The organism is Streptomyces sp. NBC_00659 (assembly GCF_036226925.1).
In the GTDB taxonomy this organism is placed as follows: Bacteria; Actinomycetota; Actinomycetes; order Streptomycetales; family Streptomycetaceae; genus Streptomyces.
In genome coordinates, this window is the sequence record NZ_CP109031.1 from 4,767,627 (window position 1) to 4,882,969 (window position 115,343).

Genomic DNA, 115,343 nt, shown 5'->3' on the forward strand with positions numbered 1-115,343 from the left:
TTCGTCCCGGGTTCCCCCGGCGCCGAGATCCCGGAGACGTCACCCTTGATGTCGGCGAGGAAGACGGGGACTCCCTGCGCCGCGAGCTGTTCGGCGATGAGCTGGAGCGTCTTGGTCTTGCCGGTGCCGGTGGCGCCCGCCACCAGGCCGTGCCGGTTGAGCATCGGCAGCGGGACGCGGATCTGCGCGTCGGGCAGGCACGACCCGTCCCAGAGCAGCGCGCCGAGTTCGAGGGCGGGACCCGCGAAGGCGTAACCGGCCGCGATCTCCAGCGCCTCCCGCGGGAGCGCGGGGGCACCGGCGGCCCGCTCGGGAGCGGTCCCGGTGGCAGCCGACGACACGGTCTCGCCGTCACTCATATCAGACCCCTGTTCCCGTTTTGCAAGGATTTACGACATCTTTTCCAGCGTCGCACTCCGCCTCCATGGCTGCGCCCGGAAGGTCTTGACCGGTAGGCTTTCCGTGTGATCTTCAAGCGCATCGGAAACGGCCGGCCGTACCCCGACCACGGCCGGGAAAGCACCCGGCAGTGGGCGGACGTCGCGCCGCGCCCGGTCCGCCTCGATCAGCTCGTGACGACGAAGGGCCAGCTGGACCTGGAGACCCTCCTCGCCGAGGACTCCACCTTCTACGGCGACCTCTTCGCCCACGTCGTCAAGTGGCAGGGCGATCTGTACCTGGAGGACGGCCTGCACCGCGCCGTCCGCGCCGCGCTCCAGCAGCGCCAGGTGCTGCACGCGCGCGTTCTCGAACTGGACTAATGGCCACGGCTTGACCCCAATGGGTTGAACTGAACGCCGGGCAATGATCATCTAGTAGGCATTGGCGCCCCGGCGCACTACGCTGCGCCCATGAGCATGCTTACTCCCCCTGGCATGGGTGGCCAGTATCGGATCACGGGGGACAAGTACCCGCGGATGCGCCGCCCCCGTGGGCGTCGCAAGTTCGTGTTCGTGAGCATCACCTCCGTCACCGTTCTCGGGTTGATCGGGTGGGGGTCGCTGCAGCTCATCGACATCTACACGGGCGGCGGCAAGGCCACGGCGGCGGACACCAAGGCGGACTGCGCGTCCAAGGTCACGCCGGAGGCGAAGGCGGCCGCGGCCGCCTTGGCCTCGCTGCCGAAACCCGGCCAGATCACCGTGAACGTCCTCAACGCGACGCCCCGCAGCGGTCTCGCCAAGCAGACGGCGGACGAGCTGAAGAAGCGCGGCTTCAAGATCGGCGACGTGGGCAACGCGACGGCCGCGTACGACAAGAAGGTCACGGGCGCCGGGCTACTGCTCGGTGCCAAGGCCGCCGACCGGGCCGCGCTCCCTGTCCTCAACACCCAGCTTTCCGGCGCCCAGCTGAAAACCGACGGCCGTACCCGGGCCACGACGGTCGACCTGATCATCGGCGCCGACTTCAAGGCGCTGACGAAGAAGGAGGACGCCGACAAGGCGCTGACCGTCCTGACTCAGCCCAAGCCGGCGCCCGCCACCTCGAAGAAGCACTGCTGACTCCAGACCGGTCCCGGTGACTGTTCTCCGGGCCCAGGGCCTGAGAACAGTCACCGGCTCCGGAGTCGCGGTCCGGGAAGAGCCGCCGGTCATGGTGGGGCGCTGCCCCGTCGGCACGGAGTTACTCGGCGGCCCCGTACATCCGGTCACCCGCGTCGCCGAGGCCCGGAACGATGTAGCCGTGCTCGTTCAGGCGCTCGTCGACCGAGGCCGTGACCACGGTGACCGGGGTGCCCGCCAGTTCGCGCTCCATGAGCTCGACACCCTCGGGGGCGGCGAGAAGGACCACGGCCGTGACGTCGTCGGCGCCGCGCTTGATCAGTTCCTGGATCGCGGCGACGAGCGTGCCGCCGGTGGCCAGCATCGGGTCCAGGACGTACACCTGACGGGCGGAGAGGTCGTCCGGCATCCGGGTGGCGTACGTGGAGGCCTGGAGCGTCTCCTCGTCGCGCACCATGCCCAGGAAGCCCACCTCGGCGGTCGGCAGCAGCCGGACCATGCCGTCGAGCATGCCGAGGCCCGCGCGCAGGATCGGCACGACGAGCGGGCGCGGGTAGGAGAGCTTGACGCCCGTGGTCGGGGAGACCGGCGTCACGATGTCGACCTGCTCCGTGCGCACGTCGCGGGTGGCCTCGTAGGCGAGCAGGGTGACCAGCTCGTCGGCCAGCCGCCGGAAGGTCGCGGAGTCGGTGCGCTGGTCGCGCAGGGTGGTGAGCTTATGGGCGACCAGGGGGTGGTCGACGACGTGAAGACGCATGTCCACAACAGTAGCGGGGCCGACGGCGCCCGCCACTGACCCGCCCGGCAAGGCCGGCCGCCCGGCATCACCCTTCCGCTGGCATCAAACCATCCGTCGGAGGGAAGGTGGGAGGGACGGACCTGGGGTGGTGTGCCAATGCGGAACCAGCAAGAGGAGTCGTCCGAACGGCTGGAGACCGACGCCGAGCGCAGGAGGCGGCGGGCCCAGTTCCTGCGCGACCTGGCCGAGGCACGCGAGCTGCGCGACCGGGTCCAGCCCCGCCGCGCCAAGACCGCCCGTCTGCGCCACGCGATGCGTATGCGCACGTTCCGCTGGTAACGGACGCCCGCCGACCCACCTGCCCGGCTCCGGACGGCCCCGACCCGCGCCATACCGCCGGACGGCCCCCGGCCCCTGCGCCACACCCGCCGGGCCCCGTCCCGTCGCGTGCCACACCCGCCGGAGGGCCCCGCCCCGTCGCACGCCACACCGCCGGAGGGCCCCGCCCACTGCGACACACCGCCGGACGGCAGCCTCCAGGTCCGCCGGAGCGCCCCCGCCACGGCTCTCGCCGTGCCGAACCGGCGCCACGTCCGCAGGGCGGGCCGGCCCGCCCGCGGAGAGGTCCGAACCGGGCCCGCCGCGGCCCCGGCCGACACGCCCACGAAGGAATGCGGCGGCGCGCCACCACGCGACCGCCGCCACCACGCCCTCGGGAAAGCCGCACCACCGCCGATGGCACGCCCGCCGCGGCAAGGGAACGCGCCCGCACGACGGTGGGGGCGCGCCGGGGCGGAACCGCCCGCCTGGCCGCCCGGAAGCCGGGCCGCACCCGCGTGACGGGGGGCCGTGTGGCTGACGTGTCGGGCAGGGAGGTGGCTACACGGCGCGGGCAGCCGCGTACGATCCGCTGTTAGCGATCAAAAGAGGCGGACACAGCAGGCCGAAGACGTCCCCTGAACGCTGTCTTTCTGCCACGATTCCGAGTGGGCGGGGACTCGGAGCAGCAGCACTCCTCGCCCACAGCCTCCGCCGGGGGGAACCCCAACCGGCACACCTATGACCAGTGGGAGAGTCACGGTGTACTTCGCCGCACTGCTCGCGCGCACCGAAGACGGGTGGGAAGCGAGCGATACAGAGCTCGACGATGTGGAAACCCTGTCGGATCTGACCGATCTGGCCCGTGAAGTCTCGGACGAGGACACGGTGCTCGTGCTCATCGAGCAGGAGGACGCGTGGTTCGGCGTCGTCCGCGTGGACGGCGAGGAGGATCCGCGTATCTACGTCTCGGACGCCGCCGCGGCCGCCCGCAGTTCGTACGGCGAGATCCTGCTCACGGACGAACTACTAGGACGGGATCCGGGCGACGACGACGCCGACCTGGACTCCCTCGATCTGGACGGCACGGAGGACGGTGAACCAGGAGACTCCGACGACGACGAGGAGGAGGACCAGGGGAGCGTGTCCGGCGATGCCGTCTCGCACAGCCCCGTCGGGGACCGCTACATCCTCGCGGACCTCGGAGTGAGCGAGAAGGAACTGCTGGCCCTGGACGAAGGCGACGCGCTCAGCACGATCGCCGAGGCCCTGGGAGCGGCGGAGGTCCTGGAGACCGTCCGCTAGGACGTGTCCCGGGACCTCCGGAAACGGTGGGTCCGGCCCCCGCGCCCGCGATCCCGTCCCCCGTACCGGTGAACCGGCGAACCGGCCCGATCCACCGGGCCGGTTCTTCGCCTGCCGTCCGCCCTCACCGTCTCCGCGACGGTGGGACGGCGGGACCCCGGGGGCGGCGCCCAGGGCCCCTTCCGCCGGACCCGGCGGGATTCCGCTAGGTTCCCCGGGTGAGCACCCCGCGTCAGGTACCCCCGCCGCCCGATCCCGTACGTGACCGGTGGCGGGCCCCGATGCGGCTCGCGCTGGACGAGGCACGGCTGGCCCCTCAGGACGGGGACGTTCCCGTGGGCGCCGTCGTGCTGTCCCCGGACGGTACGACCGTGCTGGCCGCCGGGCACAACGAACGCGAGGCCACCGGCGACCCGACGGCGCACGCCGAGGTCCTCGCGCTGCGACGGGCCGCGGCGAGGCTCGGCGAGTGGCGGCTGTCCGGGTGCACGCTCGTCGTCACCCTGGAGCCCTGCACGATGTGCGCGGGCGCGCTCGTCCAGTCCCGTGTCGAACGGGTGGTGTACGGCGCCCGCGACGAGAAGGCGGGCGCGACCGGCTCCGTCTGGGACGTCGTCCGCGACCGGCGGCTCAACCACCGGCCCGAAGTCGTCGAGGGCGTCCTCGCCGAGGAATGCGCCACGCTGCTCACCGACTTCTTCCGCGACCGCTGACCGGGCCGCCGAAACGGATTTCAGGCCACGGCCCACCTTGGGGTAGGGTCTCCCTCGGTAGCGTGTCCGAGCGGCCGAAGGAGCTCGCCTCGAAAGCGAGTGTGGCGCAAGTCACCGAGGGTTCAAATCCCTCCGCTACCGCTTCTGAAGGGCCTCGTCGAAAGACGGGGCCCTTCGTGCGTTCCGGGGCCGGGGGCTCCGTACGGACCGCGACGCCAAGGAGCCCCGGCGCCGCTCGGCCGCCGGGGCTTCCCTGAACCCGGAAGGGTTCTCCGCTCCCACAGAGGAGGGGGAAGGGGCGCAATCGGGGGCGCCCCCTTCCCCCACGGAAGGACCCGCAAGTCCACGCCGCCGTCTCGGGGGAAAGTCGGGCGGCGAGAACCCCGCAGTGGGGTCCCTCCGGGCCCCGTGGACTCCTGACGGTTCCTGCCGGGGCTCCCTTCCATCCTGGACCGCGGGAGCGCCGCTCAGGCCCGGCAAAGGACCTCTACCAGCGGGCCGTTGGTCCTTAAGTGCGGCGTGAAGGTTACACTCACCGCCGGCAGCAGGGGGCCGACGGGCGCAGAAGTCACAGGGGAGGCCGCCATGGCGGTGAATTCGAAGAAGATCGCCATCTATGTGCTCGTGGTCTTCGTGCTCTACGTGATCATCACGGATCCGGCCAAGGCCGCCGACTACGTACAGATAGCGTTCGAGGGCATATCGAACGCCGCCGGGGCGATAGGCGACTTCATGACCTGGATCGCCGACGGAGCGAAGAACTGACGTCAGGCGGCGACGCCGGCGCGGCGAAGGTTCCGCGCGCCCGGTGCCGAGCAGGCATGACGGAGCGACGCGCGTCCCGGCAGGGGCGCGGCCGAGCGAAGAACCACCTCACCACCAGGGAGTGCCCGTGATCCGCCATCTGGTCCTCTTCAAGCTCAACGACGGCGTCCGGCGCGACGAACCCCGCGTCGTCGAGGGCGTCGCCGCCTTCCGCGCGCTCGGCGAGCTCGTCCCCGAGCTGCGGTTCTGGGAGTGCGAGTGGAACATCAGCGACCGGCCCATCGCGTACGACTTCGCGATCAACTCCGCCGTCGAGGACGCTGACGCCCTCAAGCATTACCTGGAGCACCCGGCCCACGTGGCCGGTGTCGCACTCTGGCGGGAGTTCGCCACCTGGGTGATCGCGGATTACCCGTTCTGACCCTTTTTGATCGCACACTCTTGCCGAGCCCTTGACCGCAACCGGTCAGGGGTTTTCGACGTCTTGAAACCCAACTCACCTGCAAATCACCTCCAACACGACGTTAAGCGGTGCTTGCACACAGTGCACATGTCTTGTGATGCTATGACCGCTTTTGACGGATGAGTTGACGGATACGTCGACGGATCGTTGACGAATGAAGAGGTGGCGTTGACCGTGTCGGCCAGTACTGCGCCGCCCCAGGAGGAAGCCCCGGCCACGGCCCGGGCGACGGCCCTCGCCTCCGCCCCGCCGGCACCCCCGGCACCGGTCACGGCGCAGACCACGGCACCCGACGCCGCAGCGAGCCTCACGCCCGGCCCCCCGCCCGTCCAGGAGGTCACCCAGGAGCGGCGCCGCGGTGCCGACACCCGGGCCCTCACGCAGGTGCTCTTCGGCGAACTCAAGGTGCTGGAGCCGGGCACCCCCGAGCACAACCGGGTCCGCGGCGCCCTGATCGAGGCGAACCTGCCGCTGGTCCGGTACGCAGCGGCCCGCTTCCGGTCCCGCAACGAGCCGATGGAGGACGTGGTCCAGGTCGGCACCATCGGCCTGATCAACGCCATCGACCGCTTCGACCCGGACCGGGGCGTGCAGTTCCCGACCTTCGCGATGCCGACGGTCGTCGGCGAGATCAAGCGGTACTTCCGTGACAACGTTCGCACGGTCCACGTACCGCGCCGGCTGCACGAGCTGTGGGTGCAGGTGAACAGCGCGACCGAGGACCTGACGACCGCTTTCGGGCGCTCGCCCACCACCGCGGAGATCGCCGAACGGCTGCGCATCACCGAGGAGGAGGTGCTCTCCTGCATCGAGGCCGGACGGTCGTACCACGCGACCTCCCTCGAAGCGGCCCAGGAGGGCGACGGACTGCCGGGGCTGCTCGACCGGCTCGGATACGAGGACCCCGCGCTCGACGGAGTCGAACACCGGGACCTCGTGAGGCATCTGCTCGTACAGCTGCCCGAACGCGAGCAGCGGATCCTGCTCCTCCGCTACTACAGCAACCTCACCCAGTCACAGATCAGCGCCGAGCTGGGTGTTTCCCAGATGCATGTGTCAAGGCTCCTCGCCCGTAGCTTCGCGCGGCTTCGATCCGCAAACAGGATCGAGGCGTAACCGAAAAGAGCTAATCGCTCAAGGTCGGTTTTTACGTCAGTTCAGAGCTGATTCTCTGTCAGACCCCCTTTTTCCAGGGCTGATCCACCCTCTACATGTCGACAAGTCTCTACAGCGTGTTGCCGACATGTGACATTCTTCCGGGAGCGCGTTTGCCGCGGCCTCGCCTCCGGTATTCAGGTGGAGGCTGCGTTCCTCCGACGGGAGCGACTGCCGCGACCGTCCGCGACCCAAAGGGGGTGGCATGTCCGCAGATCAGGGCAGCTCGAAGGTGCTCACGCTCACGAAGGGCGACGCAGTGCCCGAGGCGCACGCCGCGCTTCACGATGTCCCTGCCGCCGAGGCCCCGGAAGCCGTTCTGGTCCCCGAATCCTCGGGCGCCATCGACACCCGGACCCTGTCCCGCTCCCTCTTCCTGCGGCTCGCCGCACTCGCCGAGAACAGCCCGGAACGTGGTTACGTCCGGGACACCCTCATCGAGCTCAACCTCCCGCTCGTCCGGTACGCGGCGGCCCGCTTCCGCTCCCGCAACGAGCCGATGGAGGACATCGTCCAGGTCGGCACCATCGGCCTGATCAAGGCGATCGACCGCTTCGACTGCGAGCGCGGCGTCGAGTTCCCGACCTTCGCGATGCCGACCGTCGTGGGCGAGATCAAGCGGTTCTTCCGCGACACCTCCTGGTCGGTCCGCGTCCCGCGCCGCCTCCAGGAACTGCGGCTGGCCCTCACCAAGACCAGCGACGAGCTCTCGCAGAAGCTCGACCGCTCTCCGACGGTCGCCGAACTCGCCACCGCTCTCGGGGTGTCCGAGGAGGACGTGGTCGACGGCCTCGCCGTCGGCAACGCGTACACGGCGTCGTCGCTCGACTCGCCCGCTCCCGAGGACGACGGCGGCGAGGGCTCCCTCGCGGACCGCCTCGGCTACGAGGACACCGCGCTGGAGGGCGTGGAGTACCGCGAGTCGCTCAAGCCGCTGCTCGCCAAGCTGCCGCCCCGCGAGCGCCGCATCATCATGCTGCGCTTCTTCGCCAACATGACCCAGTCGCAGATCGGCGAGGAGGTCGGCATCTCGCAGATGCACGTCTCCCGTCTGCTCACCCGCACGCTGGCCCAGCTGCGCGAAGGCCTCATCTCCGACTGACCGTCCCCCGCAGGGTTCATAATTGACGGATCGTCAGCCACACTGGCGCGATGCGTCACGGGTCGACAAACGGTCGCCGAGGTGTCCTGGTGAGTACCTCGGCGGCCGTGCTGTGTCTGGGCGGGGTACTGGCCGCGTGCGGGAGCGGCGGGAGTGGCGGCGGGTACGCCGCCGTCGGGGCCGCGGACGGCTCCCCACGGGCTTCGGGGGCGGTGGTGGCGCCTTCGGGCGAGGTCTCCCTGGCGCCCCTGGACGGTTCGGCCGACGGTGGCTCCAACGCGGCCGGGAGCAAGGTGAGTTCAGGATCCGGGAGCGGAACGTCGGCCACCGGTCCGGGCGGCGCCTCGTCCGAGAGCGCGGGCGACCCCGGCGGCTCGGACGGTTCGGCGGCCGGTCCCGCCGACTCGGGAGGGCCGCAGGCCGGCAAGGGCGGTTCCGGGGCCGGGACAGGCGCTGCGGGAGGTGCGGGAGGTACGGGACCCGGCACCGGTGGCGGGTCCTCTTCGTCCTCCGGTTCGTCGTCCGGTGGTGACTCCGGCCGTACGGGCGGGAGTTCGGGCAGTTCGTCCGCGCCGCCCGCCCCCGGCCCGACGGTGAGCGCCGGGCCCGCCGTCCTCTCCGTGAGCGATCCCTCGCGCGCGGCCACCGATCAGCGGTGGTGCGAGAAGGTGACCGTCTCCTTCAGCAACACCGGTGGTACGGCGGTGCGTTCGGGCACGGTGACCTTCGGTACGCACATCATCGGGGCGCTCGGGATCGACTGGGCGACGATCCGCTCGGCCGAGACCCTTCCGGCGCCGATCGCGGCCGGCGCGAAGAAGAGCGGGACCTGGACGGTGTGCGTCGACGCCTGGCGGGTGCCGCTGGGCATGCACATCGAGACGCAGGACGTGTCCGTCCGGTGGGAGTAGGGGGCGTGGCCCTGCCGGGTCACGCTGCCCCGCTCACTCGCCGGCCACGCCCGGCCGTACGGTTCCGCTCGGTTCTGTACGGTTCCGCTCAACTACCGGTCCCGCCCGGGTCGTACGGTCCCGCATGCCCGACGGTCCGGCCGGGCCGCGCGGTCCCGCCCGACTACCGGTCCCGCCCGGCTGTACGGTCCCGCGGGATCACATGAAGGCGAGCCAGGCCACCGCGGCGACGACCGCGACGGCGAGGACGACGCCGACGATCAGGCCCACGCGGGGACCCGCGGGAGCGGCCGCCTGCTGCTGCCGGCCCTGGGGGGCCTCGTCGACGAACGCACGGAACATCTGAGTGCTGCCCGCGGGGTCGTAGTTGCCCTCGGGGCCCTGGGTGTTTGCCATAGGCCGGACCCTAGCGAATGCGCGCGGGCTGCCCAAGTGCCGGGTTGCCGTTCACACCGATCGTGACGCGTCCGCACACCGCCCCCGACCAGGACGCACACCGGCGCGCGCCACCTCTTCACCCGACGTCCGTCCCCGACGTCCGTCCCCGACGTCCGTCCCCGACGTCCGTCCTGGACGCCCAGCCCAGAGGCCCAGCCCAGACGTCCACCCCCGGCAACCACCCCCGTCCGGAGAACCCCACCCCCTTCCATCCATCCGTCCGTCACTCCCACCTGCACGTTTCCGTTCGCCAACACTTGCCTTTGCCAACTTTTTATCCCTGAAGCCCCGAATTCGTTTGCCTGCGGCAACCAACTTCTTTATGGTTGCCCTAAGCAACGAATGGGGAGGTGCGATGGCCGGGCAGGCGCAGTACGAGGAACTGGCTCGTCAGCTCAGCGCCATCGGCGCCGTGAAACGGGGGATGGGACGGATCCTGCCGCCCGACTGCCCGGCGGGCTCCGCCGCCGTGCTCACGCTGCTCGGCCGGTACGGCGAAATGCGGATGAGCCGGCTCGCGGAGCTGCTGTCCGTGGACATGTCGGTGACCAGCCGCCATGTCGCGCACGTCGCCGACCGGGGCTGGATCGAACGGTTCCCCGACCCGGCCGACAAGCGCTCACGCATCCTGCGCCTCACCGCGGCCGGGCACGCCCAGCTCGACGAGCTGTCCCTGCGCACGTCGCGACTGCTCTCCGACCGGCTGAGCCACTGGTCCGACGACGAGGTCGGACTGCTCATCGAGCTGATGGGCCGGCTGCGCGAGAGCTTCGGCGACTGCCGCTCCCCGCAGTGGTCCCACGCGCACCCTCCCCCGTACGCAACAGACGTTTCAGAACCGACCACCCGTACACCCGCGTAAATACGTAAGAAAAGGAAGCCCATGGCAACGACCACACCATCCGGTGTGCGGGGCTCTCACGCCAAGCACGGAAGCGCCGACGGCGCTCCGATGACGCACCGGCAGATCATGGAGGCGCTCTCCGGGCTGCTGCTCGGCATGTTCGTCGCGATCCTGTCGTCGACGATCGTCACCAACGCGCTCCCCGAGATCATCGGCGACCTGGGCGGCGGCCAGTCCGCCTACACCTGGGTCGTCACGGCCTCACTGCTGGCCATGACCGCGACCACGCCCCTGTGGGGCAAGCTCTCCGATCTGTACAGCAAGAAGGCGCTCGTACAGATAGCTCTCATCATCTACGTGCTGGGATCGGCCGCCGCCGGGCTGTCCCAGAACCCCGGCATGCTCATCGCCTGCCGCGTGGTCCAGGGCATCGGCGTCGGCGGTCTGTCCGCCCTGGCGCAGATCGTGATGGCCGCGATGATCTCCCCGCGCGAGCGCGGTCGCTACTCCGGATACCTGGGCGCGACGTTCGCCGTCGCAACCGTCGGCGGTCCGCTGCTCGGCGGTGTCATCACCGACACGAGCTGGCTCGGCTGGCGCTGGTGCTTCTACGTCGGTGTGCCGTTCGCGGTCATCGCGCTGATCGTGCTCCAGAAGACCCTGCACCTGCCCGTCGTGAAGCGGGACGTGAAGGTCGACTGGGCCGGCGCGTTCTTCATCTCCGCCGCGGTCTCGCTGCTGCTGGTCTGGGTCACCTTCGCGGGTGACAAGTACGACTGGGTCTCGTGGCAGACGTACACGATGGTCGCCGGCGCGATCGTCCTCGGTGCGCTGTTCGTGCTGGTCGAGTCCAGGGCGAGCGAGCCGATCATCCCGCTGCGGCTGTTCCGCAACCGCACCATCACCCTCTCCTCCCTCGCGTCGCTGTTCGTCGGTGTCGCGATGTTCACCGGCACGGTCTTCTTCAGCCAGTACTTCCAGCTGGCGCGGGACAAGTCCCCGACGATGTCGGGCGTCATGACGATCCCGATGATCGGTGGCCTGTTCATCTCCTCCACGGTCTCCGGCCAGGTCATCACCAAGACCGGACGGTGGAAGTACTGGCTCGTCAGCGGCGGCTTCCTGGTCACCGCGGGCCTCGGCCTGCTCGGCACGATCCGCTACGACACGGCCTACTGGCACATCGCGATCTTCATGGCGCTGCTGGGCCTCGGCATCGGCATGATGATGCAGAACCTGGTGCTCTCCACGCAGAACCAGGTGGCCCCGGCCGACCTCGGCTCGGCCAGTTCCACGGTGACGTTCTTCCGTTCCCTCGGCGGTGCGATCGGTGTCTCCGCGCTCGGCGCGGTCATGGCCAACCGGATCACCGACTACGTGAAGGACGGACTGACCGACCTCGGCCCCAAGTACGCGGCCCTGGGCTCGGGTTCGGACTCCAGCATCCCGGACATGGACAAGCTGCCCGCGCCGCTGCGCACCGTGATGGAGAGCGCGTACGGCCACGGCATCGCGGACGTCTTCCTGATCGCGGCCGGCATGGCGCTGATCGCCTTCCTCATCGTGCTGTTCATCAAGGAGGTCCCGCTGCGGACGTCCGGCGCGCTGGCGCAGGCCGCCGCGGAGAAGTCCGGGGAACCGGTCACCGAGGCGCCCGTCGCCGAGGCCGTCGAGGCCGCGGCCACCGCGGCCCTCGCCCCGGCCGTCGACACCACCGAAGCCGCCTTCGGGACCGCCCCCGAAGGCGCACAGCGGCTCGCCGGCGTCGCCACCGCGACGAAGGAGGGCATCCCCCGGCCCGCGTCCGGCGGCATCAGGGTGCACGGTCAGGTCCGCGGCGCCGAGAGCGCGCCCGTGCCGCAGGCCGCGGTCACGCTGATCTCACCGGCGGGACGCCAGCTCGGCCGCTCGGTCGCACAGGCGGACGGCTCTTACACCCTCGACGCGCCCGGTGTGGGCTCGTACGTCCTGATCGCCTCCGCCGACGGCTTCCAGCCGCAGGCCTCGACGATCGTCGTGAACGACGAGCCGCTCGCGTACGACATCCTGCTGAGCGGCACCAGCGGGCTGAGCGGTGTCGTCCGGGCCAGCGAGGGCGCCTCCCCGGTCAAGGACGCGATGGTCGTCGTGACCGACGTCCGCGGAGATGTCCTGGCCACCGGAACCACCGGTGAGCAGGGCGAGTTCGCGTTCGCCGAGCTGGTGCCCGGCGTCGTGACGGTCGCGGTGAACGCCGCCGGCCACCGGCCGCGGGCCCTGCCCGTCGAGGTCGGCGGCACCGGGGTCACCCGGATCGAGGTCGACCTCGACTCGGGAGCCCAGCTCCAGGGTGTCGTACGGGCGCCGCACGGCCCGCTGTCGGACGCCCGCGTGACGTTGGTGGACGCGGCCGGAAACGTGGTCGGCACGGCCAGGACCGGCGGCGACGGCGCGTACGCCTTCACCGATCTGGACGGCGGCGAGTACACCGTCATCGCGGCGGGCTACCCGCCGGTGGCGACCGCGCTGACCGTCGGCGGCCGTGGAGTGGACGACCACGACATCGAACTCGCCCACCCCGGCGAGTAGTCCGAGCCCCGGCCCGTGGGGATGCGCGCACTCTGAGCGGAGGTGCGCCCCCCACGGGCCGGTTTTCATTGGTTCATCGCAAGGAGTTACTGCCATGGGACTGACCGCGAAGATCCGCACCCGGGACGGATGGGCCGTCTCGCACGCGGTCGTCACGGTGACCGACTCGACCGGCACCCAGGTGCTGCGGGCCGAGGCGGGCACCGACGGAACCGTGCACGACACCACGAGCCTCGTGCCGGGCGCCTACACGGTGATCGTGACCGCGCTCGGGTACGCGCCCGCCGCCTCGGGCGCCATCGTCACGGCGGCCGGCCGTGCCGAGGTCGGCCAGGTGACACTGGCCCGCCGGGGCGGCACCGAACTGCCCCCGCCGGGTCCGTGGACCATCGACCCGGCGCACTCCTCCGTCGGCGTGGTCGCCCAGCACCTGGGCATCTCCAGCGTGCACGGCCGCTTCACGGACTTCGCGGGCCGCATCGAGATCGCCCCCGGCGACGTGACCGCCTCCCGCGTCGAGGCGACGATCACGGCCGCCTCCATCGACACCGGCAACGGCACCCGCGACGGACATCTGAGGTCGCCGGACTTCCTGGACACCGGGAAGCACCCGCTGATCACCTACCGCTCGACGGGCCTGACACCGGCCGGCTCCGACCGCTGGACCGTGCACGGCGAGCTCACCCTGCACGGTGTCGTCCGTCCCGTCGACCTCGACCTCGCCCACCTCGGCACCGGCGCCGACCCCTGGGGCGGCACCCGCGCCGCCTTCCGGGCGGGGGCCGACCTCCACCGCGAGGACTTCGCGCTCCACTACAACCAGATCGTCCAGGCGGGCATCTCCGCCATCGGCACGACCCTGAGGGTGGAACTCGACATCCAGGCCGTGCAGGGCGAGTCGCTGCCGGCCGCCTGAGCCCCGCTCACGCGCCCTCGCCGGCGTCGACGATCCGTCGGGCCAGGTCACGGAGCTTGACGTTCTCCCGCTGGGAGGTGCGCACGAGGCTGGCGAACGCCTCGGACGCGTCGATGTCGAGCCGCTCCATGAGGATGCCCGTGGCCTGCCCGATCAGATCCCGGGTGCGCATCGCCTCGGTGAGCTGCTCGCGCAGGGTGGCCGAGTCCAGCGCGATACCGACGTGCGCGGTGAACAACCGCCCTATGCGGGTGGCCGACTCGTCGAAGGCGCGGGGCTCCCGCGCGTACGCCGTCAGGACGGTCAGCCGGCGCCGGTCGGCACGCAGCCGCAGCGACAGCACCGACCGCAGCCCGAGACCCGACAGCGCGAGATCCCCGTCCTCCGCGGCGGCGTCCTCGATCCGGGCCACCGGCGCCGTCCACAGCCGGTTCAGGTACGGGTGATGCTCACGGCCCGCGCTCAGGGCGTCGGCGGAACGGACGACCTCGTCCGTCCAGGCCAGCGTCTGCCGGTGGGCCTTGGGCTCGATGACGGAGATCCCGGCGTACTCGACACCTGGCAGGATGCGCACGGCCAGCCGGACGGCGGTACGCAGGGTGGCATGGGGACTCGAGGTCTCGTGCAACTGCTGAGCGGCGGCCGTGAGGCCTTCGGCCAGCTCGAAACCCGTATCAGAACGAGACAATTCGGAAAACTCAGACGCAGCCACCACGAACCTCTTCGGCATGCACGGCCACACGGCCATGCGCAGGAGAGCTCCGCAGCACATTCCCGACTGCGAGCACAGGACGAAGAGCACTTTAGCCGCTTCGATGAGGTCCGGTGCCGCCCGCCGGCCGAGCCCGCGGGCGATCGCGGGGCACGCGGCCTACGCTGATCGCATGGCAGCCGACATCGCGACGAACACCTCTGTCTCCCTCGACGAGTTGCTGGACTTCGTACGCCCCCGCCACCGGGCCGTCCTGCTCACCCGCCGCGCCGACGGCGGCCCCCAGGGCTCCCCGCTGACCTGTGGTGTCGACGACTCGGGCCGCATCGTCCTCTCGACGTACCCCGAGCGTGCCAAGACCCGCAACGCCAAGCGGGACGAACGGGTCAGCCTGATCGTCCTCAGCGACGAGTGGAACGGGCCCTGGGTCCAGGTCGACGGCACCGCCGAGGTGATCGACTCCCCGGACTCCGTCGAGCCCCTCGTCGAGTACTACCGGAACATCGCCGGTGAGCACCCCGACTGGGACGAGTACCGCGAGGCCATGCGCAAGCAGGCCAAGTCGATCATCCGCGTCACCCCCACGCGCTGGGGCCCGGTGGCCACCGGAGGCTTCCCGCCCCACCTGGCCCCGCAGGCCTAGGAACAGGCGTTTCCTTCGCCCCCTCCGCCCCTACCCGACCCACCCTGGGGCTCCGCCCCAGACCCCGCTCCTCAAACGCCGGAGGGGCTGAAACTCACGCCCGCACCCGGCATCCGGCGGAAGGGGCCGTGCCGGTACATCGATGCCCGTCGCCACCGACGCTCACGCCTCACCCGACGGCGACGGGCTGATGCACCGGCACGGCCCCGACCCACCACCGGACGGGAAGCGCGCCCGCAAACGCCGGCGCAGCGCCACCGTTCAGCCTCGGGCCACCATCGTCTCGATCCCCGCGATCAACAGCTCCAGCGCGAACTCGAAGTCCCGCTCGCGCATCTCCGACACCGTGTCCCCGCCGCGCGCCTCCATGAGACCCTCCGCACTGGCGAAGTGCGCGGCGTACTGCGGCTCTTCGCTGATCGTGCTCATGGCCTGCCGGAAGTACTCGTCCTGCGACATCCCCGCCGAGACGCACCGCTGCACGAAGTGGCCCTCGATCGTCCCGAACCCGTACACGAACTGGAACACCGCCGACATCGCCCCCATCTGCCCGTGCGCCGGCATCCCGGTGTTCCGGATCACCTGCTGCACACGCGCCGAGAACGCCATCGAGCACGGCCCGACGTTCAGGAAGTTGCCGATCAGCGTCGACACCCACGGGTGACGCACCAGCAGCGCCCGGTACCCCACCGCCAGCGACCGCAGCTGATCACGCCAGCCTTCCGCCGACTCGGCGTCCGGCAGCTCCAGTTCACCGAACACGGCGTCGAGCGCGAGCTCCAGCAGATCGTCCTTGGTGTCGACGTACCAGTACACGGACATCGCGGTGACGTTCAGCTCGGCCGCGAGCCGTCGCATGGAGAACTTGGCCAGGCCTTCCGCGTCCAGCAACCGCACCGTGGCCGCGGTGATCCGCTCCCGGTCGAGCCCGGACGGCTGGCCACCGCCCCGGGCGGCCCCGCCCCGGGGGGCCCTGTCCTCCAGCCAGACGCTGGTCCGCGCCGGCCGCTTCGCCCTGTCGGCTGCCCTCACCATGGCGCTCCTTCCCCGGAACTCGAACCACGGAGCGGGCCGGAACTCCCCGGTCCACCCTCCTCGACGATGCTAAGCGGGCACTTCGGGGACGGGCCCCACACTCCGTCCGAAACCCGGCCGGACCTCACACGGTGACCGCGACCGCGGAGTCCGCCCTCTCCGCCCTCCTCAGCAACGCGGCCGCCAGGAGTCCGCCGAGCAGCACCGCGACGGCGCCCACGAGTTGGCTGGTCTCCAACCCCGACGAGAACGCGTCGACGATCCGCTCCCGCTCTCCGGCCGACCCGGCGGAGGCGAGCGCGGCGGGCAGCGAGCCCGCGGCCACCGGAATCAGCGCCGCGAACCGCGAGTTGAGGACGGCGCCGAGCACCGCGACCCCCAGACCGTTCCCGAACTCGGCGAGCGTGCCGTTGATCCCGGCGCCCACACCCGCCTTCTCCCGCGGTATCGCGCTCATGATCGCGTACGCCATGGCGGGGTTGGCCACGGCACAGCCGGCCCCGATGAGCAGCAGCCCGGCCAGCGTCCCGGCGTACCCGTGCCCGGCCAGGGTCGCGATGGACACCAGCCCCGCCGACATCACCGTCATCCCGAGGGCTATGGACATGGGCGCACCGAGCCGCGCGGTCCATCGGGCGGACAGTCCGGAGAAGTTCAGGGCGACGACCGCCAGCGCGAGCGGCGCCGTACGCAGGCCGGCCTCCAACGGCCCGTAGCCGAGCACGAATTGAAGGTGCTGGGTGAGCAGGAACAGCGCGCCGCCCATCCCGAAGGTGATGAGGACGGCCCCCGCCACGGCTCCGGTGAACCGCCGGTCGCGGAAGAAGTGCAGGTCGAGCATCGGGTACGGGATCCGGTTCTCCCAGTATCCGAAGACGCCGAGGGCGACGACGGCCACCGCGGCCGTGCCGAGGACGCGCGGGGACGCCCAGCCGTGCCCGGGCCCCGAGATGATCGCGAAGACCAGCGCGGTCATACCGACCGTCGACAGCAGCGCGCCCATCACGTCCGGGCGGTCCGCCCGGGGCGCGTCCGAGGGTGTCCCGGGAACGGCGGAGCGCGGTGCCGCCTTCGACTCGGGCACGAAGGCCACCACCGCGACCAGGCCGAGCGCCGCGACGGGCAGATTGACCAGGAAGATCGCGCCCCACCAGAAGTGGTTCAGCACGAAGCCACCGAGGAGGGGCCCGGCGGCGAACCCGAGGGCGTTGACCGCGCTCCAGATGCCGATCGCCTTCGGGTGCTCGTCCGGGGTGAAGATCTGCATCACGACGGCGAGCGTGGTGGTGAGCAGCAGCGCTCCGCCCACGCCCATGCCGGCCCGTGCCGCGATCAACTTCCCTGTGGAGTCGGCGAGTCCGGCCGCCAGCGATCCCGCCCCGAACAGGACGAGCCCCGCGAGCAGCATCTTCTTGCGGCCGTAGCGGTCGGCGGCGCTGCCCGCGGTGAGCAGCAGTCCGGACTGCGCCAGCGAGTAGGCGTTGATCATCCACTGGATGTCGGAGGTCGCCGCGCCCAGCTCGCGGGTCAGGGAGGGGATCGCGACATTCAGGACGGTGTTGTCGAGCAGCACGGTGAGTTGTGCCAGACAGATGACGCCGAGGATCAGCCAGCGTCTGGGGTGCCCTTGGGGGGCGGTCGAAACGGCCATGCCGTACACCGTAGAACAGTCCTTGTACACCGTACAACGCCGATTCCCCGCCACGGCGCGACACGAAACGACGGCACACGAGACGACGGCGCACGAGACGAAAGAGCGGTGGCCCGGAGCGCACTCGCTCCGGGCCACCGCTCCCCGCACACCGGACCCTGTACCGACCCGGCCGGATCCGCCGGTCAGCTCCCGCCGGTCGGCTGGGTCAGGTCGTAGAAGGTGGCCGAACCCACCGTCACCTTCTTGAAGTTGGCCGTGACCCACGAGCTGATCTGGGAGGAGGTGGAGGCGGTGCCGGAGTTTCCGCCCCCGCCCATACCGCCGCCCATGCCGCCGCCCGAGATGAAGTAGTGGATCTTGCCGTCCGTCACGTACTTCTTGAACTGGGCCAGCGTCGGGGACGGGTCGGTGCCGTTGAAGCCGCCGATGGCCATCACCGGCTTTCCGGTGCCCAGTTGGTAGCTCGCGGAGTTCTGGGAGCCGATCGCGGCGGCCGCCCAGGTGTAGTCCCCCGCGTTCTTCGACAGCAGCGCCTTGGCCGCGGAGCTGACGGACGCGCCGTTCAGCAGGCCCCCGGCACCGCCGCCGGGCATACCGCCCTCACCGGTACCGCCGCCGGGCATGCCGCCCTGCTGGTTCTGGCCGTTGCCGTTGCCCTGCTGGCCCTGACCATTGCCGTTGCCCTGCTGGTTCTGGCCGGGGAATCCACCGGTGCCGCCCGTGGGGGGCTGACCCGTGCCGCCGCCGGGCATGCCCTGCTGACCGTTCGGCATGCCGCCGTTGCCGTTCTGCTGGTTCTGGCCGCCGCCCGGGAACCCGCCCCGCATGCCACCGCCGCCACCGGGACCGCCGCCCATGCCCGCTCCGGCCGGACCGGCCGTCACGATGGAACCGGTGTGCCCGGTGTTCACCGTGGAGAGCGTGTACGCCGTCGGGCCCGCGACCGCCGCCACGAAGCCCAGCCCGGCGGCCGCGAGGGCGAGCTGCCTGCCCAGCCGGGCCGCGAAGATCAGCCCGAGCGCGCCGGTCAGACCGCCGACGAGGACCAGCCACTTGAGCCACGGCAGATAGTCGGAGGTGCGGTTGAGAAGGACGTAGCCCCAGGCAGCGGCCGCGGCGACCGAACCGGCGAGGGTGAGCGCCGCCCACACCTTGCCCCGCTCCTCCCACAGCGCCGTCGCGCCCATGCCGACCACGGCGGCGATGTAGGGGGCCAGCGCCACTGTGTAGTACTGGTGGAAGATGCCGGCCATGTAGCTGAAGACCAGCGCGGTCATCAGCAGCGCGCCGCCCCAGGCGAGGAAGGAGGCACGGGCCAGGTCGGTCCGCTTCGCCTTCCGGGTGAGGACGAGGCCGGCCACCAGGAGGATCAGGGCCGCCGGGAGCAGCCACGAGATCTGGCCGCCGATCTCGGAGTTGAACATCCGGTCCCAGCCGGTCTCGCCCCACTGCCCGGTGCCGCCACCGCCGCCACCGCCGCCGACACTGCCGGTCTCGTCGCCGTTGATACGGCCGAGGCCGTTGTAGCCGAAGGTCAGCTCCAGGAAGGAGTTGTTCTGCGAGCCGCCGATGTACGGGCGGGAGGACGCGGGCCACAGCTCGACGATCGCGACCCACCAGCCGCCGGCGACCACCATCGCGGCCGTCGAGAGGCCCAGCTGCGCGAACCGCTTCCGGACCGTGACCGGCGCGCAGACCGCGTACAGCACGGCCAGCGGCGGCAGGATCAGGAAGGCCTGGAGCGTCTTGGCGAGGAAGGCGAGGCCGACCGCGACGCCCGCCCAGACCAGCCACTTCGTCCGGCCGTCCTCCAGGCCTCGGATCACGCAGTAGACCGTGACGGTCATGAGCAGCGCGAGCATCGCGTCCGGGTTGTTGAACCGGAACATCAGCGCGGCGACCGGGGTGAGTGCGAACACCGCGCCGGCGATCAGACCTGCCGCGGCGCTGAACCGGCGCCGTACGGCCGCGTACAGGACGCCGACCGTGGCCACGCCCATCAGGACCTCGGGAACGAGGATCGCCCAGGAGCCGAGACCGAAGATCCGTACCGACAGGGCCATCGGCCACAGCGAGGCCGGGGGCTTGTCGACGGTGATGGCGTTGGCCGAGTCGAGCGAGCCGAAGAACAGAGCCTTCCAGCTCTGGCTGCCGGCCTGCACGGCGGCGGAGTAGAAGGAGTTGGCGTACCCGGAGGCGCTCAGGTTGTACAGGTAGAGCACCGCGGTGGCGAGCAGCAGACCGAGGAAGGCGGGGCGCACCCAGCGCGGGTCCTCGGGACGGCCTCTCCAGACGCGACGGAGGAAAGGCTGCCGGGGCTCACCGGCTCCAGGAGCGCCCGCGGGCGGGACATGCTCCGGGGGCGGTGCCGAGGCGGGCGGCCCCCAGGCGTGACCGGAGGTACCGACACCGCCGCCGGTGTTCGTCTCGGTGCTCGTACCGGCACTGGTAGCGGTACCGGCGCTCATGTCGGGCTGTGTCGTCATCGCGCTTTCCTCGGGTCGTGATCGTGCGGGCGCACGGCCTGCAACTGCATGGTCGAATCCCGCCAGGAGCGGTCCGCGGCCTCGTCGGCGCGGTACGGGGCGGTGTCGTACGGGGCGGTGTCGTACGGGGACGGGGGAGCCGTCGGACGCTGGGGCAGCGGCGGATACGCGTTCCCGCCCTGACGTGCGGCCGTCGGGTGGAGCGGCGGGACCGGCTGGTGCGAGGCCACCACCGGGGACGGTGACGGTGTCCCGCCCCGCCGGTCGGGGAAGACCCAGGCGCGGAAGAGCAGGAAGCGCAGGACGGTCGCCGCGAGGTTGGCGGCGATGAGCACCGCCAGTTCGGTGGAGTGCGCGGGGTCGCTCGTCGCGGCCGCGAGGGCGGCGAGGGAGCCGCTGGTCAGGGCGAGCCCGATACCGAAGACGACCAGGCCCTGCGCCTGGTGCCGGACGGCGCCGCCCCGGCCCCGTACGCCGAAGGTGAGCCGCCGGTTCGCCGCCGTGTTGGCGACCGCCGACACGAGCAGCGCGAGCGCGTTGGCGACCTGCGCCCCGGAGAAGGAGCGGAAGACGCTGTAGAGCAGCAGGTAGAAGAGGGTGGACAGGCCGCCCACGACGCAGAAGCCGACGAGCTGGCGGGCCAGTCCCTTGGGTACGTCGGTCAGTTCGCGGTCGCGCGGGTCGTCCCCGAAGGGCCGGGCGAGCCGGTCGAGCGAGAGCGAGCCGGTGGCGAGAGCGCGTCCCACCCGCCACACGCCCTTCAGGTCGTCCGTCGCGGTCTTCACGATGTGGACGGTCGAGTCCGGGTCGTCGACCCAGTCGACCGGGACCTCGTGGATGCGCAGCCCGGCCCGCTCGGCCAGCACCAGCATCTCGGTGTCGAAGAACCAGCCGGTGTCCTCGACGAGCGGCAGCAGCACCTGGGCGACATCACGGCGGATCGCCTTGAAGCCGCACTGCGCGTCCGAGAAGCGGGCCTGGAGCGAGCCGCGCAGGATCAGGTTGTAGGCGCGGCTGATGAACTCCCGCTTGGCGCCCCGCACCACACGTGAGGAGCGGGACAGCCGCGAGCCGATCGCGAGGTCCGAGTGGCCGGAGATGAGCGGGGCCACCAGCGGCAGGAGCGCGTTCAGATCGGTGGACAGGTCCACGTCCATGTACGCGAGGACCGGCGCGTCGGACGCCGACCAGACGGTCCGCAGCGCCCGGCCGCGGCCCTTCTGCTCCAGTCGGCAGGAGGTGACCTCCGGGAGCTGTGCCGCCAGCCGGGCCGCCACCAGCGGGGTGCTGTCCGTGGACGCGTTGTCCGCCACCGTGATGCGGAACGCGTACGGGAACGTGCGCTTGAGGTGGTCATGCAGTCTGATCACGCATGGCTGGAGGTCCTTCTCCTCGTTGTAGACGGGGATCACGACGTCCAGGACAGGCGTACCCGCGTCTGTGGCCGGGAGGTGCTCCCGCGCCGGCAGGTTGCCGGGAGAAGGTTCGGTTCGCATGGGAACGACCTTCGTCAAGCCCGCTGTTGCACCCATGTGCTGGCGCTGTGCTGTACCTGTGAGTGCTGTTGCCAGGACGTTTCGAGGGCGAGCGCGGGCAGGTGCAGCGTGAACACGGTCCTGCCGGGCACGCTGTCCACGGTCACGGCGCCCCCGTGCGCGGCCGCGACCGCCTGCACGATGGCGAGCCCCAGACCGGTCGATCCGGAGGCGCGCGAGCGCGACGAGTCGCCTCGCGCGAACCGCTCGAAGACGCGCGGCAGCAGATCGGGCGGAATGCCGGGGCCGTCGTCCTGGACGTCCACGCACAGCCACGGCCCGTGCCGGTGCACCCGCGCGGTGACGGTCGTCCCCGGTGGGGTGTGCGTGCGGGCGTTGGCGAAGAGATTGACCATGACCTGCTGGAGGCGCGCGGCGTCCGCCGACACCAGCGCGGGCTCCTCGGGCAGTTCGAGCCGCCAGTTGTGGCCGCGCCCGGCGGCCCGCGCGTCGCTCACGGCGTCGATCACCAGGGGTACGAGGTCGGTCTGCTCGTGCTGCAACGGCCGCCCGGCGTCGAGCCGCGCGAGCAGCAGCAGATCCTCCACGAGCAGCGTCATCCGGCCGGCCTCGGACTCGATCCGTCCGAGCGCGTGCCGGGTGTCGGGCCCGGTCTCCTCCCGGCCGCGTCTGGTCAGCTCGGCGTATCCGCGGATGGAGGCCAGCGGGGTGCGCAGCTCATGACTGGCGTCCGCGACGAACTGCCGTACGCGCATCTCGCTCTGCTGGCGCGCGTGCAGCGCGCCGTGGATGTGGTCGAGCATGCGGTTGAGCGCCGCCCCGACCTGCCCGACCTCGGTGTGCGGATCGGACTCGGACTCCGGCACCCGCTCGTAGAGCGTGACCTCGCCGGTGTGCAGGGGGAGTTCGGAAACACGAGTGGCGGTCGCGGCGACCCTGCGCAGGGGGCGCAGGGCGAGGGTCACGATGGCGGCGCCCGCGAGGGAGGCCGCCGCGAGACCCGCGCCGGTGACGCTGATCTCGACGTAGATCAGCGTGGTGAGGGTGTTGGTGACGTCGTCGGTCGGGAGCGCCACGTAGAAGGCGCCGTTCCTGCCTTCCTGGTACCGCACGCGGTACTCGCCCCGGCCGGGGATGTCCACGGTGTGCGGGCTCTTGTCCTTCGCGACCGAGGCGAGGGCGGCGAGCTGGCTCTTGCCGAGCTGGAGCGGGGTGGGCTGCTTGACCCCGTTGGAGTCCTTCTTGTCCACACTGACGATGCCCTCGGTGACCTGGCCGTTCTTCACGGTCGCGCCGATGGCGCCCATCTCCTGCCCCCGGAGGACGAACTCCAGGGGATCCTTGCCGAGGGCGTCGTCGCTCGGGGGACGCGCGGCCCCGCCGCCGGACGGACCGCCCACCGGGTCGCCCATCGGTCCCGCCGCGCGCATCGCCGCGTCGGCCACGCTGCTGTCCAGCTGGTCGTACAGGTGCGAGCGCAGCGCGATCGTGGTCACGGTGCCGATCACCGCGCACACGACGGCGATCAGCGTGACGGACCCGACGACGAGCCGCGTCCGCAGGGTGCGCGGCTGTCGTGCTCGCCTCTGCGCTCGCGTCCGTCGTCGTCCGCTCATGACGTGGCGGGCTTGATCAGATACCCGGCACCACGCCGGGTGTGGATCATCGGCTCGCGCCCGGCGTCGATCTTCCGCCGCAGATACGAGATGTAGAGCTCGACCACATTGGCCTGGCCACCGAAGTCGTACGACCACACACGGTCGAGGATCTGCGCCTTGCTCAGCACCCGGCGCGGGTTGCGCATCAGGAAGCGCAGCAACTCGAACTCGGTCGCGGTGAGGTGGATGTTGTCCCCGCCGCGCGACACCTCGTGGCTGTCCTCGTCCAGGGCGAGGTCCCCGACGACGAGTACGGATTCGGACCGCCGGTCGGCCGCGCCCGAACGCCGGATGAGACCGCGCAGCCGGGCCACGACCTCCTCCAGGCTGAACGGCTTGGTGACATAGTCGTCGCCGCCGGCGGTGAGCCCCGCGATGCGGTCCTCGACCGCGTCCTTCGCGGTCAGGAACAGCACCGGGACATCGGGCTGCTCCCGGCGGAGCCGGCCGAGCACCGCCAGGCCGTCCATGTCGGGCAGCATCATGTCGAGCACCACGGCGTCGGGCCGGAACTCGCGCGCGGTCTGCACCGCGCCCGTCCCGTCACCCGCGCTGCGGATCTGCCACCCTTCGTAGCGAAGGGCCATGGACAGCAGCTCGGTGATCGACAGCTCGTCGTCCACCACAAGCACTCGGACGGGGCTCCCGTCCGGCCTCAGCAGTTCGGTGCGCCCCTGGGGCGAGGTCGTGGTCATAGCGGACACCTTGGTGGGCCCCGCTGAGAGCACCCTTTCGGCAAGCTGTGATTTTCCTGAGAAACACACAGGTGCCTCTCAGGAAACTCCTGGGTAGGCCCTGCCGGGGGCAGCCGGTGGCCCTGCCGGGGTCAACCGGTAGATCCCGTCGGGGTCAGCCGGTAGGCCCCTCGGCGTCAGCGGAGGCCGAAGAGACGGGCGCCGTTCTCGTGGCAGACCGCTCGCAGCCAGTCGTCCCCCAGGCCGAGCCGTTCCAGCGCGTGCAGCTGATGGACGTACGGGTACGGGATGTTCGGGAAGTCCGTGCCGAGGAGCACCCGGTCCCCGAGGTCCGCGAGCCGGGGCAGGAGACCCGGCGGGAACGGCGCGAGCCGCTCGCTGAAGTCGGTGAACGCCATGGTCGTGTCGAGCCGTACCTCGTCGTGGCGCTCGGCGAGGCCGAGGAAGTCCTCGTACTCGGGCATCCCCATGTGCGCGAAGACGAATCGCAGCCGGGGGTGCCGGCGAAGGACCGCGGCCGCCGGCGCCGGGCCGGTGTGCTTGCCGGGGGAGGGCCCCGATCCGCAGTGGATCACCACGGGGATTCCCGCTTCGGCGAGCAACCCCCAGGCCGGGTCGAGGAGTTCGTCCGCCGGGTCGTACGCCCCCACCTGCACGTGCGCCTTGAAGACGCGCGTGCCCGCCTCCACCGCCTCGCGCACATACCGCTCGACGCCGGGTTCGGGGAAGAGCGTCGAGGTGTGCAGACAGTCCGGCGTCCGGCGGGCGAAGCCGACGGCCCAGGAGTTGAGCCACTCGGCCATGCCGGCCTTGTGCGGGTAGAGCATCGCCGTGAAGGCGCGTACCCCGAACTCCCGGATCAGCGCCAGCCGTTCGTCCTCGTCCGCGCGATAGGCGATCGGCCACTCGATACCGCCGGTGAGCTCGCCGAGTCCGTCGAAGTAGTCCCACACCTTGCGCAGCACCCGCTCGGGCATGAAGTGCGTGTGGACGTCGACGAGTCCGGGAAGCCCGAGCCCCTCCCAGAAGTCCCGCACTTCGCGTGCCTCGTCCGGCACGTCCTCGGTCTCCTCGCCGGGCGTGCTCTCCCGGTCAGTCATCGGCACGCTCGAATCCGTGGCTCCGTTCGACCTTGGCGATGTGCAGGGTGTAGCGCTCGTACCAGTCGGCCCGGCCGCGCCGCTGTGCCGCCCGGTGCTCGGCGTGCGCGCTCCACTCCTTGATGGCGTCCTCGTCCCGGAAGTACCCGACGGTGATGGCCAGTCCGCCCGGGGTGCGCGCGGAATCCATCCCCAGATAGCCCGGGATCTGCTGGACCAGCTCCTCCATGCGCTCGGCGGTCTCCCCGTACCCGGCGTCCTCCTCCTTCCGTACGGAGGTGAACACGGCGACGTAGTAGGGAGGCTCATGGGCTGCGACAGGAACGGGAGGGTGATCACTCATGTCCGACACTCTCCTTGCGGGCGTCCCCCGCCGTCCAGAACCTTTCCGAACGGGAGCCGAAAGGGATCGAAGTCTTGACCATTCCACCCGCCGGCCCGCCCTGACTCCGCCCGCTGGCCCGCCCCGTCATCCGTCTCCGCCCGTCGGCCCGCCCCGTCATCACCGAAGCGCCGCACACCCCTCTTCTCCCCCTTCTCCCCCTTCTCCACCTCACCTCTCCCCCTGCCTCTGTCCCCTCCCCCTCTGCCCCTGCCCCTGTCCCCTCAGAAGAGGCCGTCCTGAACACCGGTGTCCGTCGCGGGCAGCTCCCGTACGGGAAAGGTGATTCCCGAGTCCTGGTCCACGTCCGTGCCGCCGACGCCGGTCAGGTCCCACCCCGTCATCAGCCTGGTGTCGAGGACGACGACTCCGCGCCCGGTGAGGAGATGGAGATCGGGACCCGCCACGGCGCACAGCTCTCCGCCGGCCGAGCCCCCCGCGGCCAGTTCGCGCACGACCCCCCGCGCGGGCGGAAGCCCGGCGAGTGCGAACAGGTCCGTGTGGTCCACGGGCTCGAAGGGGCCGCGCCGGAGCGACTCCGGCCAGCCGTCGAGATCCCCTGCACGTCCGTGCAGTTCCCGGATCTCGGCGACGCGCTCCCCGGCGCCCGGCAGAGCCGCCCGCACCACCCGCTTGTCGGCGTACGGAATCCGGTCCGGCACCCCGAGCGCGGCCCGCAGCAGTTCCTCGGCCCGGCGGGCGGCCATCAGCGGCCCTTGCCCCAGCCAGCTGAAGGTGACGGCGCCCTGCTCCAGAAGGCGGGCGGAACCCCGCTCGACCCGCGTGATCCCCACCTTGACCAGGCCGGGCCCGAACCACGCGAGATACACACGGTACGGCCGCGGGTCATCGGCCAGCGTGTCGGCGGCCACCGAGTGCGCCCGGTCCAGCCGCGCGCACTCCTCGCACCGCGCCCCCGTACCGCGCGGCGACACGGCGGCCCGCACGGGACACGCGTTCCCCCGCGCCCCCACGCAGGTCCGCACACCCCCGTCCACGACACCGAACGCGATCCGCCGCCCTGGGACCAACGGGCTCGTCCGCCCCCCGCCCCACACCAGCACGGGCCCGTCCCCCGACCACCGCAACCCCGAACACGTCCACACCCGCCGCACACAACGACAGTAGAGCCCCCCACTGACAAGCACCCTGACCGTGGGGGATCACTCACGGGACGCGCGGTCCTGCGGCAGCCGTCCGCTACTTGACCGGGCTGATGCTGACGATGCGGTGGTTGGGGGTCATCACGACCGAGAGCTTGACGGTGCCTCCCATGCCCCAGCTCAGGGTGACGAGGGCCTCGGTGGCGTCGCCCTTGCTCTTCTCGGCCACGGTCCACCGGGCGGGGATGCTCTGGGCGCGCAGGACGCCGTCCGCGTGGTTCGTGCGCTCCCAGGCCGCCAGCTTCTTGCTGAGCGCGGAGTCCAGGTAGTGGGCGCGCAGGTCGTTCATCAGCTTGGAATTGGGGTCGGAGCCGTTCTGGGCGTCGATGTAGGCGCCGTAGAAGTCGGCGATGCCGGTGAGCGCGTCGTCGGCCTTGCCGCTCACGGTCCGCTGCTTGGCGGCGGCCGCCAGCGGAGCGCGGTGCGGCGCGTCGGTCTGGGAGGCGTGCGCCGAGACGCCGAGCCCGAGGCCCAGGGCGAGGCCGGCGGTGACGGCCGCGATACGGCGGAAGCTGCGGCGTCCGGAAGTGTTCCCGTGCATGGTGTGTCCCTCGGTTCCGAGTCGGTGTACGTCGTCGCACGGGACCGCCGGACGCCCCGTCGAGGGTGCGTTCGGCCATGGGTGTCCCCGTGGACGAGTGGGTGGTCTGGATGCCGCTCCCCTGAACACGCCGGCCGGTGGGGCCGTACCGCTGGGGGCGACACCAAGAGCATCGGCGGCCCTGGGGGACCGCGGCAATCACAGCCGTCCGGTCCGCAACAGTGGAACCATCCCAGGGCAGTTGACGTGCAGAGATATGGACCCCTTGGGATGCCGTTCCGGGACGGGACGGACCGATACGAGCGGAGGTGGGCACGGGCCATGGCCGCGGCCGACGACGACGTGACGAGGTTCGCGGACCGGCTGGCACGCCTCAAGACCCGCACGGATCGCAGCTACGCGGCTCTCGCCCGGCGCCTGGGAATGAACGCCTCCACGCTGCACCGCTATTGCGCGGGCGAGGCGGTGCCCCTGGACTTCGCCGTGGTGGAGCGGTTCGCCGCGCTGTGCGGAGCCTCGTCCCAGGAGCGCGTGGAGCTGCACCGGCTGTGGATCCTGGCGGTCGCGCAGCGGCGCCGGCCCCGCCCGCGTGAGACGCCCGCGACCGAGCCGAGCGCCCTGGAAGGCGGCGCGGAGGGTGGATCGGAAGGCGGATCGGACAGCGGATCGGAAGGCGGCGCGCAAGACGGCTCCGACGGCGCCGCGGACGGGAACGGCGGAACTCCGGTACGGGGGAACACACCCGTGCCCCCCGTCCCCCGCGCGTCCCCCGCACCCCCCACCGGGCTTGATCCCCTCACGGCACCCACGCAGGATGCGCCGAGCGCCCCTGACGCACCGCCCGCGGCGGACGCCGTGCCCACACCGGAACCGGTCGCCGTGCCCGTGACCGCGGCCGAGCGGCCCTCCCGCGCCTGGTACCGGCGGCGTCCGGCCGTCGTGTTCCTCCTGACCGCCGCGGGGCTCTTGGCATTTGCGGCGTTGCCGGGCCTTCCGGGGTACCCGGAAGGCCCGGCCCAGGGTTCCCCGGGCAAAGCCTCACCGCGCAGCGGTACGGCGGCATCACCCACCGGCACTTCGGCACAGCCGTCCACCCCGGCCGTCCCCTTCACCTGGACCGTGAACTCCCATGTCTGGGACGGTGGCTGCGGCCACGACTACGTCATCGGCAAACCCCCGGGCCAGGTCCCCCCGCCGCCGTCCGCCGAGGACGCCGAGGTGTGGGCGAACGCCCAGGACGCGGTGCACGGCGGGGAGACGATCGTGCGGGTGTCGGTGCGGGGGCGCAGCTCGGCGGCCGTCGTCCTGGAGACCCTGCACGTCCGGGTCGTGCGCCGCGCCGCGCCCCCGGGTGACGGAGCCTTCGTCTACGACACGGCCCTGGGCTGCGGCGGGGGCGTCACGCCCCAGTCCTTCGCGGTGAGCCTCGACGCGCACACCCCCGTCCCCCGGGCCGTGTCCGGGAAAAGAGGGGACGAGACCCTGCCGGCCAGGCGCCTCCCGTACCGGGTCTCCGTGGAGGACCCGGAGGTGCTGCTGGTCAAGGCGCAAACCAAGCACTGCGCGTGCGACTGGTACCTCGACCTCGACTGGTCCTCGCAGGGCCGCACCGGCACCATCCGGATCGACGACCACGGCCGCCCCTTCCGCACCGCGGGAATCACCGGGCTCCCGCACTACTCGTACGCCGAATCGCCCCGGCACTGGGCCCAGGAGCCCACGCACGACTGATCCCGAGCCCGTTCCTTCTCCGGCCCGCCCCCGAACACCGACCGCCCCGGCCGCGCTACGGCCTTTCGAGGATGTTTGCCGGGCTGGGACGGTCACTGGAGTTGCTGTAGTTCGCTGCTGTACGGCCGTTCACGAGCTGGTGCGGATCGGGGCCGGGTTCAGTCGCTGATGTCAGTGGCCGTACGGGGTCTTGACGGGCCGACGCGATTGCCCGTCGCTCTGAGTGCCTACTGGAGCCGGAGCGCACCGAAGTAAGTACGGATACTCATGCTGGAGTCACGGTCCCGTCAGGAGCATGGAGAGCACCACATCACATCCCTGGGGGCCCTCGATGAACGCTCGTACCCTGGTACGTCTGACCTTCGCCAATGTTGCTTCTGCCGTCTATCTAGGGCTCGTCGGTGCGTCCGTCGTGTTCGAAGTGACTGCTGCGCTTGTTTCGGATCCCGGAATCGTCGGGATATGGCCCTTCCTTCTCGCCGCCCCCACCTCCTTTCTGGCAGCCGGGGTCGTCGGGGCGGTTTGGGGTATGGATGCGCCCGTCTGGTACCTGGTCAGTGGGGTCGTCATCAGTGCTTTGGTCCAGTCGTTCGCCCTGGGAGCGCTCCTGGAAGCTCTGCGAGGCCGGCGCCAAGGGCCTGCCCGCCCGAGCCTCGTCTGAATTGTTCCGTTCATTGCTGGTGCTCTGACCAGGAAGGTTCGCCCGGTTGGCCTTACCGCTAGCACCTACAGCACCACCACTTCAGGAGCGAGGTTGGCAGTCACGCGTCCGACCTGGGGGTTCCCTGTCTTGGACGGAGTCCGCCGGCCGTACCCTTGGCACCCCTGTTCCCCGTGATTCCCAGCCCGTTCTGGCACGAGAGTGGCACAGAGCCGTTCACCGGTGATGTCAGGCGCTGGTGTCAGATCTCGAACTCCGGCAGGGGCGCCGCCACCTGGACGGCGCCCCCGCCGAGTGTCAGCCGACGTGCAGGGTCAAGGCTGCGGTGTGGAGCTTGCCGCCGGTCTGGAACTGCAAGAACAGCCGCCAGTTGCCTGCGGTGGGCAGTTCGGCGTGGAAGGCCAGATCCGGGCCGCCGTTGTCGCCGGTGACCTTGGTGGTCGGGTGGAGGTGGGCGAACTCCTGGTTGCCCTCGTGGAAGGCGGTCAGGTGGGCGTAGGTGTCCAGGTAGGGCTGGAGGCCGGTGACCGGCTTGCCGTCCTTTGACACGGTGACGCTCAGGGGGTGGGCCATGCCGGCCATCGGCTCGCCCTTGACGGTGACGGTGTACCCGTCGACCTCAGCGGTGGTGGCCGGCGCGGGCAGTGGGGTCTTCGTGGAGTCTCCGGGGACGGTGACGGTACGACTGAGGACAAAGTCCCTGCCCTTCCCCGACCCGCTGTCGGGGGTGAAGCTGGCGAACGTGCGCCAGGAGCCGGGGGCCAGGGAGGCCATGCCGGCCGTCCAGGTGCCGTCCGCGGCCATCGTGGGGTGGATGTGCTGGAAGCCGGTCAGGTCGGAGCGGATGGCGTAGAAGTGCATCCGCTTGGTCTGGTCGAGGGCGAAGCTGGTGACCGGCTTGTCCCCCGTGCCGGTGACCGTGAACCGGTACGCGGCCTGCTTGCCGGAGGGCAGCGTCGCGTCCTTCGAGATGAGCTGGTAGCCGTCCTGAGTGTCGGACAGCCCGTTCCCGTCAGCCATGGGGTCCATGCCCGGCATGTCACCCATCGAGGGTGACGGGCTCTGCGACGACGACGCGGCGGGCTTGGTGCCGTGGTCCATTCCGGGCATGGACGAGGAGTCGCCCGAGGAGCCGCAGGCGGCCAGAGTCAGCGCGAGAGCGGCGGCCGTACCGGCCACAGCGACAGCGCGGCGGCGCACGGTGAAACGAGACGAAGCGAACATCGAATGGTGGTCTTTCCGGGTGGGCGCACCACACCGGTGGCGCGCGGAAACGAACAGGACACGGGGCCGAACCGGCCGTTACCGAAGTTCGGCGTCGCGTCTGTCACGTCCGCGCGATGCACACCTGGAGCAGGAGATCTCGTCCGCCGGACGGCGGCCCCCGCCACCCCATCCGGCCAACAGCCGCCCGAAGTCCCGCGGGCGTCCAGAAGGCCGGCACCGCGACAGCGGCCACAGCGAGCAGGCTCGGCGCCGGCAGCGGGATCCGCTTGGACGCCGGCGTCGACACGCACAGCACCCCGGACATCCCCGAAGCAACCACGTGGCGCACGCTCAGGCCTGGCCGATGCGCGTCCGGCGCATGGGCCATGGTCGCCGCGGCGATGTCATGGCCGCCAGGCATCGGCGAGGACATCGCCGGCATCGCCCCGTGGCAGCCACCGGCGGCGGTAGCCGGAGCGCCATGCATGAGGAACAGGCCGAACAGGACCGCGCACACCGCCAGCAGCCGGGTCACGCCCCGGTTGCCTGCCTGTCCGCTGCCCACAGCCGTTCCCCTTCCTTGCGCGCTGTCCGCGTACCGTCATGCTCGACAATACCCGGGCAGGGTATCTCGCGCCCGACTCCTTCGCCTCCAGGGTCCAGCCCGGGCTGTCGGCAAAGGCGCAATGCGTGCCGAACTCGACCGCCACCAGATCCCCGACCACACCCGCCGACTCATCGAGGCCCGCAAACGGCTCGACCCGCTCCACCCGACCGTCGTCTCTGGGCCTGGGCTCACATGCTCGGCTTCCGCGGCCACTTCAGCTCGAAGTCCCGCCGCTACTCCACCACCCGCGGCGAACTCCGCCAGGCCCGCGCCGACTTCCGCGCCGCACAGGAACGCGAAGCCCTCGGCCTCGAGGACCGCGAAACCGCCCGCGAAGCCCTACCCGACCAGTTCGCCCTGGAAGGAGCCGCAGCGCATCCTGCCTCGCTACGTGGACGAGTACGTCGAACGCCGCGTCCAGGAAGCCGAAGCGGGGTGGGCGGCATGAGCGGCAAGCGTGGCAACGGTGAGGGATCCATCCACCCGTACAAGAACGGCTACGCGGCCTACGTCTGGGTGACCAGCCGGACGGGAAGCGGGCCCGCAAGTACGCCTACGGCAAGTCATGCGAGGAAGTCCACGAGAAGTGGCTCCAGTTGCACGCCGACGTGAAGAAGGGGCCGGTGGCCGGCCGTCTGCCAGTGCTGCGTCCAGGGGAAGGACGCCAAGCGGGAGCCCAACCGCCGGAAGTGCTGCGCGGCCGGGGACTGCTGCGAGGCCTACCCGTCCCGACGGGTGATCCAGGGATCCCGCGACGCCCTGCGCGCCGCGCTCAGTCCTCCTCGGTCACCCGGTCACCCGGTTACCCGGTTACCGAGGAGGAGATCACCAAAAACGTCGCCTCCCTGGTGAAGGTGCCCAAACCTCGTCGTCGTCGGATCAAGCCGTGGTCCGTTGCCGAGGCGGGCCGGTTCCTCGCCGATGCGTCTGCCCGCGATGACCACCTCTTCGCGGCCTGGGTGCTCGTGCTGTCCCTCGGCCTACGCCGTGGTGAGGTGCTCGGCCCGACCTGGAAGTCCGTCGACTTCGAGAGGGCTGAGCCGTACGTGGATCACCAGATCCAGCGGGCCGGTCGGCAGATCCTGCACCGCGAGACGAGGACCGAGGACTCCGACGACTTCCTGCCGCTGCCCGTGCTCTGCCTCAAGGCGCTGCGGATGCGTCATGCCCAGCAGACCGGCGACCGGAAAGCTGCCGGGGAGCTCTGGGAGCTCTGGCAGGACAGCCACGGCCTGATCTTCACCACGAAGTACGGAACCCCGATCGAGCCGGGCAACCTGACCCGCATGTTCGCGCTGCGGGCTCGCCGCGCCGGCCTCCGGATGATCCCGCTGCGGAACACCCGGCACACGTGCAACTCGCTCCTGGTCGCGCTCAAGGTGCATCCGAAGGTGGCTCAGCGCATTCTGCGGCACTCACAGATCGCCACGACGATGGAGGTCTACGCCGAGGCGAGCGAGGAAGAAATGCGCTCGGCGATCGGCAAGCTGTCCGATGCCATGGGCGGTACGGGCCAGGACGGTTGCTGTACTTCGCTGCTGTACGGCGCGGAAACGCAAGAGGCCCCGGATCTCTCCGGGGCCTCTTACCTGTGTGCACTCGGCAGGATTCGAACCTGCAACCTTCTGATCCGTAGTCAGATGCTCTATCCGTTAAGCTACGAGTGCTTGTTCTGTTTTTGTTCTTGTCTTCGCTCCCCGGGCTTTTGCCCCGCTCGCGGCGACAGGAAGAACATTACATGACTGCCGCCGCCATGTGAAATCCGTTTGCCTCACCCCTTGTGAGCTGGGCAAACGTGCTTCTGGGCGCTTGTGGGCGTCCCGGACGCCGGCGCGTTCGGCGGCCCTCGTGGACCCCTGGAACGCCGAAACCCCGGTCCAGTGGACCGGGGTTTCGGATCTTCGCGCGGAGGCGGAGGGATTTGAACCCTCGATGGGATGTAAGTCCCAAACCGCATTAGCAGTGCGGCGCCATAGACCGGACTAGGCGACGCCTCCCGCACAACCCCTCACGCGAGCGCGAGTGGTGCGTGCAGATGATGACACAGTCGAGGACCGCGTCACCAATCGCCCCCCACGGTACTAGGGAGATACGCCGCACTGCAAAGCCCCCACGAGCACGCAACCGGGTGGGTCTCCTCGCGTTAGGCAGGACATGTTGCGCCGACTGCTCCTCACCGCCGCCGTGTCAGCCGCCACCGCCCTCTCCTGGGCGCCCGGCGCCACCGCCGGCACCCCCTCCGACGCCCCTGGGGTGTCCCCCCTACCCGTCGCGTCCTCCGCCGGGCCCGCCACCGTGTTCACCGGCGGACCGTCGTCGCTGTTCCCCGGCGGGGTCCCGGCTCCGGCCCGGGACGTCGCCGCGTACGGCCTCGCCCTGCCGGCCCTCATGCCCCCGCCGGCCCGTCCGGACGACTCCGCCGACCGGCTGACCGTGACCGTCGGCGGCGTGGGCGGCGGCGCCGACGGGACGTTCGAGCTGGAGTGCCACCCCGCCGGCGGCACCCATCCGCACGCGGCGGAGGCCTGCGACCGGCTGGACCGGATGACCACCTGGGGCAAGGACACCTTCGCCCCGGTGCCGCCGGACGCCCTGTGCACGATGGTCTACGGGGGTCCGGCCACCGCTCATGTCACGGGAACCTGGGCGGGGCGCCCCGTCGACGCGCGCTACGACCGCTCGAACGGGTGCGAGATCTCGCGCTGGAACGCCCTCGCGCCCGTCCTGCCCGGCGCCCGCGCATAGCGCGGAGGAGACGAGGACACGGCGAAGTCACAGTGATCTCACGGTGCTCTCACGGTTCCGTACGGTGAAATGCGTGGTCACAGGTTCTACGCCGGTTCTGCGTCTCATATGTGTGCGACCTCCCTCTCATCCGGCATCGCGAGCGCAACCTCTGCCCGTAGACTCCCTCGCGTGACACGCTGCGGGCCGGTTGGCAAGATGGCATCCGCGGTCGGCAAGGTGCGGTAACAGGGAGGAAGCGTCTCGTGAGCAGCAGGCCATCCCGAGGCGCTGCTCGCCTCGCAGCCATACTGGACGCGCTGCCCGATGCGCTGGTCCTGGTCAACGCCAACGGGACCGTCGTCAACGCCAATACGATCGCCCTGGAGGCCTTCGAGACCCCGGGCACCGCTCTGGTGGGCCGCGGGCTGCTCGATCTGCTTCCCGAGTTCGACTCCCGGCTGATCCCCGGCTCCATGCGGCGCCCCGACTCGACCGACGAGCGCGGGCGCACCAAGCCGACCCGGATGATCGCGCGGCGGACCGACGGCTCGGAGTTCCCGGTCGAGGTCACCAGCGCGAATCTGGAGAGCGGCCAGCAGGCCTACGACAACTACGGCCCCACCCCCGACGAGCTGCTGATGCTCGTCGTACGCGATCTTTCGGGCACCGTCGACACCGAGGCCGAGCTCGCGCGTTCGCAGCGCCAGACCGAGATGATCCTGCGCGCGGCGGCCGAGGGTGTCGTCGGGACGGACACCGAGGGGCGGGTCGTTCTCGTCAACCCCGCCGCCGCCCAGATCCTCGGATACCGGGCCAGCGACCTCGGCGGCAAGGACCTGCACGAACTGATCCTGCACTCGCGGGCGGACGGCGAGGCCTTCCCCTTCGAGGAGTCACCGCTCGCCGACACGCTGCGCTCCGGGCGCAAGCACCGGGTGCGCGGGCAGGTGCTGTGGTCGAAGTCCGGGGACAAGGTCCCGGTCGACCTGACGACCTCTCCGGTGCGCGACGGGGACCAGCTCGTCGGTGCCGTCATGACCTTCACCGACCGGCGCCCGTACGACACCCTGGTCGAGGAGAAGGAAACCGCCGCCACCCGGCACGCCGAGGAGCTGGAACAGCTCGGCGAGGAGCACACCGCCGAGCTGGCGAAGCTGCGTGAGCGGCACACCGCCGAACTCACCGAGCTGACCGAGGGCCACGAGGAGGAACTCGCCGCCGGCGAAGAACGGTACGCGTCGCTCGGCGAGCGGGAGAAGGACCGCTACGAGGCGCTGGCCGCCCGGCACGAGCAGCTGCTCGCCGTCCTCGGCCACTCCCTGCGCGGCCCCCTCGACCAACTGCGCGGCGAACTCGCCAAGCTCGCCGCCGACGACGCGGGGCAGCTGTGGCCGGAGGCCAACCAGGTGCTCCACCACCTCGCGGCCGGCTACTCGCGGATCACGACGCTCGTCGACAACGTCCTCGGCTACCAGCGGCTGGACGCGGGCATCGAGACGATCTTCCGTACGAACGTGATGCTGGACGCCGTGGTCGCGGCCGGTATCGAGGGTGCCGTCGATCTGATCGGGCCCGGACGCGTGCAGTTCGCCGTGCACGCGCCGCCCATCGAGGCCGAGGTCGACCCGCAGCGTCTCGCGCGCGCCCTCGCCCACCTCGTCGCGGACGTCGCGGGCGTCGACGCGACCGGCAACGCGCCGGTGTCGGCGGGCGGTTACATGGACAACACGGTCGTCGTGGCGGCGGCGCAGCGCGGCGAGGTCGTCCGTATCGAGGTACGCGGGCCGTACGCCGGGGGAGACCCGGTGCACGAGCCGATCGTGCGCGGGATCGTGCGCGCGCACGGCGGTGTGCTCCAGACGCACGAGGTGCCCGGCATGAGCGGCAGCGCCTACGTCCTGGAGGTGCCCATCGGCGGCGGGGCGGGCGCGGTTCCGCCCGGCACCGGTGTGGCGGTCGGCGCCGAGCTCGCCCTTCCCGAGCAGGCCCCGCAGCAGAGCGGTGGCCGGCGGCGGGCCCGGCGGTCCTCCACGGACGCCTTCCTGGAGAGCGAGGAGTCGGGGGAAACCGGACCGCAGGCCGTCGAGGCGACCGGCGCGACCGCTCCCACCGGGCGCCGTCGCCGCCGTGCGGCGGAGGAGCAGGCGGCGGGCGAGCCGGCGGTTCTCGGGCAGGAGCAGCCGGGCGACGGCACCGAGGACACCTCCGGCGGCACCGGACGACGCCGCGGCCGGCCCAGCTCCGTCGAGGGCACGGGCGACGCCCCGGCCGAGGGCGCGCCCGCCGGGGTGTCCGAGGGCGCGGTCGTGATGGCGGGCGAGCACGGCTCGGGCACCGCGGCCGTGGGATCCGGGCTGGGCGGGACGGTGCCTCCGCAGGGGGTGCCGGTACCGGTGCCCTCCGGACGGCGCGCACGCCGGGACGGTGAGCAGAACGCGCTGCCGGCGGCGCCCGTCGCGACGGCTCCGGACGGCGGTCCCGACGACGGCGCCGACGACGACGGCACCGTCGACGAGGCGGGCCGGCCGACCGGGCGGCGCCGCCGTGCGCTGGCCGCGGCGGCCGAGCGTGCCGCCGCGCAGGAGACGGGCGCCCGTGCGGTGTTCGCGCTGCCGCCGGCCGAGGCGGACCGTTCGCCGGAGTACGTACGGGCCGAGGCCCAGGCGCAGGCCGCGCAGGTTCAGGCCGCCGAGGCCCAGGCCGCCCAGGTCCAGGCGGCGCGGGCGCAGGTGGCCCAGACCGCACAGGATCAGGTGCAGGCCCAGGTCGCGCTGGCCCAGCAGTCCGACGGCCGCCACGACGCGATGCGGCACGACCCCGACGACGATCACACCCCGCCGCAGCCGCACCCGGTCTCCGCCCCGACGGGCCGCCGCCGTGCCCGTCAGATCGCGGAACCGGCTCCCGAAGCGATGCCCGGGGCACCCGCGCAGGCGGTCCCGGCGCAGGGGCTTCCCGGACAGCCGGTGCCCGCGCTCGGGCAGTCGGTCCCGGCACAGGGACTTCCCGCTCAGGGCGTCCCGGTCCCCGCCACCGCCGGACGGCCGGTTCCCCCCGGCCTGCCCGCCGTCGCCGCGCAGCCGGGTTCCGCCCCGGCGGCCGCGATGCCGGGTGCCGCGCCCGCTCCGGTGGCCCAGCCCTGGCCCGACGCGAACAACACCACCGGTGCCGGTGCGCAGCCCGCGCTCCCGGCGGCGGCCCCGGCGGCTCCCGCCCCGCTCCCCCCGGAGCGCCCGGCCGCGCGGGTCGCCCAGCCGCTGCCCGCCGAGGCGACGCCCGCGTCCGCCCCGGCCGACCCCAACTCGGCGCAGAGCCGTGCCATAAGCGTGCGCACGCTCGGCCAGGGCGTTCCGTTCGCCCGTCAGGTCGCGGCGGCCCAGCCGGGCGGCGGCGTCCAGGCCCCGACTCCCCCGCACGGGACGAACAGCGGGGGCCGCCGCCGCAAGCTCGGTACGCCGCCCGAGCCCGCCGCCGAACGCCCGGAGACGGCCGCGCGCGCTCTTCCGCAGGCCGGACCCCGGCGGCCCGGCACCACCGAGGGCGCCGGGCGGTCCTACGCCATAGGAGCGCCGGACGAGAACGCCGCCGAGGGCCCCGAGCCTCTCGACGGTCCCGGCGGTGCCGTCGAGGTCGCCGACCAGCCGCAGCCGCGCCCCGTGGACGACGAACTGCCCCCGGAGCCGCTGGACAACCCGCGGCGGCTGCTCGTGTGGCCGGCGCCCGACGCCGGCACCCAGCAGGCACTGACCGACCGCGGCTACCGGCCGGTCATCGTGAACTCGCGCGAGGAGGTCGACGCGCAGATCGCCGCGTTCCCCGCCGCGCTGTTCGTCGACCCGCTGACCGGACCGATCACCCGCACGGCGCTCCAGTCACTGCGCCAGGCCGCCGTCGCGGCCGAGGTCCCCGTCCTGGTGACGGCCGGACTCGGACAGGCGACGCGCGAGGCGGCGTACGGCGCCGACCCCGCCGTACTCCTGAAGGCGCTGGCACCGCGCGATTCCGAGCAGCACCCGCCGCGGGTCCTGCTCATCGAGGAGCACGCGGAGATCGCGCTCGCGCTGACGGCGACGCTGGAGCGGCGCGGGATGCAGGTCGCGCGCGCCTCGACGGACGAGGACGCCGTCACCCTGGCCGCGCAGATGCGGCCGAACCTCGTGGTGATGGACCTGATGCAGGTACGGCGCCGACGGGCCGGAATCGTCGACTGGCTGCGTGCGAACGGGCAGTTGAACCGCACGCCGCTCGTCGTCTACACCGCCGCCGTCGACGCGTCCGAACTGCCGCGGCTGGCCGCGGGGGAGTCGGTGCTGTTCCTCGCCGAGCGCTCGACGAGCGACGAGGTCCAGGACCGGATCGTCGACCTCCTGGCCCGCATCGGTACCAACTAGTGCCGCGACAGGCAACGTTTGCCCCGTCGCGGCACTAGACCCGTACGACCGCGCCGTGGGGCCCCGCGCCGTACGACCGTGAGACACGCACAGGCCGGGCGGGGAGCCTCAGGGCTCTCCGCCCGGCCTGTGTGTTCAGGTCAGGTCGTCCGGGTCAGAGCTTGGTCACGTCCAGGCTGCCCTCGGCGTACCTCTTGCGGATCACCTTCTTGTCGAACTTGCCGACGCTCGTCTTCGGGACCGCCTCGACGATCGACCAGCGCTCGGGGAGCTGCCACCTGGCGATCTTGCCCTCGTCGGCGAGGAAGGCGCGCAGCGTCTCGAAGTCGGCGGCGGAGCCCTCCCTCAGGACGACGGTGGCCAGCGGCCGCTCGCCCCACTTCTCGTCGGGGACGGCCACGACCGCGGCCTCGGTCACGTCCGGGTGGGACATGAGGGCGTTCTCCAGGTCGACCGAGGAGATCCACTCGCCGCCCGACTTGATGACGTCCTTGGCGCGGTCGGTGAGGGTCAGGAAGCCGTCGGCACTGATCGTGCCGACGTCACCGGTCTTGAGCCAGCCGTCCTCGCTGAACTTGTCGGCGGGGCGCAGCGGTTCGGCGCCGTCGCCGCCGTAGTAGGCACCGGCGATCCACGGGCCGCGGACCTCCAGCTCCCCGGCGGACTCGCCGTCCCAGGGAAGCCGTTCGCCGCCGGGGCCGGTGAGGCGGGCCTCGACGCCCGCCGGGAAACGGCCCTGGGTGAGGCGGTACGCGAACTCCTCGTCCGTGCCCTCGGCGTGGGCCGGCGGGCGGGCGATGGTACCGAGGGGCGAGGTCTCGGTCATGCCCCAGGCGTGGCAGACACGCATGCCCAGATCGTCGAAGGCGGTCATGAGCGAGGGCGGGCAGGCCGAGCCGCCGATCGTCACCTGGGTGAGGGAGGAGACGTCACGGGGCTTGGCGGTCAGTTCGGCGAGCAGGCCCTGCCAGATGGTCGGGACGGCGGCGGCGTGCGTCGGCCGCTCGCTCTCGATCATCTCGGCGAGCGGCGCGGGCTGGAGGAAACGGTCCGGCATCAGCATGTTGATGCCGGACATGAAGGTCGCGTGCGGCAGACCCCAGGCGTTGACGTGGAACTGGGGGACCACGACGAGGGTGGTGTCGTGGTCGGTGAGCCCCATCGACTGGGCCATGTTCACCTGCATGGAGTGCAGGTAGATCGAACGGTGGGAGTACACGACTCCCTTGGGGTCCCCGGTGGTTCCGGAGGTGTAGCACATGGCCGCGGCCTGCCGCTCGTCGATCTCCGGCCAGTCGTAGGCCGTCGGCTTCCCGGCGAGCAGCTCCTCGTACTCGTGCACCCGCACGCTCGCCCCGTCGAGCAGCGAACGGTCACCGGGGCCCGAGACCACCACGTGCTCCACCGTCGGCAGCTGGGGGAGGAGCGGTGCGAGGAGCGGGAGCAGCGAACCGTTGGCGATGACCACGCGGTCGGCGGCGTGGTTGACGATGAAGACGAGCTGCTCGGCCGGGAGGCGGAGGTTCAGGGTGTGCAGCACGGCGCCCATGGAGGGGATCGCGTAGTACGCCTCGACGTGCTCGGCGTTGTTCCACATCAGGGTCGCGACGCGCTCGTCGCCCGTCACCCCGAGGTCGTCGCGCAGGGCGTGGGCGAGCTGGTTCGCGCGCCGGCCGGCCTCACGGAAGCTGCGGCGGTGCGGCTCGCCCTCGCCCGTCCAGGTCGTGATCTGTGAGTCTCCGTGCACCAGAGCCCCGTGCTCCAGAATGCGGGTCACAGTCAGCGGTACGTCCTGCATCGTGCTCAGCACGGCGTCCTCCCGGGGGCGACATTGCCTACGCGGTAGTAATGGGTTGCGCTGATTCTGCGCACATACCGCGTGGTATGTCACTAGGCCCAGGAATGATCGATCAGCGCAGGGCCGGCTCGGACACCGGACGGGGGCCTTCCTGGCGAACGGGGATCAGCTCAGGGTCCTCGCGCAGTTTGCCCAGCGCACGGGAGACCGCCGACTTGACCGTGCCGACGGAGACCCCGAGGACCTCCGCGGTCTGGGCCTCGCTCAGGTCCTCGTAGTAGCGCAGCACCACCATCGCCCGCTGCCGCGCCGGCAGCTTGGTGATCGCCCGCCACATCGCGTCGTGCAGCGCCTGCTGCTCGGCGGGGTCGGGGGCGGGGAGCCCCTCCGGCTCCGGCAGCTCCTCGCAGACGAACTCGTCGACCTTGCGCTTGCGCCACTGCGACGTCCGCGTGTTCAGCAGGGCGCGCCGCACATATCCGTCCAGGGCCCGGTGGTCCTCGATCCGGTCCCAGGCGACGTACGTCTTCGTCAGGGCCGTCTGCAGCAGGTCCTCCGCGTCGCTCGGGTTCGCGGTGAGCGACCGGGCGGTACGCAGCAGCACCGGCTGCCGCGCCTTCACGTACGACGAGAACGACGGGTACGAAAGGGTCCGTGCCGCCCTGGTGGCGGCGTTCGAGGCGCTCGTGCAGACGAGTGTGGTCATGCCTCCACGCTAGGTTCGCCCCCTCGTCCGGCGGATCGGCCGCAGGTCCCGAAGCCATGTCCGCCTCAGGTTGTAGAACCGGGGCCGGCCTCACCTCCTGAAGGTGGACAAGCGGGTCACCCCCTCTGAGGGTTCACCCCTGAGAGACGGCCGCCGGTCGCGCTTCCCGTCCGGTGGTGGGTCGGGGCCGTGCCGGTGCATCAGCCCGTCGCCGTCGGGTGAGGCGTGAGCGTCGGTGGCGACGGGCATCGGTACCGGCACGGCCCCTCCCGCGCGTCACCGGGTGCGGGTGATTCGTGGTGGCGGCGGTCTCAGCCGTCGGCCCCGAGGATCAGGCCCGATGTCGGAACCCCGGTCCCCGCGGTCACCAGAACACGGCCGGCGCCCGGTATCTGGTTCACGGACGTGCCCCGCAGCTGCCGTACGCCCTCCGCTATCCCGTTCATCCCGTGCAGATACGCCTCCCCGAGCTGTCCCCCGTGCGTGTTCAGGGGCAGCCTCTCCTCGGCGACGAAGTCCGCGGCCTCGCCCGGCTTGCAGAAGCCGAACTCCTCCAGCTGCATCAGCACGAACGGCGTGAAGTGGTCGTACAGGATTCCCACGTCGATGTCCGCCGGGCCCATCCCCGCCGTCCGCCACAGCTGACGGGCCACCACGCCCATCTCCGGAAGCCCGGTCAGGTCGTCCCGGTAGAAGCTGGTCATCTGTTCCTGCGCCCGGCCCGCGCCCTGGGCGGCGGCCGTGATCACCGCCGGGGACCGCGGCAGATCGCGGGCCCGCTCCACGGAGGTGACCACCAGCGCCTGGCCTCCGTCGGTCTCCTGGCAGCAGTCCAGCAGCCGCAGCGGCTCCACGATCCAGCGCGAGGCCGCGTGCTCGGCGAGTGTGATCGGTCTGCCGTGGAAGTACGCGGCCGGGTTCGTCGCCGCGTACTTCCGGTCCACCACCGCGACATGGCCGAACGCCTCGGGGGTCAGCCCGTAGGTGTGCAGATACCGCTGGGCCGCCATCGCCACCCAGGAGGCCGGGGTGAGCAGCCCGAACGGCAGGGCCCAGCCCAGCGCCGCGCCCTCCGCCGACGGCTCCCGCCGCTGCACGCCCGAACCGAACCTGCGGCCCGACCGCTCGTTGAACGCCCGGTAGCAGACCACGACCTCGGCCACGCCGGTGGCGACCGCGAGCGCCGCCTGCTGGACGGTCGCGCACGCCGCCCCGCCGCCGTAGTGGACGCGCGAGAAGAAGGACAGCTCCCCGATCCCGGCCGCCTGCGCGACGGTGATCTCCGGGCTGGTGTCCATCGTGAACGTCACCATCCCGTCCACGTCCCCCGGCGTCAGCCCCGCGTCGTCGAGCGCGGCGCGCACCGCGTCCACCGCCAGCCGCAGCTCGCTGCGCCCCGAGTCCTTGGAGAACTCGGTGGCCCCGATGCCGACGATCGCCGCCCGCCCGCCGAGGCCGTCCCGCTTGCGCACACTCATGCCCCACCGCCCGCCGGGACGGTCACCGTCACCGTGCCCATGACGTGCCGGCCGATGCCGTTGGCGCCGAGGATCCTCACCGTCGCCGTGTCACCGTCGACCTCCTCGACGGAGCCGGTCAGCACCATGGTGTCTCCCGGATGGTTGGGGGCACCCAGCCGTATCGCCACCCTGCGCAGCACGGCGGCCGGGCCGAAGTGGTCGGTCACATACCGTCCGACCAGGCCGTTGGTCGTCAGAATGTTCATGAAGATGTCCGGCGATCCCTTCGCCCGTGCCAGGTCCGCGTCGTGATGCACGTCCTGGTAGTCCCGTGAGGCGATCGCCCCGGCCACGATCAGCGTGCGGGTGATCTCGATCTCCAGCGGCGCCAGTACGTCGCCCACCCTCATGTCTCCGCCTCCCCGTTCGCTATCGACTCACCGAGCTCCTGCAGCAGTTCGCCCCCGCAGCCCAGATACGCGTCCAGCTGCCGGCCCCACAGGAAGTGCCGGTGCACGGGGTGCGCGAGGTCGGCGCCCGCCCCGCCGTGCAGATGCTGGCCCGTGTGCACCACCCGCCGGCCCGCCTCGGAGGCCCACCAGGCGGCCGTGAGCGCGTGCGTCGCGTACGGCAGCCCCTCGTCGCGCCGCCATGCCGCCTCGTACGCCGTCACCCGGATCGCCTCGGTGTCCATGTGCGCGTCGGCGGCGCGCAGTTGGACTCCCTGGCGGGCGGCGAGCGGCTGCCCGAACTGCTCGCGCGTGTTCGTGTGCTCCACCGCCCGCGCCAGCGAACCCGCGCACACCCCGGCCTGGAGCCCGGCGAAGGCGGTACGGGCCGTGGCCAGCACGTCGTCGTACGCGCCCGTGGAGCCCAGCGCCTCCCCCGGCGCCCCGTCCAGCGTCAGCCGCCCCGCCGACCAGGGCGCCGTCAGTTCGACCGGCTCGCTCGCCTCGGCCTCCGCGGTGCGGACCAGCCAGAGCCGGCGCCGGTCGTCGGCGACGAGGACATGGGTGGCGTCGCGCAGCCACGGCACGGTGGGAAGGACGCCGGTCAGCTTCCCGGACGTGGAGAGGGACGAGGAGGCCGGCGAGGCGGCGGACAGCATGCCCGCGCCCGATATCGCCCCGGCCACCACCACCGTCCCGTCGGCGATGCCCGGCAGTAGCCGCTCGCGCTGCTCCGGCGAACCGTGTGCCGTCACCGCGAGCAGTCCGTACACACAGCTCGCGGCGAACGGCACCTGCGCCGTGGTGCGCCCCTGCTCCTCCAGCAGCAGGACGAGCCCGAGGAGCCCGGTGTCCGCGACCGCCCCCACCAGCCCGGCGGCGCACAGCTCCTTCCACAGTCCGGCGTCGCTGCCCGTCCCGGCCGCGGCGAGCCGTTCGTGGGTGGAGTGGTCGCCGAAGATCCGCGCGGCCAGGTCCGCGGCCGCGGCCTGCTCCTCGGTGGGGGTGAAGTCCATGTCAGCTCCCCTCGCCCGAGCGGTCTACGGAGGCGGCGGCCCGGAAGACCGGTAGCTCCACGTCCGCGTCGTAGCGCCGGAATGCGAGCCGCACCGGCATCCCGATCCGCACCTCGTCGTACGGCACGTCCACCACGTTGCTCACGATCCGCACGCCCTCGGCGAGCTCGACCAGAGCGACGGCGTAGGGAGGGTCGAAGGCCGGGAACGGCGGATGGTGCATGACGACGTACGAGTACACGGTCCCCTCGCCGCCCGACTCGACCGTGTCCCAGTCCGGGCAGCCGCACGCCCCGCACCCCGGCAGCCACGGGAATCTCAGCGTCCCGCAGGCCGTGCAGCGCTGGATCAGGAGCCGATGCCGCCCGACGCCCTCCCAGAAACCGGCGTTGTCCCGGTTGATCACCGGCCGCGGACGCCTGCTCTTCGGCTCGGCGCTCTTCGTCCGCGCGCTGCCCGATGAGCCCGGAGCCGTCTCCGTACTCTTCGGACTCCGGTGCGCCGGAGCGTACTTGAGGATGCGGAACCTGTGCGTCCCGGCGAGCTCGCCGCCCGCCCGGATGTCCATCCGCGTGGTGACGAAGTACCCGGTACCCAGCTTGGTCGTCTTGCGCCCGGACACCGACTCGATCATCGAGTCGAAGGTGATCTCGTCCCCGGGGCGCAACGGATGCAGATACTCCTGTTCGCAGTCGGTGGCGACCACCGAGGTGTATCCGGCGCCGTCGAGCAGGCCGAACAGCTCGTCGTAGGTGCCGGAGCGGCCGGGGCGGTCGGCGTGCCCGGAGAGGCCGCTCATCGTCCACGCCTGGAGCATGGTGGGCGGGGCCACCGCGTCCGGCCCCTCGTAGGCCGGGTTGGTGTCGCCCATGGCCTCGCACCAGTGCCGGATCATCGGCGCGTTGACCAGGTCCCGGCCGACACCCCCGACGGTGGCCGCGCGCCCTTGGTACTTCTTCAGACGCTCCGACAACTCGTCCCCGGCACCCGCCGAACCATCGGGCCCGCCCCCCTTCCGCACCACGCCAGACCCGGCCCCCTTCCGCACCACACCGCCGGGCCCCGCCCCCTCCCGCACCGCGCCACCGGGCGCGAGGTCGTCGTCACGCGCTGCGGAGCGCTCCCCGCCCGCCCCCCGGCCGCTCACCGCCGCCCCCGCCTCATGCCGAGCCGCATCGTCGCGACGATCTCCCGCTGCACCTCGCTCACCCCGCCCCCGAACGTGTTGATCTGCGCCGCCCTGTTCATCCGCTCCAGTTCGCCGCCCCCGAACGCCCCCGGCGAACCGGAGCGGACCAGCGCCCCGGGTCCCACGATGTGCTGGCACATCCGGTACACCGCGACCGCGGACTCGGTTCCCATGACCTTCACGCCGCTCGCGTCCCCGGGCGCCGGACCGCCGGCTCCCACATCCCCCACCAGACGCCAGTTGAGCAGGCGGGACGCCGCGAGCCGCGCGTGCACCTCGGCGAGCTGGGAACGCACCCACGGCTCGTCGGCCGCGCGCCGCCCGCTCACCGGATCAGGGGTACGGGCCGCTTCCAGCGCGGCCGCGTAGAAGTCCTCGGCCTGCATGCCGATCGCGGCGAGGGCGACCCGCTCGTGGTTGAGCTGGCTGGTGATGAGCCCCCAGCCGGCGTTCTCCTCGCCGACCAGGTTCCCGGCCGGGACGCGGATCCCGTCGTAGTAGGTCGCCGTGGTGGTCTGGCCGCCCACGGTCTCGATCGGTGTCCACGAGAAGCCGGGGGCGCCGGTCGGGACGAGCAGGATCGAGATGCCACGGTGCCGGGGCGCGTCCGGGTCGGTCCGGCAGGCGAGCCAGATCCAGTCGGCGTTCTGGGCGTTGGACGTGAAGATCTTCTGGCCCTCGATCCGCCAGAACCCTCCCTCGGCGCCGGTCTCTCCGGTCTCTCCGGTCTCCCGGACGGCGCGGGTGCGCAGCGAGGCGAGGTCCGTGCCGGCCGACGGTTCCGAGTACCCGATGGCGAAGACGAGGTCGCCCTTCAGGATGCGCGGCAGGAAGTACTCCTTCTGCTCCTCGCTGCCGTACTTCATGAGGGTCGGTCCGACGGTGTTCAGCGTGACCATCGAGACGGGAGCGCCGGCCCGGTAGGCCTCGTCGAAGAAGACGAACTGCTCGTCCGCCCCGCGCCCCTGCCCGCCGTACTCGATCGGCCAGCCGAGCCCGAGCAGGCCGTCGGCTCCGATGCGGCGCAGCAGCGCCCGCTGCCGGGCGGGGTCGTCGGCGGGCGGCGGTCCGTCCGGCATCAGATCCCGGAAGTACGTGCGGAGCTCGGCGCGCAGCCGCTGCTGGCGCTCGGTGGGGGCGAGGTGCACGGCGGCGGCCCTCCCGGACCTCGTACGAACAAGGTTTTCTGACTGTCCGTCAGATGCCGTTGCCTGTCAAGGTCACGGGCCCCGGCCCGGAAGAGCCGCACACCGCCGGGCCGGGGCACTCCCGTGACACCCCCGGACACGTCTGCGCGACGGCACCGAAGCACCGTCGCGCAGACGTCGTGACCCCCCCCCACCCCCCAGTGCCCCACCCTCAGAGCCCCCCAGAGCCCCCCCCCCCCGGAGAAGCCCCCCGGCCGACGGAAACCGATCGGCCCCCGCCCGTCAGAGCCAGACGAAGTTGACCAGGACGTTCGAGTTGCCCTGGTTGAGGGCCGTGAACGCGGAGCCGTTCACTTGGGCGGTATCGCTCTGATTCGAGGCTCCGGAGCCGACCGCCTGTTGTTGGGTGCCCGATGAGTTGCCGCTGTTGTCGCGTCCGGCCCCGCTGCCGCCGGCGGTCGCCACTCCGGCATTCGACCCGGTGTCCGCGATGGAGCCGTTGTCGGCCGCCGCGACCCCGGAGAAGAGGGCGGCGGTCAGCGGCAGGGCCGCGACGGCGGCGAGAACGCGAGCGGTACGGATGCTTGCCATGCGAGTTCCTCCAGAAGCGGTCGTACGCACCGGCGATGGGCCGGGGAGTACGGGAAATATGGCTTGTTCCAGGGCGGTTGGCCGACCGCCTCGGTGTTGTCCACGACGTCGCGAGTCCAGAGTTGCCCAGCGCATCCCCGGCGAACCACACCGGAAGCCGCGATTCCCCCTCAAGCGTGATGACATGTCGATAAACCCCCTTCACGCCCACAAAGGGCCAGCTCAGACCCTTGCCGTCCGTTGAACCCAAGCCCCGCAGCAGCGGAAGCGTTCCGGCACCTTTTCGGCCGATCTCGCCCTTCACCCGCCCGGCTCCCCCGCGAGCCCGGAGACCCCTTCCCTTTCTCGAACACTCGTACGATTATGGAGTCATGGCCACCATCGACCGGCGGGCCACCACTCTGGCCCTGGCCCACGCCCTGTCCGCAGCCGAGCGCGGGCTCGCGGTGATCCCGCTGTCCCGTACGAAGCTCCCGGCCCTGCGCTCCCCCCATCGCGACGACCCCGACCCCCACCCGTGCCACGGCGAATGCGGCCGCTTCGGGCACGGCGTGTACGACGCCTCGACCGAGCCCCGGCGCATCCGCGAGCTCTTCGCCGCCGCTCCCTGGGCCACCGGCTACGGCATCGCCTGCGGGCTGCACCCGCACCACCTCATCGGCGTCGACCTCGACACCAAGTCCGACACCGACTCCTCGACCGCCCTGCGCGAACTGGCCCTGCGCCATCTCTTCACGATCCCGGACACGGTCGTCGTCCTGACCCCCAGCGGCGGCCGCCATCTGTGGCTGAGCGGACCGCCGGACGTCGTCGTCCCGAACTCGGCGAGCCGGCTCGCTCCCGGCATCGACATCCGCGGCGCCGGCGGCTATCTCGTCGGCCCCGGCTCACGCACCGAACACGGCGTGTACGGGACGGCTCCCGGCACCTCCCTGCTCGCGCCCGCGCCCTGCCCGCCCGAACTCCTGCGCCTGCTCCTGCCTCCGCCCCCGGCCAGCGCCCACCACCCCGCGCACTCCACGCCCTCCGCGAGCGAACGACAGGGCCAGGGGCTGGTCCAGTTCGTCCTCGCCGCCCACGAGGGCCAGCGCAACACCCGTCTCTTCTGGGCCGCGTGCCGTGCCTACGAGAACGGCATCGGCCCCCGACTGATCGCCCCGCTCGTCCAGGCCGCCGTCCGCACGGGCCTCACCGAACGAGAGGCCCGCTCGACGATCGCCTCCGCGGCACGGATGACGGCTCCTTCGTCCCGGCGGCACTGAAGCGACGCCGTCGCCCACGTCGCCGGGTGACAGGCGACACGCGGGAACCTGCGGAGCCGGCCGGCGCCCCGCCCGGGGAGCGGCCCTCGGACCCGGAGGCGGTGCGCGACCACCGGCCGCGGTGGGCCGGTGACAGAGCTGCGGGACGATGCACACGTACGGGGTGCCGCAAACCGAGTTTCACCACACGTACGGGTGAGCGTCGGAACCTGACAGCCGGGTATGGGGTCACTGGCTTGGAGCTGCGAAGGGGCCTGGCCCGATGACGGCCCGAGTGGCGAAAACGCCCGGTGACAACGGCGTTTCCGGAAGGAAGTGATGACACGGAACACGTTTCCGGTCCTCATGAGGCAACAGCGTGTGCGTGTCTACACCGAAGCAAACGTCTCGATTGTTCAGAATGTCGGCAACTGCCCCATTTGAAACTTTGAAGTTTCGCTGCCGAGGAGCGTGGCATGCAGGTTCGCAGGTGGCTCCCAGGCCAACCCACCCATATCGGTCGACACGACTGGCCGGACGAGGGCGACGACACAACACACCTGCGGTTGCGGGCCGGCTCCATTGTGGTACTCGACCGACAGGCCTGGCGGATCCTGGAGATCAACGACTACACGGGCGACTGGTGGCCGGAGTCCTACGAGAAGGCATGGGGCGAACACGTGGAGTTGTGGTGGCACGCCAACGAACTGCGGCGGGCCAACAACCAAGCGGTCAAACCGGCCCCCGAGCGAGCCGAGTTCTACAAGCGCCCAGTGGTCCTGGTCCTGCGCAGCGAGAACTTGCCCCGATCCGCGCCGAAGCACTGGTGCGCTCCCGCCAGCCACGACTGGCAGGTCCTCCCGGAGCACTACGCCGTCTGCCGCGCCTGCGGCGAGCTGCCGCCCTGCCACCACGGGGAGTACCGCTGGGAGGGCGGTCCCCGCCGACCGGAGCAGAGCGGCGGCATCCCGCTCATGGTGCCGGAGGGCTGCTGCATGGGGTGTGCCGAGCAGATCAAGCCCCGGGGACGAACCGTGCACTTCCCGGGTCCGAACCTCTGGTACCCGGACCTGCGAGAGAACAGCGCGGTCTTCCACACCCGCACCGCCTGCGCCGATCAGGTCGACTGCTACCGCATGCAGTGGCAGGCCCAGTACAGCCCCCGCGCCTCCACGCACTCCGCCACCTTGGCGTTCCCGGGTTTCGAACACTTCCTGCTGCCCCGGACGCGTCGCGCGCCGGACCTGATCCCACACGTCCAGCAGGTCTCCCACGGCCCGTACGTCGCACAGTCCTCACCGGTTCTGCCGTCCCGGCCGGAAGCGGAGGCTCATGCCTCCCCGGTCAGCGGCTCCGGCACCTTCCACCCCCCGTTCGACAGGTACCGGAGGGAGCCGGAGACCGGCGCAATGCCGGCCGGCCCGTCGGCACCCGCCGTTCCTGAGCCGACGGGCAGGCCAACCCCCGTGGCTTCCGGCATGCCCACGGCGAACCCGGCCGTGCCGGTCCGGTCCGCCGCACCGGGGTCTCCTCCCCCGGCCGAGGCGCCCGCGCCCGCCGCCGCTCCGCCTCCCCATCCTGCCGAGAGCGCCGGGGCAGCCCTCCAGGCGGCGCAGGAACTGGGCCTGTCTCTGGCAGAGCGTCCGGCCTTCCACAACGCGGAGCAGGCGGCCAGGGTGATCGAGGAACTCACCGCCGCAGTCAGGAACATCGCGCTCTGCCTGAACAACCCGGCTGCCCGCGAGCACTCCTGACCCGCATACGGCGGCCGGGCGCGGGCTGCCTGTCACGGCCGCCATGATCCGGGCCGTTCTCTTCTGTTCCGTCACGGCCGTCAGGGGCCGACCCGGCACGCCCACGGGAGCGGATGACGGCTCCCCCGGCGCCCCGGCCGTGCCGGCCTCCCATCGCGGCGCCCGGCACAAGGAGCGGTGCGCTCCTTGAAGGTCCTGGGACAGGGGCCTGGGACAGGGGCCTGGGACAGAACTCGTGCCAGGCTTCGGGGCACACCACCGATCGACACCATGACGGAGCCTGATCGGCGCGGGACAAGCCTCATACGGACGGGGTGCCCCTCAGTGAGAGGCACCCCGTCCGCCAAGTACACCCATGAACTGCGGTGGGTGTGGGATTTGAACCCACGGTGACTCGCGCCACGACGGTTTTCAAGACCGTTCCCTTAGGCCGCTCGGGCAACCCACCCCGCCCCGCCCACCTGGGGCGGGAGCGGATACAGCCTACCCGGCTCCAAGCGTCTCGCGGAGGCGCGGTCCCCACCGGGTCCACCAGCCTCGAGCGGGCTCGCCGTCGTCACCGGTCCGGTGACGACGGCTGAAGCCAGGTGCCGTAACCGTGTGATCGGAGGCAAGAGCCTCCAGGGGTGGCGTCCTGGCCACCCCCATGGAGCACGAACCCACCCGTCGACGTGCGGGAACCCCTCGGCTTCGGGTTCACGAAAAGCCGCTTCCGTGAAAACTTCGCCGCCTTGCGCTCACTCGAATGCCACACATCTGAAGGAGGGGGAGCGGCGTTAGCGAAATATGGCGAAAGAAAGTTCTCTCGCTCCACCCGTCTCCGGATCGACGGCACAGGGGCCGGCCGCGGCACGTGCCGTGACAGCCGGGCGATACACCTGTACACCTGCCGCCGCGTGTACATCGCCTGACGCCTGCGGCACCCTGCACGGAGACGGCGCACGCATCGAACTGTGGGCCACCGAATCGCTCCTCGGCGATTTCCTGACGGTGCTGGACGCGGTCCAAGAGGAAATCAACCAGCGGTGGAACGGCCAGGGACGCTCCGGCCGCCACAGCCCTCACGTGACTGGGGCGAATTTCCGTGAATGACGACTATCCGAATCTCTCCTTCGCCCGGTACGGCCAGCAGCCCGCATATCCATATCCCACCGGGCCGGAGACCGGTCAGTACGGCGATCCCGTCGACGCCCTGCACGAGCAGGGCTGGGATCCGGTCGAGGAGCTCACCTACCTCCTCCAGGACGCCGCGGCGGCGGAGCAGGACGTCACCGTGCCGCCCCCGCGCAGCGAACCGGCGTACGCGGACGAGTTCACGGGCGAGTTCACGGGCGAGTTCACCGGCGACCCGATGGACAACCTGGTGCAGATCACCGCCGAGTTGCCGCCCATCCGGCGCTCAACTGCCGGGCACCGCAAGGTACGGGTCCGCAACCGCCGCAACTGGCTGCAGACCGTCAGCTTCGTGATCGCCGCGGTCGCCGCCGCCACCGTGTCGATGGTGAGCGTCTTCAGCGGCATGGTGGCCTACTCGCCGCTCCAGCGCATCGCGTCCAACGCGCAGAGCGGTACGGGACCTTGGTGGCCCCTTCTGGTCTACGGCCCTTGGGTGGTGGCCTCGCTCTCGATCCTGAGGGCCGCCCTGCACCGGCGCCGGGCCGTGCACTCGTGGTACGTCGTCCTGCTGTTCTCGTCCGTCGCGATGATGTTCTGCGTGGCCGACGCCCACCAGACGATCACCGGTGTGGCCACCGCCGTCGTACCCGCCCTGGCGTCGTTGACCTGCTTCCAGCAGCTGATCCGTCAGATCACGCTGACCCGGCCGCCCCGCCAGAGCGCGTCCCGCCACCGGCAGCGCCCCTGCCCTCCGGCGTCCGCGGAACGCGCCGGCGGCAAGAAGAGTCCGGCGGCCTCGAAGAAGCCGCGCGTCTGACGCGCCCCGGGACTCCGCCCCGGCCGGGGCGGAACGGCCCGCACGCGGAAGGGGTGTCTCCCGAGAGAGACACCCCTTGCGCACTGGAACGGACGATCAGCTGTCGCCCTCCCGGGAACCGAGGGTGACGTCGACCGTGTGGGTCTTGCCGTCGCGCGTGTACGTGAGCTTGACGGTGTCGCCGGGCTTGTGGGTCCAGATCGCGCCGATGAGGGTCGGACCGCTGTCGACCACCATGCCGTCGAGCTTGGTGATGACATCGCCGGGCTTGAGGCCCGCCTTGGCGGCCGGACCGCCGGACTCGACCGCCGAGGCGCCGCTCGCGCCCTGCTCGGTGATCTTCGCGCCGCCCGTGCCCTCCTCCAGGGAGACGGACGCGCCGATCTTCGCGTACACCGGCTTGCCCGACTGGATCAGCTGCTGGGCCACGTACTTGGCCTGGTTGACCGGGATCGCGAAGCCCAGGCCGATGGAGCCGGACTGGCCGGAACCGCCGAGACCGCCGCTGCTCGACGACTGGATCGCCGAGTTGATGCCGATCACCGCGCCCGAGGCGTCGAGCAGGGGGCCGCCGGAGTTGCCCGGGTTGATCGAGGCATCCGTCTGGAGGGCGCTCATGTAGGAGGACTTGCTGCTGGCGCTGCCGTCACTGGAGGCGACCGGACGGTTCTTGGCGCTGATGATGCCCGTGGTCACCGTGTTGGAGAGACCGAAGGGCGCGCCGATCGCGATCGTGGAGTCGCCGACGGCCACCTTGTCGGAGTCGCCGAGGACGAGCGGCTTCAGGTCCGAGGGCGCGTTCTTCAGCTTGATGACCGCGACGTCGTACCCCTGCGCGTGGCCGACCACCTCGGCGTCGTACTTCTTGCCGCTCGGGAAGGTGGCGGTGAGCTTGCCGCCGTCGACCGCGTCCGCCACGACGTGGTTGTTGGTCAGGATGTGACCCTGCTTGTCGAAGACGAAGCCCGTACCGGTGCCGCCCTCGCCGTTGGTGCTCTGGGCCTCGATGGTGACGGTGCTCGGCAGCGCGCCTGCGGCCACGTTCGCGACGGTGCCCGAGGCGCGCTTGACCTCACCGCTGCTGCTCGGGGCGGAGACCGTCGTCGAGTCGGTGGAGTTGTCGTCGTTCTTGGCCAGCGAGTAGCCGATGCCGCCGCCGACACCGCCGGCGACCAACGCGGCCACCAGAACCGCGGCGACCAGACCGCCGCGCCCGTTCCTCGGCTTCGGCGCGGGCTGCTGGTAGGAGGAACCCCAGCCGTCGGCACCCGAGCCGCCGCCGTCGGCGTACGAAGGTGTGGCGGGCGGCGGAGGCGGCCAGCCCGCTTCGGGGGCGGACCCCTGGGTCGGAGCCTGCCCGTAAGGGTCGGCCCCCTGCCCGGCTCCGTCCGACGCGTACGCCGGCATGCCCACGGGCGCCGACTCGTGCTCCGGTGCGCCGGGCACCGCGGGGATCGGAGCGGTCGGCGCGCCCCCCGCGTACGAGGCGCCCTGCGCGGAAGCAGCGGGAGTTTCCACCGGCACGGGAGGTGCGGACGGGGCCGGGGGTACTGCGTTGCCCTCGTTCTCGGTGCTCACAGCTCTTCTCCTCGATCCACGGCTGTTGTTCTCGGTCGCACTCGGTCACGCCCACTCACACTTGTCGATGGCCCGGCGCGATTCAGCTGTGCATGTGCTTTTGTACGCCGTCAGCTTTTCCCACAGGGCGTCAGGGCACCATAAGCGGTGGCTGTGCGTCCGAGGCCATCCTTTATAACGGACTTTTATTACCAAAAGGAATGTATTGCGACATATCTCACCTCACACTCGCCCGGCGACGGTGGCACCATGACGCCGTGACCCTCGCACGACAGCACCCGATCCAGGTCGTCGCCCACCGCGGAGCCTCCGAAGAGGCACCCGAGCACACGTTGGCCGCGTACAAGAAGGCGATCGAGGACGGTGCGGACGCCCTCGAGTGCGATGTAAGGCTGACCGCCGACGGCCATCTCGTCTGTGTCCACGACCGCCGCGTGAACCGGACGTCCAACGGCCGCGGAGCCGTCTCCGCCCTGGAGCTCGCCGAACTCACCGCGCTGGACTTCGGCTCCTGGAAGAACCGCGACGAGTCGCCCGACTGGGAACACACTCCCGGGAGCCTGACGGACACCTCCGTCCTCACCCTGGAGCGACTGCTCGAACTCGTCGCCGACGCCGGCCGCCGCGTGGAGCTGGCCATCGAGACCAAGCACCCGACCCGCTGGGCGGGCCAGGTCGAGGAGCGGCTGCTCCAGCTGCTGAAGCGCTTCGGCCTGGACGCCCCCGCCTCCCCGGCCGAGTCCGCGGTGCGCGTCATGAGCTTCTCGGCGCGCTCGCTGCACCGCGTCCGGGCCGCGTCCCCGGCCTTGCCGACGGTCTATCTGCTCCAGTTCGTCTCACCCCGGCTGCGGGACGGACGACTGCCCGCCGGTGTCCGGATCGCAGGCCCCTCGATGCGGATCGTCCGCAGTCACCCGGGGTACATCGAGCGGCTGAAACGCGCCGGTCACCAGGTGCACGTCTGGACCGTGAACGAACCCGAGGACGTCGATCTCTGCGTTGAGCTGGGCATCGACGCCATCATCACCAACCGCCCCCGCGCGGTGCTCCGCCAACTGGGCCGCTGACCTGGCCCTGCCCGAGGCGGGCGGCCCCCGGAAAACGCCATGGCCACCCCCCGGAAACCATCGAGAATCGGCCAGCCGGTCACAGGGAGTGCACCGGCGCGTTCGTTCCGCATTCGATCGTTACGAGTGCGTCAGCAGACGTCGATTGGCCGGTTTCCGGTCCAGCCCAAAGGGGCATCCACACCGTGGCGTGGGGTGAAGGAGGTCTCGGGGGTGGCGTTGGTGGTGGCACAGGAGGTGCCCACGTCGTCGAGCATGGCCGTGCCCCACGGCCCTGCGGGCGTGGGGGAAGCAAGACACCGGATGCGCGATCAACTGCGTTCGGGGGGCCTGGCGGAAACGGTCATCGACGATGCCGTACTGATCCTTTCCGAATTGCTCAGCAACGCGTGCCGACATGGCAGGCCCCTGGGCGACGACCTGGCCGGCGACGGCAACGTGCGCGCGGCCTGGCGTGTCGACCCTGCAGGACGGCTGACGGTCGAGGTGACGGACGGCGGCGGCCCGACCCGCCCGGTGCCCGCGACCCCGTCGGTCACCGCCCGGGGCGGCCGCGGGCTGAACATCATCACGGCGCTGGCCAAGGACTGGGGTGTCCGGGACGACATCCACGGCGAGGTCACCGTGTGGGTGGTCGTCCAGGAGGACGTGGAAACGGCGCGTCGGCACGACGACTTCGCTACGCGCGTCGCGTCACCGAGGGTGTCCGGGCTCTCCGCTCTGGACTTCGTGGACGCCTTCGACGACCTCGACTGAGCCGGACCGGGGCGCGCGGACCGGCCGCCGGACTCCGTGACGACGCGGTGCGTTGTCCACAGGATCCCGTCGGTCTCCGCGCGAACGGCTAGGCTCGCGCCAGTACGAGACGAGCCGTGATCGGGAGACACCCACGATGGCCAAGAAGCGACCCCAGACGAAGGCCAAGCAGCCGCAGTTGAAGGACGGCGGCGAGATCCCGGTCGTCGGAGCGCGCGAGCCCTGCCCCTGCGGCAGCGGCCGCCGGTACAAGGCCTGCCACGGCCGTGCCGCCGCGCACGCCGCGACCGAGCTGGTGCACCGCCCGTTCGAGGGCCTGCGGGGCGAGGGCGACTGGGTCGCGCTGCGCGAACTGGTGCCCGCCGCGACGGTCGGACTGACGCTCAAGGAGAGCCTGCCCGAGGACGTTCCCTCGGTCACCCTCGCCACGGTCCTGCCGATGGCATGGCCCGCGCTGCGCCGCGAGGACGGCTCGGTGCTGCTCGGCCTTCAGAACGACACACCGTCCGGCGACATCAGCCGCGACCTGGCCGACACCCTCCAGCGCGCGCTCGTCGCGCCGCCCGGCACCCCGGTCGAGGGACGGCGCGCCCCGGCGGACGGTCCCCGGCTCCAGGACCTGCTCGACCCCGAAGGCGCCTTCGAGCCAGTTGTGCACAGCGGCTTCGAGTTCTGGGTCCCGGACGTGGAGAACTCGACGCCCGAGGTGGCCGCCTCGCTGGAGCGCGCCAACGCCGCCGCCATCCCGACGGTGAAGCTCTCCGGGGTCGACGCCGCCTACTGGTGCGAGACGCCCGACAAGAACCACCTGCGCTGGGTCATGCCGTACGCCGAGGAGCAGCTTCTGGACGCTCTCGCGCGGCTGCACGCCGAGGGCCGCTCGAGCCTCGGGGAGGGCACCCGGCTGGTCGGTTCCTTCCGTGCGCACGGGCTCACGGTCCCGGTCTGGGACCTGCCGAGCGGTGTCACGGCGGACGACGTCGAGAAGCCGGCGGCGGAGTTCGCCGAACGCCTCGCCACCGCTCTGGCCATGGACACGCCGCTGACGGCGGACGAGCGCCGCGCACGCGGGGGGCTCACCAACCGCCAGGTGACACTCAGCTGACCCACAGCAAATCCACAGGACGGGAAACTGACCGACCGGTCAGCTGGTCAGGGCCTCGGAAGCGGGTGACTCCTGTCACAACTCCCCGTTGTGACAGGTAAATCCGTGTCCGAATAGCCGAGATCGAATTTGCGAACCGCCGATCTCTTGTTACCGTTCGAGTAGCCCGGTTGCTGGTGCATCCCCCGTCGCCAGCAACCGGGTCTTTCCATGTTCGGAATCCCGAACAATATCAATCGCCTTACCGGCGGACCGAGTTGCTTCCCGAGCGCAGCAGCAGCGGCCCCTCGGCGCTCCGCGCGAATTCCGCGACCGCCGAGTATGTCCCCGGATCGCCCGCCATGTGTTCCCTGGGCGTCTCGCACGCCCCCGGGTCGTCCTCCGCGTCCATCGCGCAGTTCATCTGCACCGTGCGGCCCCCAGGACCCATCAGAGTCAGGGCCGAGCTCAACGCCTCGCCGGTCGCGTTGCGGTAGTAGGTGCGCGCCCAGGTCTCCTCGCCCTGCGTCAGGACACAGGTCTGTGCCTCGACGCCGTCGGGCGAGGAGAGTTCGGGACCGCACCGGGCGGCGGTGGCGAGACCGAGGCCGAGCAGCGGGGGAGAGCGCCGGGGTCCGGGCGACGGCGGCCGGTCGTCCCCGGCCCCCGTCCCGCGCGCGGACGAGGAACCGTCGTCGCCCACCGGGCCGGCCGAGGCCACGGCCAGCGGCAGGGCGAGGACGAACACCACGACTCCCGCCAACGCCACCGGACGGACTCTTCGGGGGGCCGGCCCGCCGCCCGGCGGCGCCTCGGCCGGGCACCTCCCGGAACGACGCTGCATAGGCGGACGATAACGAGCGGGGGACGGCGCGCGGCTCGCCGCGCGCCGGACGCCCCTACAACTCGGGCGCGCTCACACCCGTACGAGTGAGTGCCTCGACGACGGCATCCACCACGGCCTCCACGCCGGGCACCCAGGGAGCGGCCGAACCGGGCAGGGGAGCGCGCTCCCAGCGGATCTGCCCCTGGCCCGTCTCCGACGGCGGCAGCGCGATGTAGCCGCCGTCGCCGTGGAAGCGCAGGGAGCCGGGCACGTAGTCCTTGGCGTAGAGCAGTTCGCCGAGCTGCTCCATGGAGTACGGGGCGACGAGGATCGCCCAGCGGGAGGGAGAGGCGACGACCGGGCCGAGGCGCATGCCCGTGCGGTCGAGGGCGTCCAGCGCACGGGCCGCCGCGAGGGCGGGCAGACTCACCGCGCACGGGGCGCCGCCCCCGGTGGCCAGCACGATGGAGGCCGAGGGCCGGTTGGTCCACCACCAGCGCACCATGCGCTCGTCCGTGGTGGCCGCGAGGAGGCCGGGGTCGAAGGGATGGGCGCCCGGCACCGTGCACTCCGGGTCGGGGCAGCCGCAGCGGGCACGCCCCTGCGGGTCGGCCGCCACACCCGGGAGTACGGGCCACCGCCATGCCGCCGCGAACGTCAGGGCCGCGCTGAGCATCTCAGGCCTCCCGTTGTTTCGCCTGGACAGGAGCCTGCGTCGCCTTCCGAGGATCTCGCGCATGAGCGCTCGTTCCTTTCCGTTGCACGCCTGGCAACACCGAGGATCACATCACACCATGTGTCGATCACTTCACTGTGCGTACCTGCTGGCGCATCACACCCCTGCTGGAGACAAGGGGAACCCCTCTGGGCCGAGCATGTGGCTGTGTCCGCGCCCATACCGCGTACATCCAAAGCATGGGCATGGCGTGGGGTGGCGGCGCCTGGCGTTTTACGTCCCGCGTATTCCTAGCCGCCTCCGCCACGGGAGGATGGGGCACGGTCGTCGGTGGTTAAGACGCCCGGGTCCGTCGCCAGGTTCCGGGCGGATCTCAACCACCCCTGGCCTTCACCGAGTACGTACCCATCACGACCGCTGTGACGCTCCGTCGAACGAGGCCAGTCGACCTCAATAAGCCGTTGCCCGAGTCAGTTTTAGGCCAATTTTAATTTCCCGCAAGGGTTACCGCCGGTCTCACGGACACCAGGAATCCCGGCAGGACAATGCTGGACATCCCCTCACGAGTACGTGTACATGTGGAGACACCGCTAGCGGCGCAGAACGACATGGGGGTTTGCGATGCTATTGAGCAAAACGCACCGGTCGGAAAGCCGGACGTCATGAACGCCCCTCACCTTCCGAAAGTGGCCGGAATCGATTCAACGGTTCCTTCGCCCGCACACACTGTCGCGCCGACGCCCGCTCCCACGGACGCCTCGTCGGCCGCCCCGCCGGCCGGCCCCGGAGCCGCGCTCCAGGACCGTCTCGCGGGCTGGGTCTCGGACCTCACCACGCTCCACGAACTCACCGAGCGTGTCGCCCGCACCGCGACCCTGGACGACGCGCTCCAGGAACTGCTGCGCGCAGGAGCCGCCCTCGTGGGCGCCCGGCGCGGTCTCGTCGTCATGGAACCCGGCGACGGGCTGGGCCCCGACACCACGATCGGCCTCGGCCTCGCCCGGGCCGACCTCGGCCACATCGAGACGGTGCCGCGCAGCTCCATGTCGTACGGGAAGATCCTGGACGGACTGCCGGGCGGCGAGGGCGAGATCACCCAGCCGGACCTCCTCTCGGAGGACGGGCTCGACCCGCGTCACCGCGAGGTCGCCGCCCGTCTCGGCTACGCCGCCAGTTACGCGCTGCCGCTGTCCACCGAGGCCGCCGGCCGGCTCGGGGCCGCCGTGTGGCTCTACGACGAACCCGCCGAGCCGGTGGAACGCCAGCGCCACCTCATCGGCCTCTACACCCGCCATGCCACCGAGCACCTGGCACGGCTGCTGGAGCTCGAACGCGCGCGGACGTGCGTGACGACGATGTCCGAGGAGCTGCTTCCCCCACGGCTGCCCCGGATCTCCGGCGTCCAGCTCGCCGCCCGGCACCGCACCGGCCCGCGCGGCGGCGGCGACTGGTACGACGCGCTGCCGCTGCCCGACGCCGCGCTCGGCCTCGCGGTCGGCTCCGTCACCGGCTCGGGACCCAGCGCGGTCGCCGCCATGGGCCGGCTGCGGGCTTCCCTGCGGGCCTACGCCGTCATGGAGGGCGAGGACCCGGTCGCCGTGCTCTCCGACCTCGAACTGCTGCTGCGGCTGACCGAACCCGCGCGCTCCGCCACCGCCCTGTTCGCGTACTGCGAGCCCGCCCTGCGCAAGCTCACGCTCGCCGGTGCCGGACACAGCCCGCCCCTGGTGATCGGCCCGCGGCGCACCGAGTTCGTGGAGACCTCCCTGTCCGCGCCCCTGGGCATGCTCGCCTGCTGGGAGGCGCCGAGCGTCGAACTGACCGCCGAGCCCGGCGAGACCGTCCTGATCTACACCGACGGCCTGCTGCACCGCACCGGCGATCCGATGGACCGCGCCTTCGCCCGGCTGCACGCGGCGGCGGCGAGCGTCCCGAGGACGCTGCGCGACGACCCGGGCGCGGTCGCCGACCACGTGCTGCGCGGTGTGCTTCCGGACGGTCTCGACGAAGCGGACAGCGACGAGGACGTCGTCCTCCTGGCGGCCCGCTTCGAGTGAGTGGGCTCTCACCCGGTGTAACAGGTCCTCCGGCCCTGGGCCCCCTTCACTGCGTCCGTACGATGGGGGGGTCCAAAGTCGTATGAAGGAGGCAGACCGTGTCGGAGGCGCTCACCCCGGAGACCCCGGAAGCCGTACTCGACGAAGCCGCTGACGAAGCGGGCGAGGAAGAGCCCATCAAGCAGCGCAAGAACGGCCTGTACCCGGGCGTGTCCGACGAGCTGGCCGAGAGCATGAAGTCCGGCTGGGCCGACACCGAGCTGCGGGGCCTGACGCCCATCGCCCAGGCCGAGTACACCGCGGCCCGCCGCGCCGCGCTGTCCGCGCGCTTCCCGGGCGAGCGTCTGGTGATCCCCGCGGGCAACCTGAAGACCCGCTCGAACGACACGGAGTACCCCTTCCGTGCCTCGGTCGAGTACGCGTACCTCACCGGCAACCTCACCGAGGACGGCGTCCTCGTGCTGGAGCCCGCCGCCGAGGGCCACAGGGCGACGATCTACCTGCTGCCGCGCTCCAACCGTGAGAACGGCGAGTTCTGGCTGTCCGGGCAGGGCGAGCTGTGGGTCGGCCGCCGCCACTCCCTGGCCGAGGCCGAGCAGCTGTACGGCATCCCCGCCTCGGACGTCCGCGAGCTGCCGGCCGCGCTGACGGAAGCCACCGGTCCCGTCCGCGTCGTGCGTGGCTACGACGCCGCGATCGAGGCCGCCCTGACCGACAAGGTCACCCGCGAGCACGACGACGAACTGCGCGTCTTCCTGTCCGAGGCACGGCTCGTCAAGGACGAGTTCGAGGCCGGCGAGCTGCAGAAGGCCGTCGACTCCACCGTGCGCGGCTTCGAGGACGTCGTGAAGGTCCTCGACAAGGCCGAGGCCACCAGCGAGCGCTTCATCGAGGGCACCTTCTTCCTGCGCGCGCGGGTCGAGGGCAACGACATCGGCTACGGCTCGATCTGCGCCTCCGGGCCGCACGCCTGCACGCTGCACTGGGTGCGCAACGACGGCCCGGTCCGCTCCGGCGATCTGCTGCTGCTGGACGCGGGCGTGGAGACCCACACCCTCTACACCGCCGACGTCACGCGCACGCTCCCGGTCAACGGCACCTTCACGGAGATCCAGAAGAAGATCTACGACGCCGTGTACGACGCCCAGGAGGCCGGTATCGCGGCCGTCCTGCCGGGCGCCAAGTACCGCGACTTCCACGACGCCGCCCAGCACGTGCTGGCCGAGCGTCTCGTCGAGTGGGGGCTCGTCGAAGGCCCCGTCGAGCGCGTCCTGGAGCTCGGCCTCCAGCGCCGCTGGACCCTGCACGGCACCGGCCACATGCTCGGCATGGACGTCCACGACTGCGCCGCCGCGCGCACCGAGACGTATGTCGAGGGCACGCTGGAGCCGGGCATGTGCCTGACCGTCGAGCCGGGCCTGTACTTCCAGGCGGACGACCTGACCGTGCCGGAGGAGTACCGCGGCATCGGCGTCCGGATCGAGGACGACCTCCTCGTCACCGAGGACGGCAGCCGGAACCTGTCGGCCGGCCTGCCGCGCCGCTCGGACGAGGTCGAGGCCTGGATGGCGTCCCTCAAGGGCTGACGCCGTGCCCGCGAGGGCCGAGGCGAGACCGATGGCCGGGCACCTTCCGAGGCGCCCGGCCATCGGTGCGTCCAGGGGCGGCCGCCGGGACCGCGGTGCGTCCAGGATCGGGAGCAGAGGCAGCCTCCGGGCTCCGGTGTGACCAGGGCGTGTGCGACCCCGCTCGGACTCCGGCCTCCGGTCCGGTGCCGGAGTGGGCCTGGACGGGCCGTCAGACGCGCGTGACCGGCAGCGCGTCCACGAACAGCGCGCCCGCGAGCAGGCCGCCGCTGCCCCGGGGACTCCACCCGCGCGCGTGGAGATCGTCGTCGAGGACAACCAGGCCCGAACGCCCGGCCTCCGTGGACGTACCCCCCGCTTCGAGCACCCCCCGGGCGCCGGCCTGGACATGGCGGAGGCCATGGGGTCCCGCCGTGTACAGCAGCTCGGTGTCCTGGAGCGTGGCCATGACCACGAGAAGGGCGTCGAGACGGGCGCACGGTTCGGGCGCGCCGGCCGCGCGGGCGGTGGCGAGCGCGTCCAACGCCCGTCGCACATGCGGGAATCCGGCACGCGCCTCACCGCGCGCACCGGCCGCGCCGTACGTCGCGGAGACGGACGAGCCGCGGGAGGGCCGCCGCGGTGCCCGCCGGTCGGTGTGCGCCGCGATCCGCTTGGCCGTCGCGGTGACATCGGCTCCGGTGGCTCCGGGGTCCAGCGCCGCCGCGGCGACCAGCAGCCCGAGAACCCACAGGGCACCGCGGTGGCCGCCGCCCGTCAGGGCCACCGAGTGCTCGGTGCACCGGCCGATCGAGCCCAGCTCCGCGCGGAGTTCGGGCGTGGCGCGGCCGGTGCGGCGGGCGGCGGCGGCCATGGCCGCGAGGCCGGGGGTGAGCGCCTTGGCGGACCAGCGCAGGGAGCACAGATCCCGCCGGGTGACCCGGGCACGGAGGTCACGTGGGTCGGGCAGCCCGGGTTTGGGGGTCAGTTCCAGCTGCCGGGTCAGCGCGGCCACCGCGGCCCGCGCCAGCACCTCGTCGTCCTCGCGGCTGCTCATCGACGTACCCCTTCTCCTGAGGACGCCGGCGGTGAAGGCACCAGATCCGAGTCCGGCCACGTGCGAAGGAAACGTAGACGCGCCGGCTCTCAAGAACCTGGGCGCACGCTGTCAGCGACCTGTGAACTCCGGGAGCGGCGAGCGAGAAGCCGCGAACCGGGGCGCGGGTCGCGGAGGCCCCGGCGGATTGCCTCCGGCAGGGTCGGACGTCGGCGTCGTCAGGAGCGTCAGGCACCACCGGCGCGTCAGGCGTTGTCCGGCGCGTCAGGCGGGCAGCAGCGAGGGGGCCGTCTTCCACTTGAGGATCTTGTCGAAGCTCACCACCGCACCGCCGCGCCCCGGCTTGTTGCCGATGTGGACGTGGTCGGCGAGCTCGCGGATCAGGCACAGCCCCCGGCCGTGCTCCGCGTCCTCGCCGGCCTGGCGGAGCAGGGCGCGGGCGTTCCCGGCCGGAAAACCCGGGCCGAAATCGGCGACCTCGATGCGGCACTGGTCGCCGTCGAGGTAGGCCGTCACGCGATACGCCTCGCAGGAAGAGCCCCGCACGTCGTCCCCGCCGTGTTCGACGGCGTTGGCGCAGGCCTCGGTGAGAGCGACGGAGAGGTCGTACGAGATGTCCGGGTCGACACCCGCGCTCTCCATCGTGCCGAGCAACAGGCGTCTGGCGAGCGGAACACTCGCAGCCTCGCGCCGCAGATGGAGTGACCACCAGATGCTCATGCTCCAGCCTCCCGGCCGCGGCTCGACATACCGTTACGTATTGCCGCAACCACCCGTGCGCAATCGCATACACGACGTGATGCCGCCCATACGGCCGACGCGCTCACATGAGGCAGCGGTGTATGCGCGAGCGATCCGACGCCGGACGACGGCCCTTCGGCCGTCCGCCGTCCGGCGGACGGACCGGTCACAAGCCATCAATCGGACCTGCCGCACGGGGCGTCGGGGCCCAGTGCGATGATGAGCCCGCCATGACTGCCCCCCACCAGCGTTCGGCGCGTTCCGGAGCAGGTCTCCGGACCCTGAGGGCCGCGGTGTTCGCCGCGGTCTGCGTCGTGCTGGCCGCGGCCGGTCACGGGATCGCCTCCTGCGCCACGGTCCCCTTGTGGACGCTGGGCGCCGGCTTCCTCGCGGTCTTCGCGGTCGCCGCGGCGCTGGCGGGCCGCGAACGCACGCTGCCGGGCATCGTGGCGCTTCTCGCGCTCGGCCAGACCGTGCTGCACACCCTCTTCGGACTCGGCCTGCGGACCGGTACGACGGGCACCGGGTCGTCCATGGGGGCGATGGCTCCCGGGATGCCGATGTCCGACGCCACGCTCGTGGCGCGCGCCGCCCGTCTGGTGTGCGGGACGGCCGCGGCGGCGATCAGCCCCGCGCAGGCCATGAAGATCCTCGCCGACGCGCGGATCGACACGGGCATGACCGGCATGACGTCGTCCATGCACCACGCCTCGGACGCCGTACCCACCGCCGCGGGGACCCCGATGCCGGTGCTGCCCTCCCTGCCGATGCTGCTCGGCCACGTGCTCGCGGCCGTCGCCGCCGGATGGGTGCTGCGCCATGGCGACCTGGCCCTCCTGCGGCTCATGCGCCTGTCGGCGCAGGGCGTCACGGAAGCGGCACTCGTGCGCTCCTTGCGGGCCGCCCTGACCCTCGTACGCGCCCTGCGTACGGGACTTCCGGGCGCGCCCGAGATCGCGCGCACGCCTCACACCGCGCCGCTCGCGCCCCTCGCTCCACGGACGACCGCTCTTCAGCACACCGTCGTCCGGCGCGGCCCCCCCGCCTCCACCGCGTTCACCCTCGTCGCCTGACACGACGCGCCGCTTCACGGAAATCCACGGAATTCCCCGGTCCCCGGAGTCCTCGACTCCACCGGCCGCACGGGGTTCACGGACCTTCTCGAAGGGGACGCGGTCGTGCCGCACGCGCGCGTACCCGCCGGGTCCTCCCGGGGTGCCGCTCTCGCCCCTTCCACGGGACACCGAGGCGCACGCGCGTCCCCTTTGTCACCGGACTGAATGTGGAGTGTCTCCTTCCATGAAGGCTTCTCGTCTCGCCGTCGTCGGCACCGCCGCCGCCACCGCCGTTCTCGCCCTGTCCGCCCCCGCGTTCGCGCACGTCTCCGTGCAGCCCGAGGGCGTGGCCGCCAAGGGCGGCTACACCGTCGTGAACTTCAAGGTGCCCAACGAGCGCGACAACGCCTCGACCACCCAGGTCGAGGTCAACCTCCCGGCCGACCACCCGCTGGCCTCCGTCATGCCGCAGCGGCTCGACGGCTGGACCGTGAAGGTCACCCGGTCCAAGCTCGACAAGCCGGTCACCGCGCACGGCGAGAAGATCGACGAGGCCGTCACCAAGGTCACCTGGACCGCCGACGGCAAGGGCATCGAGCCGGGCTTCTTCCAGAAGTTCCCGCTCTCCATCGGCGCGCTGCCCGAGGACACCGACACCCTCGTCTTCAAGGCGATCCAGACGTACTCCGACAAGGAGATCGTGCGCTGGATCGAGCCGCAGAAGGATGGTGCGGAGGAGCCCGAGCACCCGGCTCCGACGCTCGCGCTCACGGCCGCGACCGAGGGGGGCCATCACGGGTCCGCCGCCGCGGAGGACGCCTCCCACACGGAGGAGACCGCCGAGCACACCGACGAGGCGGCCTCCGCCACGGACAGCAGCGACACCACCGCGCGCGTACTCGGCGGCGTGGGCATCCTCGTCGGCCTGGCGGGCGTGGCGTACGGCGTCATGGCCGGCCGGCGGCGTACGAACGCCTGAGGTGCCGGCACACACCTGAGGCACTGAGACACACGCTCCTGGTGGGCACCGGAGGGGCGCGGACGCGGCTCCGTGGACCGGCTTGCGGCCGCACCCGGCCCGGCCCCGCCGCCTCGTCCGCCCCCCGGTGCCCACCGGAGCGCTCACATCTGGGACATTTTTCTATGCGCAAGAAGACGTACGCGACGGCCGCCCTGTTCGCCGCCGCCGCTCTGACCCTCTCCGCCTGCGGCAGTGGCGACGACAGCAACGCCGCCAACGGCCCGGTCGCCGCCGTGTCCGCCGAGGCCGGCTCCGCCAAGGCCGCGACGGTCCTGGACAACCCGTTCGAGAAGCCGGACCTCGTGCTCACCGACACGACCGGCAAGAAGTACGACCTGCGCGCGGAGACCAAGGGCCGTCCCACGCTCGTCTACTTCGGCTACACCCACTGCCCCGACTTCTGCCCCCTGACGATGAACAACCTCGCCGTCGCCAAGAAGCAGCTCCCGAAGGCCGAACAGGACAAGCTGCGCGTCGTGTTCGTCACCACCGACCCGGCCCGCGACACACCCGCCGCGCTCGGCACCTGGCTCAAGGGCATCGACCCCGACTTCGTCGGCCTGACCGGCGACTTCGCCACGATCCAGGCCGGTGCCCGTCGCCTCGGCATCACCATCGAGCCGACGACCAAGGACAAGAACGGCAAGACCGTCTCCGTGCACGGCACCCAGGTCATCGCCTTCTCGCCGAAGACCGACGCGGGCTATGTGCTGTACGGCGAGAGCGCCACCGTCGACGACTACACCAAGGACCTGCCCAAGATCGCCGAGGGGAAGACCCCGTGAGCCGCCGTACGGGCCGCCGCGCGGGACTCCTCGCCGCCTGTTCCCTCGTCCTGACCGCCACCGGGACCCTGGCGGGCTGCGGCTCGGGCGACTCCTCGTCGTCCCCGGCCGGTCCCGAACTCAAGGTCACCGGCGCCTACATGCCCGCCCCGAACATGGACACCATGGCGGCGGGCTTCTTCACCGTCACCAACTCCGGCGGCGCCGACACCCTCACCTCGGTCACCAGCGATCTCTCGGACGACGTGACGATGCACGCGACCGTGGGCGGCGCGATGGAGGAGAAGAAGTCCTTCGCCGTACCCGCCGAGGGCACCCTGGACTTCGCCAGCGGCGGCAACCACCTCATGTTCGAAAAGCTCACCCACAAGCCCGGACAGGGCGAGAAGGTGTCCGTGGAACTGCACTTCGCCAAGTCCGGCACGGTCAGGATCTCCATGCCGGTGAAGCCCGCGACATACACGCCGAAGACCGGACGCTGAGGGAGGCATCACCGTGACATCGACCATCGCCCCCCGCTTCAGGACCCTCCTGCTGCTGTTCCTCGCCGTCACCGGAGCGCTCCTGGCGGGCGCCGCGCCCGCCTCCGCGCACGCCGCGCTGACCGGGAGCAACCCGACGCAGGGATCGGTGGTCGACAAGGCACCCGCCCAGGTCTCGCTCACCTTCTCCGAACAGGTCTCGCTGAACGACGAATCGCTCCAGGTGCTCGACCCCAAGGGCGGGCGGGTCGACGCCGGGAGCGCGAGCGACCTGGGCGGCGACACCTACGGCCTGAAGCTGCGCCCGGGGCTGCCCGACGGCACGTACACCGTCACCTACCAAGTGGTGTCCGCGGACAGCCACCCCGTCTCCGGCGCCTTCACCTTCTCCGTCGGCGCTCCCTCGCAGACCTCCGTCACGCTGTCCGGCCAGGCGGTGGGGGGCGGCCTGGTGGGCTTCCTCTACGGAGCCGCGCGCTACTTGTCGTACGCCGGATACATCCTGCTCGTCGGCGGAGCCGCCTTCGTGCTGGCCTGCTGGCAGCGCGGCTCGGGCATCCGGCCGGTACAGCGGCTCGTGGTCTGCGGCTGGCTCACGCTCACCGCCTCCACACTCGCCCTGCTGCTCCTGCGCGGTTCGTACGTGGGGTCCGGCAAGGCCGGCGACATCTTCGACCTGACCCTGCTCGGCGAGGTGCTGCAGACCAAATCGGGCGCGGCACTGGTGTCGAGACTGCTGCTGCTCGCCGCGGCGGCGCTGTTCATCGCCGTGCTCTTCGGCGCGTACGCCAGACGCGACGAGGACGAACGCGCGGCCGGAGCGAACACCGGGAGCGGAGAGCCGGCCGAGGGAACGGACACCGGCGCCACGGACGCTGGTGCCACGGACACCGCTGCCACGGACGCCGAGGACCCGGACACCGAGGCCGGCCACCTGGCCGCGGAGAAGAACGACCTCACCTTCGGGCTCGCCGTCGGCGGCTCGGTCGTCGCGGCCGGCCTCGCCGCGACCTGGGCCATGGCCGAGCACGCCTCCACCGGTGTCCAGCCGGGTATCGCGATGCCCGTCGACGTCCTGCACCTGCTGGCCGTCGCCGTCTGGCTCGGCGGTCTGTCGACGCTGGTGGTCGCCCTGTTCCGGGCTCCGGCACAGACGCCCGTCGAGGCGACGACCGTCCGCCGCTTCTCCCGCCTCGCGTTCGGCGCCGTCCTCGTACTCGTCGCCACCGGGATCTACCAGTCGTGGCGCCAGCTCGGCTCCTGGTCGGCGCTCACCGACACGTCGTACGGACAGCTGCTGCTCGTCAAGGTCGGCCTGGTCGCCGTCCTCGTGGGCATCGCGTGGATCTCTCGGCGCTGGACCGCCCAGCTGTCCGAGGTGACGGCTCCCGAGGCCACCGCCGTCCTCGTGGAGCAGCGCTCCGAGCTGAGGACGCCCGCCACCGTCCCCGCCGACTCCCGGCGCGCCGCCCAGCTCGCCCGGCAGCAGGCCGCCGTGGACTCCACGCGCGACAAGCGGGTCCGTGACGCCGACCCGCACCGCTCGGGCCTGCGGCGCTCGGTGCTCGCCGAGGCGGGGGTCGCGGTCGTCCTGCTCGCGGTCACGACCGCGCTGACGGCCACCGAGCCGGGACGTACGGCGGAGGCGGCCCGGCAGGCCACCGCGTCCGCCGCACAGCGCTCCGGACCGCTGTCCCTGAAGATGCCGTTCGACACGGGCGGCGAGGACGGCAAGGGCACGGTGGAGGTCACCCTCGACCCGGCCCGTGTCGGCGGCAACCAGATGCACGTCTTCGTGCTCCGGCCGAACGGCAAGGCCTTCGACGTCCCCGAGGTGAAGGTCGCCTTCACTCTCACCGCGAAGAACGTCGGCCCGCTGCCCGTGACCCCCGACCGGGTCGCCACCGGGCACTGGGCGGCGAGCGGGGTGCAGATCCCCATGGCGGGCGACTGGAAGATCGCGGTGACCGTGCGCACCTCCGACATCGACCAGGCCACCGTGAACAAGAACGCGCAGATCGGCTGAACCTGACCATGGCTGACCAGTCCACCCCGGGGACCTCCGCCCCCTCCGCCCGAAAGGCCTCGTCCCCCGAGGCGTCCACCGGCACCGCGTCGCCGGGCGATGCCCCGCAGGGAGTCATGTCACGACGCCGGCTGCTCGGCACCGCCGGTGCCACCGGGCTCACGCTCGGAGCGGCGGGGGCAGCCGTGGGGTACGCGGCGGCACCCTCCCCCGCCAAGACCGTCCCGCTGACCTCCGTCGGCGCGGACATGGCAATGTTTCACGGGAAACATCAGCCGGGCATCACCACCACCCTCCAGGCCCGCGGCCACCTCGTCGCCTTCGACCTGACGGCGGGCGCGGGCCGCAAAGAGGCGGCCGCCCTGCTGCGCCGCTGGTCGGTGACGGCCCAGCGGCTGATGGCGGGCGAGGCCGCGGCCCACGAGGACACGGACGTCGCGCGCGACGCCGGCCCGTCGTCCCTCACCGTCACCTTCGGCTTCGGACACAGCTTCTTCGCGCGTACGGGCCTGGAGAAGCAGCGGCCGGTCGCCCTGGACCCGCTGCCCGACTTCTCCTCCGACCACCTCGACAAGGCGCGCAGCGACGGCGACCTGTGGGTGCAGATCGGGGCGAACGACGCCCTCGTCGCCTTCCACGCCCTGCGCGCGATCCAGAAGGACACCGGCAGCGCGGCGCGGGTGCGCTGGCAGATGAACGGCTTCAACCGCTCGCCGGGCGCCACCGCCGCGCCGATGACCGCCCGCAACCTGATGGGCCAGATCGACGGCACCCGCAATCCGAAGCCCTCCGAACCCGACTTCGACGGACGGATCTTCGTCCCCGCCTCCGGCACCCCGGAGTGGATGGCGAACGGCTCCTACGCCGTCGTACGCCGGATCCGCATGCTCCTCGACGACTGGGAGAAGCTCTCGGGCAAGGCCCAGGAGGATGTCATCGGGCGGAGGAAGTCCACGGGGGCGCCGTTGAGCGGCGGCACCGAGTCCACCGCGATGGACCTGGACAAGACCGACGCCGACGGCAACCTGGTCGTGCCGATCAACGCGCACGCGCGCATCACCCGGCCCGACCGGAACGGAGGCGCCGCGATGCTGCGCCGTCCGTTCTCCTTCCACGACGGCATCGACGCCGAGGGGACACCCGACGCCGGTCTGCTCTTCGTGTGCTGGCAGGCCGATCCGGTGCGTGGTTTCGTCCCCGTCCAGCGCAAACTCGACCGCGGCGACGCGCTCTCGGAGTTCATCCGCCACGAGTCGAGCGGCCTCTTCGCGGTGCCGGGCGGCGCGGTGGAGGGGGAGTACGTGGGGCAGCGGTTGCTGGAGGGGTGACGAGGCCGTCGTGCGGCGGACTCCACGGCGGCTCATCGGCCGACGGCCCGCACGGGCGCTCTGTACCTGACGGGCTCGGGGCAGATGCGGGGCCGGGCTTCAGACGGCTCGGGGCGGGGCTCCGTACCCGGGCTCGGGGCCGACGCGGGAGCGGGCTGCAGACGGACGCGGCCCAAGGGCTCCGCACCGGGCTCCGGACCGACACGGGGGCAGGCCTCGCGCGGACGCGACCCAGGGGCTCCGTACCGTGTTCCGTACCGCGGTACCGGGCTCCGTATCAGGGCCGGTGGCGGGGGTTCCGCGGGCGGCGGACGGGTCGGGCGCGGCCCATTAGGGTGACGGTATGTCGGCGACGCGCTACACCTATCTCGGCCCCGAGGGTACGTTCACCGAGGCCGCCCTTCGCACGCTTCCCGAGGCCGCGACGCGGGAGCTGGTTCCCATGGTGTCCGTCCCGGCCGCGCTCGACGCGGTACGCGGTGGCCAGGCCGCGGGCGCCCTCGTCCCGATCGAGAACTCCGTCGAGGGCGGCGTCACCGCCACCCTCGACGAGCTGGCCAAGGGCGACCAGCTGATGATCTACCGCGAGGTCGTGCTGCCGATCGCCTTCGCCCTGCTGGTCAGGCCCGGCACGGCGCTGAAGGACGTCAAGACGGTCACCGGACACCCGGTCGCCCAGCCGCAGGTGCGCAACTGGCTCGCCGCGCATCTGCCGGACGCCGTCTGGGAGTCGGCGGCCTCGAACGCGGACGGCGCCCGGCTGGTCCAGGAGGGCCGTTTCGACGCGGCCTTCGCGGGCGAGTTCGCCGCGGCCACGTACGGCCTCGAACCGCTGGTGACCGAGATCCACGACGCGGCGAACGCCGAGACCCGCTTCGTACTGGTCGGCCGCCCGGCCCGGCCCGCCGCGCCGACCGGCGCCGACAAGACCTCCGTGGTCATCTGGCTCGGCGACGACCACCCCGGAGCGCTGCTCGAACTGCTCCAGGAATTCGCCGTGCGCGGCGTCAACCTGATGCGGATCGAGTCCCGCCCGACCGGCCAGGGAATCGGCAATTACTGCTTCTCGGTGGACGCCGAGGGGCACATCACCGACCGCCGGGTGGGCGAGGCGTTGATGGGTCTCAAGCGGATCTGTCCCCAAGTGCGCTTTCTCGGTTCCTATCCCCGGGCCGGCGTCGCCCTGGAGGACGTACGGCCGCTGCGGCCCGGAACGTCGGACCACGAGTTCTCCGCGGCCTCGGACTGGCTCGCGCGCTGCGCCGACGGCCGGTTCTGAACGGCGGGTCCACACCCGTCCGAGCATTTCCCGCAGGTTCCACCTGCCGATTTTCGCCATCCACAGGGTTATCCACAGGTGCGCTTACCGACCTGGGGACAAGTCGACAACGAAGCGCTACATCATCGACAAATCGGCTACTCGACCCAAGTCCATCCACACCCTTGCACGTCCCTCTTCGTCTACCCTTTTCCATTGATCAACCCGATAGAGCGAATCATTTACACCCGAAAGTGGCTGTCCAGAGGGTTTGAACCGGGAATTCCACGGTCACCGAAGAGGGATCGGAATGATCAATTCCGACATCCACAGATCTTCCACACACCCTGTGGATAACCGACGGGGAGGGTCACACCCTGTGGACAACCTGCCCCGCAAGTGCCGCCCCCCGCAAGGAAATCCGGTCAACCGGTGAAGTGCGCATGCCCCGTTCCGGGGAGTAGGCCCCTTTTCCTTGACGTCGCTCGATGCCCAAGAGATGCGATCCGACATTTCACTCATATCGTGACAGCGGTCACGCTCTGGAATATCGGGTCGTTGGCCGGAAGTCCGCACCGGTAGCCTTGAGGGGTGATTGACCTTCGCCTGCTCCGTGAGGACCCCGACCGTGTTCGCGCCTCCCAGCGCGCCCGTGGAGAGGATGTCGCGCTCGTCGACTCCCTCCTCTCCGCCGACGAGCGGCGCAGGTCGTCCGGCGTCCGCTTCGACGAGCTGCGTTCCGAGCAGAAGTCGCTCGGCAAACTGATCCCCAAGGCCACCCCGGACGAGCGCGCCGAGCTGCTGAAGAAGGCCGAGCAGCTCAAGACCGACGTCAAGGCCGCCGAGGCCGAACAGAACGACGCGGACGAGGAGACCAAGCGGCTTCTCCTCCAGCTCGGCAACCTGGTGCACCCCGACGTCCCGGTCGGCGGCGAGGAGGACTTCGTCGTCCTGGAGACGCACGGGACCATCCGCGACTTCGCCGCCGAGGGCTTCGAGCCCAAGGACCACCTGGAACTCGGCGAGGCCCTGGGCGCCATCGACGTCGAGCGCGGCGCCAAGGTGTCGGGCTCGCGTTTCTACTACCTGACCGGCGTCGGCGCGCTCCTGGAGCTCGCCCTCGTCAACGCGGCGATCGCGCAGGCCACCGAGGCCGGCTTCACGCCGATGCTGACCCCGGCGCTGGTCCGCCCGCGCGCCATGGAGGGCACCGGCTTCCTCGGCCAGGCCGCGGAGAACGTGTACCACCTGGAGAAGGACGACTACTACCTGGTCGGCACCTCCGAGGTCCCCCTCGCGGCGTACCACATGGACGAGATCCTCGACGCCGACAAGCTGCCGATGCGCTACGCCGGTTTCTCGCCGTGCTTCCGCCGCGAGGCCGGCACGTACGGCAAGGACACCCGCGGCATCTTCCGCGTGCACCAGTTCGACAAGGTCGAGATGTTCTCGTACGTCGACCCCGCGGACGCCGAGAACGAGCACCAGCGGCTCCTCGAATGGGAGAAGCAGTGGCTGACCGGCCTCGAACTGCCCTTCCAGGTGATCGACGTGGCCAGCGGTGACCTGGGTTCCTCGGCCTCCCGCAAGTTCGACTGCGAGGCGTGGATCCCGACCCAGGGCAAGTACCGTGAGCTGACGTCGGCCTCCAACTGCGACGGCTTCCAGGCCCGCCGGCTGTCCGTCCGCATGCGCGACGGCAAGAAGATCCAGCCGCTGGCCACACTGAACGGCACCCTGTGCGCCGTCCCGCGCACCATCGTCGCGATCCTGGAGAACCACCAGCTCGCCGACGGTTCGGTGCGGGTTCCCGAGGTGCTGCGCCCCTACCTGGGTGGCCGTGAGGTTCTGGAGCCGATCTCCAAGTGACCAGCACCACCGGTTCGACGGGAGCGTCCGGAGCCACGGAGCCGGCCTTCCCGTACAAGCTCGTCGCGACCGATCTCGACGGGACGCTGCTGCGTTCCGACGAGTCGGTCTCGGCCCGCACACGTGACGCGCTCGCCGCGGTGACCGAGGCGGGCGCGGCCCACATCGTCGTCACCGGGCGCGCGGTGCCCTGGACGCGGCACGTCCTCGACGAGCTCGGCTATCAGGGCCTCGCGGTCTGCGGCCAGGGCGCGCAGGTCTACGACGCGGGGGAGCACCGGCTCCTCACCTCGGTGACCCTGGACCGGCAGCTGGCCGGTCTGGCGCTCGCCAAGATCGAGGCGGAGGTCGGACCGCTGCTGCTGGCCGCGAGCCGCGACGGGCTCGACGGCGACGTGCTGGTCGGCCCCGGCTACCGCAGGCTGGAGGGTGCGCTGCCGGTCGTCCCGCTCAAGGACGCGGCGGACCTGTGGTCGGCCCCTCTGAACAAGGTGTACGTCCAGCATCCGACGCTTTCCGACGACGAGCTCGCGGCCGTGGCCGTGAAGGTCGCGGGCGGACTCGTCGGTGTCACGATGGCGGGCCCGGGCGTGGTGGAACTGCTCCCGCTCGGCCTCTCCAAGGCGACGGGGCTGTCCCTGGCGGCCCGGCGCCTGGGCCTCAAGGCCGCGGACACCATCGCCTTCGGTGACATGCCGAACGATCTCCCGATGTTCGCCTGGGCGGCCCACGGGGTGGCCATGGCCAACGCCCACGCCGATCTCAAGGCGATCGCGGACGAGGTGACGTCCTCGAACGAGGAGGACGGGATCGCGGTCGTGCTGGAGCGGTTGCTGACGCGCCCGTAGCGGTCACCGCGAGCAGGCCCGCCGCATCCCGGCGGCCTCACTGTGGCGGCCCTTGCTGTGGCGGCCTCGCCGCGACGACGGCCCTTGCGGTCGGCAGTCGGCAGTCGGCAGTCGGCAGTCGGCAGTCGGATGAGAACGTCTTGCGGAGGATGCGCGGATCGAACGCGCGCGGGGTTTCACCCCCGACCACGGCTTAGCAAGCCGGTGCCTTTCCACTCGGCCAATCCTCCGGGTGGGCGGCCCGCGCGTGACGCGCGCTCGAAGCGGCCGCCCCGGGCAACTCCCCCTGCGAGCGGGTTCGACGGAGGTAGTGACTACTCCGGAACCCGCCGCGGGCTGCCCTGTCGGGAGCTCGACGAACTGCTCCTGATGAACATCGTCGCGCTCCTCTCCCAGACCGTGGCGCCGGCTCGATGCGGCGGCGTGGACACAACCACTGTGCCCGTAAGCCGACTTGGGCGCCACTGATTAAAACGCGCGTTCCCGGGGGCTCACTTGCGGCGCCATCTGCGTCGGCGCCCCTTGCTGAAGAACCACCCCGCGGGCGGCTCGTCCGAGCGCCAGGGCTGCGGTTCGGGGCCCGACTCACGCCAGCGGGCGGCGAGCATACGCGCGCGGGCCGACGGTTCGGCCGTCTCCGCGGACCGTACGAAGTCCTCGTCGAGGACGAGGTCGTCCCACGGCTCCCCCGCCGTGTCCCCCGGCCCGTCACCGGAGCCGTTCCCGGCCTGTTCCCGGCCGCCGGCTCCCGGTTCCTCGGTCGTCATCCCCGTTCCTCCCGGCCGTGCGTCCCCGTTTCGCCCAGTGTGCCCGGACCGGGGTGAAGCCGCTGTCAAAAAAAGGGGCTCCCCGCGCGCGTGCCCGTGCCGGAACACCGCGCGCGGGGAGCCCTCGCTCACTCCTCGCCGGCCAGCGTCAGCGACCGCAGCCGCTGCCCCGCATACCAGGTGGCGAGGACGGTGACCACGATCAGCAGGACCGTCGCGGTCGGCAGGCTCACGTCCGAGGTGACGATGTCACCGCCGGTGACCTTGTGGCCCACGGCGAGCGCCCACTGCTGGACGCTGAGCGTGCGCGCGCCGGACACCAGGGACCCGAACAGGGCTTCCCAGACGAGCGCGTAGACGAGTCCGAAGACCACCGCGTGCCGGGTCACGGTCCCGAGGAGCAGGAACATCGCGGCGTAGGCGATCGAGGCGACCAGGGCGGCCACGGTGTAGGCGACGGCGATCTGCTGGCCGTTGCCGTTGAGGATCATGCCCGCGATGAAGGTCGGCACCGCCGAGAAGGCCATGGTGACGGCGATCGCGACGATCAGCTTGGTGAAGATGATCGTGGGCCGTTTCAGGGGCTTGGCCAGCAGATACACCACCGAGCCGTCGTCGATCTCGGGTCCGATGGCTCCCGTGCCGGCGATGACGCCGATGATCGGCACCATCGTGGCGAGGGCGAACCCGCCGAGCAGGTCCGAGGCCACCTGGTCGTCGGCTCCGGAGAAGCTCCGGACGGCCAGGGAGAGCACGATGAGCAGGACGGGCAGGACGCCGAGGATGAGTGCCCGCCGGCGGCCGAGCAGGCCCCGGTAGGTGAGCCGGGCGACTGTGGGGTCGTACATCTTCGGCCTCCTACGCCGCGACAAGATACGAGAAGACGGATTCCAGCGACTCGTCGGACGGCGACACCGTCAGCAGCCGGATGCCGTGCTCGCGCGCGACCTTCGGCAACAGGGTGGTGAACCGGCCGAAGTCGACGGCCTGGATGCGCAACGCGCCTTCGGCGAGGTCGACTTCGATGCCGGACGTCGACGGGTCGGCGATGAGTGCGGCGGCCAGGGCCCGGTCGTCGCTGGAGCGGACCAGATAGCGGTGCGGGCGGTCGGTCATCAGCCGGCGGATGCGCCGGAAGTCACCGCTCGCCGCGTGCCGTCCGGCGACGATCACCTCGATGTGGGCGGCGAGTTGCTCCACCTCTTCAAGGATGTGGGACGAGAACAGCACGGTGCGGCCCTCGTCGCCCATGCGGCGCAGCAGATCCATGAGCTGCATGCGCTGGCGCGGGTCCATGCCGTTGAACGGCTCGTCGAGGAGCAGCAGGGAGGGGTCGTGGACCAGCGCGGACGCCATCTTCACGCGCTGGCGCATGCCCTTGGAGTACGTGGAGATCTTGCGGTCCTGCGCGTACTGCATCTCGACGGTGGCGAGGGCCCGGTCGGCGGCCTTCGCGCCGAGGCCGTGCAGCTCGGCGTTGGCGACGACGAACTCGCGTCCGGTGAGGAAGTCGTACATCGCCTCGCGCTCGGGGACGATGCCGATGTGGCGGTAGATGTCCTCGTTGCGCCAGGTCGGCTTGCCGTCGAGGGTGACGGTGCCGGTGGAGGGTGCGAGGAAGCCGCCCATCATGTTGATGAGGGTGGACTTCCCGGCGCCGTTCGGGCCGAGCAGTCCGGTGACGCCGGGGCCGATCGTCATCGTGATGTCGTTGACCGCCACCACGTTGCCGAACCAGCGTGAGACGTGGTCGATGTTGAGCGTGGTCACAGCCCGACCTTTCGGTAGCGGCGCATCAGAAGGCCGTAGCAGCCCGCGATGAGACCCAGGACGACGACGAGGTAGACGACGCCCTGAGCGGACGAGGGGCCCACCTCGCCGGGGAAGGCGGAGGAGGCGCCGAGGAAGGCCGTCTGCACTCCGTCGATGAGCGTGATCGGCGAGAAGAGCCCGAGCCACGGGACGGCTCCGCTGCTGGAGCGCTCGAAGGCGATGGCCTGGACGGTGGAGACCGCGCCGTAGGAGATCGTCAGGGCGGCGATGACGGCCGCGATGCCGAAGCCGCGGCGCGGGGTGATCGCCGAGATCACCAGGCCGATACCGGCGAAGAGCAGCGAGAGCAGTGCCACGGAGAGCAGTCCCTGTCCGAAGCCCTTGCTCTGGTCGGAGAAGTCGAGCTTGGCCAGCAGCGCGCCCACATAGAGCACGATCAGCGGGGCGGCCGTGAGGATGAACAGAGCCGAGGCCAGAGCCGCGTACTTGGCGCGCACGTAGTCGGCGGTCTCGATGGGGCGGGAGAAGTACAGCGGGACGGTCTTGAACCGCAGGTCCCGGGAGACTGCCTGGGGGCCCTGCGAGGCGACGTACAGGCCGATGACCGCCTGCATGATCACCGCGTAGCGCGTGTAGTCGACGGGCAGGTCCTTCGCCTTGGTGGCCACCGCGACGGCCACCATGATCAGCGCGGGGACGCACATCACGACGAAGAGCAGCATCGGCAGGACCTTGGACTTGACCGAGCGGCCGAGTCCGTAGGAGCCGCGCAGGGACTGCGAGTAGAGGGAGCGGCGGGCGTAGGCGCGTCCCAGGCGCGGGCCGTCGTAGGTGCGGTAGCCGATGTTGTGGATACGGGTCTGCTCACCCTGCTGGGTGAGGGGGTGCTCAACCGCCATGGCCGACCGCCTCCTTCCGCTGTTCGTCGCTGTCGGTGAAGACCTCGGCGATGTGGTGTCTGCGCTGTTCCATGCGGACCAGCCCGAGGCCGAGATCGGCGACCACGTCGCGGACGAGGTCGTAGGTGTCCTCGCTCTCGGTGGTGAGCAGCAGGATGTGTCCGGCGCCCGGCAGCCCGCCGCCGTCGTGGGTCTCGATCCCGCGCGCGTGGAGCACCTCGCGGACCGCGCCCGTGCCGTCCGGGTGTCGGTCACTGTCGGTGACCTCGATGGCGAGGGTGGTGGTGCTCTTGGTGAAGTCCGTCGTGGAGCTGGAGCGCAGCAGCTTGCCGCCGTCGACGACCACGACGTGGTCGCAGGTGCGTTCCAGTTCGCCCAGGAGGTGCGAGGTGACCAGGACCGAGATGCCGAAGTCCGTGTGGATGCGGCGGATCAGTCCGAGCATGTCGTCGCGGCCGACCGGGTCCAGGCCGTTGGTCGGTTCGTCCAGGAAGACCAGCTGGGGGTCGTGGACGAGGGCCTGCGCGAGTTTGACGCGCTGTTTCATGCCCGTGGAGTAGCCGCCGATGGGGCGGTAGCGCTCCTCGTACAGACCGACGTGGCGCAGGGTGTCCGCGGTGCGCTCGCGGGCCGCGGCCGGCGGCAGACCGGACATCCGCGCCATGTGGACGACGAACTCGGTGGCCGAGACGTCGGGCGGCAGGCAGTCGTGCTCGGGCATGTACCCGACCCGCTCGCGGATGGCGGCGCCCTCGGTGGCGACGTCGAGGCCGAGCACGTGTGCGCGGCCCTCGGTGGCGGGGGACAGACCCAGCAGGATCTTGATCAGTGTGGACTTGCCGGCTCCGTTGGCTCCGACGAGTCCGGTCACACCGGGCCCGACGTCCACGGAGAGCCGGTCAAGAGCGGTCACCCGGGGGTACCGCTTGCTCAGGCTTTCGGTCGCGATCACAGTCACGATTCGAAGGTAGTGGCGCAGACCACAGGGGTCGTCAGCCCACGGAGGTGGATCCGCGTCAGCCTCCAGTCGTACGGGCCCGTAGGGGTCACCCTCAGGTATACCGACCGGGAGCCCTCCGCCGTCCGACCGGTTGTCCACAGGCGGCCCGCGGTCTCGTGCTCATGGGCTTCGATGTAAACCGGCGATTGATCGGCACGCAGCTGAACATCGGCGAGGAAAGGTACGTGATCACCAATATGCAGCCCCGATCCCCCGCACCCCCCGCCGCTGGAGGGACTACCTCGGCCGGATGACCGAGGCCTGGGCCCAGTCCACCACCGCCTGCGCGGCGACCCCCGCCACCGGGGTGCTGGGCGGTCCGGCCCCGTACTGGAACTCCTACACCTACGACAAGACCGGCAACCGACTCACCGAGACCCAGCACGGCACCACCACCGGCGCCTCGGACACCCAGCGGGACTACCACTACCCCGACCCGGGCGCGGTCCGGCCGCACGCCCTGGGCTCGGTGGACACCACCACCGGGTCGGTGAAGTCCGCTGACAGCTTCGGCTATGACGCCGTGGGCAACACCCACACCCGGCTGCTGGCCAATGGCTCTTCCCAGACCCTGGACTGGGACGCCGAAAGCCACCTGGCCAAGGTCACCGAGCCGGTGACCGGCGGCAGCGACAAGGTCACCGAGTACCTGTACGACGCCGACGGCAACCGCCTGATCGGCCGCTTCCTCAGCGTCGACCCGCTCATGACCACGAGCGACCCCCAGACGCTGAACGCCTACGCCTACGCCAACAACAGCCCTGTCACCAGCAGCGACCCCTCCGGGCTGTGCATGGCCGACCAGTGCGGAATCGGCTACCCCATCGGCGGCACCGGCACCAACGGCCACAAAAAGGAGTACGTCAAGAAGGCGCCCCGCGGAGCCGGTGGAGTCGGCACCAACAGTTACCTCGGAGCCGGATACACCGGCAAACTGCCGGACGCCGCGAACGGCGACTCCAACAACGTGAAGAAAAGCGAGAAGGACGGGAAGTGGTACGTCCAGATCTACCCCTCCGTCTGGATGGAGGCGGACAACCCCCACGTCGACCAAGTCGCCGCCAACTTCCAGAAATGGGCCAAATACGTCTGTGACCCCTTCAATGAGGGGAACGACACCGGCTGCCTGGCCCCCCGGGGGAAGGACGACGACCCCAACCTCTACCAGCGCGTCAAAGCCAAGCTGCTCTCCTGTGATTCCGACTGGGACTGTGGCGACAACTGGGCCAACCCCAACGATCTCATGTCGGCCGGCGTGGAAAGCGGCATGTTCGGCCCCGGCGACATTGGGCAAATGGCCCACGCGGCGGGCAAATCGCTGACAGGCCAGAAGGCGACGGGCGAGGGCCGGTGCAGTTTCGACCCCGACACCCCGGTCCTCATGGAAGACGGCAAGTCCAAGCCCATCGGAAAGGTCGAGCCCGGAGACCGGGTCGAAAGCGGTGACCCCCAAAAGGGAAAACACCGGGGCTCCCGCACGGTCACCGCACAGCTGGTCAACCATGACGATGACCTGACCGACGTCCAGGTCAAGGACGCCGACGGCAAGACGCTGACGCTCCACACCACGTCCCGTCACCCGTTCTGGGACGACACCACCCACTCCTGGGTGCCGGCCGGCAAACTCAAGCCCGGCCACACCCTCAACACCGCTACCGACAAACACGTACGCATCACCACGGTCAAGGCGCGCCCCGGCACCGCCGACATGTACAACCTGACCGTAAATGAACTCCACACGTACTATGTACTCGCCGGCGCAACTCCCGTGCTGGTGCATAACATGTGCCCGAAGAAGAATAATTCGGGCACGCCGCAGGCAACTCCTATTCCCCGACCGGCCACGTACCAGTTGATCGCCATCAGGCGGGGTAATGGAACGCCGCGGCTGGACGATGCGGGAAATGTGAAGATTTTCGAAGGGCGCAAGCCGCACGAAAGGCCATATGCCGGCTTCCAGGAATACGCGATTCCGAATGTCCCGGAGGACAAAGGGCGGATTCTGTATAATCCGCAGACCGGCGAAGCGGCATGGCCGACCAACCACTACACGACCATCCAGCGCTTTCCGGACGGCTACAAGATGAACCCGTAGGAAGCGGCCCTGGTTCAACGGCGAACCGATTGATCTGAAACCCTGGGGGGCTCACCGAGTGTGAGCCCCCCGTCTTAGTTTACTGAATGGAAATTCATGTTCTCCCTTCGCGCGGACGACGACCATGACACGTTCCTTGGATTTTTCTCCGATCTCCGGGACTTCTTCACCGGGCACGCGGGCGCGCTGTCTGAATTCGACCCGGAGGCAGGATCCGGCGGTGAGGGTGACGGATTCTGGCTGCGTCCCCGGCTGATCGGTGCGGACCCGTCGGGAGCCTTGAGGGGGGCGCTTCGCGCCGAGGGAGGTTCCGGAGATGGCCCCGGCAATGTATGGATCGACCTCCACGACACGGCGGGCCGGACCATCGGCTCGTATTTCGCGGGAGCGGTGACGTTGGAGCGCTGGGAGGAAGAGGAGGACGGAACGACGGCAGCCACCGTGTCCTGCTGGTTGGACTCCTTGCCGGAAGCCGGAGCGTACGAAGTCTGGAAATCCTGGAGTCGTCGCCCGCCCGTTTCCGTGAACGACTGGGTGAGCCTTCCGGCAGGCCGACGGGAAGGCTGGATCGAGGTCGCCCGGAAATACCAAGGCGACAACCGAAAGACGAACCCCCGTCACGAGCGGTACACCCTCGACGGTACGAACATCACTGATCTCGCGAGTTTCTACTGCGCCATCGGCGAGGCCATGAACGGGCCCGGCGGCTACTACGGCAGCAACCTGACCGCACTCGACGACTGCCTCTTCGGCGGATTCGGCCCGGCCGCCCCGTTCCGTCTCGTCTGGGATCGTTCGGGTGTGGCGATGGACATGCTCGGCAGCCTGCCCACGTACCTCCCCAACACCTCCGTGATGGATATGATCGTCGATTGCCTCGAGCGACGTGGGGTCGTCGTCGAACTCGCGTAGCGGGCGCGATGGGGCAGTGCGGACGCCTCCCTTGGCGGCGCCGAGCTTGTGGAAGGGCAGGACGTCGACGCGGCTGACGTTGCCCAGGGAGGCGGCGAAGGAGGCGACGCCCGCGACGTTCTCGGCGGCGTCGGTCAGGCCCGGGACCAGGACGAAGCGCGCCCAGACCTCCTTGCCCAGTTCGGCCAGGCGGCGGGCGAAGGCCAGCGTCGGTTCCAACTGCCGCCCGGTGAGGCGCGGGTAGAGCTCGCGGTCCCAGGACTTGACCCAGGAAGCCCTCACGTCCAGAGAGAGGGGCCGCATCTGAACCTGGAGACCCAGACCAACGGAAGACGGTTACCAGCGGCCCGCTCAAGGATCCGCACACCGACGTCGATCCATCCACGATCCCGTCCGACGACTACTGGCCGTAAGTGACGATCGGAGGCGTGACGGTGAAGGTCTTGCGCGGTGACCCGACCGGGGAACTGGAGCTCTCCGGAACCCGCTCCGAACTGCTCGCCCTGGGACGGGAGTTGCGAAGCAGGCACAGGGACGCGATCGCCGTCGGCCGGAGTCCACCTCGGTCCCGTCCTCCAGCGCGATATCGCCCGCGGTTCGGCGGGTCGCCAGGGGTACCTGCGTCATACCTGCACCGGCCAGGGCATTCCGTGGTCGATCCGCGTCAGCCTCCAGTCGTACGGGCCCGCAAGGATCACCCTCAGGTATGGGCCCCTGGAGCCGGTCATCAACCAACCAGCCGGTTGTCCACAGGCTGCGCGCAGGCCTATTGACGCAGCCTCTAACAACTGTCACATTCGCCAGTGTCACGTTACGGGCACGTACCGCAGTCGGTGCGGACAGGTGGGGCGGTGGCATGACGACGGCAGTGGCAGGCGAACTCTCCGCGGAACTGCGGGGGTTCAGAGAGGTGCAGCGCCTCGCGTACGAGTGCGCGGAAGCGGTCGCGGCACAGCTGAAGCCCGGCGTCACCGAGCGCGAGGCGGCCCGCATGCAGCGCCGGTGGCTGCGTGAGCGCGGGGTGCGGGACTGGTTCCATCTGCCGTTCGCCTGGTTCGGTGACCGCACGGCCTTCGTCGGCTTCCGGATCCCGCTGCAGTTCTTCCCCACCGACCGCCGGCTCGAGCCGAGGATGCCGTTCATCCTCGACATGGCCCCCGTGCACAAGGGCTTCACCGCGGACATCGGCTATTCGGGCTCGCTCGGCCTGAACCCCGTGCAGGACAAGCTCCTCGCCGATCTGGAGGCGCACCGCGAGCTGATCCTGCGCGAGGTGCGCGAGCGGCGGTCCCTGCGCGAGATCTACGAGGACGTCGACCGGCTCATGACCCGTCAGGGCTATGCCAACCGGCACCGCGCGTATCCGTTCGGCGTGATCGCGCACAAGGTGGACCAAGTGGCGGAGCGGTCCTGGTCGCCGCGTCTGTTCGGGTTCGGCGTCCAGGCCCTGAAGGGGCTGGCGAGCGACGCGCTGCACGGCCACCGGGAGGGCTGGTCCCCGCTGTGGTCTCCGTACACCTTCTCCGACCACCCGCCCCGGCCGGGGCTGTGGGCGGTCGAACCGCACCTCGGTTTCCGGGGTACGGGCGCGAAGTTCGAGGAGCTCCTGGTCGTCACGGACTCCCGGGACCCCGAACAGAGCGCGTTCTGGCTCGACGACGATCTGCCGCATGTGCGGCGCTGGGCGGAGGACAAGTGAGTCTCGTGGGCGCGCGCGAGCGCCGGGTGCGGACGGGCGGGGTCGAGCTGTGTGTCGCCGAACTGGGTGACGACAGGCAGCCGACCGTGGTGCTCGTGCACGGGTATCCGGACTCCAAGGAGGTGTGGTCCGAGGTCGCCGTGCGGCTCGCCGACCGCTTCCATGTCGTGCTGTACGACGTGCGGGGGCACGGCCGGTCGACGGCACCGCGGCCCCTGCGCGGCGGTTTCACGCTGGAGAAACTGACCGACGACTTCCTCGCGGTGATCGACGCGGTCAGTCCCGGCGGGCCGGTGCACCTCGTGGGCCACGACTGGGGTTCGGTGCAGTCGTGGGAGTTCGTCACGGTCGCCCGGACGGAGGGCCGGATCGCGTCCTTCACGTCGATGTCCGGTCCGTCCCTCGACCACTTCGGCCACTGGATCAAGCGGCGGGTGCGGCGGCCCACGCCACGGAGGGTCGGCCAGCTCCTCGGGCAGGGCGCCAAGTCCTGGTACGTGTACATGCTGCACACGCCGGTGCTGCCCGAGCTGGCCTGGCGCGGTCCCCTGGGCAAGTGGTGGCCGAAGATCCTCCAGCGGCTCGAGAAGGTGCCCGCGGGCGACTACCCGACCCCGTCGCTGCCTTCCGACGCGGCGCACGGCGCGTGGCTCTACCGCGACAACGTGCGGTCCCGGCTCGGCCGCCCCCGCGAGGACGCGTACGCGCACGCGCCCGTGCAGCTGATCACGCCCCTGGGAGACGCCTTTCTCTCCGAGCGGCTCTATGACGAACTGGAGAAGTGGGCCCCCGATTCGGTGCGCCGCACGCTCCAGGCCAAGCACTGGGTCCCGCGGACCCGACCCGACCAGCTGGCCGACTGGATAGCGGGGTTCGTGACGGCCAACGAGGGCCGTGAGGCCGGCGTTCCCACGCCCGAGCCGGTGGCCTCCGGCAGGTACGCGGACCGGTTCGGCGGGCAGCTCGTGCTGGTCACCGGCGCCGGCAGCGGCATCGGGCGGGCCACCGCGTTCGCGTTCGCCGAGGCCGGCGCGCGGGTGGTGGCCGTCGACCGGGACGCGGAAGCCGCGGCCCGCACGGCGGAGATGTCCCGGCTGATCGGCTCGCCCGAGGCCTGGGCGGAGACGGTCGACGTCAGCGACGAACAGGCCATGGAGAAGCTCGCCGACAAGGTCGCCGCCGAGTACGGCGTGGTGGACGTGCTGGTGAACAACGCCGGTATCGGTCTCTCCGGCTCCTTCTTCGACACGACGGCGGAGGACTGGAGGAAGGTCCTCGACGTCAATCTGTGGGGTGTGATCCACGGCTGCAGGCTCTTCGGAAAGCAGATGGCCGAGCGCGGGCAGGGCGGCCATATCGTCAACACCGCGTCGGCGGCGGCGTACCAGCCCTCGAAGGCGCTGCCCGCCTACAGCACCTCCAAGGCGGCCGTGCTGATGCTCAGCGAGTGTCTGCGCGCGGAGCTGGCCGGCCAGGACATCGGTGTCTCGGCGGTCTGCCCCGGCTTCGTCAACACGAACATCACCGCGACCGCGCGTTTCGCCGGGGTCGACGCGGCCGAGGAGAAGCGGCGTCAGAAGAAGTCGGCACGGCTCTACGGACTGCGCAACTACCCGCCGGAGAAGGTCGCCGACGCGATCCTGCGCGCGGTCGTCCGCAACGAGGCGGTGGTTCCGGTGACCCCGGAGGCGCGCGGCGCCCACCTCCTGCACCGCTTCGCGCCCCGGGCGCTGCGCGCGATCGCACGCATGGAGCCGCCCTTGTGAGCACACGGCGGGGCGGCCGCCTTGTGAGCACACGGCAGGGCGGCCGCGCCCGCATGACCGCCTACCTACACAACAAGGCGGTCGCCCAGGGCTGTCGGCCGGACGGGGAGGAGCTCTGCGTGGGCATACCGCGCTCTCCTCGGCGGTCGTACCATCCGTCGCAGGAGGGTTCACCGCTCAGGGCCGTCGCGTATCCGGCTCTGTTCACCCACGGCACGGGCGGGGGCCTTCGGGCGGGCGGCGGCCTCTCAGGGCCCGGAGGCGGGAGGGCGGGAGAGATGAGCGACGAGTCGGGCGGTGTCGCGTACCGCATCGAGGACCTGGCACACCGCAGTGGCGCCACGGTCCGGACGATCCGCGCCTACCAGGACCGCGGACTGCTGCCCCGCCCCGAGCGGCGCGGGCGCGCCAATGTGTACGCCGACGCCCATCTGGCGCGGCTGCGGCAGATCGCCGACCTCCTGGACCGCGGCTACACGCTGGCCTCGATCAAGGAACTCCTGGAAGCCTGGGACGCGGGCCGGGGCCTGGGCGGGATACTCGGCCTGGTCGCGGAGGTCGACGGGCCGTGGACCGACGAGGAGGCCGCCCGGATCTCCCGGACCGAGCTGGTGGAGCGGTTCGGCGGCCGTCCCGACGACGCGGCGGTGGCGGAGGCGGTGGAGCTGGGCGTGCTGGAGCCCGTTCCGGGGGACGAGGACACCTTCCTCGTCCCGAGCCCTCAAGAACTTTCCGCGGCGGTCGAGTTGTACAACTCCGGTGTTCCGCTGTCCGCCATCGCCTGTCATCTACGAGAGTTGAGGGGGCAGGTCGAGCACATCGCCTCCCGTTTCCTTGAGTTCACCGCGGAGTACGTCTTCTCTCGGTATCTGGGTGATCGTCCGCCGAGCGACGCGGAAGCGGCCGAGGCGGCCTCGCTCGTACGGCGGCTGCGACCGCTCGCGCAGCAGACGGTGGACGCCGAACTGGCGCGGGCGATGAGGCTGTTCGCCACGCGTCACCTGAGCCGGCACCTCGCGGCGGGACAGGTCCCGATGGAGCCGGAGGGTGCGCGTCCGGTGGAGGTGGCCGCCGGGACAATGCGGGCCGTGGAGCGTCTGGTTGGCATGGAGCACGCGGCGGCCTTCGTGACGGCGGCCACCGAACGGGAGCTACAGGCACGTACGTTGGACCAGCTGGCCGCAAACAGCCCCCATCGCATCATTGTTGACGAAGTACCTTAAACGGCGCACTCGTTGTCCACAGATTCGTCAATTCGCCTGTGGATAACAACACTTGGCTGTGGATCAAACCTCCGAACCAAAATCAAATGCGTGATCCGTCTCTCGCCAGGCACGCTGGGAGGATGAAGGAACACACCGATGAACAGCCGCACGAGCGGACGTGTGACCGACCGCGGGGCCGAGCGCAGGGCCGAACGGGGGACCTGGCGCATGAGCGGACGGAAAGACGGGCTGATGAACAGATGGACGAAAAACGCACCGTGAAGGTGTCGAAGTACCTCTCGAAGCATCTGCGCCACCAGCCCGAACGGATCGGGCTCACCCTCGGCGAGGGCGGCTGGGTCGAGATCGACGCGCTGATCTCCGCGGCCACCGCGCACGGCTTCCGGTTCACCCGCGCCGAACTCGATCACGTGGTGGCCACCAACGACAAGCGGCGCTTCGCCGTGGAGGGAACCCGGATCCGGGCCAGCCAGGGCCACTCCGTCGAGGTCGACCTCGGACTGCCCCCGGCGACCCCGCCGGCGTACCTCTACCACGGGACCGTGGCCTCCAGCCTGGACGCGATCCGCGCCGAGGGCCTGAGACCCATGAACCGGCACGACGTACACCTCTCGGCGGACCGGGAGACGGCCACCCGCGTCGGCGCCCGCCGCGGCCGCCCGGTCGTCCTCGGTGTGGACGCCGCCGCCATGCACCGTGACGGCCACGTCTTCCGGGTCAGCGCCAACGGCGTCTGGCTGGCCGAGGCCGTACCCCCGCGCTATCTGCGGTTTTCCGGTCCACACTGACCACGGGCGCCGGTCCGCACCGATCCCGGGCGCCGGGGCGCCGGGCAGCCGGTCGGACCGCCCTGAGGCGACGACGCCCCGGCTCCGTCTACGCTCGACGCATGAGTCTGCGTCTGAGCACCGTGATCCTGCCGTACGTCCGCTGGCACGAGGGCGGGCGTTCCGCATGGCAGCGCGCGGAGCAGCTCGGCTTCCACACCGCGTTCACCTACGACCACCTGTCCTGGCGGACCTTCCGCGACGGCCCGTGGTTCGGAGCCGTGCCGACGCTGACCGCGGCGGCCGCCGTCACCGACCGGCTGCGCCTCGGCACGCTCGTGACCTCGCCGAACTTCCGGCACCCGGTGACCCTCGCCAAGGATCTGATCTCCCTCGACGACATCTCGAACGGCCGGATCACGCTGGGCATCGGCGCCGGCGGCACCGGTTTCGACGCCACCGCGCTCGGACAGGACCCGTGGACCCCGCGTGAGCGCGCCGACCGCTTCGGTGAGTTCGTCCCGCTGCTCGACCGGCTCCTCACCGAGGACTCCGTCTCCTACGGCGGCAACTTCTACTCGGCGCACGAGGCCCGCAACATCCCGGGCTGTGTCCAGCGCCCCCGGCTGCCGTTCGCCGTGGCCGCCACCGGCCCGCGCGGTCTGAGGCTCGCCGCCCGCCACGGGCAGGCGTGGGTGACGACCGGCGATCCGAAGCTGTACGAGACGGGCACCCCCGAGCAGTCGGTTCAGGCCATTCGCGGACAGGTCGCCAAGCTCGCCGACGCGTGCGCCGAGATCGGCAGGGACGTGGCGGAGATCGACAAGATCCTGCTCACCGGCTTCACCCCCGACCGGGGCCACCCGCTGGAATCCCTCGACGCGTTCGTCGACTTCGCGGGCAGGCACGCCGAACTGGGCTTCACCGACATCGTGATCCACTGGCCGATCCCCGACTCGGAGTTCGCCGCCGACCCGAAGGTCTTCGAGCGGATCGCCATGGAAGCGGTGGCCCAGCTGCGCTGAACCGAGTCTCCATGCCCCCGGGGCCCCGGCAGGGCGGGGCGGCAAGGGTGAGGTGAGGGCGGTTACCACTCAAGTGTGCGGACCGCCGCACGGCCGTGCGCATATATGCGGGAGAATGAGCAGGTGACCTCAGCGACTCGCCGGCCCGAGACCCCGGCCTCCACCGTCCCGCCCCGGCTGATCGCCACGGACCTCGACGGCACCTTGTTGCGCGACGACAAATCGGTGTCCGACCGCACGATCGCCGCCCTCGCCGCCGCCGAACAGGCCGGCATCGAGGTCTTCTTCGTCACCGGCCGCCCGGCCCGCTGGATGGACGTCGTCAGCGACCACGTCCACGGGCACGGCCTGGCCATCTGCGGCAACGGCGCCGCCGTGGTCGACCTGCACGGCGGCCCCGGCGCCCACCGCTTCGTCAAGATCCGCGAACTGACGCCCGACATCGCGCTGGACGTCGTCCGGATCCTGCGGGCCGCCGCGCCCGGCACGGTGTGCGCCGTCGAGCGGACGTACGGCCTCCATCTCGAACCGGGTTACCCGCTCATGCACATGGAGCCCCCGGAGATCGTCCTGCCCGCCGAGAAGCTCCTCGCCGAGGACGCGCTGGACGCCGATCAGCCGGTGCTGAAGGTGCTCGCCTACCACCCGGAGATGGATCCGGACGAGTTCCTCGCCGTCGCCCGCCCGGCCATCGGCGACCGGGCCAACGTGACCCGGTCGAGCCCCAGCGCCCTGCTGGAGATCAGCGGCCCCGGCGTCTCCAAGGCCAGCACCCTCGAGCTGTGCTGCGCCGAGCGCGGTATCTCGCCCGAGGAGGTCGTCGCCTTCGGCGACATGCCGAACGACGTCGAGATGCTCACCTGGGCCGGCCGGTCGTACGCCATGGGCAACGCCCACCCCGCCGTGATCGCCGCCGCCTCCGGGCGCACGGTCGCGAACAACGAGGACGGGGTGGCGGTCGTGATCGAGCAGATCCTGGCCGCCGGCGCGTAGCCCTCCGCCGACACGGCCGGGGTCCTCCGGCACATCCGCCGGAGGGCCTCGGTCAGGGCCTGCCCCACGTCCCGCCACTTGATCCACATGACAGGCCTAGACGACGACCCCGTGCCCGGCCAGCCATGGAACCGGGTCGATCGCCGATCCCGTCTCCGGTGTCACGCGCACCTCGAAGTGCAGATGCGGGCCGGTCGAGTTGCCGCTCGTCCCCGACTGCCCGATCCACTCCCCGGTCGAGACCCGCTGCCCCTGGTCGACGGCGACGGCCGCGAGATGCGCGTACTGCGTGTAGTAGCCCCCGGGGTGCTCGACCACGACCTCGATGCCGAAGGCACCGCCGCAGGACACCTTCACCACCCGGCCCGCCCCGGCCGCCCGCACCGGGGTGCCGATGGGCACCGCGAAGTCCTGGCCGGTGTGCCGGTGCGCCCAGTGCTCACCCCCGCTGCCGAACCCCGCGGAGAGTTCGTACGTCTCCACCGGCGCGACCCACGCCTGGGTGAGCGCCATCGGCGGCTGGTCGAGACGGACCGCCCCGCGGCAGGAGCCGGCCGCCACGGAGGCATCCGCCCGGCTCTGCAACGCCGACCGCGCCTCGTCGAGCTTCGCCTCGATGGTCCGCTTGACCGCGGCGAGTTCCCCGGTCCGCTTCTCCAGCACAAGCCACTCGGAGCGGGCCTTCGCCTCGTCCACGGCGAGCCGGCCCTCGGCACGCCGGCTCTTCTCGACGGCACCGGCGACGGCCAGATCGGCCCGCCGCACGGCATGCTGACCACGCATCAGACCGTCGGGGTCCTTCGCGAACAGGATCTGCGCCGTGTACGGCAGTCCGCCGCCCTGCCGGTACTGCGCACGCACGATACGGCCCAGGTCCTCGTGCAGTACCGCGATCTCCTGCCGCTCCTGTACGAGCAGGCGCTCGGCCCGCTCGGCCCGGCCGCGCTGCGCCTCGGCGTCCTGCCGCCCCGCCTCGTACTGTCCGCTCGCCACGGAGGCGTCCTCGTACAGCCGCGCCACCTGGGCGCTGATGTCGAGGTCCGCACCGTCGCCCTCGGCCTCCGCCGGCCGGGCCGCGAGGATCACGAGAGCGGACAACAGGGCCGGTACGAGGAGGGGATGGCGGCGAAATGAGCGCATGACAGCGATCGTGGCCCGTGAGTTGGGGCCCGGCCCGTTCAAGGCGTACACCTGGGGGACAGGACGTCACGAATGGCCCAGCGGCACGACCGAACGGTCCCGTGCCGGCCGGGCCGCTCGCGAACGGGTCACCCGGACACCGCGCGAACAGATCGCCCGCGCAAGGGGATTCAGTGCGGTACCTGCCACACCACCGTCGTACCGCCGCCGTCCTCGCCGATCCCCGGCCCGTACCAACTCGCGCCGCCCAGCGACTCGGCACGCCGCCTGAGGTTCTTCAGGCCGCTGCGCCGGCCGCCGTCGGGGATGCCGACGCCGTCGTCCGCGACGGCGAGGCGCACGCCCGGCCGCCCGTCCGGCAGCAGGACGTCCGCGTCGACGGAGACCTCGATCCGGGAGGCTCCCGCGTGCCGGAAGGCGTTGGAGAGGGCTTCGCGCAGCGCGGCGACGAGGTTCTTGCCGGTGAGTTCGCCGACCAGCGTGTCGACGGGGCCGGTGAAGCGGTGTCCGGGGTGGAAACCGAGGGGGACGGCGACCATGTTGATCTCGCGCAGGACACGGGTGCTCAGCCCGGAGGGCGTCTCGGCGGGGCCCTGCCGGAGCGCGAAGATCGCTGTGCGGATCTCCTGGATGGTGACGTCGAGTTCGTCGACCGCCGTCCCGACGCCCCGCCGTACCTCGGGCACCTTCGACCGGCGCTGCGCGCTCTCCAGCATCATTCCGGTGGCGAACAGCCGCTGGATGACCAGGTCGTGCAGGTCACGGGCGATCCGGTCGCGGTCCTCGTACACCGCGAGCCGTTCCCGGTCGCGCCGCGACTCGGCCATCATCAGCGCCAGGGCCGCCTGCGAGGCGAACTGCGTGGCGAGGGTCCGCTCGCTCTCGGTGAACTGGCGTCCGTCGCGGGACCTCGGGGTGAGGAGGGCACCGAGGACCCGGCCGTCGCTCTGCAGCGGGAGCATCATAACGGGCCCGTAAGCCTGGGTGAGATCCGTCCGCAGGCGCGGGTCGGCGGACGCGTCCGCCAGGAACACCGGCTTCCCGTCCCGGAGTTCGGTGACCAGTTCGCTCTCCGGCGGAACGACGACGCCGAGCGCCTTCGACGGGTGGTCCGAGGCCACCGCGACGACCTCCAGGCCGCCCTCCTCCGCGGGGAGCAGGACGATCCCGGCCGCGGAGCCGGAGAGCCTGCGGGCCTGCTCGGCGACGGTCTGCAACGCGTCCTCGGCGTCGCTGCCCGCCAGCAGCGCGGTGGTGACGGCCACCGAGCCGTCGATCCAGCGCTCACGCTGCTGCGCCGCTTCGTACAGGCGGGCGTTGCCGATGGCGATACCGGCCTCGGTGGCGAGCACCCGGAGCATGTCGAGATCGTCGTCGTCGAAGGTGCCGCCGCCGCGCTTCTCCGTGAGGTACAGGTTCCCGAAGATCTCCCCCTGCACCCGGATCGGCACTCCGAGGAAGCTGCGCATCGGCGGATGGCCGGGCGGGAACCCGCAGGAGCGCGGGTCGTCGGTCAGGTTCGCGAGGCGCACCGGATCGGGGTCGCGGATGAGCGCGCCCAGCAGCCCCTTGTGGCCGTCGGGCCTGCGCCCGATCCTGCGGGCGGTCTCCTCGTCCACGCCGTACTGGACGAAGTCCGCGAGACCCTCCCCGCTCTCGTCCACGACGCCGATGGCCGCGTACCGCGCGTCCGTGAGCTCCGCCGCTGTCTCGCAGATGCGGTTCAGTTTGGAGTGCGGCTCCAGCCCCGATCCGACCGACCGTACGGCCTCCAGCAGCCGCGGGACCCGTGCGTCCGGCTCGCCGGTCAGCCCTCCCGGAGCCATGGCCGCCGCGGCCATGCCGTCACCCGGGACGGGGGAGCGTCTCGCCGCTGACATGCCCTGAGCCTAATGAGTCCCCTTTGCCCGGGAAAGTCGGGCGGGTGGCGACAGACGGCGGACCCGGCACAGCCGGCGCCTTCCCGGACGGCGCGCTCAGCCCACGACGGCCGTCGCCCGCGCTCCGCCCGCTCTTCGCTCGTGCGGCGCTCAGGGCGCCACCGCGCGCACCAGCAGATCCGCGGCGGTCTCGCGTTCGGCCAGCTCCCGCAGCGGCCCCGCGACGGCCACCAGCTCGGCGAACGCCCCACGCTGGACCACATGTCCCCGTGCGAGCACGATCACCTCGTCCACCGCGTCGAGCCCGGCCAGCCGATGCGTGATCAACAGGGTCGTACGGCCCTCGGTCGCGGCCAGGAGATCCGCGGTGAGCGCGTCGGCCGTCGGCAGGTCGAGGTGCTCCGCCGGTTCGTCGAGGACGAGCACGGGAAAGTCGGCGAGCAGCGCACGTGCCAGTGCGAGCCGCTGGCGCTGGCCGCCGGACAGCCGTGCCCCGTGTTCGCCGACCAGGGTGTCGAGCCCGTCGGGCAGTCCGTCCACCCAGTCCAGCAGCCGGGCTCGTCCGAGCGCGTCGCGGACCGCGGCCTCGGTCGCGTCCTTACGGGCCAGCAGCAGGTTCTCGCGCAGGGTGCTGTCGAAAAGGTGCGCGTCCTGGGCGCAGAGCCCGACCAGCCGGCGCACGGCGTCCCCGTCCATCCCGCAGGCGTCCACCCCGGCGAGCGTGTACGTCCCCGCCTCCGGGTCCAGGAATCGCAGCAGGACCTGCGCGAGCGTCGTCTTGCCGGCTCCGGACGTGCCGACCACGGCGATCCTGCGGCCCTTCTCGAGGGTCAGGTCGAGTCCGGCCAGCGCGTCCCGATCCTGTCCGGCGTGCCGGGCCCGGAGCCCGGACACACGGAGCGGGAACGGTGTCGCGGGCGCCGGTCGCGGCTGTTCGGGCTCGCGTACGGGATCGGCGGCGTCCAGCACCTCGTACACGCGCTCGGCGCTCTTGCGCACCCGCTGCCGGTACTGAACGGCGAGCGGCAGTCCCATGACGGCCTCGAATGCGGCCAGCGGGGTGAGGACGACGACGGCCATGAGCACGCCGTGCAGTCGCCCGGCGGCGACCGCCTGGGCGCCCACGAGAGCGGTGGCCGCGACGGTGAGTCCGGAGACAAGTGCCGTGAGTCCGTCCCCGAGGGCGGTCGCGGTGGCGGCTCGGGAGGCGATCCTCGTGAGGACGCCGTCGGCCTGCCTCGCCTCGGCGGTACGGGCGGGCAGCGCGCCCGCGACGGTCAGTTCGGCGGTCCCCGTGAGCAGATCGGCCACCTGGGTCGCCAGCGCGCCCCGCGCGGGAGCCAGCCGTCGTTCGGCACGGCGCGCCACGGCACCGGTCACCAGGGGGACCCCGGCCCCGGCCGCCAGCAGACCGACGGCGAGAACGGCCCCGGCTTCGGGGAGCAGCCAGGCGGTGAACCCGACGGAGGCGGCGGAGACCAGGACCGCGGCTCCGGTCGGCAGCAGCCAGCGCAGCCAGTAGTCCTGCAGGGCGTCCACGTCCGCGACGAGCCGCGACAGCAGGTCACCACGCCGGGTGGTCCGCAGCCCGGCGGGCGCGAGCCGTTCCAGACGCCGGTAGACCGCCGCCCGTGTGTCGGCCAGCATCCGCAGCACGGCGTCGTGCGAGACGAGCCGTTCCGCGTACCGGAACACCGCCCGTCCGATGCCGAACGTCCGGGTGGCCGTCACGGCCACCATCAGATAGAAGACCGGCGGCTGCTGGGAGGCCCGCGAGATGAGCCAGCCGGAGGTGGCCATGAGGCCGACGGCGCTACCGAGCGCGAGGCTGCCGAGGAGCAGGGCGAGCGCGAGCGGCCTACGCCGGGGAGCCGCCATCGCCCGGACGCGGGCGAGCACGCCACCCTGGGCCCGGGACATCGCGACGAGGCCTTCGGCGTCCGCCGGGAACATGTCCTCCGGCTCGGCGCCTTGCGGCGGCTGTGTGCGCGTCGGCTGCGCGGAGCCGGAAACCCCGGCCTCGGGTGCCGGCCTCGGCGCGCCGACTGCAGCGGCTTCCAGGCGGACCACCCGGTCCGCGACGTCCAGCAGGGCCGGCCGGTGCACGACCAGCAGCACGGTCCGTCCCGCGGCCAGCCGCCGGACCGCCGTAACGACCTCGGCCTCGGTCGCCCCGTCGAGCGAGGCCGTCGGCTCGTCGAGCAGCAGCACGGGCCGGTCCGCGAGGAACGCCCGCGCGAGTGCCAGGCGCTGACGCTGGCCGGCCGACAGTCCGGTGCCGTCCTCACCGAGAAGCGTGTCGGCCCCGGCGGGCAGGGCGTCGACGAACCCTGCCGCACCGGCGTCGACGAGAGCCTTGCGCAGCGCCGCGTCGTCGGCGTCGGGTCGCGCCAGACGTACGTTCTCGGCGATGGATCCGGCGTACAGGTGCGGCCGTTGCGGCACCCAGGCGATCCGCGAGCGCCACTCCGTGAGGTCGGCGTCGACGAGATCGACTCCCCCGGCGCGGACTTGGCCGGTGGTGGGCTCCACGAATCCGAGCAGAACGTTCAGCAGAGTCGACTTGCCCACACCGCTGGGACCGACGAGGGCGACCGTCTCCCCGGGCTCGACCGCGAAGGAGACGTCCGAGACCGCGTCCGCGGAGCGCCCCGGATAGCGCACGGTGACGCCGTCGAAGGCGATCTCCCCCGCGGGCACGCGCAGCGAACCGGACCTCGGTGCCGGGGTCTCCAGCACCGCGAAGATGGCCTCGGCGGCCGCGAGCCCTTCGGCGGCGGCGTGGTACTGGGCTCCCACCTGCCGCAGCGGCAGATAGGCCTCGGGTGCCAGCACGAGGATGACGAGCCCCACGTACAGGTCCATCTCGCCCCGGACGAGCCGCATGCCGATGGTCACCGCGACCAGGGCGACCGAGATGGTGGCGAGCAGTTCCAGGGCGAAGGACGACAGGAAGGCGATCCGGAGCGTCCGCATCGTCGCCTGCCGGTACTCGCCGGTGATCTTCCGGATCGACTCGGCCTGCGCCTTGGCCCGGCCGAACACCTTGAGCGTGGGCAGCCCCGCGACCACGTCCAGGAAGTGTCCGGACAGCCGGGACAGCATCCGCCACTGGCGGTCCATGTGACTGCGCGTGGCCCAGCCGATCAGCACCATGAACAAGGGGATGAGCGGCAGCGTGCCGACGATGATCGCCGCGGACACCCAGTCCTCGGTGACGATCCGCGCCAGCACGGCGACCGGGACCACCAGCGCGAGCCCCAACTGCGGCAGATAGCGCGAGAAGTAGTCGTCGAGCGCGTCGACGCCCCGTGTCGCGAGGGCGACCAGGGAACCTGTCCGCTGACCGCTGAGCCACCCGGGCCCGAGCGACGCGGCCCTCTCCACCAGCCGCCCCCTCAGCTCCGACTTCACCGCGGCACTCGCGCGGTGCGCGGCGAGCTCGGTGAGCCAGGCCACCAGAGCACGCCCGAGCGCCACGACCGTCAACACAACCAGGGGGGTGCGCAGTTCGGCGACGGAGAAACCGTGCTGGAAGGCGCCGACCACCACTTCGGCGATGAGCATCGCCTGGGCGATGACCAGTGCCGCTCCGGCGACGCCCAGCCCCACGACCGCCACAAGGAAACGGCGGGTGGCTCGGGCGTACCGAAGCAGGCGCGGATCGATTGGTTTCACGTGAAACACACCTTTGGCCCATCAGGCATGTTTCACGTGAAACATGCCGCTACATCGGATTCAGTGCGACACGTCCACGGCGATGTGGTGCGTGCCGATGCGCTTGCGGAACACCCAGTAGGTCCAACTCTGGTAGAGCAGGACGATCGGCGTGGCGATCACGGCACACCAGGTCATGATCTTCAGGGTGTACTGACTCGACGAGGCGTTGGTGACCGTGAGGCTCCAGTCCGCGTTGAGCGAGGACGGCATGACGTCCGGGAAGAGCGACAGGAAGAGCATCGCGACGGCGGCCACGATGGTCAGCCCCGAGAGAATGAACGCCCATCCCTCACGCCCGGCGTTGGCCATCGCCAGCGCCGCGACGAGGGCGGCCACGGCCACGATCAGCGCGACCAGCGACGCACCGTCACCGCTGTCGACCTGGGTCCAGATGAGGAAGACCAGCGCCAGCACGGCTGTCGCCAGGCCGACCTGCAGAGCGAGCTTCCGCGACCGCTCCCGGATGTCTCCCACCGTCTTGAGGCCGACGAACACCGCCCCGTGGAAGGTGAACAGCGTGAGCGTGACCAGACCGCCGAGGATCGAGTACAGGTTGAGCAGATCCCAGAAGTTGCCCACGTACTCGAAGTTCCGGTCGATCTTCACTCCGCGCACGATGTTGGCGAAGGCCACACCCCACAGGAACGCCGGGATCAGCGAGGTCCAGAAGATCGCCGCCTCCCAGTTGCGCTGCCAGTGCTCCTCGGACCTCTTCGCCCGGTACTCGAAGGCGACACCGCGCACGATCAGACAGACCAGGATGATCAGAAGAGGCAGGTAGAAGCCCGAGAAGAGGGTGGCGTACCACTCGGGGAAGGCGGCGAAGGTCGCACCGCCGGCCGTGAGCAGCCACACCTCGTTGCCGTCCCAGACAGGGCCGATCGTGTTGATCAACACCCGCTTCTCGGTGCGGTCGCGGGCCAGCAGCTTGGTGAGAATGCCGACTCCGAAGTCGAAGCCCTCCAGGAAGAAGTAACCGATCCAGAGGACCGCGATGAGGACGAACCAGACGTCGTGAAGTTCCATGACTCAGCAGCTCCCTGAGCCTAGTAGGAGAAGGCCATCGGCTTGTCGGCGTCACTGGAGTCGCCGCCGATCCTGGTGGGCGGGTTGAGGTCGGACTCGGTGAGCTCGGGCGGCCCCGCCTTGACGTACTTCGCGAGCAGCTTGACCTCGATGATGGCGAGGATCGCGTAGATCAGGGAGTAGACGGTCAGCGACGTGATGACCTCGCCCTGCGAGACGGTGGGGGAGACACCGAACCGGGTCTGCAGAACGCCGTACACGACCCACGGCTGACGGCCCATCTCGGTGAAGATCCAGCCCCAGGAGTTGGCGATCAGCGGGAACGCCAAGGTCCAGATGGCGATGCGCCAGCCCCACTTGGTGAGCTTCGGGCCGAGCGCCTTGTTCTTGAACAGAACCAGATGCGGTGCCTCGTCCTCGCCGACCCTCAGGTGCTGGGGCAGCATGAACTTCTTGCGGGTCAGCCAGAGTCCGACGATACCGATCACGAAGGACGCCATGCCGAAGCCGATCATCCAGCGAAAGGCCCAGAAGGTGACCGGGATGATGGGGCGGTAGTCGCCGGGACCGTACTTCTCCTGCTCGGCCTTGTTCGTGTCGTTGATGCCGGGGACGTACGAGTTGAAGTTGTCGTCGGCGAGGAACGACAGTATCCCCGGGATGGACAGCTCGACGGTGTTGTGGCCCTTGCTGACGTCTCCGTAGGCGAAGATCGAGAACGGTGCGGAGTCCTGACCGTCCCACAGCGCCTCGGCGGCGGCCATCTTCATCGGCTGCTGCTTGAACATGATCTTGCCGAGGGTGTCGCCGCTGATCGCCGTGAGCAGACCGGCGATGACGACGGTGATGAGGCCGAGCCGCAGAGAGGTTTTCATGACAGCGACGTGCCGCTTGCGGGCCAGGTGGATCGCGGCGATGCCCACCATGAAGGCGCCGCCCGTCAGGAAGGCCGCAGTGAGGGTGTGGAACGCCTGGGCCAGCGCGGTGTTCTGGGTCAGCACGTGCCAGAAGTCGGTGAGTTCGGCGCGGCCCTTCGCCTTGTTGATCCGGTAGCCCACGGGGTGCTGCATCCACGAGTTGGCCGCGAGGATGAAGTACGCCGACAGGATCGTGCCGATGGAGACCATCCAGATGCAGGCGAGGTGGAGCTTCTTCGGGAGCCTGTCCCAGCCGAAGATCCACAGCCCGATGAAGGTGGACTCGAAGAAGAAGGCGATCAGGGCCTCGAAGGCGAGCGGCGCACCGAAGATGTCCCCGACGAAGCGTGAGTAGGCGGACCAGTTCATGCCGAACTGGAATTCCTGGACGATGCCGGTGACGACGCCCATCGCGATGTTGATCAGGAAGAGCTTGCCCCAGAACTTCGTGGCTTTGAGGTACTTCTGATTCTCCGTACGCACCCAGGCGGTCTGCAGGCCGGCGACGAGCGCGGCGAGCGAGATCGTCAGGGGTACGAAGAAGAAGTGGTAGACGGTGATAATTCCGAACTGCCATCGCGCCATGGTCTCTGGCGCCAAAGCCAATTCCACGTCGTCAGTCTCCTTACGTCGCCGTGGTCACAGCGGCAGTTTGCCCGCTTCGTAGCAGACATCACGGGATCAACAGGACACGCTTGTGAACGCGTTCACATTCACAAGCAATTATGACGCATGCCCGTTCGAGGGAGGAGGGGCGGGGGGTCCCTAACTGGGACCGAAGGGCCCCGACCCGGACCCGAGGGACCCCGGCCCGGAGGAACCGGACAGCCCGGGATGCACGAGTGACGCCCGAACCCGCCCGCCAACGCCGGCCTCCGCCCTCCTCCCGTCTGCACCGCGTACGCCGAGAGGCCCGTACACGGTCGACGCGTACGGGCCTCTCTCCGGACTCTCCGGCGATGCCTCACGAGTGAGGCCAAGCCTGTCCCTGTGGACAGTTGGTCCGCCGGGCGACTACATCCCCTTGGGGAAGCTCTCGGTCGCCTTCAAGAAGATGTCGTTCCCCTCGGTCTCACCGATGGTGACGCGGACGCCCTCGCCCGCGAAGGGACGCACGACGACACCGGCCTGCTCGCAGTGCGCGGCGAAGTCGAGGGTGCGCTCCCCCAGTCGCAGCCAGACGAAGTTGGCCTGCGTCTCGGGCACCGTCCAGCCCTGACCGCGCAGCGTGTCGACCACCCGGGTGCGCTCGGAGACCAGGGAGCCGACCCGGCCGAGCAGTTCGTCCTCGGCCCGCAGGCTCGCCACCGCGGCGTCCTGGGCCAGCTGGCTCACGCCGAACGGCACGGCCGTCTTGCGCAGCGCGGCCGCCACCGGCTCGTGAGCGATGGCGAAGCCGACCCGGAGACCGGCCAGCCCGTACGCCTTGGAGAAGGTGCGCAGCACACAGACGTTGGGCCGGTCACGGTAGATCTCCACCCCGTCCGGCACCTCGGCGTCACGGATGAACTCGCGGTACGCCTCGTCCAGCACGACCAGCACATCGCTCGGCACCCGGTCCAGGAACCGCTCCAGCTCGGCCCGGCGGACCACGGTGCCGGTCGGGTTGTTCGGATTGCAGAGGAAAATCAGCCGCGTCCGGTCGGTGACGGCGTCGGCCATCGCGTCCAGGTCGTGCACCTCGCCCGGGGTCAGCGGCACCTGCACCGAGGTCGCCCCGCTGATCTGCGTGATGATCGGGTACGCCTCGAAGGACCGCCAGGCGTAGATGACCTCGTCACCGGGACCGCTCGTGGCCTGCAGCAGCGACTGCGCCACGCCGACCGAGCCGGTGCCCGTCGCCACGTGGGAGACAGGGACGCCGAAACGGTCCGCCAGCTCGTTGACCAGCCCCGTGCACGCCATGTCCGGGTAGCGGTTGAACGAACCGGTCGCCGCGGTCAGGCTCTCGACCACGCCGGGCAGCGGTGGGTACGGGTTCTCGTTGGAGGACAGCTTGTACGCCACGGCGCCGACGGCGGCGGGCTTGCCGGGCTTGTAGGTGGGGATACCCGCCAGCTCGGCACGCAGCTTGGGGTTCGTGTCGCTCACCGCAGTCCTCCTCGTGACCACCAGCGGCTCATGACCACCACCGGCTCCTAATACTTCTCACCTTATGAGGATTCCGCGCCGCTGCGAATGGCCTGTGGACAACCTGACACCACCCCGTGCCCGGCCGGGTGATCATCCACGCCCGCCGGCGGCACCGGTCCCGGGCCGTCGCCGTCGCACGGCCCGACGGCCGTCCCCGTACGAAGTCGTACGAAAGGGGGCGCGTCGGCGGCTATCACATGCGCCGGTGGCTCACGCCGTGGCGCGCATCCCTCGTACAGGTGAGTTGAGACCTCTTCGAAACATGGCCCGCTTGGCAGGTCTGCACGCACGGACAAGTCACGTATTGGGATGAGATCGGTCAACTACCTTCACTTCAAAGGGAGTTAGACGCTGTCGATCATGCAGAAACGTGCCTGTCAACGCGCGCATATGCGTCCGCACTACCCCACCGCATGAGCCCTACTATCGGCTCGCCATGACAGCAGCAGGGAAGCACCAGGTGAGCCGGGCGGAGACCTCCCGCCGAGGCGGTCGGCCGGGCCGGGCGGGCATCAGAGACGTGGCCGCGGCAGCAGGGGTCTCCATCACAACCGTGTCCGATGCCCTCAACGGCAAGGGGCGGCTCCCGGACGCCACCCGACGCCATGTCCGCGAAGTCGCCGACCGGCTGGGCTATCGCCCCTCGGCCGCGGCCCGAACCCTCCGTACCGGCAAGTCCGGCCTGATCGGCCTGACCGTCACCACGTACGGGGATGAACCTTTCACCTTCACCGAGTTCGCCTACTTCGCCGAGATGGCCAGAGCCGCCACCTCGGCCGCGCTCGCCCGGGGATACGCCCTGGTCATCCTCCCCGCGACCTCCCGCCACGACGTGTGGTCGAACGTCGCCCTGGACGGAACCGTGGTCATCGACCCGTCCGACCAGGATCCGGTCGTCAGCGAGCTGGTCCGCCAGGGGCTGCCCGTCGTCTCCGACGGCCGGCCCGCGGGGTCGCTCCCGGTCACCGCCTGGGTGGACAACGACCACGAGGCCGCCGTCCTCGGCATCCTCGACCACCTGGCCGACGCCGGCGCCCGCCGCATCGGCCTCCTCACCGGCACCACCACGGACACGTACACCCACCTCTCCACCACCGCATACCTGCGCTGGTGCGAGCGCGTGCGCCAGGATCCGGTGTACGAGGCCTATCCCGCGCACGATCCATGCGCGGGAGCGGTGGCGGCCGACCGGCTCCTCGCCCGGCCCGACCGCCCTGACGCCGTCTACGGCCTCTTCGACCCGAACGGCACCGACCTGCTGGCCGCCGCCCGCCGCTACGGTCTGCGCGTACCCGACGACCTGCTGCTGGTGTGCTGCAGCGAGTCGAACGTCTACGCCAGCACCGAGCCGCCCGTCACGACCCTCTCCCTCAAACCGCGCAGAATCGGCACGGCCGTCGTCCAGCTGCTGATCGACGCCATCGAAGGGGTCGAATCGGACCAACCGGTCGAGCAGGTGATACCGACAGAGCTGATCGTGCGGACCTCGTCGCAGCGCCGTTCGCCCCGGACGACCGTCAGTCCGCCCCGATCACCCGAACAGGGCTGAGGCCCGATCAGGCAAGGGCGGGGCGAGCCCCGCCCAATTCGGGCGAAAACCGCGGTGAACTGGGGTCCTGTTCCGATTCACCACCCCTGGGTCATCACATGGCGCGATCCGCATTCCTATGATGGGCGGACGACACCGCGGGCCGCTGCGACCAGGCAGTCCGAACCGGTGCAGATGCGGCGCGATGGTGGTGGAGGGGTCGATGACTCAGGGGGCCGGTCAGGGACCCGAGGTGGTGCGGACGGCGACGTTGCGCGACTTCCGGGTACCGGGGTACGTCCACGAGACCGGTCCGTATGCGCAGAACACGCCTCATGGCGAGGGCGCCGGACCCGTCGGGGAGAGCACGCGGTACGCGTCGGGAGAACCCTCCCCCTACGCGTCCGGGAAGTCTCCGGCGGAGTTCCCGGAGGGGTTCTCCGAGGGGTACACGCCCACGCAGCGCGATCTGCCGGTCATCAACCGCGGCGACACCCTGCAGGTCGCCGTCGACGCCTCGGGCGCGCCCGCCCCGGCGCCCGGCGCCGGACCCGGCCCGCTGTACGTCGTCGGGGACGTGCACGGCTACCTCGACCAGCTCGTCGCCGCGCTCCAGGCCAAGGGTCTCGTCGACGCCGCCGGGAACTGGTCGGCCGGCACCTCGCGCCTGTGGTTCCTCGGCGACTTCACCGACCGCGGCCCGGACGGCATCGGCGTGATCGACCTCGTGATGCGGCTGTCCGCCGAGGCGGCCGCAGCCGGCGGCTACTGCAAGGCGCTCATGGGCAACCACGAGCTGCTGCTGCTCGGTGCCAAGCGGTTCGGCGACACCCCGGTCAGCTCCGGCGCCGGCACCGCCACCTTCCAGGCCGCCTGGCTGCTCAACGGCGGCCAGAAGACGGACATGGACCGCCTCCAGGACCACCATCTGCAGTGGATGGCCCGCCTCGACGCCATGGAGCTGGTCGACGGACACCTTCTGGTGCACTCCGACACCACCGCCTACCTCGACTACGGCGACTCCATCGAAGCGGTCAACGACACCGTCCGCGAAACCCTCACCCGCAACGACGCCGAGGACTGCTGGGACCTGTTCCGCAAGTTCACCCGGCGCTTCGCCTTCCGCGACGACGGCGCCGACGCGGTCCACGAACTGCTCGACCTGTACGGCGGCACACGCATCGTCCACGGTCACAGCCCTATTCCGTATCTCCTGGGCGAGGTGGGCCCGGAGGACGGCGAGGCCGGAGCGGGTCCCGTGATCGAAGGACCGCACGTCTACGCCGACGGTCTGGCCATCGCGATGGACGGTGGAGTGACCATGGCCGGAAAGCTGCTGGTCCAGCAACTTCCCCTGGATATCTGAGCGTTCACCGGGCAGGCGTCCGGCGGGCGGACCGCTGCGGACAGGGGCCAATTTCTGGAAACCCCCTGTCACGGCGTGCCGTCACCGCTCTACCATCGGCTTATCCGTAGCAGGCTCCCCTCCGTTTCTGCCCAACGGCTCGTCAGCGTGCGAGCCACCAGCCCTACGGAGCATCGGGGGATGCAGATGAACAGCGTTCCGCAGCACCTGCTGAGCGAGGACCGCCAGGAATACGAGCGGATCCTCGATGAGGCGCTGCGCTCCGCACCACACCGCCCGGAACTCGCCGCTGTCGGCCAGCGGCTCAACCTCGAACAACTGCGCACCATGGCGCTCAACGCCACAGCCCTCATCACGACGGCCGCGTCGGACGAGTACGCGCACTATGTGAAGATCCGCAGCGAACTGCGCCGACCGGTGCGGTCCGCTGTCGTGAGCGAGGAAACCGGCTCCACGGAGCCGGGCACGACCGTGTTGGGGCTCGCCGCCACCGTGGGGGAGGTCACCGAGACCGCCGGAGCAGGCGCGGTCGCCGTCGTCGCGGTGCTCGCCCCCGTCCTCGCCGGGACGGCAGCGGTGATCTTTCTGCTCGTGGGCTACGTCCTGAAGATGCTCGATCCCGAGCCGACCGTCGCCCGAACCCTCCTGACCACGGGATGGGTCTTCGGCGCGATCACGGCGGCCGCCATTCTGGTCGCCGCGGCCGGACTGCTGCTGACCGCCCTGCGCAACAGTTCGTCCTCCCTCCAGGCCGAAGCGGGCCACGAGCTGACCGGACAGGTCACCCGGGCCAAGGAGGCCTGGCGTGATGCCCTGCTGGAGCGCGGCATCATGCCGTTCCTGCGGGAAGCCCTCGCGGACCCGGGCTCGGCGGCACTGAGCCGCCCCGCACCGGCCCCGAGCCGCATTCCCCACCTCGGGTACGGCAGGCCGGGGTTCAGCAGCCCCGAGGACGGACCGGCGGCAGGCTCGCGCCCGAGCTTCTCCAGCCCGGACTTCACCAGCCCGGACTTCGGAGGACCTGAGCACCAGCCCGAGTGACCCGGCCGACCGACGGCAGGGTCTGGCGGGAGAGGGCCCGCGCGGGTGCGCGGGCCCGTACACCGCTGCGGGTGCGGCCCTTTCCGGCTGCCCGCGGCGCGTCCGTACGGCCGCGGGCAGGGCCCTGCCCGCGCGGCGCGCCGCGAGCGCTCGTCCCTCCCGTACACGGCCGCGGCGCGGGCGGGCCCCACGTCTGCGGCGCCCGCGGTCCTCCACACCCGCCTCCGGGCAGCCCGGGGGCGTCCTGCGGGCGTCATGCGCTGCCTTCGGAGCGCCTCAGATGATGCCCAGCCGCCGCGCCTCCTTCGTCCACGACGGGAACTCGGACAGCAGCCGGTCGTAGAGCTCCGGATCCGGTACGTCGCTGATGTCGTCGACCGCGAAGAAGCCCACGTTGTCGACGCGTCGGCCCGGCAGGGTGTCGAACCGCTCCAGAACGCCGTAGTTGGAGCGCCCCAGTCCGACGAACTGCCAGAAGACCGGCTCGTCCACCGCTTCCCGCAGCTCCTTCTCGATCTCCTTGTTGCGGTAGACGCCTCCGTCGGAGAAGAAGAGCACCAGGGTGGGATCGGCGGCCGGGTGCTCGCGAACGAACGTCCGGACCTCGGCGATCACCTTCTGCTCCTCGTTCTGGATGCCGACCGCCCGCATGTCCACCTGTCCCGGCAGCAGGCCCTTCTTCGGCTTCTTCCTTCTGAACAAGGTCAGTTCACCCACCCGGACGTGGCGCTCCAGCCACTCCGGCAGATCGCCCAGGGCGAGGTCCGGCAGTCGGGCCGGGTTCGACGCGAAGGTCCACGCCTGCATCTCCCCGTCGTCGTCCAGCTGGGCCGCCACCGCGGCCATCCGTTCCACCACATCGGCCACGACGCCCTTGGAGTACAGGAACGACATCGACCCGGAGGCGTCCAGGACCAGGATGACGCGGGCCTTGACGCCCACAGCCCCGTGCTTGCGCAGACTGACCGCCACCTGCTCCTTGCGCAGGGAGAGCCGCTTGCGCATGTCGACGGGCAACCGCTCCTCACCCTTCACGAGACGAGGAGCCGAGCCGGGAACCGGGGCCGGAGGCGCCTGGGGCGCGGGAGAGACAGGCGCGGTCGGGGGTGCCGGTGGCGACGGGGGTGCGGAGACCGGCGAGGGTGTCGGTGCCGCTGCGGTGGCTCCGGTGGGCGCGTTCCTCGCGTCCGTGCTCCCTGCGGTGCCGGGCTCCTCGTCCACGCTGATCCCGAAGTCGGTGGCCAGGCCCGCGAGCCCGGAAGCGTACCCCTGGCCCACCGCGCGGAACTTCCACTGACCGCCCCGCAGATACAGCTCGCCTCCGATGAACGCCGTCTCCGTCGTCGCCTCCATCTCGAAGAACGCCAGCTCCTCCCCGGTTCCGGCATCGAACAGCCTCAGTCTCAGACCCGACAGCTGGCCGAAGGTGCCCCCGTCGGCGGAGGCGCCCAGGACCACGCGCTGGATCTCCGGCTCCAGGGCACGCAGATCCACCTCGACGGTGTCCGTCGTCCCGTCCCCCTCCCGCCGCTTGCCCGAGTGGCGCACGGCGCCGGAGGCATGCCTCGGCTGGTTGTAGAAGACGAAGTCACCGTCGTCACGCACCCGCCCGTCCGCCCGGAGCAGCAGGGCCGAGGCATCGGCGTCCGGCGCACCGGGGCCTCCTGACCAGCCGAGTACGACCCGCACCTCCTGCGCGGCAACGGGAAGGTTGGCACCCTTGCTCATCGATGTCGGTGTCATGCGCCCAGTCTCTCTGGAGAAGCCGTCAGTGGATCCGGCCGATACGCCCGCGCGTGGGAACAGCCGGCCGCGTCCGTCGCGGCCCGTACGAACGCGCGCAGCCGCTCGGTGGTGTTGCCCTCCATCCACACCAGTCCCCGTTCGATCGGCTGCGCGTCGTGAAGGGGGACGTAGGCGATGTCGGGCCTCGGGTAGTACTGCCGCGAGTGCTCCCCGACCGGGAGGACGCCCCGGCCCATCGCTACCAGGGTCAGCATTTCGGAGAACGACCCGCCGGCCGGCCCCTTCGGAACGGGCCTGCCCGAGGGGGTGTGGTCCGGTGTGCGGTCCCGTTTGAACGCCGCCGAGGTCACCTGGGGGTACTGCACCACGGGATGGTCCGCGAGCACCTCGAGGGAAAGCCGTTCCTCGCCGGCCAGCGGATGACCTGCCGCGACGGCCAGGACCCGTCTCTCCCGCAGCAGTGCGGGTCCGCAGGCCATGCCGTCGAAGGGGAACGAAGCCAGCAGCACATCGACCGAACCGTCCATCAGACTCGCCCGGGAGTTGGAGAGCTGAACCTCCCGCACGTCGACACGGCAGTCCGGGTGACGCTCACCGAACAGGGCGACCGCCTTGAGAAGCATGGGCGCCGTCCACTCGCCGAGGAAGGCGGCCCGCAGCTCTCCGGTGACGCCCCGGCCGGCGTCGGCCGCCCTTCGCAGCGCCGCTTCCATCCCGGCGGCCAGGGGCGCCAGGTCGTCCGCCAGCTGCCGGCCGATCGCGGTGAGCCGGACGGAACGGCTGTTGCGTTCGAACAGCAAGGCTCCGACTCTGCGCTCCAGTGCCTTGATCACCTGGCTGACGCGCCCGGTCGTGATCAGCAGCCGCGCGGCGGTCCGGCCGAAGTGCAGTTCCTCGGCCAGCGTCAGAAAGATCTCGGTCTCCAGTCGCTCCAGCATGAAACCCCCGGCATTAAATCTGGCTCAACGGTCGTACAGCGATCATGCCTTGATGGCGTCCGTCTCGCGGCGGATCGTAGAAGGCGTCCACCCGGACGCGAAAGAGCCGACAAGGCTCCCGGCCGGCCGAGCGCACAGCACCTCCGCGCCCGGTTCCACCCACCACGCCACCACCTCCACCACGCCCATCACGCCCTTCCCGAACGGGGACCCACATGACTTCCTCGGACATCACCGCCTACCTGAACGGTCTCGACAGCCCGCTGCGCGAGATCGGCGAGAGAACCAGGCACGTCATCGACTCGGCCCTCCCCGACGACTCCGGCGCGCTGTGGCACGGCCATCCCACCTGGAGCCTCGGGGACAAGCCGGGGCAGGCCCCGGTCTGCCTGCTCAAGGCCTACACGTCCTACGTCACCTTCGGCCTCTGGCGCGGCCAGGACGTGGCCGATCCATCGGGCCGGCTGGTCGCCGGAGCCCGCCGGATGGCCTCCGTGAAGCTCGGCCGTGCCGACGAGATCGACCCCGCCCTGTTCAGCGCGTGGCTTCGCCACGCCCTCGCCCTGGAGACGACATGACCACCCTGCGTGTGAAGGCCTTCGACCACCTGGTCCTCAATGTCGAGGACATCGAACGGTCCCTGGCCTTCTACACCGGGCTTCTGGGCCTCGAACCCGTACGCGTCGACGCATGGCGGCGCGGCCAGGCCCCGTTCCCGTCGGTGAGGGTCACGGCCGAAACCATCATCGACCTGATCGCCCATAGCCGTGGGGGGTCCAACGTCGACCACCTCTGCCTCACCGTGGAACCTCTGGACTGGGACCAGGTCATCGCGTCGGGATCCTTCACCGTGCTCGAGGGGCCCGTGAAACGCTTCGGCGCGCGCGGCAACGCCACCTCGGTCTACGTCCAGGACCCGGACGGCAACACCGTCGAACTGCGCTGGTACCCGCAGGACGTCACACCGTGACCGTGCCGAGGACGGCGGTCCGGGTGTCCGCCCCGGACCGCGCCCCCGTGATCCGGCTCAGTCGGCCAGCGGCAGGTACACGCGGTTGCCCGCCTCGGCGAACTCCCTGGACTTCTGAAGCATGCCCTCGGAGATCTCCTCGGCGGAGGCGCCGTCGGCCACGTCACCGCCGAACCGCTCGTTGATGTTCTGGCTGATCTTCATCGAGCAGAACTTCGGCCCGCACATGGAGCAGAAGTGGGCCGTCTTGGCGGGCTCGGCCGGCAGCGTCTGGTCGTGGAACTCCCGCGCCGTGTCCGGGTCGAGAGCCAGGTTGAACTGGTCCTCCCACCGGAACTCGAAGCGGGCGTCGGAGAGCGCGTCATCCCATTCCTGCGCACCTGGGTGCCCCTTGGCGAGGTCGGCTGCGTGGGCGGCGATCTTGTAGGTGATGACGCCGGTCTTGACGTCGTCACGATCGGGCAGGCCCAAGTGCTCCTTGGGCGTGACGTAGCAGAGCATGGCCGTGCCCCACCAGGCGATCATCGCGGCACCGATGCCGGAAGTGATGTGGTCGTACGCCGGCGCGACGTCCGTCGTCAGCGGACCGAGGGTATAGAACGGAGCTTCATCACAGATCTCCTGCTGAAGGTCGATGTTCTCCTTGATCTTGTGCATCGGGACGTGTCCCGGGCCTTCGATCATCGTCTGTACCTGAAAACGCTTCGCAACCCTGTTGAGTTCCCCGAGCGTCCTCAACTCGGCGAATTGCGCCGCGTCGTTGGCGTCCGCGATGGACCCCGGCCGCAGCCCGTCGCCGAGCGAGTAGGTGACGTCGTACGCGGCGAGGATCTCGCAGAGTTCCTCGAAGTTCTCGTACAGGAACGACTCCTTGTGGTGCGCGAGGCACCAGGCGGCCATGATCGAGCCGCCGCGCGAGACGATGCCGGTCTTGCGGTTCGCGGTGAGTGGCACGTACGCGAGGCGCACGCCCGCGTGAACCGTCATGTAGTCCACGCCTTGCTCGGCCTGCTCGACGACGGTGTCCTTGTAGATCTCCCAGGTCAGCTCCTCGGCACGGCCGTCGACCTTCTCCAGCGCCTGATAGAGCGGCACGGTGCCGATGGGGACGGGAGAGTTGCGCAGCACCCATTCACGCGTGGTGTGGATGTTGCGGCCGGTGGACAGGTCCATGACCGTGTCAGCGCCCCATCGGGTCGCCCAGGTCATCTTGTCGACCTCCTCCTCGATGGAGGAAGTCACCGCGGAATTGCCGATGTTGGCGTTGACCTTCACCAGGAACCGCTTACCGATGATCATCGGCTCGATCTCCGGATGGTTGACGTTCACGGGCAGCACCGCTCGGCCCGCGGCGATCTCCTCCCGTACGACCTCGGGGGCGACGTTCTCACGGACCGCCACGAACTCCATCTCGGGCGTGATCTCACCACGCCGCGCGTAGGCGAGCTGGGTCACTGCCTGCCCGGCCCGACCCCGGCGCGGCTGACGCGGCCGGCCGGGGAAGACCGCGTCGAGATTGCGCAGCCCTCCGCGCGGGGACGTGTGCTTGATCCCGTCGTCCTCGGGACGGACGGGGCGGCCCGCGTACTCCTCGGTGTCTCCGCGGGCGATGATCCAGCTCTCACGCAGCGGCGTCAGCCCCCTGCGCACATCGGTGTCGATGGACGGATCGGTGTACGGGCCGGAGGTGTCGTACAGCGTCACGGACTGCCCGTTGGTGAGGTGCACCTGGCGAACCGGCACCCGCAGATCGGGGCGAGTACCCCCGACGTATGCCTTGTGCCAGCCGATGGACTGCCCGTCCTGGCCGTTCGGGGACGGCGGGGAAACCCCGTCCGTCCGACTGGAGGCAGGCGTGCGTACATCCTTGTCGGTCATGAGACCTACTCCCTACGCCGGCATTACCCGGTAACAGGTTCAGCGGTCGACGCAGCAGCTTCCGATCGCTGATGTTTCATGTGAAACATCGCGAAGACGGAGGTCAGCGCCCTCTCAGCCCGGTGCTCCGAGCTCCCGCGTGTGCAAAGGTGCCCCCACGCTAGCGTCATGTTTGGCGCGGTGAACAGAGGGCCCTTGACGTTCTTGCGATGATCGGCCGGTGACGACGACCCGGCAGCACCCGTTCCCCCCGCCCGAGCCACCGCGCCGTCCCGGCTCCGACGACGGCCGTGGGCATGGCTCCGCCATCGGTCACGGCCACGAGCAAGAGCACGGCCACGGCCATGGACCGGGCGGTGATCATCACGGTTCGGGCGACGGTCACGGGCCGGGTCCCCGCCGCGGGCACCACGAGCCTGCGGGCGCCGGACACGGGCATTCCCACAGCCACGGTCCCGCCGCGCCGGTCTCCAAGCAACTGCGCAAGGTCATCGCCGCGGTACTGATCCCCTTCGCGGCCGCGGTCGTGGTGGGTCTCGTGGTGCTGTGGCCCGGCGGCGCGCCGTCCCACGAGCGCACCGGTGTCGGGTTCGACCGGCAGACCCAGCAGGCGACGGTCACGAAGATCGACCAGGTGGACTGCAAGTCCGTGAACGCCTCCTCGGGAACCGCGACGGGCGGCACCTCCACCGCCGGGGGTTCCTCCGCTCAGTCCGGGGAGGGGGGAGAGTGCAAGAAGGCGACCGTCCGCATCGACACCGGCAAGGACAAGGGCCGCACGTTCACCGAGATCGTTCAGCCCGATCAGTCACGGCAGTTGCACCAGAGCGAGAAGGTCGTCGTCGCGTACGAACCCTCCGCCCCCAGGGACCTCCAGTACTCGGTCACGGACGCGAACCGGAAGCTGCCCCTGACGCTGCTCGCCGTGATCTTCGCGGTGGTCGTCGTGGTGATCGGCCGGATGCGCGGCATCATGGCCCTGGTCGCCCTGGCCATCAGCTTCGTGATCCTGAACTTCTTCATCCTGCCCGCGATCCTGCAGGGCTCGAACCCGCTGCTCGTGGCCGTCGTCGGGTCCAGTGCGATCATGCTGATCGCGCTCTACATGTGTCACGGTCTGTCGGCCCGGACGTCCGTGGCGGTGGTCGGCACCCTGCTCTCCCTGGTGCTGATCGGGCTCCTCGGCTCGGTCTTCATCGACTGGGCCGTACTGACCGGCAACACCGACGACAGCACCGGCCTGATCCACGGTCTGTACCCGTCCATCGACATGAGCGGCCTGCTGCTGGCCGGCGTCATCATCGGTTCGCTCGGTGTCCTGGACGATGTGACGGTGACGCAGACGTCCGCGGTCTGGGAACTGCACGAGGCGAACCCGACGATGGGCTGGCGCGGCCTGTACCGCGCGGGCATCCGTATCGGCCGTGACCACATCGCGTCGGTCGTCAACACGCTCGTCCTGGCCTACGCGGGCGCCGCGCTGCCGCTGCTGCTGCTCTTCTCGATCGCCCAGAGCAGCGTGGGCACCGTCGCCAACAGCGAACTGGTCGCCGAGGAGATCGTGCGCACGCTGGTCGGATCGATCGGTCTGGTCGCCGCGGTGCCCGTGACGACCGCGCTGGCCGCGCTGGTGGTCGCCGCGGACCGTGAAGGCGGCACGCCCGTCCCCGCGCAGCCCGCGGCCGACAGGACGCCGGCACGGAGCGGGAAGGGACGCCGCCGCAAGCACTGAGCCGTCCCGCGACAGCGCGGAAACCATCCTGCACCGGCGCCCCTTGTGAGGAAGCGTTACGCCGCTCCGTGGGCCGCCGACGCTCAGCCCGCGCTCTGTTCCTCCGTGAGAATGCGGTCGAGCACCGCGTCGAGGGACGTGTCGAAACCCTCGAGGGAGCGTTCCTGCCCGAGCGGCACGAGCCTGTCCGTCCGGTCGAGAAACGCGACGAGCGGCGCGGCCCCGGACCGGAACAGCGCGTGATCGCCGCCGACCTGAAGCCGGATCAGCACCTCGCCGAACGCCTCCGGGTCGGACGGAGCGATGTGCACGTCGCCGTCACCACAGGGCCTGCCCACCCCGTCGACGAGCAGTTCCCGCCCGAACGCCCAGGTCACGGGCGCGTCGCCGGGCAAGTGGAAGGTCAACCGCACGGCGTACGGATCACAGGTCTCGTATCGCAGCTCGACAGGAATACGGAAGGACAGCTCCTCGGACACGAGGAAGCTCATCATGACCTCTGCCTGCACCGACTCACGCATCGCCTACCCCGTCGTTTACCGTCGACTGGCCAGGATTCGTCCCACCTGACACTGCTGGAAATATTGCTCAACGTGTATGCCGCATTACAAGGAGTGAGTTTTCAGATACTGATAGAGATGGCGAGTGTTCCTAGCAGCCGGCCGACCTCGTTCTGCAGCTGCCGTGCCACGGGCATCAGCCGGTCGCCCTGATGGGACGGGAGGGAGAAGGCCACGACCGCGGCCGAACTGCCCACGGTGACCGGAATCGCGGCGCAGACCGTGCCCAGCGCGTACTCCTGCCGCTCGATCACCGGTTCCATCCGGCCCGTCCGTTCCAGACGCCGCAGCAGCCGGTCCTCGTCACGCACCGTGTACGGGGTGAGCGCCCGCACCGGGTAGCGGTCGAGGTGTTCACGCCGGGACTTGTCGTCCAGCTGGGCCAGCAGACACTGGCCGACCGCATGGGCGTGCCCGGTCTCGCGGAAGTCGGCCCACTCCTCGACCGCCGGGTTCGCCGGGGTGTCGGCGACACACATGACCTCGATCTCACCGTCGCGGTAGACCGCGTAGTACACGGGTGCGCCGATCACGTCGCGCCAGCGCGCGAGGGTGTCCCTCACTGTGCTGCGACGTTTCTGCCGGGCTCCGCTGCTGCTCAGCCGCTCGGCGGCCTCGCCCAGGAAGAACAGCCCTCTGTCACGGCGCAGATAGCCCTCGTGGACCAGGGTGCGCAGCAGGTGGTAGGCGGTCGGCAACGCCAGCCCCGCCTCCCGGGCGAGCTGTTTGGCAGGGGCGCCCTGCTCACGCGAGGCGACGGCCTCCAGCAGACGCATCGCGCGCTGGACCGAGCCGATCAACGTGGTGGTGTGGGAGTCCAGGGGAGCGGCTTCCGGCTCCGCGGAAAGGGCGCGGGCCTGGCGTGCCGTCCCCGCGGCCGGTCGGGTTGGACCGCGAGTCGCCGCCGGCCCGGTGTGCCCTTCCACCGGCGCGGTGCGCCTGGCGGGTTCCTCCACCGTCGGATTCCGGGGCTGCGCCGGCCCCCTGGGCGGAGCCGACGAGCTGTGCGAGAGGGACGGCTCCCCCGGCGAGGTACGCGGCTGGGCCGGCGGAACGCGTGCCGCCGCGGGCGTACCCGGTCGCCGGAAGGGTGGAGCGACGGATGGTGCGGGTGCTGTGTCAACCGTGGCCAAGGGGCACTCCGAAGAGCGAGGAGGACCGCCCGTGCGGGGAGTCACGGGAGGGCTGTGCGCTGCCCGCGGGGTCGGCCCCGCGTCGAGTTCCGGACTCTAACGGGCCGTCACCGCTCATACGCGGCCTCACCGGAAACTTCCCCCTGCCGAGGGAACCTTGGGTTCCCTTTCCCCTTTCGCCGTTACCTGTCGCTCGCCCTCCGGCGCCTCACCAGTCGCTGCGCGAGGAGGAACCCGACATGAACTTCCGCACGATGAAGATGAGCCCGCCGACCAGCGCGACGAAGACGAGCAGCTTGAAGAGCAGGCCGATGACGAACCCGACGACGCTCGCTATCAGGCCGCCGAACACCACGAGAGCGATGACCGGCACCGCGACCCACTTCACCCACCACGGCATACCGCTGAAGATCTCCTGCATCGCCCTGTCCTTACCTCTCCTCGCCCGTGGCCCCGACACCGGGACACTGATTCCGGGTTCTCTGATGTCTCGCACCCGATGCTAGGACGGGGAGGGGTCCGTGCGGTGACCTCGCATCCCTTGTCCTCCCCTGATCGTCCCCCTAGGGAACCCTGAGACGCGGGGTCAGCTCTCGGGCGGAGAGAACACCACCAGGACCCGCAGATCCTCCGTGATGTGGTGGAACTTGTGGGCGACCCCGGCGGGCACGTAGACGACGCTGCCCCGGGCCACCTGAGTGGTCTCCAGGCCGACGGTGATCGAGGCCCGCCCGCTGACGATGAAGTACACCTCGTCCTGGGCATGCGGTTTCTGTGGATCGGGGGCGCCCGCGTCGAGCGCGTACAACCCGACCGACATGTTCCGCTCACGCAGAAACTGCAGGTAGGCACCGTCGTTGGCGGCGCGTTCCGCCTCCAGTTCATCCAGCCGGAATGCCTTCATCGCCCTCGTCCGCTCTTGTGCGTCGCAGGCTGTTTCCACAGCCTCTTCTGGCCAGTCGATCTCTCTGCCACGATCAGACACATGAAGAATTTCGTAGTCAAGACGCTCGCCAACGCGGGGGCCCTGGCCGTCGCCGTCTGGCTGCTCGACAAGATCACCCTGACGGGCGACAGCACGGGCAAGAAGATAGGCACGCTCCTCATCGTCGCGCTGGTCTTCGGACTGGTGAACTTCCTGGTCAAGCCGGTCGTGAAAGTACTGACCTTTCCGCTCTTCGTCCTCACCCTCGGCCTAGTCACCCTTGTGGTGAACGCCTTGATGCTGCTGCTCACCTCCTGGGTCGCCGACAAAATCGACCTGAGCTTCCACGTGGAGGGCTTCTGGACCGCCGTCCTGGGCGGCCTGATCATCTCCGTCGTCTCCTGGGCGCTCAACGTCGTGCTTCCCGACGGCGACTGAAAGGACTGAGAGAGCTCATGACCTACCGCGTCTGCTTCGTCTGCACCGGCAACATCTGCCGCTCGCCGATGGCCGAGTCCGTCTTCCGTGCCCATGTGGAGCGAGCAGGACTGGACGAGCTCGTCGAGGTCGACAGCGCGGGCACGGGCGGCTGGCACGAGGGCGACGGAGCCGACGAGCGCACCGTCGCCGTGCTGGTGGCGGGCGGCTACGAGAGCGACCACGCGGCCCGGCAGTTCCAATCTTCGTGGTTCTCCCGTCTCGATCTCGTCATCGCCCTCGACACGGGCCATCTCAAGGCCCTGCGCCGCCTCGCGAGCAGTGCCGAGGACGCCGGGAAGGTCCGTCTGCTGCGCTCGTACGACCCCACCGCGGGCGACGACCTGGACGTCCCTGATCCGTACTACGGACACATGGACGGCTTCGAGGAATGTCTTGAGATGGTGGAGGCGGCGAGCCCCGGGCTGCTCGCCGCGGTACGAGAGCAAGTGGAGGGACGAGCGGCATGACGTCAGAGGATTTCGTCACGGCGAACGACGAGGGCACCGGCCCCGCGGGGGAGCGCCCGGTCACGGGGGCGGAGGCGCCGGGCGACGGCACGCGGGCGGTACGTGCCGGGCTGCCTGAGCCCGTCAAGTACGAGCCGACCCTTCCTGGCCCGGTCTTCGCCGCGCACTTCCATCTGCCGGGTGAGCCCACCGGCCCCTACACCTACGGCCGCGACGAGAACCCGACCTGGACGCTTCTGGAGCGCGCCATCGGCGAGCTGGAGGCACCTGGGCAGGAGTCCGCCGAAACGCTCTCCTTCCCCTCCGGCATGGCCGCCGTCTCCGCGGTGCTCTTCTCGCAGCTGCGGGCCGGCGACATCGTCGTCCTGCCCGACGACGGCTACCAGGTGCTGCCGCTGGTGCGCGAGCAACTGACCGCGTTCGGCGTCGAGGTGCGCACGGCCCCCACCGCCGGCGACGCCCAGCTCGAGGTCCTGGACGGCGCGAAGCTGCTGTGGATCGAGACGCCGTCCAACCCGGGTCTCGACGTCTGCGACCTGCGACGCCTCGTCGCCGCCGCCCACGCGCAGGGCACGCTCGTCGCCGTGGACAACACTCTGGCCACCCCGCTCGGACAGCGCCCGCTGGAGCTGGGCGCCGACTTCTCCGTGGCCAGCGGCACCAAGATGCTCACCGGGCACGGCGACATCCTCCTCGGGTACGTCACCGGCAGGGACGCCGGTCTGATGGCTCCCGTACGACGCTGGCGCAAGGTCGTCGGAGCCATCCCCGGGCCCATGGAGGCATGGCTGGCCCACCGCTCGCTCGCCACGCTCCAGCTGAGGGCCGACCGGCAGACCGCGACCGCGAG

The 115,343-nt window shown here is 70.8% G+C and carries 98 protein-coding genes, 5 tRNA genes and 4 pseudogenes (2 of these 107 cut by a window edge); 55 read left to right on the plus strand and 52 right to left on the minus strand.

Annotation, left to right across the window (positions count from 1 at the left end):
* Positions 1–359: the start of a helicase HerA-like domain-containing protein gene (locus tag OG410_RS20625; protein WP_329300539.1), read on the minus strand. 1,294 nt of this gene lie to the left of the window's left edge; only the first 359 of its 1,653 coding nucleotides appear in the window; it begins with the start codon at positions 357–359; its stop codon lies beyond the left edge, outside the window.
* 105 nt (positions 360–464) lie between these two features.
* On the opposite strand from OG410_RS20625, the gene OG410_RS20630 reads away from it, so the two are divergent.
* Both OG410_RS20630 and OG410_RS20635 read left to right on the plus strand, forming a co-directional pair.
* The gene (locus OG410_RS20630) at positions 465–761 is read left to right on the plus strand and encodes a type II toxin-antitoxin system VapB family antitoxin (protein ID WP_003999914.1); all 297 of its coding nucleotides are present in this window, start codon (positions 465–467) and stop codon (positions 759–761) included.
* 90 nt (positions 762–851) lie between these two features.
* The gene (locus tag OG410_RS20635) at positions 852–1,502 is read left to right on the plus strand and encodes a LytR C-terminal domain-containing protein (protein WP_329300540.1); all 651 of its coding nucleotides are present in this window, start codon (positions 852–854) and stop codon (positions 1,500–1,502) included.
* Positions 1,503–1,623: 121 nt separating this feature from the next.
* On the opposite strand, the gene upp is transcribed toward OG410_RS20635, so the two are convergent.
* Complete coding sequence (gene upp, locus OG410_RS20640) at positions 1,624–2,259, minus strand: uracil phosphoribosyltransferase (RefSeq protein ID WP_328450698.1); 636 nt, start codon at positions 2,257–2,259, stop codon at positions 1,624–1,626.
* 138 nt (positions 2,260–2,397) lie between these two features.
* On the opposite strand from upp, the gene OG410_RS20645 reads away from it, so the two are divergent.
* The 9 genes from OG410_RS20645 (at position 2,398) to OG410_RS20685 (ending at position 8,973) form a co-directional block, all read left to right on the plus strand.
* Positions 2,398–2,580: a hypothetical protein gene (locus OG410_RS20645; protein WP_326786866.1), complete on the plus strand. Its 183-nt coding sequence runs from the start codon at positions 2,398–2,400 to the stop codon at positions 2,578–2,580.
* 741 nt (positions 2,581–3,321) lie between these two features.
* A complete protein-coding gene (locus OG410_RS20650) occupies positions 3,322–3,864 on the plus strand; it encodes a tRNA adenosine deaminase-associated protein (protein ID WP_329304182.1) in 543 nt (180 codons plus the stop codon).
* A gap of 281 nt (positions 3,865–4,145) precedes the next feature.
* Entirely contained in the window at positions 4,146–4,577 is a 432-nt protein-coding gene (gene tadA / locus OG410_RS20655) for a tRNA adenosine(34) deaminase TadA (protein ID WP_329304183.1), read from the plus strand.
* Positions 4,578–4,633: 56 nt separating this feature from the next.
* Positions 4,634–4,718, plus strand: a tRNA-Ser gene (locus OG410_RS20660).
* Between the two features lie 444 nt (positions 4,719–5,162).
* A complete protein-coding gene (locus tag OG410_RS20665) occupies positions 5,163–5,342 on the plus strand; it encodes a hypothetical protein (RefSeq protein WP_103554760.1) in 180 nt (59 codons plus the stop codon).
* A gap of 127 nt (positions 5,343–5,469) precedes the next feature.
* Positions 5,470–5,763 (plus strand): Dabb family protein, encoded by a 294-nt coding sequence (locus OG410_RS20670; protein WP_328450694.1) that lies wholly within the window; start codon positions 5,470–5,472, stop codon positions 5,761–5,763.
* 216 nt (positions 5,764–5,979) lie between these two features.
* Positions 5,980–6,921, plus strand: a complete 942-nt coding sequence (locus OG410_RS20675) for an RNA polymerase sigma factor SigF (protein WP_329300541.1) — start codon at positions 5,980–5,982, stop codon at positions 6,919–6,921.
* 244 nt (positions 6,922–7,165) lie between these two features.
* Complete coding sequence (locus OG410_RS20680; RefSeq protein WP_329300542.1) at positions 7,166–8,062, plus strand: RNA polymerase sigma factor SigF; 897 nt, start codon at positions 7,166–7,168, stop codon at positions 8,060–8,062.
* 89 nt (positions 8,063–8,151) lie between these two features.
* Positions 8,152–8,973, plus strand: coding sequence for a hypothetical protein (locus tag OG410_RS20685; RefSeq protein ID WP_329300543.1), 822 nt, complete (start codon positions 8,152–8,154; stop codon positions 8,971–8,973).
* A gap of 198 nt (positions 8,974–9,171) precedes the next feature.
* Here OG410_RS20685 and OG410_RS20690 read toward each other — a convergent pair whose 3' ends face one another.
* Entirely contained in the window at positions 9,172–9,369 is a 198-nt protein-coding gene (locus tag OG410_RS20690) for a hypothetical protein (protein ID WP_037615166.1), read from the minus strand.
* Positions 9,370–9,766: 397 nt separating this feature from the next.
* On the opposite strand from OG410_RS20690, the gene OG410_RS20695 reads away from it, so the two are divergent.
* The 3 genes from OG410_RS20695 to OG410_RS20705 all read left to right on the plus strand — a co-directional run bounded on the left by OG410_RS20695 (position 9,767) and on the right by OG410_RS20705 (position 13,739).
* Positions 9,767–10,273 (plus strand): MarR family winged helix-turn-helix transcriptional regulator, encoded by a 507-nt coding sequence (locus OG410_RS20695; RefSeq protein ID WP_329300544.1) that lies wholly within the window; start codon positions 9,767–9,769, stop codon positions 10,271–10,273.
* A 21-nt stretch (positions 10,274–10,294) separates the two neighbouring features.
* The gene (locus OG410_RS20700; RefSeq protein WP_329300545.1) at positions 10,295–12,823 is read left to right on the plus strand and encodes an MFS transporter; all 2,529 of its coding nucleotides are present in this window, start codon (positions 10,295–10,297) and stop codon (positions 12,821–12,823) included.
* Positions 12,824–12,917: 94 nt separating this feature from the next.
* Complete coding sequence (locus OG410_RS20705) at positions 12,918–13,739, plus strand: YceI family protein (RefSeq protein WP_329300546.1); 822 nt, start codon at positions 12,918–12,920, stop codon at positions 13,737–13,739.
* Between the two features lie 7 nt (positions 13,740–13,746).
* Here OG410_RS20705 and OG410_RS20710 read toward each other — a convergent pair whose 3' ends face one another.
* On the minus strand, positions 13,747–14,469 hold the full coding sequence (locus tag OG410_RS20710) for an ANTAR domain-containing protein (protein WP_329304184.1): 723 nt from the start codon (positions 14,467–14,469) through the stop codon (positions 13,747–13,749).
* Positions 14,470–14,623: 154 nt separating this feature from the next.
* On the opposite strand from OG410_RS20710, the gene OG410_RS20715 reads away from it, so the two are divergent.
* The gene (locus tag OG410_RS20715) at positions 14,624–15,094 is read left to right on the plus strand and encodes a PPOX class F420-dependent oxidoreductase (protein ID WP_329300547.1); all 471 of its coding nucleotides are present in this window, start codon (positions 14,624–14,626) and stop codon (positions 15,092–15,094) included.
* 261 nt (positions 15,095–15,355) lie between these two features.
* On the opposite strand, the gene OG410_RS20720 is transcribed toward OG410_RS20715, so the two are convergent.
* From OG410_RS20720 to OG410_RS20765, 10 genes are all read right to left on the minus strand, one after another.
* Complete coding sequence (locus OG410_RS20720; protein WP_329300548.1) at positions 15,356–16,129, minus strand: TetR/AcrR family transcriptional regulator; 774 nt, start codon at positions 16,127–16,129, stop codon at positions 15,356–15,358.
* Between the two features lie 124 nt (positions 16,130–16,253).
* Positions 16,254–17,780, minus strand: a complete 1,527-nt coding sequence (locus OG410_RS20725) for an MFS transporter (RefSeq protein WP_329300549.1) — start codon at positions 17,778–17,780, stop codon at positions 16,254–16,256.
* Between the two features lie 185 nt (positions 17,781–17,965).
* Entirely contained in the window at positions 17,966–20,269 is a 2,304-nt protein-coding gene (locus OG410_RS20730) for an ArnT family glycosyltransferase (RefSeq protein WP_329300550.1), read from the minus strand.
* Entirely contained in the window at positions 20,266–21,765 is a 1,500-nt protein-coding gene (locus OG410_RS20735) for a glycosyltransferase (protein WP_329300551.1), read from the minus strand. Before OG410_RS20735 ends, OG410_RS20730 begins: the two co-directional genes overlap by 4 nt.
* Before the next feature lie 14 nt (positions 21,766–21,779).
* A complete protein-coding gene (locus OG410_RS20740) occupies positions 21,780–23,381 on the minus strand; it encodes a sensor histidine kinase (RefSeq protein WP_329300552.1) in 1,602 nt (533 codons plus the stop codon).
* Positions 23,378–24,118 carry a response regulator transcription factor gene (locus OG410_RS20745; RefSeq protein WP_329300553.1) on the minus strand — a complete coding sequence of 247 codons (741 nt, stop codon included), beginning with the start codon at positions 24,116–24,118 and terminating at the stop codon, positions 23,378–23,380. The genes OG410_RS20740 and OG410_RS20745 overlap by 4 nt, the downstream gene beginning before the upstream one ends.
* Positions 24,119–24,294: 176 nt before the next feature.
* The gene (locus OG410_RS20750) at positions 24,295–25,218 is read right to left on the minus strand and encodes an amidohydrolase family protein (RefSeq protein WP_329304185.1); all 924 of its coding nucleotides are present in this window, start codon (positions 25,216–25,218) and stop codon (positions 24,295–24,297) included.
* The gene (locus OG410_RS20755) at positions 25,211–25,561 is read right to left on the minus strand and encodes an antibiotic biosynthesis monooxygenase family protein (RefSeq protein ID WP_329300554.1); all 351 of its coding nucleotides are present in this window, start codon (positions 25,559–25,561) and stop codon (positions 25,211–25,213) included. Before OG410_RS20755 ends, OG410_RS20750 begins: the two co-directional genes overlap by 8 nt.
* Before the next feature lie 263 nt (positions 25,562–25,824).
* Positions 25,825–26,715 carry a DUF2797 domain-containing protein gene (locus tag OG410_RS20760; protein ID WP_329300555.1) on the minus strand — a complete coding sequence of 297 codons (891 nt, stop codon included), beginning with the start codon at positions 26,713–26,715 and terminating at the stop codon, positions 25,825–25,827.
* Positions 26,716–26,800: 85 nt separating this feature from the next.
* A complete protein-coding gene (locus OG410_RS20765) occupies positions 26,801–27,304 on the minus strand; it encodes a hypothetical protein (protein ID WP_329300556.1) in 504 nt (167 codons plus the stop codon).
* Between the two features lie 321 nt (positions 27,305–27,625).
* On the opposite strand from OG410_RS20765, the gene OG410_RS20770 reads away from it, so the two are divergent.
* Complete coding sequence (locus tag OG410_RS20770) at positions 27,626–29,035, plus strand: helix-turn-helix domain-containing protein (RefSeq protein WP_329300557.1); 1,410 nt, start codon at positions 27,626–27,628, stop codon at positions 29,033–29,035.
* Between the two features lie 331 nt (positions 29,036–29,366).
* Complete coding sequence (locus tag OG410_RS42625; protein ID WP_443063773.1) at positions 29,367–29,696, plus strand: SCO4225 family membrane protein; 330 nt, start codon at positions 29,367–29,369, stop codon at positions 29,694–29,696.
* A gap of 297 nt (positions 29,697–29,993) precedes the next feature.
* Here the strand turns inward: OG410_RS42625 and OG410_RS20775 are convergent, their stop codons facing one another.
* Together OG410_RS20775 and OG410_RS20780 are read right to left on the minus strand one after the other, a co-directional pair.
* Positions 29,994–30,920 (minus strand): hypothetical protein, encoded by a 927-nt coding sequence (locus OG410_RS20775; protein ID WP_329300558.1) that lies wholly within the window; start codon positions 30,918–30,920, stop codon positions 29,994–29,996.
* A 103-nt stretch (positions 30,921–31,023) separates the two neighbouring features.
* The gene (locus tag OG410_RS20780; protein ID WP_329300559.1) at positions 31,024–31,467 is read right to left on the minus strand and encodes a hypothetical protein; all 444 of its coding nucleotides are present in this window, start codon (positions 31,465–31,467) and stop codon (positions 31,024–31,026) included.
* 127 nt (positions 31,468–31,594) lie between these two features.
* Between OG410_RS20780 and OG410_RS20785 the strand changes: the two are divergent.
* A pseudogene (locus tag OG410_RS20785) lies at positions 31,595–31,884 on the plus strand (replication initiator); the annotation flags it as partial.
* A gap of 60 nt (positions 31,885–31,944) precedes the next feature.
* Positions 31,945–33,023: pseudogene (locus OG410_RS20790) on the plus strand (site-specific integrase); the annotation flags it as partial.
* Positions 33,024–33,103: 80 nt separating this feature from the next.
* On the opposite strand, the gene OG410_RS20795 reads toward OG410_RS20790, so the two are convergent.
* Together OG410_RS20795 and OG410_RS20800 are read right to left on the minus strand one after the other, a co-directional pair.
* Positions 33,104–33,176 (minus strand) — tRNA-Arg (locus tag OG410_RS20795).
* Positions 33,177–33,415: 239 nt separating this feature from the next.
* Positions 33,416–33,506, minus strand: a tRNA-Ser gene (locus tag OG410_RS20800).
* Between the two features lie 157 nt (positions 33,507–33,663).
* Here OG410_RS20800 and OG410_RS20805 point away from each other — a divergent pair.
* On the plus strand, positions 33,664–34,254 hold the full coding sequence (locus OG410_RS20805) for an SSI family serine proteinase inhibitor (protein WP_329300560.1): 591 nt from the start codon (positions 33,664–33,666) through the stop codon (positions 34,252–34,254).
* 245 nt (positions 34,255–34,499) lie between these two features.
* A complete protein-coding gene (locus OG410_RS20810) occupies positions 34,500–38,627 on the plus strand; it encodes a hybrid sensor histidine kinase/response regulator (RefSeq protein WP_329300561.1) in 4,128 nt (1,375 codons plus the stop codon).
* Between the two features lie 154 nt (positions 38,628–38,781).
* On the opposite strand, the gene OG410_RS20815 is transcribed toward OG410_RS20810, so the two are convergent.
* From OG410_RS20815 to OG410_RS20850, 8 genes are all read right to left on the minus strand, one after another.
* Positions 38,782–40,425 carry a long-chain fatty acid--CoA ligase gene (locus OG410_RS20815; RefSeq protein WP_329304186.1) on the minus strand — a complete coding sequence of 548 codons (1,644 nt, stop codon included), beginning with the start codon at positions 40,423–40,425 and terminating at the stop codon, positions 38,782–38,784.
* A 112-nt stretch (positions 40,426–40,537) separates the two neighbouring features.
* The gene (locus OG410_RS20820) at positions 40,538–41,131 is read right to left on the minus strand and encodes a SigE family RNA polymerase sigma factor (protein ID WP_329300562.1); all 594 of its coding nucleotides are present in this window, start codon (positions 41,129–41,131) and stop codon (positions 40,538–40,540) included.
* A 311-nt stretch (positions 41,132–41,442) separates the two neighbouring features.
* Positions 41,443–42,609, minus strand: coding sequence for a lipid-transfer protein (locus tag OG410_RS20825; protein ID WP_329300563.1), 1,167 nt, complete (start codon positions 42,607–42,609; stop codon positions 41,443–41,445).
* Positions 42,606–43,001: a MaoC family dehydratase gene (locus OG410_RS20830; RefSeq protein WP_329300564.1), complete on the minus strand. Its 396-nt coding sequence runs from the start codon at positions 42,999–43,001 to the stop codon at positions 42,606–42,608. Before OG410_RS20830 ends, OG410_RS20825 begins: the two co-directional genes overlap by 4 nt.
* On the minus strand, positions 42,998–44,056 hold the full coding sequence (locus OG410_RS20835) for an acyl-CoA dehydrogenase family protein (protein ID WP_329300565.1): 1,059 nt from the start codon (positions 44,054–44,056) through the stop codon (positions 42,998–43,000). Before OG410_RS20835 ends, OG410_RS20830 begins: the two co-directional genes overlap by 4 nt.
* Position 44,057: 1 nt before the next feature.
* Entirely contained in the window at positions 44,058–45,080 is a 1,023-nt protein-coding gene (locus tag OG410_RS20840; protein WP_329300566.1) for a bifunctional MaoC family dehydratase N-terminal/OB-fold nucleic acid binding domain-containing protein, read from the minus strand.
* Between the two features lie 119 nt (positions 45,081–45,199).
* Positions 45,200–46,393: an acyl-CoA dehydrogenase family protein gene (locus OG410_RS20845; RefSeq protein WP_329300567.1), complete on the minus strand. Its 1,194-nt coding sequence runs from the start codon at positions 46,391–46,393 to the stop codon at positions 45,200–45,202.
* A 282-nt stretch (positions 46,394–46,675) separates the two neighbouring features.
* Positions 46,676–46,984: a hypothetical protein gene (locus OG410_RS20850; protein ID WP_329300568.1), complete on the minus strand. Its 309-nt coding sequence runs from the start codon at positions 46,982–46,984 to the stop codon at positions 46,676–46,678.
* 371 nt (positions 46,985–47,355) lie between these two features.
* Here OG410_RS20850 and OG410_RS20855 point away from each other — a divergent pair, with 371 nt between their 5' ends.
* Entirely contained in the window at positions 47,356–48,246 is an 891-nt protein-coding gene (locus OG410_RS20855) for a bifunctional DNA primase/polymerase (protein ID WP_329300569.1), read from the plus strand.
* 455 nt (positions 48,247–48,701) lie between these two features.
* On the plus strand, positions 48,702–49,979 hold the full coding sequence (locus OG410_RS20860) for a hypothetical protein (RefSeq protein WP_329300570.1): 1,278 nt from the start codon (positions 48,702–48,704) through the stop codon (positions 49,977–49,979).
* A gap of 363 nt (positions 49,980–50,342) precedes the next feature.
* Here the strand turns inward: OG410_RS20860 and OG410_RS20865 are convergent.
* Positions 50,343–50,427 (minus strand) — tRNA-Ser (locus tag OG410_RS20865).
* A 636-nt stretch (positions 50,428–51,063) separates the two neighbouring features.
* Between OG410_RS20865 and OG410_RS20870 the strand changes: the two genes are divergently transcribed.
* The gene (locus OG410_RS20870; RefSeq protein WP_329300571.1) at positions 51,064–51,912 is read left to right on the plus strand and encodes a DUF2637 domain-containing protein; all 849 of its coding nucleotides are present in this window, start codon (positions 51,064–51,066) and stop codon (positions 51,910–51,912) included.
* 96 nt (positions 51,913–52,008) lie between these two features.
* Here OG410_RS20870 and OG410_RS20875 read toward each other — a convergent pair whose 3' ends face one another.
* A complete protein-coding gene (locus OG410_RS20875) occupies positions 52,009–53,490 on the minus strand; it encodes a S1C family serine protease (protein WP_329300572.1) in 1,482 nt (493 codons plus the stop codon).
* A gap of 257 nt (positions 53,491–53,747) precedes the next feature.
* On the opposite strand from OG410_RS20875, the gene OG410_RS20880 reads away from it, so the two are divergent.
* From OG410_RS20880 to OG410_RS20890, 3 genes are all read left to right on the plus strand, one after another.
* Positions 53,748–54,557, plus strand: a complete 810-nt coding sequence (locus tag OG410_RS20880; protein ID WP_329300573.1) for a glycerophosphodiester phosphodiesterase — start codon at positions 53,748–53,750, stop codon at positions 54,555–54,557.
* 126 nt (positions 54,558–54,683) lie between these two features.
* Positions 54,684–55,313 (plus strand): ATP-binding protein, encoded by a 630-nt coding sequence (locus OG410_RS20885; protein ID WP_329300574.1) that lies wholly within the window; start codon positions 54,684–54,686, stop codon positions 55,311–55,313.
* 136 nt (positions 55,314–55,449) lie between these two features.
* Positions 55,450–56,418, plus strand: a complete 969-nt coding sequence (locus OG410_RS20890) for a DUF5926 family protein (RefSeq protein WP_329300575.1) — start codon at positions 55,450–55,452, stop codon at positions 56,416–56,418.
* A 241-nt stretch (positions 56,419–56,659) separates the two neighbouring features.
* Here the strand turns inward: OG410_RS20890 and OG410_RS20895 are convergent, their stop codons facing one another.
* Together OG410_RS20895 and OG410_RS20900 are read right to left on the minus strand one after the other, a co-directional pair.
* Entirely contained in the window at positions 56,660–57,166 is a 507-nt protein-coding gene (locus tag OG410_RS20895; RefSeq protein ID WP_329300576.1) for a hypothetical protein, read from the minus strand.
* A 130-nt stretch (positions 57,167–57,296) separates the two neighbouring features.
* Positions 57,297–57,962 carry a bifunctional DNA primase/polymerase gene (locus OG410_RS20900; protein WP_329300577.1) on the minus strand — a complete coding sequence of 222 codons (666 nt, stop codon included), beginning with the start codon at positions 57,960–57,962 and terminating at the stop codon, positions 57,297–57,299.
* A 482-nt stretch (positions 57,963–58,444) separates the two neighbouring features.
* Between OG410_RS20900 and OG410_RS20905 the strand changes: the two genes are divergently transcribed.
* Together OG410_RS20905 and OG410_RS20910 are read left to right on the plus strand one after the other, a co-directional pair.
* Positions 58,445–59,956 carry a PP2C family protein-serine/threonine phosphatase gene (locus OG410_RS20905; protein ID WP_329300578.1) on the plus strand — a complete coding sequence of 504 codons (1,512 nt, stop codon included), beginning with the start codon at positions 58,445–58,447 and terminating at the stop codon, positions 59,954–59,956.
* Between the two features lie 98 nt (positions 59,957–60,054).
* A complete protein-coding gene (locus OG410_RS20910) occupies positions 60,055–61,542 on the plus strand; it encodes an aminopeptidase P family protein (protein ID WP_329300579.1) in 1,488 nt (495 codons plus the stop codon).
* Positions 61,543–61,753: 211 nt separating this feature from the next.
* On the opposite strand, the gene OG410_RS20915 is transcribed toward OG410_RS20910, so the two are convergent.
* Together OG410_RS20915 and OG410_RS20920 are read right to left on the minus strand one after the other, a co-directional pair.
* Positions 61,754–62,578, minus strand: coding sequence for a triphosphoribosyl-dephospho-CoA synthase (locus tag OG410_RS20915; RefSeq protein WP_329300580.1), 825 nt, complete (start codon positions 62,576–62,578; stop codon positions 61,754–61,756).
* Between the two features lie 264 nt (positions 62,579–62,842).
* Positions 62,843–63,298, minus strand: coding sequence for an ATP-binding protein (locus tag OG410_RS20920; protein WP_328670146.1), 456 nt, complete (start codon positions 63,296–63,298; stop codon positions 62,843–62,845).
* A gap of 251 nt (positions 63,299–63,549) precedes the next feature.
* Here OG410_RS20920 and OG410_RS20925 point away from each other — a divergent pair, with 251 nt between their 5' ends.
* The 9 genes from OG410_RS20925 (at position 63,550) to OG410_RS20965 (ending at position 73,991) form a co-directional block, all read left to right on the plus strand.
* The gene (locus tag OG410_RS20925; protein WP_329300581.1) at positions 63,550–64,392 is read left to right on the plus strand and encodes a hypothetical protein; all 843 of its coding nucleotides are present in this window, start codon (positions 63,550–63,552) and stop codon (positions 64,390–64,392) included.
* Positions 64,393–64,618: 226 nt separating this feature from the next.
* The gene (locus OG410_RS20930; protein WP_329300582.1) at positions 64,619–65,353 is read left to right on the plus strand and encodes a YcnI family copper-binding membrane protein; all 735 of its coding nucleotides are present in this window, start codon (positions 64,619–64,621) and stop codon (positions 65,351–65,353) included.
* Between the two features lie 164 nt (positions 65,354–65,517).
* Complete coding sequence (locus OG410_RS20935; protein WP_329300583.1) at positions 65,518–66,180, plus strand: SCO family protein; 663 nt, start codon at positions 65,518–65,520, stop codon at positions 66,178–66,180.
* Positions 66,177–66,662, plus strand: a complete 486-nt coding sequence (locus tag OG410_RS20940) for a copper chaperone PCu(A)C (RefSeq protein WP_443063774.1) — start codon at positions 66,177–66,179, stop codon at positions 66,660–66,662. Before OG410_RS20935 ends, OG410_RS20940 begins: the two co-directional genes overlap by 4 nt.
* A 13-nt stretch (positions 66,663–66,675) precedes the next feature.
* A complete protein-coding gene (locus OG410_RS20945; protein ID WP_329300584.1) occupies positions 66,676–68,688 on the plus strand; it encodes a copper resistance CopC/CopD family protein in 2,013 nt (670 codons plus the stop codon).
* 8 nt (positions 68,689–68,696) lie between these two features.
* Positions 68,697–70,016, plus strand: a complete 1,320-nt coding sequence (efeB, locus tag OG410_RS20950) for an iron uptake transporter deferrochelatase/peroxidase subunit (RefSeq protein ID WP_329300585.1) — start codon at positions 68,697–68,699, stop codon at positions 70,014–70,016.
* Positions 70,017–70,359: 343 nt separating this feature from the next.
* Positions 70,360–71,295 carry a prephenate dehydratase gene (gene pheA / locus OG410_RS20955; RefSeq protein ID WP_328450606.1) on the plus strand — a complete coding sequence of 312 codons (936 nt, stop codon included), beginning with the start codon at positions 70,360–70,362 and terminating at the stop codon, positions 71,293–71,295.
* A 570-nt stretch (positions 71,296–71,865) separates the two neighbouring features.
* Complete coding sequence (serS, locus tag OG410_RS20960) at positions 71,866–73,143, plus strand: serine--tRNA ligase (protein ID WP_329300586.1); 1,278 nt, start codon at positions 71,866–71,868, stop codon at positions 73,141–73,143.
* Positions 73,140–73,991 (plus strand): HAD family hydrolase, encoded by an 852-nt coding sequence (locus OG410_RS20965; protein WP_329300587.1) that lies wholly within the window; start codon positions 73,140–73,142, stop codon positions 73,989–73,991. Before serS ends, OG410_RS20965 begins: the two co-directional genes overlap by 4 nt.
* A gap of 143 nt (positions 73,992–74,134) precedes the next feature.
* On the opposite strand, the gene OG410_RS20970 is transcribed toward OG410_RS20965, so the two are convergent.
* From OG410_RS20970 to OG410_RS20995, 6 genes are all read right to left on the minus strand, one after another.
* Positions 74,135–74,221, minus strand: a tRNA-Ser gene (locus OG410_RS20970).
* A gap of 261 nt (positions 74,222–74,482) precedes the next feature.
* Entirely contained in the window at positions 74,483–74,758 is a 276-nt protein-coding gene (locus tag OG410_RS20975; protein ID WP_329300588.1) for an SGM_3592 family protein, read from the minus strand.
* Positions 74,759–74,886: 128 nt separating this feature from the next.
* Entirely contained in the window at positions 74,887–75,606 is a 720-nt protein-coding gene (locus OG410_RS20980) for an ABC transporter permease (protein ID WP_329300589.1), read from the minus strand.
* A gap of 10 nt (positions 75,607–75,616) precedes the next feature.
* Positions 75,617–76,528: an ABC transporter ATP-binding protein gene (locus OG410_RS20985; protein ID WP_329300590.1), complete on the minus strand. Its 912-nt coding sequence runs from the start codon at positions 76,526–76,528 to the stop codon at positions 75,617–75,619.
* Positions 76,525–77,430: an ABC transporter permease gene (locus OG410_RS20990; protein WP_328670171.1), complete on the minus strand. Its 906-nt coding sequence runs from the start codon at positions 77,428–77,430 to the stop codon at positions 76,525–76,527. The genes OG410_RS20985 and OG410_RS20990 overlap by 4 nt, the downstream gene beginning before the upstream one ends.
* Positions 77,420–78,382, minus strand: a complete 963-nt coding sequence (locus OG410_RS20995) for an ABC transporter ATP-binding protein (protein ID WP_328674588.1) — start codon at positions 78,380–78,382, stop codon at positions 77,420–77,422. Before OG410_RS20995 ends, OG410_RS20990 begins: the two co-directional genes overlap by 11 nt.
* A gap of 283 nt (positions 78,383–78,665) precedes the next feature.
* Between OG410_RS20995 and OG410_RS21000 the strand changes: the two are divergent.
* Together OG410_RS21000 and OG410_RS21005 are read left to right on the plus strand one after the other, a co-directional pair.
* Positions 78,666–80,525 (plus strand): annotated as a pseudogene (locus OG410_RS21000) (polymorphic toxin-type HINT domain-containing protein); the annotation flags it as partial.
* A 96-nt stretch (positions 80,526–80,621) separates the two neighbouring features.
* Positions 80,622–81,437 carry a barstar family protein gene (locus tag OG410_RS21005; protein ID WP_329300592.1) on the plus strand — a complete coding sequence of 272 codons (816 nt, stop codon included), beginning with the start codon at positions 80,622–80,624 and terminating at the stop codon, positions 81,435–81,437.
* Positions 81,438–81,467: 30 nt separating this feature from the next.
* Here the strand turns inward: OG410_RS21005 and OG410_RS21010 are convergent.
* Positions 81,468–81,704: pseudogene (locus OG410_RS21010) on the minus strand (pyruvate formate-lyase-activating protein); the annotation flags it as partial.
* 589 nt (positions 81,705–82,293) lie between these two features.
* Here OG410_RS21010 and OG410_RS21015 point away from each other — a divergent pair.
* The 6 genes from OG410_RS21015 to OG410_RS21040 all read left to right on the plus strand — a co-directional run bounded on the left by OG410_RS21015 (position 82,294) and on the right by OG410_RS21040 (position 88,913).
* Complete coding sequence (locus tag OG410_RS21015) at positions 82,294–83,136, plus strand: M24 family metallopeptidase (protein ID WP_329300593.1); 843 nt, start codon at positions 82,294–82,296, stop codon at positions 83,134–83,136.
* Positions 83,133–84,902: an SDR family oxidoreductase gene (locus OG410_RS21020; protein WP_329300594.1), complete on the plus strand. Its 1,770-nt coding sequence runs from the start codon at positions 83,133–83,135 to the stop codon at positions 84,900–84,902. The genes OG410_RS21015 and OG410_RS21020 overlap by 4 nt, the downstream gene beginning before the upstream one ends.
* 278 nt (positions 84,903–85,180) lie before the next feature.
* Entirely contained in the window at positions 85,181–86,125 is a 945-nt protein-coding gene (locus OG410_RS21025; protein ID WP_329300595.1) for a MerR family transcriptional regulator, read from the plus strand.
* 242 nt (positions 86,126–86,367) lie between these two features.
* A complete protein-coding gene (locus OG410_RS21030) occupies positions 86,368–86,916 on the plus strand; it encodes an RNA 2'-phosphotransferase (protein ID WP_329300596.1) in 549 nt (182 codons plus the stop codon).
* A 101-nt stretch (positions 86,917–87,017) separates the two neighbouring features.
* A complete protein-coding gene (locus OG410_RS21035; protein ID WP_329300597.1) occupies positions 87,018–87,920 on the plus strand; it encodes an LLM class flavin-dependent oxidoreductase in 903 nt (300 codons plus the stop codon).
* A gap of 105 nt (positions 87,921–88,025) precedes the next feature.
* Positions 88,026–88,913 carry a Cof-type HAD-IIB family hydrolase gene (locus tag OG410_RS21040; protein ID WP_329300598.1) on the plus strand — a complete coding sequence of 296 codons (888 nt, stop codon included), beginning with the start codon at positions 88,026–88,028 and terminating at the stop codon, positions 88,911–88,913.
* Positions 88,914–89,009: 96 nt separating this feature from the next.
* Here OG410_RS21040 and OG410_RS21045 read toward each other — a convergent pair whose 3' ends face one another.
* From OG410_RS21045 to hisC, 6 genes are all read right to left on the minus strand, one after another.
* Positions 89,010–90,053 (minus strand): M23 family metallopeptidase, encoded by a 1,044-nt coding sequence (locus OG410_RS21045; RefSeq protein WP_329300599.1) that lies wholly within the window; start codon positions 90,051–90,053, stop codon positions 89,010–89,012.
* A 170-nt stretch (positions 90,054–90,223) separates the two neighbouring features.
* A complete protein-coding gene (locus OG410_RS21050) occupies positions 90,224–91,894 on the minus strand; it encodes a sensor histidine kinase (protein WP_329304188.1) in 1,671 nt (556 codons plus the stop codon).
* Positions 91,895–92,083: 189 nt separating this feature from the next.
* Complete coding sequence (gene cydD / locus OG410_RS21055) at positions 92,084–95,620, minus strand: thiol reductant ABC exporter subunit CydD (RefSeq protein ID WP_329300600.1); 3,537 nt, start codon at positions 95,618–95,620, stop codon at positions 92,084–92,086.
* Positions 95,621–95,671: 51 nt separating this feature from the next.
* Positions 95,672–96,679 carry a cytochrome d ubiquinol oxidase subunit II gene (gene cydB, locus OG410_RS21060; protein WP_329300601.1) on the minus strand — a complete coding sequence of 336 codons (1,008 nt, stop codon included), beginning with the start codon at positions 96,677–96,679 and terminating at the stop codon, positions 95,672–95,674.
* 20 nt (positions 96,680–96,699) lie between these two features.
* Positions 96,700–98,208, minus strand: coding sequence for a cytochrome ubiquinol oxidase subunit I (locus OG410_RS21065; protein WP_329300602.1), 1,509 nt, complete (start codon positions 98,206–98,208; stop codon positions 96,700–96,702).
* 402 nt (positions 98,209–98,610) lie between these two features.
* Positions 98,611–99,687, minus strand: coding sequence for a histidinol-phosphate transaminase (gene hisC / locus OG410_RS21070; protein ID WP_329300603.1), 1,077 nt, complete (start codon positions 99,685–99,687; stop codon positions 98,611–98,613).
* A 478-nt stretch (positions 99,688–100,165) separates the two neighbouring features.
* On the opposite strand from hisC, the gene OG410_RS21075 reads away from it, so the two are divergent.
* The 3 genes from OG410_RS21075 (at position 100,166) to OG410_RS21085 (ending at position 103,664) form a co-directional block, all read left to right on the plus strand.
* On the plus strand, positions 100,166–101,278 hold the full coding sequence (locus OG410_RS21075) for a LacI family DNA-binding transcriptional regulator (protein WP_328670183.1): 1,113 nt from the start codon (positions 100,166–100,168) through the stop codon (positions 101,276–101,278).
* 202 nt (positions 101,279–101,480) lie between these two features.
* On the plus strand, positions 101,481–102,623 hold the full coding sequence (locus tag OG410_RS21080; protein WP_329300604.1) for a metallophosphoesterase: 1,143 nt from the start codon (positions 101,481–101,483) through the stop codon (positions 102,621–102,623).
* 180 nt (positions 102,624–102,803) lie between these two features.
* Positions 102,804–103,664: a hypothetical protein gene (locus OG410_RS21085; protein WP_329300605.1), complete on the plus strand. Its 861-nt coding sequence runs from the start codon at positions 102,804–102,806 to the stop codon at positions 103,662–103,664.
* 276 nt (positions 103,665–103,940) lie between these two features.
* Here OG410_RS21085 and OG410_RS21090 read toward each other — a convergent pair whose 3' ends face one another.
* The gene (locus OG410_RS21090; protein WP_329300606.1) at positions 103,941–105,407 is read right to left on the minus strand and encodes a VWA domain-containing protein; all 1,467 of its coding nucleotides are present in this window, start codon (positions 105,405–105,407) and stop codon (positions 103,941–103,943) included.
* Positions 105,404–106,348: a LysR family transcriptional regulator gene (locus tag OG410_RS21095; protein WP_329300607.1), complete on the minus strand. Its 945-nt coding sequence runs from the start codon at positions 106,346–106,348 to the stop codon at positions 105,404–105,406. The genes OG410_RS21090 and OG410_RS21095 overlap by 4 nt, the downstream gene beginning before the upstream one ends.
* 215 nt (positions 106,349–106,563) lie before the next feature.
* Between OG410_RS21095 and OG410_RS21100 the strand changes: the two genes are divergently transcribed.
* Entirely contained in the window at positions 106,564–106,926 is a 363-nt protein-coding gene (locus OG410_RS21100; protein ID WP_329300608.1) for a DUF1801 domain-containing protein, read from the plus strand.
* Positions 106,923–107,318 carry a VOC family protein gene (locus tag OG410_RS21105; RefSeq protein WP_329300609.1) on the plus strand — a complete coding sequence of 132 codons (396 nt, stop codon included), beginning with the start codon at positions 106,923–106,925 and terminating at the stop codon, positions 107,316–107,318. Before OG410_RS21100 ends, OG410_RS21105 begins: the two co-directional genes overlap by 4 nt.
* A 57-nt stretch (positions 107,319–107,375) precedes the next feature.
* Here OG410_RS21105 and thiC read toward each other — a convergent pair whose 3' ends face one another.
* Positions 107,376–109,196, minus strand: coding sequence for a phosphomethylpyrimidine synthase ThiC (thiC, locus tag OG410_RS21110; protein ID WP_329300610.1), 1,821 nt, complete (start codon positions 109,194–109,196; stop codon positions 107,376–107,378).
* A gap of 220 nt (positions 109,197–109,416) precedes the next feature.
* Between thiC and OG410_RS21115 the strand changes: the two genes are divergently transcribed.
* Positions 109,417–110,928, plus strand: a complete 1,512-nt coding sequence (locus OG410_RS21115; RefSeq protein ID WP_329300611.1) for a YibE/F family protein — start codon at positions 109,417–109,419, stop codon at positions 110,926–110,928.
* 83 nt (positions 110,929–111,011) lie between these two features.
* Here the strand turns inward: OG410_RS21115 and OG410_RS21120 are convergent, their stop codons facing one another.
* From OG410_RS21120 to OG410_RS21135, 4 genes are all read right to left on the minus strand, one after another.
* Positions 111,012–111,449 carry an SsgA family sporulation/cell division regulator gene (locus OG410_RS21120; RefSeq protein WP_326786792.1) on the minus strand — a complete coding sequence of 146 codons (438 nt, stop codon included), beginning with the start codon at positions 111,447–111,449 and terminating at the stop codon, positions 111,012–111,014.
* Positions 111,450–111,550: 101 nt separating this feature from the next.
* Entirely contained in the window at positions 111,551–112,288 is a 738-nt protein-coding gene (locus OG410_RS21125; RefSeq protein WP_329300612.1) for an IclR family transcriptional regulator, read from the minus strand.
* A gap of 541 nt (positions 112,289–112,829) precedes the next feature.
* A complete protein-coding gene (locus OG410_RS21130) occupies positions 112,830–113,042 on the minus strand; it encodes a DUF5326 family protein (protein WP_326786791.1) in 213 nt (70 codons plus the stop codon).
* A 165-nt stretch (positions 113,043–113,207) separates the two neighbouring features.
* A complete protein-coding gene (locus OG410_RS21135; RefSeq protein WP_329300613.1) occupies positions 113,208–113,525 on the minus strand; it encodes a cupin domain-containing protein in 318 nt (105 codons plus the stop codon).
* An 81-nt stretch (positions 113,526–113,606) separates the two neighbouring features.
* Here OG410_RS21135 and OG410_RS21140 point away from each other — a divergent pair, with 81 nt between their 5' ends.
* The 3 genes in view from OG410_RS21140 to OG410_RS21150 are tightly spaced (at most 17 nt apart) and all read left to right on the plus strand, a layout consistent with a single transcriptional unit that may run on beyond the window.
* Positions 113,607–113,984 (plus strand): phage holin family protein, encoded by a 378-nt coding sequence (locus tag OG410_RS21140; protein WP_329300614.1) that lies wholly within the window; start codon positions 113,607–113,609, stop codon positions 113,982–113,984.
* A 17-nt stretch (positions 113,985–114,001) separates the two neighbouring features.
* Positions 114,002–114,493 (plus strand): low molecular weight protein-tyrosine-phosphatase, encoded by a 492-nt coding sequence (locus tag OG410_RS21145; RefSeq protein ID WP_329300615.1) that lies wholly within the window; start codon positions 114,002–114,004, stop codon positions 114,491–114,493.
* Positions 114,490–115,343 carry the 5' portion of a cystathionine gamma-lyase gene (locus tag OG410_RS21150; RefSeq protein ID WP_329300616.1) on the plus strand. It continues 346 nt past the right edge of the window, so only the first 854 of its 1,200 coding nucleotides appear in the window; the start codon lies at positions 114,490–114,492; its stop codon lies off the right edge, out of view. Before OG410_RS21145 ends, OG410_RS21150 begins: the two co-directional genes overlap by 4 nt.

Excerpts from the sequence above, each read along its gene's own strand:
- OG410_RS20665 (WP_103554760.1), top strand. The coding sequence starts at position 5,163 with ATGGCGGTGAATTCGAAGAAGATCGCCATCTATGTGCTCGTGGTCTTC.
- OG410_RS21035 (WP_329300597.1), top strand. The coding sequence starts at position 87,018 with ATGAGTCTGCGTCTGAGCACCGTGATCCTGCCGTACGTCCGCTGGCAC.
- OG410_RS20705 (WP_329300546.1), top strand. The coding sequence starts at position 12,918 with ATGGGACTGACCGCGAAGATCCGCACCCGGGACGGATGGGCCGTCTCG.
- OG410_RS21030 (WP_329300596.1), top strand. The coding sequence starts at position 86,368 with ATGGACGAAAAACGCACCGTGAAGGTGTCGAAGTACCTCTCGAAGCAT.
- OG410_RS21105 (WP_329300609.1), top strand. The coding sequence starts at position 106,923 with ATGACCACCCTGCGTGTGAAGGCCTTCGACCACCTGGTCCTCAATGTC.
- OG410_RS21135 (WP_329300613.1), bottom strand. The coding sequence starts at position 113,525 with ATGAAGGCATTCCGGCTGGATGAACTGGAGGCGGAACGCGCCGCCAAC.
- OG410_RS20755 (WP_329300554.1), bottom strand. The coding sequence starts at position 25,561 with ATGAGTGATCACCCTCCCGTTCCTGTCGCAGCCCATGAGCCTCCCTAC.
- OG410_RS20835 (WP_329300565.1), bottom strand. The coding sequence starts at position 44,056 with ATGGACTTCACCCCCACCGAGGAGCAGGCCGCGGCCGCGGACCTGGCC.
- OG410_RS20905 (WP_329300578.1), top strand. The coding sequence starts at position 58,445 with ATGCTGGACATCCCCTCACGAGTACGTGTACATGTGGAGACACCGCTA.
- upp (WP_328450698.1), bottom strand. The coding sequence starts at position 2,259 with ATGCGTCTTCACGTCGTCGACCACCCCCTGGTCGCCCATAAGCTCACC.
- OG410_RS20645 (WP_326786866.1), top strand. The coding sequence starts at position 2,398 with ATGCGGAACCAGCAAGAGGAGTCGTCCGAACGGCTGGAGACCGACGCC.
- OG410_RS20710 (WP_329304184.1), bottom strand. The coding sequence starts at position 14,469 with ATGCCGAAGAGGTTCGTGGTGGCTGCGTCTGAGTTTTCCGAATTGTCT.
- OG410_RS20850 (WP_329300568.1), bottom strand. The coding sequence starts at position 46,984 with ATGGCAAGCATCCGTACCGCTCGCGTTCTCGCCGCCGTCGCGGCCCTG.
- OG410_RS20765 (WP_329300556.1), bottom strand. The coding sequence starts at position 27,304 with ATGCACGGGAACACTTCCGGACGCCGCAGCTTCCGCCGTATCGCGGCC.
- OG410_RS20825 (WP_329300563.1), bottom strand. The coding sequence starts at position 42,609 with ATGAGTGTGCGCAAGCGGGACGGCCTCGGCGGGCGGGCGGCGATCGTC.
- OG410_RS20725 (WP_329300549.1), bottom strand. The coding sequence starts at position 17,780 with ATGGCCGTTTCGACCGCCCCCCAAGGGCACCCCAGACGCTGGCTGATC.
- OG410_RS20775 (WP_329300558.1), bottom strand. The coding sequence starts at position 30,920 with ATGTTCGCTTCGTCTCGTTTCACCGTGCGCCGCCGCGCTGTCGCTGTG.
- OG410_RS20900 (WP_329300577.1), bottom strand. The coding sequence starts at position 57,962 with ATGCGCGAGATCCTCGGAAGGCGACGCAGGCTCCTGTCCAGGCGAAAC.
- OG410_RS20770 (WP_329300557.1), top strand. The coding sequence starts at position 27,626 with ATGGCCGCGGCCGACGACGACGTGACGAGGTTCGCGGACCGGCTGGCA.
- OG410_RS20855 (WP_329300569.1), top strand. The coding sequence starts at position 47,356 with ATGGCCACCATCGACCGGCGGGCCACCACTCTGGCCCTGGCCCACGCC.
- OG410_RS21005 (WP_329300592.1), top strand. The coding sequence starts at position 80,622 with ATGTTCTCCCTTCGCGCGGACGACGACCATGACACGTTCCTTGGATTT.
- OG410_RS20730 (WP_329300550.1), bottom strand. The coding sequence starts at position 20,269 with ATGACGACACAGCCCGACATGAGCGCCGGTACCGCTACCAGTGCCGGT.
- OG410_RS20990 (WP_328670171.1), bottom strand. The coding sequence starts at position 77,430 with ATGGCGGTTGAGCACCCCCTCACCCAGCAGGGTGAGCAGACCCGTATC.
- OG410_RS20915 (WP_329300580.1), bottom strand. The coding sequence starts at position 62,578 with ATGAGCAGCCGCGAGGACGACGAGGTGCTGGCGCGGGCCGCGGTGGCC.
- efeB (WP_329300585.1), top strand. The coding sequence starts at position 68,697 with ATGGCTGACCAGTCCACCCCGGGGACCTCCGCCCCCTCCGCCCGAAAG.
- OG410_RS20925 (WP_329300581.1), top strand. The coding sequence starts at position 63,550 with ATGACTGCCCCCCACCAGCGTTCGGCGCGTTCCGGAGCAGGTCTCCGG.
- OG410_RS20680 (WP_329300542.1), top strand. The coding sequence starts at position 7,166 with ATGTCCGCAGATCAGGGCAGCTCGAAGGTGCTCACGCTCACGAAGGGC.
- thiC (WP_329300610.1), bottom strand. The coding sequence starts at position 109,196 with ATGACCGACAAGGATGTACGCACGCCTGCCTCCAGTCGGACGGACGGG.
- OG410_RS20690 (WP_037615166.1), bottom strand. The coding sequence starts at position 9,369 with ATGGCAAACACCCAGGGCCCCGAGGGCAACTACGACCCCGCGGGCAGC.
- OG410_RS20975 (WP_329300588.1), bottom strand. The coding sequence starts at position 74,758 with ATGACGACCGAGGAACCGGGAGCCGGCGGCCGGGAACAGGCCGGGAAC.
- OG410_RS21080 (WP_329300604.1), top strand. The coding sequence starts at position 101,481 with ATGACTCAGGGGGCCGGTCAGGGACCCGAGGTGGTGCGGACGGCGACG.
- OG410_RS20815 (WP_329304186.1), bottom strand. The coding sequence starts at position 40,425 with ATGCAGGACGTACCGCTGACTGTGACCCGCATTCTGGAGCACGGGGCT.
- OG410_RS20695 (WP_329300544.1), top strand. The coding sequence starts at position 9,767 with ATGGCCGGGCAGGCGCAGTACGAGGAACTGGCTCGTCAGCTCAGCGCC.
- OG410_RS42625 (WP_443063773.1), top strand. The coding sequence starts at position 29,367 with ATGAACGCTCGTACCCTGGTACGTCTGACCTTCGCCAATGTTGCTTCT.
- OG410_RS21015 (WP_329300593.1), top strand. The coding sequence starts at position 82,294 with ATGACGACGGCAGTGGCAGGCGAACTCTCCGCGGAACTGCGGGGGTTC.
- OG410_RS20935 (WP_329300583.1), top strand. The coding sequence starts at position 65,518 with ATGCGCAAGAAGACGTACGCGACGGCCGCCCTGTTCGCCGCCGCCGCT.
- OG410_RS20740 (WP_329300552.1), bottom strand. The coding sequence starts at position 23,381 with ATGAGCGGACGACGACGGACGCGAGCGCAGAGGCGAGCACGACAGCCG.
- OG410_RS21100 (WP_329300608.1), top strand. The coding sequence starts at position 106,564 with ATGACTTCCTCGGACATCACCGCCTACCTGAACGGTCTCGACAGCCCG.
- OG410_RS20715 (WP_329300547.1), top strand. The coding sequence starts at position 14,624 with ATGGCAGCCGACATCGCGACGAACACCTCTGTCTCCCTCGACGAGTTG.
- OG410_RS20920 (WP_328670146.1), bottom strand. The coding sequence starts at position 63,298 with ATGAGCATCTGGTGGTCACTCCATCTGCGGCGCGAGGCTGCGAGTGTT.
- OG410_RS20830 (WP_329300564.1), bottom strand. The coding sequence starts at position 43,001 with ATGAGGGTGGGCGACGTACTGGCGCCGCTGGAGATCGAGATCACCCGC.
- OG410_RS21075 (WP_328670183.1), top strand. The coding sequence starts at position 100,166 with ATGACAGCAGCAGGGAAGCACCAGGTGAGCCGGGCGGAGACCTCCCGC.
- OG410_RS20930 (WP_329300582.1), top strand. The coding sequence starts at position 64,619 with ATGAAGGCTTCTCGTCTCGCCGTCGTCGGCACCGCCGCCGCCACCGCC.
- OG410_RS21145 (WP_329300615.1), top strand. The coding sequence starts at position 114,002 with ATGACCTACCGCGTCTGCTTCGTCTGCACCGGCAACATCTGCCGCTCG.
- OG410_RS21120 (WP_326786792.1), bottom strand. The coding sequence starts at position 111,449 with ATGCGTGAGTCGGTGCAGGCAGAGGTCATGATGAGCTTCCTCGTGTCC.
- OG410_RS21140 (WP_329300614.1), top strand. The coding sequence starts at position 113,607 with ATGAAGAATTTCGTAGTCAAGACGCTCGCCAACGCGGGGGCCCTGGCC.
- OG410_RS20635 (WP_329300540.1), top strand. The coding sequence starts at position 852 with ATGAGCATGCTTACTCCCCCTGGCATGGGTGGCCAGTATCGGATCACG.
- OG410_RS20720 (WP_329300548.1), bottom strand. The coding sequence starts at position 16,129 with ATGGTGAGGGCAGCCGACAGGGCGAAGCGGCCGGCGCGGACCAGCGTC.
- OG410_RS20700 (WP_329300545.1), top strand. The coding sequence starts at position 10,295 with ATGGCAACGACCACACCATCCGGTGTGCGGGGCTCTCACGCCAAGCAC.
- OG410_RS20980 (WP_329300589.1), bottom strand. The coding sequence starts at position 75,606 with ATGTACGACCCCACAGTCGCCCGGCTCACCTACCGGGGCCTGCTCGGC.
- OG410_RS20745 (WP_329300553.1), bottom strand. The coding sequence starts at position 24,118 with ATGACCACGACCTCGCCCCAGGGGCGCACCGAACTGCTGAGGCCGGAC.
- OG410_RS21050 (WP_329304188.1), bottom strand. The coding sequence starts at position 91,894 with ATGGCCGCGGCGGCCATGGCTCCGGGAGGGCTGACCGGCGAGCCGGAC.
- OG410_RS21040 (WP_329300598.1), top strand. The coding sequence starts at position 88,026 with ATGCGGGAGAATGAGCAGGTGACCTCAGCGACTCGCCGGCCCGAGACC.
- OG410_RS20805 (WP_329300560.1), top strand. The coding sequence starts at position 33,664 with ATGTTGCGCCGACTGCTCCTCACCGCCGCCGTGTCAGCCGCCACCGCC.
- tadA (WP_329304183.1), top strand. The coding sequence starts at position 4,146 with ATGCGGCTCGCGCTGGACGAGGCACGGCTGGCCCCTCAGGACGGGGAC.
- OG410_RS20750 (WP_329304185.1), bottom strand. The coding sequence starts at position 25,218 with ATGACTGACCGGGAGAGCACGCCCGGCGAGGAGACCGAGGACGTGCCG.
- OG410_RS21130 (WP_326786791.1), bottom strand. The coding sequence starts at position 113,042 with ATGCAGGAGATCTTCAGCGGTATGCCGTGGTGGGTGAAGTGGGTCGCG.
- OG410_RS20735 (WP_329300551.1), bottom strand. The coding sequence starts at position 21,765 with ATGCGAACCGAACCTTCTCCCGGCAACCTGCCGGCGCGGGAGCACCTC.
- OG410_RS21085 (WP_329300605.1), top strand. The coding sequence starts at position 102,804 with ATGCAGATGAACAGCGTTCCGCAGCACCTGCTGAGCGAGGACCGCCAG.
- cydB (WP_329300601.1), bottom strand. The coding sequence starts at position 96,679 with ATGGAACTTCACGACGTCTGGTTCGTCCTCATCGCGGTCCTCTGGATC.
- OG410_RS21095 (WP_329300607.1), bottom strand. The coding sequence starts at position 106,348 with ATGCTGGAGCGACTGGAGACCGAGATCTTTCTGACGCTGGCCGAGGAA.
- pheA (WP_328450606.1), top strand. The coding sequence starts at position 70,360 with ATGTCGGCGACGCGCTACACCTATCTCGGCCCCGAGGGTACGTTCACC.
- OG410_RS21025 (WP_329300595.1), top strand. The coding sequence starts at position 85,181 with ATGAGCGACGAGTCGGGCGGTGTCGCGTACCGCATCGAGGACCTGGCA.
- OG410_RS21090 (WP_329300606.1), bottom strand. The coding sequence starts at position 105,407 with ATGACACCGACATCGATGAGCAAGGGTGCCAACCTTCCCGTTGCCGCG.
- OG410_RS21045 (WP_329300599.1), bottom strand. The coding sequence starts at position 90,053 with ATGCGCTCATTTCGCCGCCATCCCCTCCTCGTACCGGCCCTGTTGTCC.
- OG410_RS20820 (WP_329300562.1), bottom strand. The coding sequence starts at position 41,131 with ATGACCACACTCGTCTGCACGAGCGCCTCGAACGCCGCCACCAGGGCG.
- OG410_RS20860 (WP_329300570.1), top strand. The coding sequence starts at position 48,702 with ATGCAGGTTCGCAGGTGGCTCCCAGGCCAACCCACCCATATCGGTCGA.
- OG410_RS20890 (WP_329300575.1), top strand. The coding sequence starts at position 55,450 with ATGGCCAAGAAGCGACCCCAGACGAAGGCCAAGCAGCCGCAGTTGAAG.